This is a genomic window from Filomicrobium sp. (assembly GCF_025698805.1).
Taxonomy (GTDB): Bacteria; Pseudomonadota; Alphaproteobacteria; order Rhizobiales; family Hyphomicrobiaceae; genus Filomicrobium; species Filomicrobium insigne.
The window spans coordinates 227,963-343,305 of the sequence record NZ_JAILWT010000005.1 but is presented as its reverse complement, the minus strand read 5'-3'; the positions used below and the strand labels follow the sequence as shown (position 1 = coordinate 343,305).

Genomic DNA, 115,343 nt, shown 5'->3' with positions numbered 1-115,343 from the left:
TGAGACTGAGAATTGCCTGATGGAACGTGATATTGGCGTCTGAATATTCGCCGAGCCGCATGGCCACTTCGTCTTGTCCGTAGTCATCGACGAGACGATGCAATGCGGCGATGTCGTCGGCGCTGGCCGCCGAGCACGCAAGCCGCGCGGCCATACCCTCCAACGCTGCCCAAACCGTGATCATGTCGAGCACTTCGGCCTTAGTCTTGCGCACGATAAAGATACCGCGCCGCGCGACGACCTTGACGAGGCCTTCTTGATCAAGCTGAGCCAAGGCCTCCCGCAACGGCGTTCGGCTGATGCCGAAGCGCGCGGAAAGATCGCGTTCATCGAGCTTTAGTTGGGCATCAGCATCGTAAATGTTCATATTCGTAATGGCGGATTTCAGCGCCTCATAAGCTCTCGCTTTGAGACTTTGATTCTCGCCGATGAGATCGATTTTGATGGAAGTCACAGCCATAAAATACCTGGGCGCCGTCCGGAAAAGGTTTCAGATGCGGTCATCGATCCTTGCCCTCCGGAAACGGATGTTGTTGCAAAATGACGTAAAACGAACGCCATGACATTCGCCTTCAAGAGCGTGGCTGCACCATCGTTTGGCCGCTCGATGTCGCCTGCGGCGACCATGACCATTGGTAGGTGAACCCAACAAACCTCCGGCATCTGGTATACCAGATACCGAACTATAGTGCTCCCTTCAAGTGATGTCATGGGTTGGTTCTGTCATTGCCCACGTTTCCTGCCGCTTATCCGAAGGTCAGCAAGCCGGCGAGAGCCCGTTGACCCCAAGAATTCTGTGGCGTCTTCTTCTGGGTCCAAATCCGGTGATCGGAGAGGATCCTTGCTTGCGCCGTGCATGGCATACAATATGCCAAATAATCGCGCTACGCAATCGGCATATTGCAGGATAACGCTCGTTTTTTGAGTGTCGCCTATGAGGTCTCCCTCTACGACTCTGCTACATCTCAAAAAGAGACAGCAAGTCGTTCAAACGGGGTAAGCGCCCTGACGCGCGACATGCCCACGGACAACGAGATCAAGAGACTTGGACACCCGCAATGCGCTTGTACGAATTTCAGGCTAAGGAACTTCTCCAGCGCTACGAAATTCCGGTTCCCGCCGGGCGGGTTGTTGACGATGTCGCCGGAGCTGGGCGCGCCGCGGCACGACTGCAATGCGCCCGTTATGCGGTGAAGGCGCAGATTCTATCGGGCAATCGTATAGACGTTGGCGCTATCCGATTTGCAGCTTCGAAGGAGGGCGTGGAGGCGACGGCCGAACAGCTTATTGGCCAGATCTTCACAACAAACCAAACACGTCCCGACGGCGAAAAAGCTCGTTGGCTGCTCGTCGAGGAATCCGTCGCGGCCGTACAGCAAGTTTATGCCGCCGTTGTGCTCGACGGGAGCGCCGGCCGGCTGAAATTGCTGACCAGCCGGGTAGCCGGTACGGGTATCGAGGCGCGCATTGCGGCCGAGCCCGAGTTGATCCGGCAAACGCCTATAGACCTGACAAGCGACGGTCCCTCTGCCGATTTCAAAAGCGCCGCCGAAGCAATTGAACTTAAAGGGGCGGCAGCCGAAGAGGCGGCACGCATCTTTCGCCAAATGGCGCGCCTCGCCGTCGAACTCGACGCCACCCAGGTCGAGATCAACCCTCTGGCAATAACTGCAACCGGTCAGTTCCGGGCCCTCGACGCCAAACTTGAGCTCGATACTCACGCTCTGTTTCGCCACCCTGCCCTTGCGGCATTCCGCCAAGCGCTGGAACTCGAGGATGGTGACCCACACGAACTGGCCGCCGACCGCCACCAGCTCAATTACACCGCTCTAGACGGTGATATCGGGGTCGTCGTCAACGGTGCCGGCCTCGCGCTCGCGACACTCGACATGCTCCGCGAAGCTGGCTGTCGGCCCGCCAACTTCATGGACGTCCGCGCGACAGCATCCAGCCTCGACATCGCCCACGGGATGGGCCTCGTACTCAACAATCCCAGGACGCAGGCCATGCTCGTGAACGTCCACGGCGGCGGCATGCAGCGATGCGATACGATCGCCGAGGGTATCGCCATTGCAATGCGGCAAACCACACGACGCGTTCCTCTCGTCGTCCGTCTCGCGGGCAACAACGCTGATTTCGCGCGCACGCGGCTCGCCGGTTCTGGCATCGAATTTATCGATGCCACCGACATGAAGGATGCGATCCAAAAGCTAACCGCTGCTCTCAAATCGGCAGCCGCCTGACCAATTTTGCGAAAACGACGGGGTCAGGCAGTTTACCGCGTCCTGATGGTCGCACCCAGACCCCCTTGACTTGGTATACCAGATCGGACCAACCCTACGTGGACCAAGATCACGATCGCAAAGCTGCAAAAAAGAGCAGCGCGTGCCCAACACATTCCGGGAGGAATAAATGAAAGTTTGTATCTACGGAGCGGGTGCCATCGGCGCCCATATCGGCGTTCTTTTGAAACTTGCCGGCGTTGATGTTTCGTTGATCGCGCGTGGCGCGCACCTGGAAGCGATCCAAAACAATGGCCTCAAGCTACTTATCAACGGCGAGGAAAAGGTCGCCCGTATGCCGGCGAGCAAGAACCCTGCCGACCTGGGGCCTCAAGACTATGTGATCATCGCGCTCAAGACACACCAAGCGTGGGAAGTCGCCGAACAGATGGCACCTCTCCTAGGACCCGATACAGCGGTCGTCACCGCACAAAATGGCATCCCTTGGTGGTACTTCTATGGCTTCGAAGGCCAGTACGCGAACCTCCAGCTCGAAAGTGTCGACCCCGGCGGACGGCAGTGGAACGCGATCGGGCCCCAACGCGCCATCGGGTGCACGGTTTATCCCGCCGCCGAAATCGTAGAGCCGGGCGTCGTCAAGCACACCTACGGCGATCGCTATGGCCTGGGCGAACCGACACGCAAAGAAACAGACCGCGTCAAAGCTCTGGCCGGCGCCTTTGAAGCCGCGGGTCTGAAGCCGAAGATCTATCCCGAAATCCGGAACGATATCTGGCTTAAGTTGTGGGGCAACCTCTGCTTCAATCCAATCTCGGCCCTGACCCACGCCACGCTCGATATCGTAGCCACAGATCCCGGCACACGCTCCGTCGCACGCCGGATGATGGAAGAAGCTGAAACCATCGCGCGTAGAATTGGTGCGCATTTCCGCGTCGACATCGAGCGCCGCATCAACGGAGCAGCGTCGGTTGGTGCACACCGCACGAGCATGCTGCAGGATCTTGAACGCGGCCGGCCAATCGAGCTCGACGCCTTGCTGACGGTGGTCCAGGAAATGGGTCGCCTGGTCGATGTGAACACACCGACCATCGACACTGTCCTCGCCCTCACGCAACAGATGGGTCGCGTAGCCAACGTCTACCCAGTCTTCCCAGACGCGGCACCGGAAGAGGCCACCAACTCGGTCGACTGATACGACGCGTTGGTCTGGAAGAATTAAACGCACAATGCGGCCGCGCCCAAAGCGCGGCCGTTTCCCTTAGAGCCCCGCCTCCCTTAGAGCCCCGCCGCTGGCCGCGATGACGCCCTGAGTTTCAACTGCGCCTCCCGCCGCGTAACGTAAGCCGAAGCTGCAAAAATGATGAGCCCGCCCACCCACGTTAAAGCGTCAATCGCCTCTCCGAATGCGAGAAACCCGATTGCGACCGCGAACGGCAAACGTACGAACTTGAACGTCATGACCAAAGACGCCTCCGCCACGGCGTAGCCTCGTACGAGCGCCATATGCCCAAGCACCGCGCAAAGCCCCATAGCTGCCAGATACGGCCACAGTTCCAGTGATGGCCACTGCCAAACAAACAACGCCGGCACGAGTGCCAACGGCGTCATAATCGCATTGGTGATGAAAACCACGCGATCAGCATCGTCCTGTTGAGTCAGCTGTTTGACGAGAGGTCCGATGCCACCGACCGCGAGAGCGGATATCAGCGCCGCCCACTGCCCCCAGCCCGGTTCGGAAAGCCCTGGCCGAAGGATAATCATGGCGCCAAGAAACCCAATCCCCAGAGCCGCCCAGCGGCGGAAATGGACGCGTTCGCCGAGAACCATTATTGCGACGGCCGTGCCGAACAGTGGTGACAGAAATCCGATTGCCGTCACCTCCCCGATGGGGATTAAAGCCACGGCCTGGAACATGGCCATCATCGAGATGAAACTCAGCACAACACGCGCGCCGTAGAGTTTCGGTTGCTTGGTCTGGAATAGCGAGGGTCCGCGCCAGGCAAGCAGCGGCAGCATCCATACGACACAGAACGCATTGCGAAAAAAAAGAACCTGCAGCGGATTCATACCCTGCAATGCTAAGTACCGGCCCAACGAGAGAAGGCCCGCCAACAAAGCCATGGCGACAATAACGAAAATCGCCCCGAGGAGAGGATCGTTGGCAGCCCCGGGCCGCCCACTTGCCTTGAGACCGGCACGCCAGCCGCCAGCACCACCGTCGGCCCTGGCTTGCTGCCCTTCATTTAAACCGGTCAAGTTGGACTCCCGATACACCACACACGCAAGCTCACGAGCATCAAGCCTACGTTTCAAGCTCTGTGAAACGCGAGGGAACAACGCTGTAGCCAACGACCGAGTTCACCGCCCTGCAGGGTAATGGCGCAAGCCCATGCAATCTCCGCACGCGCTTACGGCATTAAACGGAGCTGATTTGTTCAGCGGCCACAACACGCACAGCGACGACCGTAGCATTGTCTTGATGCGGATCACGGACAGCCTCAACAGCACGGATAAGCGCGCTCGCCACTGCGTCCGGTCCATCCTCCGCGTAGGCTGCGATAATGCGTTCGACCTCACTCTCTTCAAGAGTCTGCAAACCGTCACTCGCCAGAATAATGTAATCGCCATCTTCCAGCGTCAAAGGTCGTTGAGATTGGTCGACAAGATCAAGTTCATCGCCCGTCACCGCCGAACGCAGCATATGCCTACGCGGATCAGAACGCGCCTCTTCGACGGTCATCCGTCCAATCTCAGCCAACCGGTCCAGCTCCGGGGCTAACGAGTGATCCTCGTTGAGCAGAGCAATTTCGCCCCTGCGGAACAGCCACAAGGGACTGTCTCCGACACTGACCCACTCGACACCGCCCTCGGAGAAGGCCACGCCGATCAGCGTCGAACCCATCCCTGATAGCACCGGATTTGAGATCACCGTTTGCGCTACCGCGCCATTGGCTGCATCCAACGCATCGCGCAACCGGTCCGGCACCGGCCCGTTACGCTTCGTGAAGGCTTCGAGAAATTGCTCGCAGCAAACGCGGCTGGCCAACGCGCCGCCAGTGTGACCACCCATTCCATCGGCCAGCACAGCTACGAGAGGCACACCTCCAGCCGGGCTCGATCCGTTTGCGACGGCAGCGCTGTCTTCTTGATACTCCCTGGCCCCGCGCGTTGTCTGCCAGGCGTGTTCAAAGGCGTTCATTCAATCCTTGTTTTCGGCAAGTTCAGACCAATCGAATTCTGGCCCACAGAAGGGCACGAAGACAAGCTGCGTGCGACCGACCGTAATGACATCCATTGCGGTGAGTTCAACGGCGCCAGTCGGGCGCTTATCGTTCACCGAAACCACATTTGTCTTAGCAAGATTTGGCACGAACAGGAAAGACCGGTCGCTGGAATCGTAGCGAATGTAAGCCTGCTCTTCCGACGAAATCGCATCATCACCGAAGTCGAGCGGAATGCGTTGGTTGGGCGAGCGTCCCAGCGTATTGTTTCCCTCGAACACCGGCCGGTATGAACCGATCCCAGGGCCGCCTACAACGACTAGCCACCCCACCACCGGATCACGCTCAAATTCACCGCGTTTGACCTGCTGGCGACCGCGTACCAGCTGGGTGCGCTCGGAGTTCTCTTCAGCCTTCGGCGCACTCGGCGTCTTCACGACCCGCGTCGTAGGCGGTGCATCGGCTTCCACATGCGCATCAGGAGGCGTTGCATGCTGCGGGCCACGGGTGCGCGCTTCGCGCGCGGCTTCCGCTGCACTCAATCCCGTATTGCCGTCTTTTACACGGGTGGTGACAGGAGGAGGCTCAGCGGCAGGCGCAGGCTCCGAGGGCGCAACAGGCGGTGGCAAAGCTATGGTCGCCGGACTTGCCTCAGGGGCGGCGCTTTCTGCAGGCTTTTGCGGTTTACCGGTTTCGTCTCGGCTCGCCGCCACCAACGCATCTTTCAATGTTCCCAAAAAACCAGATTTCCCACCGGCTACCGGCTTCGATTCGTTGGCCATATCGCGTCGCTCCTCTTCGCCACTTGTCTCCTCCGCGCCAGCATCCGGCGCTGACTATCTATTGCAGTCGAAACGTCAATTTCGCCGTCCCCAGGGTGATGACGTCGCCGTCCTTCAAGCGTTGCCGCCGAATCCTCTCTCCGTTGACGATGACGCCATTACCATCCGAACTGGATAAATCAGAAACGACATAACCAACATCTGCGGACCGACTTATGACCGCATGGTAACGATGCACGGTAGGATCGGTTAGTCGCACGTCGTTATCCTCCTCCCGGCCAATCCGAACCATCAGCGCACCGCTGAATCGGAACTCCGAAACCTCCGCGTCAGACGTCTCCTGAATCTGCACAAACGCATCTCCTGGGACGATCACCCTGTGTGAATAGGGCGGTGGGTTAGTCGTCGGCAGCTTTTGCGCCGCCGGATATCGCACCGTTCGGTCGGGCTCGATGACACTCCCGGACCGCCGCAAAATCAAACCCGCAGCAACGAACAGCGGCACAATGACCACAAGGCTCAATCCCAACAGCAACGCTGGAGCCTGTCCATAGCCCTGACCAAGAAGATCACCAAAGTCGGAAGTCACGCGCTGCCACCAGCTCAGCAAATCACCCTGCCAATCGGCGGCGATATCCCAGATTGGCATTGAAACCTCGTTGGCTAGAGCCGAATCAGCCGCCAGCAATCTAGCGCTCAAAGCGATCACTGAGCACTGCCACGCCGTCTTGTTTATCCACAACAACGATCGTCGGAACCTCAAAAATGTCGGTATAGCCGTCAAACGGCGGCAACGATCCCCTGCCACTGTGGCATTCACTCCGACTTCATACGCAATTCCGCCCCGCACGTCCCCGTCCCCTCTTGGCCTTTCCGCCCAATCGCGTCAGTGTCAAACTTTATCCGTGCTACATGCATGCGCGCACGCGCGAACGCCACAATCGTGCTGCAAAGATGGCATGAGCAAGGTTTTACGCCTCGGAAAACTGGTGAAAGAATCGGCGCGTGTCATGTAAGACGATTATGGCATCGCCAATATCGGTAGACTGGACTTAACGGGGACGATGACCAACCTGATAGCGCTTCCAGATGGCACTGAGCTTGTCGGTGACTACAGGATAGAACGTGTGCTCGGAGCCGGCGGCTTCGGCATCACCTATCTTGCCGACGAGCTTGCGCTTGAGCGTCGCGTAACCATCAAGGAATATTTCCCCTCGGATTTTGCCGCCCGCGCCAATAGCATCAACGCGAGCCCGCGCTCGCAAGATTGCGATGGCGATTACCGTTGGGGGCTGGACCGCTTCATCGAAGAGGCCCAGACGCTCGCAAAATTCAACCACCCGCACATTGTGCGCGTGTACCGTTATTTCCGCGCGAACAACACTGCCTACATGGTTCTCCATTTCGAGGAGGGCCAAAGCCTTAAAAACTGGCTCAAAGGCCTCGGGCGCGCACCTCGCCAGAAAGAGCTGGATCGCATTCTGGAGCCGTTGCTCCAAGCGCTCGAACTCATTCACAAGGCGGATTTTCTCCATCGCGACATCGCGCCGGACAACATTATCATCCGCAAGGATGGCAACCCGGTTCTCATAGACTTTGGCTCAGCGCGCGGCGAAATCGCGAGTCATTCGAAGACGGTCTCCGCTCTCGTGAAGCCGGGCTACAGTCCCTATGAGCAATATGCTGAGACAAGCAGACAGCAGGGCCCTTGGACGGATATCTACGCCCTCGGCGCCACTCTCTACCATGCCGTTACAGGAAAGCGGCCTCCGGACGCGCCTTCGCGCATGGTCAACGACGAGTATATTCCTGCACGTCAGGCCGCACTTAGCTCCTATCGCACACGTTTTCTCCGCGCGATCGATGCCGCAATGGCCCTCAATATCGATGCTCGGCCACGTTCGATCGCAGCTTGGCGCGGCGAACTTCTCGCGCCCGATACCCCTCCTGCTCAGCGGGGTAGCTGGCTCTCGCGGGGTCGCGCCGCACAATCGAAAGAGGAAGCAGCCGAACGGGCCTTTGACGTGGTAACACCCGATCCCGGAATGCCTCCACCTCCGGACGCCCCAGGACCGCATGGTGGTATCCTTGATTTCGTAGACGGCTTGAAGCGCAAGCCGCTAGCTGAGGCGTTGGCGAATGTCGAGGCCGACAACCCTGCTGCCGATGAAGCCGATACCGCTCCAGCCGAAATAAATGCAAACGAAGAAGCGGCTCAATCGCCTCTTGCCAAAACAGTAAAGCTGAACACGGCACCGCCCCCGCTGTTCGCAAAGAAAGCGAAGAAGGCGGCGCCACAAAAAGGCGCAGCAAGCAGTCGGCAGCGCAAGGAGCGCAAAGCCGCCGCACTTCCTGTGCCAGTGGAAACACGCAAACCCGCGCGTCCCCGCGCCAATCGTGCGGGCCGCTCGGGATGGGTCTCGCTCTTCCTCAAGCTCATTTTGGTTGGCGGGCTCGGAACAGGCGTGATTGCGGCACGCGATCAGTTTCCGGAAATCGACGTCGCGGCGTACCTGCCGTCCATGGGCGAACACAGCGCGGCAACAACAAAAAGCAGCACTCTCCCAAAGCCGCGACAACGACCTGAGACGACAGCATCCCTTCAACAGCGCCCTGCCGAAGACGATGGCCCGGCGAACCCGTTGCTCCAACAGCTCGTGGGCCACACCGGCGCTGTCACAGCGTTAGCGTACTCCCCCGGCGGCTACAGCATCGTATCTGCGGGTGCCGACGCGACGGTCCGAATTTGGAATGCCAGCAACGGCAGCCTCTCCCGTATCATTCCGATGGACCATGGAGCCGCCACATCAATTGCGTTACAGGGCGAGTACATCGCGACCGGACACGCGGACGGATACGTTGCGGTCTGGGACAAAACCTCGGGCCACAAGGTTGCTGACTTGCAGCGGAATGAAGCGAGCATTTGGTCGCTCGCGTTTACGAACGTGCCTGGTCGCCTGCTCGCAGCAGCACACGATTGGAAAGTTGCCCTATGGGATCTGCGCGCTCCAAGTAGTCCCGTCCACATCTTCGAAGGACACGAAAACGCGGTGCAGGCCATCGCCTTCGCACCCCAAGGCCCCTTTCTCGCCTCCGGCGGCGCCGACCGAACGGTCAAACTGTGGAACCTCAATACGCTCGATCTCGTACGCACCTACAGGCGGCACCCTGACTTCGTAACGGCCGTCAAGTTCTCTCCCGACGCATCAAGGGTTGCGTCCGCGACGCTCAACGGAGACATACGCCTCTGGTCGACCTCCTCCCAGAGGACCTACCGGCGGCTGCGTGGTCACAAAGATAGCGTCACGGCTTTGGCGTTTAGCGGCTCCGGCGGTCTACTAGCCTCCTCCAGCGCAGATGGAACCGTCCGCCTCTGGGACGTCGAACGCTCAAGAACAGTAAAGACCTTTGCAAGCCACCCCGGCGAAGTGACAGCCGTCGACTTTTCACCCGACGGAAGCCGCCTGATCAGTGCCGGCGACGATGGCAAAATCCGCGTTTGGATGGTCCCCCGCAGAACAGCGCAACGGTAAGCCGCTTTTAGGAGGCCGAATGAATGCAGGCGCCTCGTGTGAATCGGCTTCGAAAACCTGCAGCACAATCGGCAATACGGACCTGCACTTTAGCGGTGCTGGCGTTGTCTTTTCATCTCGCCACCTCCGCAACAGGATCAACGGAGAGCAATACCCCAGGCTACGACATTGATCAGACGGGCTTCTCCCCACCCTGTCGTCTTAAACGCGGTGCGCTCCATACCGTTACCGATGTCGTTGATGCAGAAACCATCCGCCTCGATGATGGCCGTCTCGTCCGACTGATAGGAGCACGAACACCGGCCCCGTCCAGCACCGCCGCCGGATATCGAGAAACACTCCAAGAGCGTGCCGCAAGAGCTCTCACCGAACTCGTACTCGGTCACAGCGTACGTCTTTATTATCCCGCGATTGATCGCGACCGATACGGACTGACCCTGGCCCACGTGGTTCGAGAAGACAGCTCACAGGGACGCACGTGGGTCCAAAGGCATCTCGTCACCAACGGCCACGCGCGCACCTACGTGATACCGGGGAATGCCGAATGTGTTGATGCACTCGCTGAGGCCGAGAACCGGGCACGAAACGCCGGGCTTGGACTTTGGTCTCTCGCAGCCTACCGCCCCATTGCTTCATCGCGCACTGAGCATCTACGACGGCTCAAGGAAACATTCCAACTCGTTGAGGGACGCATAACAGGCGTAGGAAGCTCTCGCGGCAACGTTTATCTCAACTTCGGTCGAAATCGTCGCTTTGCCTTCACGGCATTCATTGCGCGCGCATCACTAACCGGCCAACGCGACTGGGCCAAGGACCTCAAAACTCTAAAGGGTCGCCGCATCCGAGTACGCGGCTGGATCGAGATTCACAACGGCCCGCACATTGAGGTCACGCACCCGAACCAGATCGAACTCCTGAAAAAAGATCAATCGTGACAGATCGGGAGGACAAGGTCTGGCCTCAGCGGTCCCCAAAAAACAAAAGGCGCCGAACGTCTTTCACGTTCGGCGCCTTCTTGAATATCAACGAAGCGACCGCAACCTAACTTAGGCCGCACGAGTTTCCGCATCGGCAGCTTCTTCCTCAGCAGCCGCGCGACGGCTACGTGCGCTCTTGCTTAGCACGTCAGTGATGCGCTGAACTGCGCCGCGCTCATCGAGTTTCTCAACCGCCGCAATTTCGCGTGCCATACGGTCGAGAGCATCTTCATAAAGCTGACGCTCTGAATACGACTGCTCGGGCTGCGCTTCCGACCGATAAAGGTCGCGCACAACCTCAGCGATAGAAACGAGGTCGCCTGAGTTGATCTTGGCGACATACTCCTGAGCACGGCGGCTCCACATCGTACGTTTGACGCGCGCACGGCCCTTCAGGATCTCCATCGCGCGTTTGACGATGCCATCATCCGAAAGCTTACGCATGCCAACAGATTCAAGCTTGCCAGTCGGCACCCGCAACGTCAGCTTCTCCTTCTCGAAGTTGATGACGAAGAGTTCGAGAGCAATGCCGGCAATTTCCTGCTCTTCGATGCCAATGATGCAGCCCACACCATGCGCTGGATAGACGACGTATTCGTTCGTCTTAAAGCCATGGCGCTGGCTCACAGACTTCTTCTGCTGATCACTCACGCGCGCAGCCGTCTGCACAGGCGCCTCTTTCGGAGCCGCCGGCTTCACAGGAGCGCTGATCTTCTTTGCTGCCTTCTCGGCAACCGAGGCGGCCACGCTGCGGGTAACGCTCACAGGGCTCGCTGATGATGCCTTCTTGGTAGAAGCAACAGCGGCCGAAACACGACCCTTGCTCGACGCTGTCGGGCTCACACGAGCCGCAGCAGCCTTATTGGTCGGCGCAACGGTAGCGCGTGGCTTTGCGGCCGTTGCAGACTTGCTCTTTGCAGTAGGCGCGGCAGCCTTAGCTGTCGATTTCTTGGAGGCGGAAGCAGCCGTCGAACCGCGGGTCGACTTTGGGCTCACGGGAGTTGACTTGCTGATCGACTTCGTTGCACTCTTGGCCTTACTTTTTGCGGGTGTCGCCTTGACCTCGACTTTGGTCTTTTTAGCCATTTGCATCGTCTCACTTTTTGCCACACACACGAGCCGTCCAAGAAACCACACGGACGGTATTGGACAGCGCCCTTGATATAAGGCGCCGCAAACAAGCCCCGGCGCTCGATTGTTCAAAATCGAACTCCAGGCAAATCAATAGGGGCCGATACTAGCCACTTGCGGGGCTACTCATCAGCCTGTCGGACACCATGGCCCTGCTGTACGGGGTTGTGTCTCGCAGCGATCGCGTTGTCGATGTTCGCATTTGTCCAGAAAATCGCCTCTTAACGATGCATGGACACTATATGTTCGCTACGGTTCCAGTTTTGTTCAGCTACGCCACTCGATAGATAATGTAACACAATCTTCACGGAAATAGAAGGGCCCGAACATTACTGTTGGTCAACGAAGGCCAAACGATAGTCTTAAGGCCCTGTTTTAACTGAGGAATTATGCTGGAACAATAAGATCCCCGACCTAGCCAGTAAGGCTTTAAGGGCCAGTAGAAGATGGATCTATCAACGGCTCACGCCTCGTCAACGAGCGCGCAAAACACCGACCGAGCACCAAGAACAACCATAAGCGGCATCAATCGCCGTCACCGGGCTCCGAAGAGAAGTACTTCTCGAACTTGCCATCCTCATCCCGATGCTCCTCCGCTTCCGGAAGCGCATCCTTTTTGGAAGTGATGTTCGGCCATTTGTCAGCGTATTCCCGATTGACCTCGAGCCATTTCTCCAAGTTAGGCTCCGTGTCGGGCTTGATCGCGTCGACGGGGCATTCCGGTTCGCACACACCACAATCAATGCACTCGTCAGGGTGAATGACGAGCATATTTTCCCCTTCATAGAAGCAGTCTACCGGGCAAACCTCCACGCAATCCGTGAACTTGCATTTGATGCAGCTCTCATTAACAACGTAAGTCATGCGAGTGATCGTGCTCCGTATGGTCGTTTGTCGTGTTGCGCGCGTCTGAATATCAGAATTCACTTAACCGAATGCTTCGCTGGATCAAATCCGGCACCGCGATGCCCCGCTCTTAACCCACTCGATCCGTATGGACAAGGCGGCGGGTTTCAGAGGATGAATGCTGCTCTGTTAAAAGCGCTCATCCCACCGAGATCAAGATTCTCCACCTTTAAATCTGTCTAGCTGCCGTCGTTCTCTTTTTGTAGGCCGCCCCGCACCGGGCGTCCTCTCAACGGGGCTTGGTTCAAAATCCACCGGACTAGCTCCAGTTTTGCTCTCCGAAGAAATCGCGCTGCCAGACTGCGGCGTCAACTCTTCATAAAGAGTGCGTGCCTCGGTCGCAGGGCCACGCCGCAAACCCGGCTCCAGAACCTTGAGAATACGAACCTTCCGATGCACCGTCGCGGTAATCACATCTCCCACGCGAACCTGGTAGCTAGGCTTATCTGTCTTCGCTCGATTAACTCGGACTTTCCCGCCTTCAATGAGCGTGGCTGCAAGCGTGCGCGACTTTGTAACCCGCGCAAACCACAGCCACTTATCGAGCCTCTGCCCCGGTAAGGCAGCAGCCGAAGGCGTATCGGCTGTGTCCGGCCCGCTCATGTGTTCGGCTCATCTCCTTGCTTCTGCAAAGCCTCCTTAAGCGCGACCAGTGCCGCAAACGGAGAATCCGGATCGACCGAGCCGCCTTTACCTCGTGGGCTCGATGAATGAACTTCTGGCCTGCGGCGATCCTCACGGCCACGTCCACCTTCCCATTTGCCACGCTTGGGCCCGCGCCCGCGCCCGTCTCCGCGTGCCTGCCCCTCACGCCCATGAGACTTTTTACCGTCGCTCGAGCCGCGCCGATCGCCATGTTCGCCACTTTTCGGCTTGTCGGAATTAGCCCCTGCATGCTGCGCCCCCGCACCATTAGCAGCGCCCCCCGTAGAGGAGGTGGCATCATGCGCGCCCTCGCCGCCGGAACGATGCCGCCCGCGGCCACGTCGCCGGTCACGATGGCCACCATCATGGCTCCGATGATGCCGCTTGGGCCGCCAGATCTCGATGAACTCCGGCTCTCCCGAAGCTTCGGAAACCGGCGCCTCTGTGGCGGACTCCGATGGTGTATCCTCCTGGCTCGGTTCAGTTTGCACCGCTTCCGCAGCAACCTCTGCAGCATTCTCCGTCGTAGAGGCGACCAATTCTGCGCTGGTCTCCGCAGAATCCGGCGATGCGTCGATTTCTGAAGCAGGCGTCGCGACCGATTCCAAGGAGGCATCCGCGACATGCGTCGCCTCAGCCTCATCAGCTTCTGGCGACGTCTGCGCCGTCGGTGACGCCGAATCCGATTCAATCTCAGCTGCAACGCTCGCGCGTTTGACTTCCCGCCGTTCGGAACGGAAACCTAGGGCCTTCAGCACATTCCCGAGTTCATCCGGCGAACACCCAAGGATGGACATCATCTCTGGCGTCACCGTGAAACCACCGTCGCCAGTCGCCCCCTTCGGCGGGGTACGATCCGGCACGGCTTCCTCACCTTTGTTACGCCAAGCCAGGAGAGGACGGATCTGATCCGCGAGCCGCTCAAGTATATCAAGCCGCACGGCGCGAGGACCGCACACATGGAAACCATAAGCCCGATAGAAAGGCTCAGGCGTCGCAGCATCGGTCGGAATCGAGGTCAAACCGGCACGTGGCGCTACCGGCAAATTCGAACGGGTGATGCCATGCGCGTCACCGCTTTTCAGAACCCAAAGAGTGGCCGCCAATTCTGCTGCGGCCGGCTTCAAGAGCAGCGGCATATATATGTTGAAGGCACCGAAGCGCACGCCGTGGCGGCGCAATTGTGCGCGAGAGGTCTGATCAAGGGCTTTGACCTCATCAGCCACAAGCTCGCGCTTGAGAATGCCGAAGTTCTCCTTGAGCTGGAACGCGATACCGCGCGCGAGCCCGGTGATATCCTCAGCTTCCGCCATTTCGACGAGGGGCTTCAGCTTCTCGCGTACATGCTCGCTGATCCACGTATCAAGACGCGCCTGGATCTTCTCCTTATCCGGCGCACTCAGATGCTCATCGACCAGCAGATTGACGGTCGGGCGCAACTGATCTTCCGCCGCTTCGATCACCGCGACTTCTTGATCCCGCCACAAGATCCTGCCGTCGGGCGAGAGCGTGAAAGCATCAGGCTTAGCAGCTGCCACACGGCGCGCGCGCATCCCGAGCTCACGGGCCAGAACCTGCGCAGCAGCATGCCGAGTCGCCTTGGCATGGATGCCGTCAACCTGCGTCTCAGGAGAAAAGCGGAAGCCAACGAGGCGTCCGACATAATGATCTTCGACTTTAATAGTGCCGTCTTCAGCAATCTCGGCGTTCAACTCGTCTTTATCCCGCATACCCTTCATCAATGCACTCGTTCGCCGATCGACAAAACGTTGCGTCAGACATTCATGTAGTGCGTCCGACAGCTTGTCCTCGATCTCGCGCGTCCGCCCCTGCCAGTGCGCAGGGTCTTTCAACCAGTCCGAGCGATTGGAAACGAACGTCCAAGTCCGGATATGTGCAATCCGGTTGGCCAACGTGTCGATATCACCGTCTGTGCGATCAGCAAACTGAACTTGCTTGGCAAACCAGTCTTCGGGGATTTTTTCACCCGGCCCCATCAAATGCTTATAGATGACGCCTACCAATTCAGCGTGACTGCTACTGGAGATTTTGCGGTAATCTGGAACTTGGCAAACATCCCAGAGCTTCGCAACGGCAGCCGGCGCCTGAGCGAGCGCCACGACTTCCCGGTCGTTGGCAACTGCCTCAAGAGCTTCGACATCGTCAGCCATACGGGCCCGCGTGAGACGCCGTTCGCCTGGCACCTCTCGTAAGCTATCGCGCAATCGATCAACGCTTCCATAGTCGAGATTGCGCGTCCGCCACTGCAGAACCTTCACGGGATCGAAGGTGTGGGACTCGAGACGCTCAATAACGTCCGCATCGAACGGTTCAACCCCGGCCGTGACGCCAAAAGTACCGTCATTCATATGCCGGCCGGCGCGACCGGCGATCTGAGCCAGCTCCGATGGCGTCAGATTACGGTGGTTTTGACCGTCAAACTTGCGCACGGAGGCAAACGCAACGTGATCGACGTCCAGGTTGAGACCCATACCGATAGCATCGGTCGCCACCAGGAAATCCACATCGCCAGACTGATAGAGTTCCACTTGCGCATTACGCGTACGCGGCGAAAGAGCACCGAGAACGACCGCCGCGCCCCCACGTTGCCGCCGGATCAACTCCGCGATCGAATAAACTTCGCTGGCCGAAAACGCCACCACCGCCGAACGAGTTGGCAAGCGGGTAATTTTCTTTTCACCTGCATAAGTGAGCTTTGACAGGCGTGGCCGGGAGATAAAATTGGCACCGTCGATGAGATCCTGAATGCAGTCACGCATAGTTTGCGCGCCCAATAGCAGCGTCTCTTGGCGGCCCCGCGCATGCAGCAGCCGGTCGGTGAAAACATGCCCACGCTCAGGGTCGGCAGCGAGCTGAATTTCGTCAATCGCCAAAAAATCAACGTCGATATCACGCGGCATGGCTTCCACCGTGGAAACCCAATAGCGCGCGCGTTCGGGCTTGATCTTCTCTTCGCCCGTGATCAACGCGACGTTCTGGAAGCCAATACGATGGCCTATTTTATCGTAGACCTCGCGCGCAAGCAGCCGCAGCGGAAGCCCGATCATGCCACTAGCATGGCCAAGCATCCGTTCAATGGCGAGGTGGGTCTTACCCGTATTGGTCGGTCCCAAAACCGCCGTAACATGGCGGATTCGAGTTTCGAGGTTGCTGCCCATAGCAAGGGCCCTCCTGGATCGAGCCCGAAGAAACAGCGTCGTGAAACGGGCCGGTCCGAGTGGCATTGCATCACGGACGCGTCAAGATCAAGAACTACCTATCATGAGACGGCGCATTCCGCAGTAGGTGTTCCGTCTCTGCCCGTACTGTCTAGTGCGAAGAATTAAGTTACAAACCGCGTCAGCAACATGGCAATGGCAGCCTCCAAGGCTGCCATTCGTTGAGGACAATCACAATGCTGAAGTGATTACGAAGCGTATTTTAGTGCCCCAGCGCGATCCGTTCCCTATCCGAAATCCGGATATCGATCCGGTTGGATGAAAGTGTCACAGAGCCGGCAATCGTAGGAATACGGATCTCATAAGGCACATACAGGTTAGCACTTGGCACCGGGCGCAGGGTGACTTCGATACCCGTATTCTCAGCCATTTGCTCCGCTTCGCTGGGGCTATAGCCCGCGATTGGAACATAGCGGACATTGCACACGATTGCGACGCCGGGCTGCCCCGACCGTCGGTTTTCGCGTATCAGCTCCTGCCGGCGATAGCTAAGTCGCAGATCGAAGCGCTGCTTGCCGTCGAAAACGGGGATCACGCGCTCGCAAGGGCCCTTATCGCCAACCGGACGGGTCAGCGCCATAACTGCGGTCAAGGGATCAAGCGCGCCCTTAAGATGCTTTTTCTCGACCGGAACCGTATCTGCCTGATCAGGAATGGGCGGGACCAACGACACATTGGACACCCGATCCTTATTGAAACCAAGCTTAACCGACCCCGATCGGGAAGAGCTTTTGAATGTGAATGTATAGCCAGCGGGCTGCGGGTTGCGGCTACTAACCTTCCCCGACGCCCGGGTTAAACCACGCCACTTGAAAGCCCCAAGCAACGCGGAAAGCTCAGCGTCTCCGTCGAGCACATAGCCGCGACCACTGATCGCCGACTGAAATTTAAAACTGCCGATATCGAAACCATTGAAGGTGATATTGTAGTCGGCGTTCACCTGGGCGGGCCATTCCCCGCCCGTGGCCTTAGCAGGTTCGGAGGTCACCGATCCCAGCGGCAGAGCATACAGGCCAAAAACGAACCCTGCGGCGATCAAGCCCTTGGTAGCAACCGACAATCGGCCACCATCACGCTTGCTTACAACTCTCAACGCACCACCTGCGGCACGGCACGAAACGCTTTTAAACATGACTCGTTCTTCCCATCGAACGCGGGCCTCACGACCACTAACCATAGGTAGCGAGGGTTTACGGCGACTGTTTGATGCTCGATTTTCGCCCAGACTTATTAAGAAAGCTCTGACGCACGCGTCATTTCGGAGCTAAAACTGCGTGAGGCTAACGCCGTTCCGCGTCACAAGGCGACTTGACGGAATTGCCCCACCTCCGGTATACGAGCCCGTCATGTTCCGCCGGTTCGCCGCGCGGGCCAAAGAATTTCGCCAAATCGCAGCGACGAATAAGACTGCGCGCCCCCAGCACACTAGGGTGGCTGCCGCAGTGAAGGAGCTTTTTAAGATGACCAGGCAATGCGAGCTGACGGGCAAGCTTCCGCTTTCGGGGCAGCTCCGCAGCCACGCCGAAAATAAGACGAAGCGCAAGTTCCGCCCGAACCTGTGCAGGGTCACCCTCATCAGCGACGTTTTGGGCCGCAGCTTCCGCCTTAAGGTCAGCGCACATGCGCTTAAGTCCGTGGAGCACCGTGGTGGCCTGGACGCCTTCCTGATGAAGGCACGTGACGAAGAGCTGTCAGACCGCTGTCTGAAGCTCAAGCGTGAAATCAAAAAGGCAAAGAAAAGCGCCGAAGGCGAAGCCGTCGCTGCTTAAAGCGGGCTGAGCTTTTCTCCTAAGGGGCCAAGCTCCCCCCGAGCTTGGCCTTTCCCTTTTTGGGCCTGCTCTCGGATTTCTTATTGTCAGCGCGCAGTAGATTTCACAGCGGTATCTGGCAGCCGAAACTGTATTAAAACGGTCTTCTGCAAACCGCGATTGAAGTTGTCATCGGAAATAACGGTGATGATCGTGTCGCCTCGCGCGTCCCGATGCACGCCGATTCCCTCCATATTATCGATGACTTGAGCCATGGTCGCCTCAAGGAGAACCTCTCCTTCAATGGCAGCGCCAGGAGTCAGCTCGCCAGACGCGATCCGTCGAATTCTCATTTTGACGCCCTCGGTCCAGCGAAATCGCCGTTCGAGAACCAAAAGATCACCATCCGGCAAACTCACAGCATCGGTTATGTCGAAGCCACCGATATCCGTGAGCGCAAACGCACGCGCCTTGCCCCCCGTCCAAAGCCAGCCCGTATGTCGCCCCTTCTCGTCATGCATACGCTCGCCAATTGCCACGAGCGCCCCTTTGAATTTGCCTGCTCTAAGCACAGCAATGGCCTCAAAGCCCTTCAAAGACGGCATCCGTCCACGGCTCGTATCTGGCCGAATATATGATGTGGGGGCCGACACACCGTTCGGGCCGATCTGAAAGCGGCCGATCCGGTGGTTCTGTTCGAAAGCGATGAGAAGTTGTCCGCGTTTCGCTGTGCCACTGACAAGCGTCACAGCCTCGGCATCGCGGTCTCTGTTGCGACGTAAGTTCGATCCATCAAGCGCCTTGAGCGGACCGACGCGAACGTCCTCCAACCCGTGAGGAACACCTTCGCGGTATCCAATCCGTCCCGTCATCCATGATCCGGAATCGGAAACCGCAACAAACCCATTTCCATCAGCATTCAATGCAATCCCGGACCAGCCCCCGAACAACTTGTCCTCGCTGATCAGGCGCAGCCCGCCAATCCATTCCAGTTTGCCGAACGTCCGCCGGCCTATGTCGATGGCATCAAAGCTTGATATCGGCACGGCGCGCACAGCCATGGGACGCACGCTCAGCTTTAACGTATCGGGCTTGGGAGATGCAGAAACACGCCCGATGCCAGCAAATTGCACACCAGCAGCAAGCATTCCTACGATGATGGCACTCAATAGCAGCCTTGGCCTTACAGGCTTCTTGCCTGCGCATTCAGCGTAGTCAGCCATCAGCTGCCATCACCTCTTCGTCACGCCGTCAAGTCGGGATACGCCCGCGCAATTCTTTAGAAACCGGGCAGCTGCCTCGGACTTTTTCAGGTCCCTGTGCGCTGCCGCGAACCGCGCGAGCCTTGCGAAGGCCTCTCTGCTGTTTCTTCAAAGAGTTCAACCAGCTTGTCCGTCATGGCACCCGCCAACTCACTGGGATCGGTAATCGTCACAGCGCGACGATAATAGCGCGTCACATCATGCCCGATGCCAATAGCGATCAACTGAACCGGACTCTTGGTCTCGATCTCCTCGATCACGCGCCGAAGATGCATCTCCAGATACTGTCCGGCATTCACGGACAACGTAGAGTCATCAACCGGCGCACCGTCAGAGATCATCATCAGAATGCGGCGTTGTTCCGGCCGCGCTAACAGACGTTTATGCGCCCAGGCCAGCGCTTCACCGTCAATGTTTTCCTTGAGAAGTCCTTCACGCATCATCAGCGCGAGCGCTCTCTTTGAGCGCCGCCACGGAGCATCAGCCTTCTTGTAGACGATATGGCGCAAGTCGTTGAGACGTCCGGGGTTGGCCGGTTTGCCATCATTCAACCATTGCTCACGCGACTGACCACCCTTCCAGGCTCGCGTTGTAAAGCCCAGAATTTCGACTTTGACCCCACACCGTTCCAACGTCCGCGCTAGGATGTCGGCACACATCGCCGCAACCATGATCGGCCGGCCACGCATCGACCCGGAATTGTCGAGCAGCAGCGTCACAACCGTGTCGCGGAACTCGGTGTCGCTTTCCTGTTTGAACGAAAGGGGGAACATCGGATCCACGACAACGCGCGTTAGCCGCGCGACATCAAGCACCCCTTCTTCGAGGTCAAAGTTCCAAGCCCGGTTCTGCTGCGCCAGAAGCCGACGTTGCAAACGGTTCGCAAGCCGCGCCACGACGCTCGACAAACTCCGCAGCTCTTTATCGAGAAACCCTCTCAGGCGATCGAGCTCTTCCGGGCTCGACAAGGTATCAGCGGCGACTTCCTCATCGAACTCGCGCGTAAAGACCTTGTAGCCGAACCATTCCGGATCATCGAGAACAGAGACGTTCGGACGCCACGAGTCAGGTGTATCAGCTTCCTCTTCGCTATCGAACTCGCCATCGAATTCTTCAGCAGCCGATTGCTCGCCGCTTTCCTGCATGTCACCGACATCGTTGTCGGAATGCTGCTGCGGTGTCGCTTCGTCCTGGCCGTCGCCTTCTTCCCCAGACTCCTGGTCCTGCTCCTCACCACCCTCGGAATTATCGCGAGCCTCTTCCTGCTCTTCCGTTTCGCTTTGTAATTGCGAAGCGTTGTCCGCGATATCGAGCGCCTCCAGGAGATCGAGCATCACCTGCGCAAAATTCTCCTGATCCTCGACCAGCTCATTCATGCGATCAAGAACGGTCCCAGCGCGTCCTTCAACCCAAGGCCGCCACGCCTCTACGAGACCGCGGGTACTTTCCGGAGGTGCACGACCTGTCAAACGCTCACGTACGATCAGCGCCAACGCTTGATCAAGCGGCCCATCCTCGCGGCTTTGCAGCACCGCAAAACGCCCATGCGAATAAAAGTCTTCAATCTTGGCGGCGAGATTATTGGCCATACCGGGCATGCGGGATGCACCGACAGCCTCGACGCGGGCCTGTTCCACAGCCTCAAAGACGGCCCGTGCATCACCCTGGGTCGGCGCGAGTTTGAGATGCAAACGCTGATCGTGGCACGCTGCTTGGAGCGCTAGCGAGTCCGCCCAACCACGCATAACCGCGATTTCACGCTTGTCGGGCAAACGCGACGGCTCAGGCAGCTTAATCGAGGTTTCCGTGATCTGCGGCCCACCCGGACCAAAATCCACCCCGATATCGCGCTTCCCCGCAACCGCACGCGCGCACGTCGCGACAGCGCGTTTCAGCGGCTCGACAGGGGCCTGCTTTTTGTTCGAGCGGCCTGCCATCTGGCGCCTCAGCCCAAAGCTACGTTGGCGGCGCTTTCCGGCAGGTCTTCACCGAACGAACGCTGATAGAATTCAGCCACCACAGGACGTTCCAACTCGTCGCATTTGTTCAGGAATGAGAGCCGGAACGCAAAGCCGACATCATTGAAGATCTCAGCATTCTCAGCCCACGTGATAACCGTACGCGGACTCATCACCGTCGACAGGTCACCGTTGATGAACGCCTGGCGTGTGAGATCGGCGACGCGCACCATGTTGCTGATCGTCTTACGCGACTCAGCCGACTTGGCCATCGACTTGACCTTCGAAAGGATGATCGCGACCTCATCGTCATGCGGCAGATAGTTCAACGTGACAACGATCGACCAACGGTCCATCTGACCTTGGTTGATCTGCTGCGTACCGTGATAGAGACCCGAGGTGTCACCAAGCCCGATCGTGTTTGTCGTCGAGAACAGTCGGAACGCCGGATGCGGCCGGATCACTTTCGACTGATCTAGGAGCGTCAGCTTGCCGGACACTTCCAAAACACGCTGAATAACGAACATAACATCTGGCCGGCCGGCATCGTATTCATCGAAGACCAAAGCCGTATTCGACTGCAGCGCATACGGCAGGATGCCTTCGCGAAACTCAGTGATTTGTTTGCCGTCCTTAAGGACAATCGCATCCTTACCGACAAGATCGATACGCGAAACATGGCTATCCAGATTCACCCGGATGCAAGGCCAGTTGAGGCGTGCCGCAACCTGCTCGATGTGCGTAGACTTACCCGTACCGTGATAGCCCTGGATCATCACGCGCCGATTGTGTTTGAAGCCTGCCAGAATGGCGAGCGTCACGTCGCGATTGAAGACATAGTCTGCGTCAACGTCAGGAACGTGTTCATTCGACTTCGCGTACGCGGGGACCTCAAGATCGCTATCGATCCCGAAGACCTGACGCGCCGAAACCGTCATATCGGGCAAGAGTGTATCTGCTGAACTCGTATCTAATGATTGCACGGGCATAATTGATTAGCTCGATCCAGTTTGTTTTCCGGGACTGGCAAGGAGAAGTCTTGACAGATTGAGTTTGAAGGCCCTGAGCGTGGGCAGCCATCACGGCGCTCTAAACAAGACCGACCTGTTTCAAGTAGTTATAGGCTTGAATGATCTCACGCAACTTGTCCTCTGAGCGACGGTCTCCGCCATTAGCATCAGGGTGGTGCTCTTTAACCAGGGCCTTGAACTTCGCCTTGATCTCTTCCTTCGTTGCAGATTGCGTCAGGTGCAGAGCATCAAGAGACTTCTTTTCCATCGGCTTCAGCTTACGCCGGCGCTCGGGTGCCTCCTTGCGCGCTTGTTGTGCGCGCCAGGCAAAAAAGCCATGCGGATCACGGGCTCGGCTCTCCGCGCTCTCAGGCGCGTGCTCGGCTTCCCGCTCACCATTCCCTTCAAATGCCGGGTTGTCACCCATCTTCCAGGTCGGGCGATGGCCTGTCATCGCATCCTTCTGGAATTTGGCTACTTCGGTGTCCGACATTCCGTCAAAGTAGTTGTATGATGCGTTGTATTGGCGCACATGATCGACGCAGAAGAGATAGTATTCACCGTCGCGGCCACGCCCCATCGGCGCACGATGGCGGCCGGCCTTGTCGCAGCCCTTCCATTGGCACGTCGGGGCCCCGGCAGTATGCTGCACAGGATCGTTCGCCGACCTGCTACGCTTGGGTGCGACGCGGATTGAATCGAAGTATTTCGAACCGAGCTTCATGGACCGAAGTATGATCTTTCGTTAGGGGGTGCACAAGGTTACAGGGGCGACACCCAGCGACGAAGTAAGTGCCTGAAATGCATTCAGACCGCGTAATTCCTACACAACAACTAAGAGGACAAGAATGAGCATCGAAAGTCAGATGCGTGAGAAGCTGTTGATCGCTTTGGAACCAACGCGATTAGATATCATAAACGAGAGCGAACTGCATGCCGGTCACCGCTCATCACCAGGCACCGGAAACAGCCATTTTCGCCTACTCATTGTCTCCCCCGTCTTCGCTGGTAAAAGCCGCGTTGATCGACATCGTCTAGTAAACACGATTTTAGCCGATGAACTCGCCGGCAGCGTCCACGCCCTCGCTATGAAAACCTATGCGCCGGGCGAACAGCTCACCTGACATTTATGCAAAGCTTTGAGCCGCCTACCGCGCGGCAGGCGGCTCAACCGAAGCTTCAGCTCCACCGACCGCTCCGGCATCCGACTCAAGCGGCTTCACCCTGAGCGCCGCGATCCGGTTGCGATTCTTGCGCAGAATTTCGAAGCGATAACCGTAGAACGTGAAAACTTGTCCCGGCTCCGGAATGGTCTGCGCCTCGTGAATCACAAGTCCAGCAACCGTGGTCGCCTCATCGTCGGGCAGATCCCAGTCCATAAACCGGTTGAGATCGCGGATTGGCACAGAGCCATCGACGTTGACGGTATCATCGGCTTGCGGGCGAATGCCCATCTCCGGCGCGTCGTGTTCATCAACGATCTGTCCGACAATCTCCTCAAGAATATCTTCGAGCGTAATGAGACCTTGAACTTCACCGTACTCATCCACGACCAAAGACATCTGTAACTTTTGTTTCAGGAACTGATTGAGTTGCTCCTTAAGCGTCGTCGTATCGGGAACAAACCAGGGCTGCGAAGCGAAACTCAGAAGATTGAGTTTCGTGACATCCCAGTCGACCTCGCTTAGCGCCGTCAAAAGATCTTTCGTATGCAGAATGCCGACGATATTCTCGGGCTCATCCTTCCATATAGGAACGCGTGAGTACTGCGCCTTCACCACTTCTTCGACGATCTTTTCCGGCGGATCGTCCGCATTTACCATTTCCATCTTTGTCCGATGGATCATGATATCGGCCACTTGCAAGCTGCTGAGATCAAGGATACCGCCAAGCATATGAGCATCGCCCTTGGCGACAGCACCTCCCTTGGTCTGGAGCTGAATCGTGCCTCGGATCTCTTGGTGCGCCGAAAGAATGTTAGCGTCGTCGTCCTCCCGTGTTGGAGTGAGCGAGAGAATAGCGCTGACAACAAGTTCCACCGCCCGTGTAAAAGGCCAGAGAGCCACGATCAAAAATTTCATGATCGGTGCTACAGCCAGCGAGATACGGTCAGCGTAAACGAGCGCGTACGTTTTCGGCAGCACCTCTGAAAAAATGACGACGAGCAACGTGATCGCAAGCGTCGCATAAGCGACGCCTACTTCCCCGAACAGATTAATGAGCAGGCTTGTCGCCAACGCCGAAGCAAGAATGTTGACGAGGTTATTGCTGAGCAACACCGTCCCGATGATGCGTTCCGGTGCAGCCAGCATCTGATTGATCATCTGCGCCCGTACATTACCTTCGCTCTCCAAAGCATGCATGCGCGCGCGCGACGCTGTCGTCAGGGCTGTCTCAGAACCTGAAAAGAAGGCCGAGAGCGCCAACAGAAGAAATATGGCAAGAAGGGTGAGGAGGAGTTCTATGGCCATGTCTCTTTATGGGTTTGCATGATGCGTTTAAAGTCGGCGATAATCGGTATTCGTACGTAGCGGACTGACGTAAGGTCCACGCACGGAACTCGCAAGCTTACGCCCCGGAAAAAGAAGACGTCTGCCCCTTGAGAACCGCAAACATCTCAGAGCCGTTCAAGCCTGTGCCCCGATATTCTCATCCAGGAATGCCGCTACGTCGTCACGTCCGACATCTCGCGTAACGAACGCTTGGCCGATGCCCCGGACAAGTACGAATGTCAAAAGTCCATCTTGTACTTTCTTGTCCTGCTCCATGAGTTGCAGGAGCCGCGCTGGCGTCGGCATCTCCCCACCGGGAATATCGCTTATCCGCGTCGGTAACCCAGCCGCCGCAAGGTGCGCAGTAACACGTGCTGCCGTTCCTGGAGCACAAAGCTTCAGTTTCTCCGACAAACGGAACGCGAGGCACATTCCAATCGAAACGCCTTCGCCATGAAGCAGGCGATCAGAATATCCCGTCCACGCTTCCAAAGCATGTCCGAATGTGTGCCCGAGGTTGAGCAAGGCCCGCTCGCCCGCTTCGCGTTCATCCGCAATAACGATACGCGCCTTCATAGCAACGCTTGTCTCGATCGCATGCAGACGCGCTGGCAAGTCACCGTCGAACAGCTTTGACGCATTCGCTTCAAGCCAGTCGAAGAAGTCCGCGTTGCCCAAGAGACCGTACTTGGCAACTTCGGCATAACCTGCGCGAAGCTCTCGATCCGGCAACGTTTCTAAAACATCGGTGTCAATGATCACGAGGCTGGGTTGATGAAACGTACCGATCAGATTCTTGCCCTGCGGCGTATTGATCCCGGTCTTTCCGCCAACCGATGAATCGACCTGGGCAAGCAGAGAGGTGGGAACCTGCACAAAACGTACGCCGCGCCGCAGGATAGAAGCAGCGAAACCAGCGAGATCGCCGATCACGCCACCGCCCAGCGCAACCACCATATCGCCCCGCTCAAGCTCCATTTCCAGAAGCTGCTCGCACAGCGGAGCCAATTGCGAGAAACTCTTCGACGCCTCACCGGCCGGCAAGACGATCGAGCCCTTCCACCGACCTTCAGCCTTAAGGCTCGCCTCGAGTTCACCCAGATGGTACGCGGCGACATTTGCATCGGTCACGATGCCACAACGCCCCTTACCGAGCCGGCCTGCGATCAGTCGACCACCCTGCCCCAGCTGGCCGGGCCCGAGCAAAATATCATAGGCGCGTCCTGGCAGCGCGACGCTCACCGTCCGTGAAACGTTCTGAGTTGCAGCGAGTGAATTGACGACAGTCGGCATAAAAGTTTCCGAGTTGGCTGGCGACAGAGCGGCACCAGCTTAAGTTAGGGAGATAAGGCAGCTGTTCCTATCAGACACCGGGCTGCGCTGCCAGAATAGGCGATTTCAGCAGTAAATTGATGATCTGGGTCACGATCTGATCATGCGGCTCATCACGACTTTCGGCGACAAGATCCGCCTCGGCATAGATCGGGGACCGCTCCTTAAGCAGCCGCTTCATAACAGCTTCCGGGTTGTCACCACGCAGAAGCGGTCGGCTGTCGCGGCGTCCGACACGGCGCAAAAGCACTGGTAAATCGGCCTTGAGCCAGACCGAAACCCCATTTTCACGGATGGCATCCCGCGTCTGGGCATTCATGAATGCCCCACCACCCGTTGCAAGCACCTGGGGTCCACCACTCAGAAGGCGGGCGATGACCTTACGCTCTCCTTCACGGAAGTGCTCTTCACCGTGATCTTGAAATATCTCCGAGATGCTCTTGCCTGCTGCCTTTTCGATTTCGTCGTCGGCATCAGCAAAAGGCAAACCGAGCCGCTGAGCCAGACGGCGGCCAATTGCCGTCTTGCCGCATCCCATCATGCCAACCATCACGATCGACCGCTCACCGAGCGCCACGCGCAGTTTCTCGATTTGCGCCGCATCCATTCGCTTCGCCCGTCGCTGCAGACCGATTCGGATCATCGAATCCTGGCCCCTTGCACGGATGCTAAGCTGCCCTGTTTGCGAGAATCGAACCGACAATACATAATTGCTATCCTAACTGTTGCTGATCGGCTCTTCATCGCCACCAGCCGAAGATGGTAACCCACCATCGCGACGGCGCGCCATACTGCAGCCAATATAAACCGACAAGAAATTGATCGGGAGCAGACTAATCCAATGCCCACTCTTTTTCGATTTTTGTTCGTCACGGGAACGCTCGTCGCCGCCGTGTTTGCCGGGCTTTATATTCTGGCGACCCGCTTCGAGCCCGAACCACGCCATACGGTCTACCGTCTCCAGGACGTCAAGACGAACGGGCCCATGCCGACGCGGGAGTCGCCGTCTGCGGACAATACCGGAGCGGCAAACCAGAACGAGGGTGCAAAGGATGCCGGAACTCCCCCCCCTGCGCAAACGGAGTAGCACCACCGTGCATTCGTCACTGGCCGGCCCCAAAAACCTTTCTGTTCTTACTCTTATAGCTCTTTCCGCATTTGTGCTGCCGGCCCAGGCTCAAGAAGGCTGGCCATGGCAGAACGAGCCGCGATATGACCGTCAACGCGCGCCTGCGGAACGTCCAACAGTTCCCGATTACGACACTCCGTATATGAAGCCGACGGGGACAGAACCGCCCAACAGCGGCTGGCAGGCACCTGCCGAAACACAACGTGGGCCCTCACAGCGCCCGCCGGCGAGTTATCAAGAAGGTCCGGCATTCCGCCCCCCTGTCACAGTCGAAAGTTCCGATCTGGCACCGGTAATGGCGGGCGATGGTTCGGGCTTACCTTATGAACTTTGGAACAAACTCGATTCAGCAACCTTCGAAAAGCTGCTCGCAGACATAGAGATCCCCCCCCGGTCAAACGCACTCCACGGCCTCTGGCGCCGGTTGATGACAGCGGAAATTCGCGCCACCGGAGCAGGCGAAAGAGAGAGATTTGAAGCCATACGTTTGGAAGCGCTCTATCGCTCGGGCCTGACCGCAGACATGCAGCGCCTCATGCAATCATCCGCAACAAGCACACCAAGCCCGGCTATCTCCGTGCTCTTGGCCCGCGCCGCCATCGCTGACGGCAATGATGACGAAGCCTGCAGCCAGACGCAGGGCTTTTTGCGCGACCTGGGACGCATGCCGCGGATGCTTGCCGGCGAAGCGGTGATGATCTCAGGCTATTGTGTGACCCGCTCAGGCAATTCCAGCGCGGCTGGCGTAGCCGCAGGTTTTGCCCGCGAACAAGGCGTTGAGGAAGGAGCGGGACTGGCCGCCCTCGACGCGATCGCCCACGGCGGCAAGCCAAAGCTGAAATCTGGTCACCCTGTTTCGCTGATTGATTACAAGCTGCTTGCGAAAGCCGGTTACACTGACATCTCCGGTCTATTGCCAGGCGCTTCCCCGGCCCTGCTCGTCGCCCTCACGCGCGATCCGCAAGCCTCTTCAGACGTGCATCTGTCAGCCGGCGAGGCTGCGGCCCGGCTCAACGCAATAACGGCTGAAGAGCTCAGCGCGATTTACCGCAGAGCCGCGATGTCGGCGGCAACAACGGCCCAGGCCACTCCGCAAGCCGCAGGTGGAGGGTTCGGCTCTCAAAACCCTCATGTTGCGGCCGGAACGCCAGTTTATCGCGCCATACTCTTCCTTCAGGCGGAAACAGAGCAGACGCCATTCCGCAAGGTGCGCGCGATCCGCACGTACCTGGACGAAGCCCGCCGCGCCAATCTTTATATCCCGGCTCTCCAAACGATGGGGCCGGCCGTCCAATCGATGCGGCCCGTGCCGGAAATCAGCTGGTTCTCTGAAACCGCCATTGAAGTTCTATTGGCGAGCAATGAACCTCAAGTCGCCCGATCATGGCTGAACTTGAGCGATCCGGCGGACCCACGCGCGGCAGGCCAGCTCAATCATTGGCGCGCCTTGATCGATATTTCAGACGTGAATGGCGCCCGCCACGGCCAAAGCTTGGCAGCACTTGAGCATCTCGCTTTACGCGGCGTTTTTGTTCCCGATCAGTTGCATCGTATTGCCACAGTCCTCGACGCCCTGGACTACCAGATCCCCATTCCACTCTGGGAAGCGGCGAGCCGCACACCTCAGCCGTCAACAGGCCATCTACCCGAAACCGGCGTACTTTCCAGGCTCCAGAACGCCGCGAAAGCTAAGGAATTCGGCCGGACCGTACTCCTAACTATGAACGCCCTCGGCCCCAAGGGAGCCGAAGGAGCACATATGATCGCGCTTGGTGATGCCATCCGTGCCCTCAAAAGTGCGGGCTTGGAGGCTGAAGCCCGCCGTCTCGGCTTTGAAGCGCTGTTTCCGGCTTGGCCACGCCAGGTCAGCGGCTAGGCTGCGGAGAAGCGCTCAATGACTGCGCCCATATCCGCTGAAGACCGCGGCCAGATCGATGAATTTTTGCAAATGCTGTCAGCCGAACGTGGGGCTGCAGCAAACACCCTGGCCGCCTACCAGCGCGACTTGCATGATGCCTGCCACTTTTTCGCAGCCAACAACTGCAGGCTCGTCTCAGTCTCACCAGACAACATCCGCGCCTACCTGACGTCCCTTTCAGCTGCAGGGCTATCGCCAGCCTCCAGAGCGCGGCGACTGTCGTCGTTGCGCCAGTTGTTTCGCTTCCTGACGGCGGAAGGCAGGGTCCCGGAAGACCCAAGTCACGGCGTTGCCGCCCCCAAATCGGGCCGCCGCCTTCCCAAAACGCTCACCGTCGAAGAAGTCGATGGCCTGATCGACGCAGCGCGCCGTCGAACGGAAGGCACATCCGGCATCGAACGCATGCGCGCTCTGCGGTTACACTGTCTGATCGAACTGCTGTACGCCACTGGACTTCGCGTTAGCGAGCTTGTCTCACTTCCGCGTACAGTTTTGCGCGGCGATGATCGGATGCTGACGATCAAGGGCAAAGGCGGCCGTGAACGTCTCGTGCCTTTGAATTCCGGGGCTCGCACCGCGCTTCAACGCTATTTGTCCATCGGCGAGGAGGAGCACGCGGCTCTCTCAGCGACGGTCGCAACGCGCTGGCTGTTTCCATCAAAAAGCGACACGGGCCATTTGACGCGCCAACGGTTCGCTCAAGATTTGAAAGAGCTGGCAGTGGCGGCCGGATTGGCGCCCGAGAGCGTCAGCCCCCATGTTCTACGCCACGCCTTCGCCAGCCATCTCCTGGATCGCGGGGCCGATCTGCGCGCCGTTCAGCAACTTCTTGGACACGCAGACATTTCAACAACCGAGATCTACACCCACGTTCTCGAAGAACGTTTGAAGAAACTGGTCAAGGAACACCATCCGTTGGCCCGCCGCGAACCCTGACGGTCAGTCGATTTACCATGGTCGAAATCACCGCCTCAGAAAGCTGATGCTGCGCCGCACGAATGCTATCATGTCAATGGTTGCGGCACTCACGGGGTCTCGGTCTTGACACCAACCCCGGACAAAAGTGTATCTGCCCGCACACAAGTACGATGAGCGAGCCTGAACTGAGGCTCCGCGACGTCATTGAAAGGTCCGTTCCGTTGGAAAACAGCTCGCCTGTCCGCACGTATCTCGACTTCGAAAAGCCGATCGCAGAACTCGATAAAAAGATCCACGAACTCAAGACGTTGATCGGGGATGATACGAACGAGTCTATGCGCGGAGAAATCGAGAAACTGGAGGAAAAAGCGCGCACGGCCCTCGCTGAAACTTACGCCAAACTTACGCCTTGGCAGAAGACTCTCGTGGCCCGCTACACCGAGCGGCCACACTGCCTCGACTATATCAACGGCCTTATCGAAGATTTCACGCCGCTAGCAGGCGATCGATACTTCGCGGAAGACGAAGCAATCGTTGGTGGCGTAGGCACCTTCCGCGGCCGTTCCGTCATGGTCATGGGCCACGAAAAGGGCTCGGATACAGAAAGCCGGATCAAACACAATTTCGGCATGGCCATGCCGGAAGGCTACCGCAAAGCCGTCCGCTTAATGGAAATGGCTGACCAGTTCTCGCTTCCCATCATCACGCTCGTGGACACAGCCGGTGCCTATCCCGGCATCGGGGCGGAAGAGCGCGGTCAGGCCGAAGCCATTGCCCGGTCCACCGATTGTTGCCTGAAACTCGGCGTTCCGATTGTCAGCGTCGTTATCGGCGAAGGCGGATCCGGCGGTGCTGTGGCGATCGCGACGGCCAACACCATACTTATGCTCGAACACGCCATTTACTCGGTGATTTCACCAGAGGGTGCCGCTTCAATCATTTGGCGAGACGCCGAAAAGAAGGAAGAAGCCGCCACTGCAATGAAAATCACAGCTCAGGACCTTGAGGAACTCGGCGTGATCGACGGTATCATTGCCGAACCCGTAGGCGGCGCGCATCGCGACCCCAAAGGGGTCATCGACGCAACAGGAACGGCAATTGCGCTGGCCCTGGCGGGCTTTGAAACCATGACGCCCGACCAGATCCGTCGGCACCGTCGCGACCGCTTCTTGCAAATGGGCCGCAACCTGTAGTCCGCACAATACCCTTACCTGAGGCGAAACAGCTGCAGCAACGCGCCTCCAGAGGTAGCTTATTCTCATAAGTTACAAAGCGTTACGTGATGGGTTGACCCCAATTCCGCCTACAGACCGCCGCATTCCTAAGCTCATTTCTGAGCAGGGAACGAATCATTGCGCATCCGCCCAATCATCGCTAATCTCATGCGCGTTAACATTTTGTTAACCGTTACGAATCGAAGGTGATCGGCGTGCGCCAGGGGCACTGCGTCATGAGTCTGATCATCACTGATATGTTGAAAATGTTGCGCGCTATCACGCTCGTTGCAGCATGCGGCTTATTATTGGCTGCGTGCGCAAATGCACCTCAAATCCCACCCGCCGAACAGCCATTGTCACGTCCCGCCATGATGTTGATGGGACACAAGGGCATGGAAGTGGGCTCACCGATCTTTATTCGGATCTTTAAGCAGGAATCCGAACTTGAGGTCTGGAAGGCCCGCGATGACGGCCGGTTCTACCATTACAAAACTTACCCAATATGTAATTGGTCCGGCGAACTGGGGCCGAAGGTGAAGCAGGGCGACAAACAAGCGCCGGAGGGCTTCTACACCGTAGCCAGCGGCCAGATGAACCCGAACTCGAGCTTCCACATCGCGTTCAATCTAGGTTACCCCAACGCCTACGACCGCGCTCACAACCGGACCGGAGACTTCCTCATGGTCCACGGCAAGTGCCGTTCAGCAGGCTGTTACGCCATGACAGACGCGCTGATTGAGGAAATCTACGCCCTGGCCCGCGAAGCATTCCGCGGAGGTCAGGAGAGGATTGAGGTTCACGCGTTTCCATTCCGCATGACCGACGCCAACATGGAACTTCACCGCGATAACAAGTGGTACAAGTTCTGGAGGACGCTGAAGGAAGGATACGACCACTTCGAAGTGCATCGCATCCCGCCGACGGTCGCCGTTTGTAATCGCAACTATATCGTCAATGTTCACCTGCCCCAAAACAGCAGGATTGATCCCATCGGTCACTGCCCACGCTTCATGCGGCCGCAGATTGAGCCGTTTGTCCCGAGAAGCTCCACGGAACAGCAAATCGCGCTGGAACGGTACACTGCACCCGGCCAGCGCATGCGCACCGCAGCTTCGGAAACGCAATCGCCAATTGCAACGGGAGCCATCGGCACAGGCCCAAAATTTGGCCTTGGCATCGCATCCAGTGGCTATACGCAATCACCGCCCTCCGCGGCGCTAGGCTTCAACCAGTAAGCCGCTCGCAACGCAATCCCACCCAGGGTCATTTGACCTACCCTGGGTGGGATGTTTCTTTTGCGGACGAGTATTCCCGCGAGGTTTCCTCGAGAGATGACCCGCAAGTCCGAAAATCGAGAACCACGGCGCCGTCGCCGCCCCGGAGCGGCACTGTTCGTCCTTGGTACCATCCTTATATTGCTAGGTGCCGTTTTCGTGCGCCAGCATTGGACCACGCTCTCCGCTTATCACGACGACGTTGTTCTTCAAGGAGAACGCCTCTGGCGCAAAGCGTTTGCCCGCTTCGGGCTACCGCTCCCGAGAACCCCGGACCTGAATTCGCTCGAGGCCCGCCTTCAAGATGCCGGATTAAAACTCGGCGATCCAATTTTTATGCGGATCTTCAAGCGTGAGTTTCTGCTCGAAATCTGGATGCAGCGAGACGGCAAGTTTCAGCGCTTCGCCACATATCCCATCTGCCGATACTCCGGACAGCTCGGACCAAAACTGAAGCAAGGCGACCACCAGTCACCCGAAGGCATCTATACGGTTTCCTTGGGTCAGCTTAATCCGGCGAGCCGTTGGCATCGCTCCTTCAACCTCGGCTTTCCCAATGCGTTCGATCGCAGTCACGACCGCACAGGCACCTTTCTGATGGTCCACGGCGGATGTTCTTCGATCGGATGCTACGCAATGACCAACGATGTGATTGATGAGATCTGGGAGATCGTCACCTCGGCGCTGAAAAGCGGTCAACCGCGCTTCCAGGTGCAGATTTTTCCTTTCCGCATGACTTCAGAAGCAATCGAAGCACGCGCCGATCACAAATGGGCACCGTTCTGGCGTGATTTGAAACACGCCCACGACCTCTTCGAGAAGACGCAAATCCCGCCACGCGTGGCCATCTGCCGTAAACGCTACGTCGCCACACCCGGCGTCGAGCGCTCCGATGGATCAGCCACGATCGGCGAATCCTGCGCAACGCAGAACGCGGTCGTTACCAATTGAACGCCATGCCCGCTGCATCTTGTGTGGAAGCCCGCATAGATTGAACCGGCGGCTTCGTTAAGCATTGTTCAATGAAATCGTCACAATGCTTCAGCATTTGGTGTGCACTTGGCAGTACCCTTGATAGCGCCGGACGCCGCCTTACGCGCAGACCGGCATGAGAAGGAACAGGCAGTGTCTAGATCCACATGGTCCTGCTTCGCTTATGCGCGTTCAGTCAAACCTCTGGCTGTCGGCTTGGTCGGCTTGTCTGTCGCCATCCTGATCCTCTTAGGCGCAATACCGCGCGCTTACGCAATTTCAATCGAGCTCAAAGGTGCAGCGCCTGACCGCATCGAGCGGCAACGCCAAGCTGCCAACGGCGACCTCCCCCTCCCGTCGACGCCTAATGTAGGGAAGCTAGACGAACGACTCGCGAACAAGCAATTGACACGCGGAAACCCCGTCCTCTTGCGTATCTTCAAGGACGAGTCCGAATTCGAAATCTGGATGAAGAAGGACAATCGCTACGTCCACTTCGCAACGTATCCCATTTGCCATTGGTCCGGTGACCTCGGGCCGAAACTTGTGGAAGGCGACAAGCAAAGTCCTGAAGGTTTTTACACCATAACCCGCAAGCGCCTCCACCGCAGCGGACGCTGGCCGCGGTCTTTCAATCTGGGCTTTCCCAACGTTTTAGACCGTTCGCTGCTGCGGACGGGGTCTTACTTGCTCATTCACGGAGGCTGTTCCTCTGTTGGCTGCTACGCCATGACCGACGCGGTCATGACCGAAATCTTCGGTCTTGTCTACGACGCCATAAAGGCGGGACAGGACTACGTGCCGGTTCATGTCTTTCCCTTCCGCATGACCAACGAGAATCTCGCAAGTCACGTTGAGAGTGAGTGGCGTGACTTTTGGATCAACTTGAAGGAAGGCTACGATTCCTTTGAGCGCACGCGGCTCCCCCCACGGATCAGCGTGTGCAATGGTCGCTACAGCATTCTCGATGCCGCCCCCGGGGAGGGGGGCGCTCACCCCCCTTTAGCCGTGTGCGGCGAGACAGCCGCAGTTCTTCAGGCAGAGGAGACATTACAAAATATTGTCCACCAGCCCTTCCGTTGGAAAACGTTGTCCGTGGAGGAACAGAAGCTGGTCGCACTGCTGCCGTTACCGATCGAGACGATAGCCGCCCAGCACTTAGCCGCTAAATCTACCAATACGAAATCGCGTCCTCCGCGTGCGGTGGCCGCCGCCCCCCCCCTTCCCCGTCTTCAGTGCAATCTGGGCTTGGCGAGCTGTCGCCGTTTCCTGGCTTTGCAGCAACGAAGCTACCAAGTGCGCACCACCAAGGGCAAAACAGGTGTCGCAACGGCGCGTTCAAATCGCAACTAGGACGAGCCGGTAGAAACCGAAAATATGGCGCATCAATATTCAGTGAAAAGCAATTGTGTTCCTTAGGAAACTGAACCAACCGGCGCACGTGACCTTATATCTGAATATCAGACACAAGGTTTCGCTCCCGAAGAGGAACAGGTAATGCAAATTTGGAAATCCACACTCGTACTGGCATGCGCGGCAACGCTGCCGATCTTTGCAGCGGCGACACCTGCTACCGCAAAGATCCGATGTGACGGCGCGTATCAGATTGTCAACGGGTCCCTGATCGCAACACCCTACTGCGGCGATAATTATCTCGCGTCGGTCGCCCAGAGTTACGGTAGCCGCGTCTCAGCCCGCGCAATCCGTAACAACCCGAGTAAGAAGGAAGAAGTCTGCAGACTAGTCGGACATGACACGCGCGTTCAGGATATCTGCGCACCCTACACCAACTTTGGCGATCACGGCCGGCGCAGATAATCAGCGCCCGCTAGGAAAGCGAAGCTGCTTCAGCGGCTCTTTTTACTTTCCGCTCCGACAGGGAGAGGTCGCGCGTGATGACAGGTCAGACGCCATCCGCCGGCCTCCTTCACGAAGACGTTGCTCGCCGTCATCCGTGCCCCGCCGACTTCCTCGACGCAGAGTACGAACGCCATCCGCTCCGTACGGATGACGGTTACCTCCTTCGGAAAGATCTCCGGCGGCTCTGCTAAAACCAGAACGTCGTGCCAGGAGGCCATCACCTCTTCGCGTCCTGTGATACCCGGCCAATTGGGATGGTACACGGAAACAACATCGCGAGCCGACCACAGAGCATCCATTGTGGCGAAATCACCTGAGCGGATCGCGGCGTAGAAGCGATCGTTGGCGGCGATGACTTCAGTCTGCTCCATGTCCTGATCCATGACGTTCCTCCATCTCCCTGGAACCGGTCTTCACGCAAGCGCATGTCACGGAGGTGACGCACTTCCCGCCTTCCAGTTCCCTAGAGACGGAAGACGACCGCGCCACCTGTCAGACCAGCGCCTGCTGCCGAGAATAGCACGACTTGCGAGGAACGATAGTCGCGAGCTTCCGCACCTTTCGATAGCGTGAACGGAATCGAGGCGGCGGAGCTATTCGCGTAGTCTGGCACTGTCGAAATAACTTGGTCGGCTGAACACCCCAAACGCCCGCGAACGGCCTCAATAATGCGGGCATTTGCCTGGTGTGGAATCCAATGGTCGATGTCCGAAATACTCAGTCCTGCCTGCGTCAAAGCTGCACGACTTGTATCTGTCATCATGGCCACCGCCTTCTGAAACACGGCCCGTCCGTCAGACAACGACATCAGCGTTTCAATTGGATCCAGCCCCATGCGGAATGGCTGCCGGCTTCCTCCTGACGGGATTTTGATGAGATCGTATCCATCACCCTCACTCGCCAGTTCGCAACCGATAACGCCTGCATTTTCTCTGGAACTCGGAGCCAGCAAAACGGCGCCTGCAGCATCGGCAAAAAGGATCGCGCTCGCACGCTCTTCCGGATTTATGCGCCGCGACAGAATATTGCCAGCGATGACAAGAACTGGAACGCGCCTTGTTCTCACGAAGGAATCCGCCAAGCTCAAAGCATAAACGAAACCGGCGCAGGCGCCTGCCATGTCAATGCCCCCGGCCCGGCTCAACCCCAGGCGATGCGCCACGAGCGGAGCCGACGGCGGCAACAAATGATCCGGTGTAGACGTCGCGAGCAACAAAAGCCCGACGTCCTTGCGTGCGAGTCCCGCCCGCTCTAGCGCCCGCTCCCCTGCAGCAATTGCGATGTCCGAAAGTGCCTGATCATCATGCGCCCATCGGCGGGACCGGATTCCCGTCCGCCGCTCGATCCACCCAGCTTCGAGCCCAAGCTGCTGCTCGATTTCGGCATTGGTAACGATCCGCTCCGGCGCATAATGCCCAAGCCCAGCGATCTCTACACCAATGCTATTCCTACTGCCCGCGACACTCATGCGGCATTAACCAACTCGGCGGCATCAGAAATCGCATCATAAATTTTGTCGAGATCCTGCGCCGTCACACAGTACGGCGGAAGCACATAGATCGTGGAGCCCAACGGTCGCAACAGAACGTCCCTTTCGAGGAAGAAGTCATAAAGGCGAGGCCCTACCCCGGCGAGATAGCCAGGATCCCCGCAAGCCAGATCCATAGCTGCAATCGTCCCGCACTGACGCAGGGATGAAAAACGCTGGTCACCGGAAAACCGGTTGAGCCGTTCGGACTGTAGCGTGCTCAAGGTCGAGATACGTTGGCCCACCGGCTCGCTTTGCCAGATTCCGACGTTGGCCAACGCAGCGGCGCAGGCGATCGGGTTCGCCGTATACGAACTCGAATGATAAAAGGTCCGCGTGCGATCTTGAGAATAGTGCGCTTCAAATATCGGCGCCGTCGCCAGCGTCGCCGCTAGCGGCATGCTTCCCCCCGTGATCCCCTTTGCCAGACACAGAATATCAGGCGTGATGCCTGCCTGTTCACACGCAAACAACGTGCCCGTCCGCCCCCACCCTGTCATGACCTCGTCGGCAATCAACAGCACATCAAACCGTTCACAGATGCGCTTCATCTCTGCGAGCGTCTCCGCCGGCCAGGTCAGCATACCTCCGGCCCCAAGGATCAATGGTTCCACGATGAGCGCAGCCACCGCCTGATCACGGCATGCTGCTTCAAGCGCATCGAGCGTGCCCTGCTCGCTCCCCAGCTCAGGAAACGGCAACCGCTCGACGTCGAACAACAAAGGCGCATAGGCCTCATTGAAAACGCCCCGCGCACCTGCCGACATCGTTCCGACAGTGTCGCCATGATAGGCGTGCTCCAGCGCAAGGATGCGTGAACGCGGTTCCCCTCTGTTGTGCCAATACCCGAGCGCCATCTTCAGCCCGACCTCAACGGCGGTCGATCCGGAATCGGAATAAAACACATGCGACAAGCCTGCGGGAGCAAGACGGATGAGTTCCTGCGCCAGCCGCTCCGCAGGCTCATGCGTAAAGCCAGCGAAGATGACATGATCCAGCACATCGCACTGACGCTTTATCGCGTCCATGATGTGCGGATGCCGATGACCGTGGGTAACAACCCACCACGACGAAATGGCATCGAGGATCTTCCGGCCTGAAGCCGTTTGCAGGATCGCACCCTTAGCACGCGCAATTTCCGGAAACTCTGCCTGCAGCGCATGTTGCGTGAAAGGATGCCAAACGGGCGATTCTGATTGCACGCTCATTGGAAAACCTCACGACGAAAGTGCGCGTCGAATGCCGCATGCAGAGTTACCGCATCGAGGGACGCCAACAAGGGCAAACGCCCCAGACGCCGTGTCATCGCGAAATCGCATATCGTGCGTTCCGTATCGATGTTCTCCTCACCAATGAAAGTGATCCCGTGAATGTTGAGACCTCGCGTCTTCAACACGTCGATCGAGAGCAAAGTATGGTTGATCGTACCCAGCGACGTCCGCGCGCAGAGAATAATCGGAAGCGCCCAATCCGCCATGACATCGATCTGGAGCAGGTCGCGTGTGAGCGGCACCAGCAGCCCCCCGGCAAGCTCGACAACGACGGGGCGCGCCGTCTCAGGCAGACCTAACTGCGACCGCTCGATTTGAACCTTGTCAATCTCCGCCGCGAGATGAGGTGAGCAGGGCGTGCGCAAACTGTGTCGCGGCTCAAGGAAGTGATCCGCAGGCAAACCTGAAAGCCGCTGCACGACCTGCGTATCGGTCTCCTCCTGCGTCCCCGCTTGAACGGGCTTCCAGTAGTTGAAGCCGAGCGCACGTGTGAGCGCTGCACAAAAGACGGTTTTTCCGATCCCCGTGTCGGTTCCGGCAACAATGAAACCCGATGTCATGATGCAAGCCGTTGCGCTTGTTCTTCCGCGAGGTCATCAACCATGGCCAACGCCTCGTCCTCGCTCACATTGAGATTAAGCGACAGCCTCAGCCGCGCGGTTCCTTCCGGCACCGTAGGTGGGCGGATCGCACGGATATCATACCCGCGCGTTTGCATTGCCGCCGCAAGTCGCACGGCCTCAGCATCACTTCCGACAATCACCGGCTGGATCTGTGTGCCCGTGGGCTGGATACCACATTTCTCTTCAAGTGCCCGCCCGACACGCTGAACAAGGTGGTTCAACTGCGCCCGGCGCTCGTCGCCCCGCGCGATGAGCCGAAGACTTGCCCGCACCACCGCCGCAAGCAGAGGCGAGGGAGCCGTCGCATAAATAAACGGACGCCCCCGATTGACGATGAAATCACACAAGACCTTGGGCGCCGTAATAATCCCGCCCATAACGCCCAGCGCTTTGCCACAGGTATGAAGCGCGATGAAATTCTCGGTCGCCTCGAACCTCGCCGAGAGCCCCCGGCCTTGAGGACCAAAGACGCCCGTCGCATGGGCCTCATCGGCAACCAGTATCGCATCATGCCAGCGCGCGACGCTCATCAGGTCTTCCAGCGGCGCGATGTCCCCATCCATGCTGTAGAGACTTTCCACCGCAATCCAGGCTCGTCCCGTATGCCCCTGAGACCGCCACTTCGCGATGGCATCCCCGAACGCCTGCACGTCGTTATGCGGAACGGCAACATGCGGAGCGCGCGAAGCCTTCATACCATCGTGCACGCTGGCGTGGATCAGTTCATCATGGATGATAAGGTCTTCGCGCTGCGGCAGCGTAGAAAACAGTGCGTAGTTCGCAACAAATCCGCCGCCGAAGAAGAGCGCAGCCTCAGCTCCGAAGAACGTGGCCGCTTCCGCCTCAAGCGCCTCGTGTTCAGCATCGTTCCCTCGTAGGAGACGCGATCCTCCAGAGCCGATACTTGCCCCCTGCTCCAAAGCAACCATCGCCGCTTCCCGCAACTCAGGAGCCGAAGCCAAGCCGAGATAATCGTTTGAGGCAAAGTCGAGCCCTGCGCGCGGTGAAAGCTGCCGCAACCGATTGCGACGGGCCAGCGCTTCAAGACCGCGCGCCTGAGCTGCGTGCCTGCTTTTCGCCCGCGCGTCGTTCATGGAGCCTTTCGCCTTTCAGGTCATCCGGCTAACGAACCCCTTCAGGTTCCGGGTGCCATACCTTGAAGACCGAGCTTGTCGAACAGCACATCATCCGCGTCTTCGCCAGGATTGTCCGCCGTGAGCAATGTCTCGCCGACAAAGATCGAGTTCGCTCCGGCAAAGAAGCATAGAGCTTGAAGCTCGTCGCTCATCTCCGTGCGCCCGGCGGACAAGCGAACGACTGACTTCGGCATCATGATGCGCGCAACTGCAATGGTGCGTACGAAGTCGATACCATCGATCCTCTCCGTCGACGCCAACGGCGTCCCCGGAATCGGTATGAGCATGTTGATCGGGACACTTTCCGGATGCTGTTCGAGATTAGCCAGCGTGACCAGCATGTCGACCCGGTCCTGACTATCCTCGCCCATACCGAGAATGCCGCCGCAGCAAACCTTTATGCCCGCTTCGCGCACCCGATTGATCGTGTCGATACGGCTTTCAAAGCTGCGCGTTGTGATGATCTCGGAGTAATAGCGCTCCGATGTATCGATGTTGTGGTTGTAGTAGTCGAGTCCGGCATCCTTGAGCCGGCCGACATCGTCGTCGGTGAGCATGCCCAGCGTCATGCACGTCTCAAGGCCCAATTCTTTCACGCCCTCGACCATGGCCACGATCGTGTCCATGTCACGCGCCTTCGGGCTCCGCCATGCTGCCCCCATGCAGTAGCGAGTAGCGCCCGAAGCCTTGGCCGCACGCGCGCCTTCGAGCACCTCCTGGACCGCCATCAGCTTTGAAGCCTTCAAGCCGGAATCGTATTTCGCGGACTGGCTGCAATATCCGCAATCCTCCGGGCACCCGGCCGTCTTGATCGAAATCAGCTGGCTCTTCTGGACGGCGTTGGCGTCGAAGTAGCGACGATGAAGCGTGTGCGCCTCAAAAAGCAGATCGTTAAACGGGCGCCGATAGAGTTCGAGCGCTTCGACACGTGTCCAATCATGACGCACATCGCTCCGCTTCGCCGTCTCGGCGCGCGCCATTGCAACCGTGTCGGTGAGCATGAATTATCTCTCCTTGCTATCCCGTGGAGGTGTCGGCTCTTTAACTGAACCAGCCGCGGCGAACACTTACCGCCTTGTTTGGCCGCATTTTGTGCACCGCCGAGCCCGCTCCGGCAAGCCCTTGTCAGCGGTTGTACTTTCCACGAGGCCCAAATCACCCTGGTATCCCAGCATTCTGCGGCTATTTGCCTGCAGGTTGCGCCAGAACATGCCATGTTCCGTCTGCGGCGGCGCCACCCGTTTTAAGAGCTTCGCCGAGGCTATCGATGATTTGTCCGGCTATCGGTAACCGATAGTGCAAATTGTCCCAATAATTCTCGTCGCGGATCGTAAGCTGAGAATGGCGCCGAAAATCAATAAGATAGGCGTCGTGCCGACGTGCTAAGCCGGCTATGCGGGACTTACATTCCGTTTCGACGGCGGCAACGTCGCTACCAAGACGCGGCTGGGCAGCAATATGAACCGGCATAAAAACCAGGATCACCCGCTGAGCAGCGAGCGCACCCAAATCGGCGTCCAGCCACTTCAAGGCTGGAAAATCCCATCCCTTCCGCTCTGCATCCGAAGCTACGTAAGGTTTTGAGGCAGCAGTGCGTCGATGCCCGCGATTTCCCCAAATCTTACGTTTGGCCTTTTCAGCGTCATAGCTCGCATCCGGCGGAACAAAGACCTCGAACCCGCGTGAGGATATGCGAGCCTCTGTGAGCCCCAAATGATAAGCAAGCTTCCGGCCGGCGATTTCAACGGCCTTTCCATTCAGCATGAACGGGAAATCGTTCCAGGGATTGACGTCGTACATCCAATCGGGAAAGCCCCGCTTTGTGATACGCCGCTCATCGGCACGCTGATCGCACCACACCACATCAAGGCCGACAATAAGGGTATGGAGTTTTGCCCCTTCAGACTGCACGAGGTGCATGAGTTGGCTCTGCTCCCAGGCCCGCCCATCATTGAGCGCTAGGTTCAGAAATCGGCCGCCAAACTGGGCATCAAGAAGCTCTGGATCCAACAAGCGTGACGTTGACGTTCCGACGACAACCGAATCGTAGTCCTTTTCCCGCACCAGCGCCGGATACTGAAAGCGCTGATTGTCGTCCATGACGACATGAGATCCGGTGAAACTCCACGGCAGATTGCCGTACGGATTCAACGCCGCCACAATAAGAACAAGGGCCACAGCCGAAACGGCGAACGTCAGCAGCAGTATCCGCGCATGGCCCGACCAATTGAAACCTGTCTTCAACTCCCGCGCGCACGAGCGCTCCGGTTCGCGGCCCCGCCCCACTTCCAGCGCTCGTACCTCGTCCGTCATGCGGAGCAGGGTTCCCTCAGCTCTCCACCGGCGCCGTCATCGCCTGCGTCGTTAACGTGAAGGAACGGTCATGCCGCAAAGACGGAACACGCGCACGGACTTGAGCAACTTGCCCCAAATCGATGTCAGCAAAAACGACGCCCGGTTCCGTCCCGCCTTCGGCCAGAACTTCACCCCAAGGCGAAATGATGACGCTATGACCATAGGTTGAACGGCCATGCTCATGCTGACCACCCTGCGCCGCTGCAAGCACGAAACACTGTGCCTCGATCGCCCGCGAACGCAACAAGGTATGCCAGTGCGCCTCACCCGTCGTACGCGTGAACGCCGCAGGCACGGCTAACAACGAAGCCCCGCCATGAGCCAACGCCCGGAAAAGATAGGGAAAACGTAGGTCGTAGCAGATCGTCAAACCGAGGCCGCCCCAAGGTGTGGCCGCGATCACGGCTTCTTCTCCGGCCTTATAGTTCTCGCTTTCGCGGTAACTCTCACCATTGGCAAGCTCGACGTCGAACATATGGATCTTGTCATAGCGCGCGGCGATCTCGCCAGCGGGTGAAATCAGGAAAGACCTGTTCGCCAGCTTGTCCGGCGTTACCCGCACGGGGATCGATCCGATGTGCAGCCAAATCCCAAGCGCGTGCGCAACCGACTGAAACGCCGCTAACGCCTCATTTCCTTGCTCCGGCTGACAAGCGGCAAACAAACGTTCGCGATCGAGCTCCATCAGCGTCGTGACTTCGGGCGTCTGAACATACTGCGCGCCCCCCGATGCCGCCTCACGGATCAACGCAACCGCTGCCGTCACATTGGCGTCGACCGTACGGCCCGAGCACATTTGTACGAGGCCCGCCCGAATTTTTGCACCTGCAATAGTGTTATTAGTCATGTGCCGCCCGTTGTATTCGAATATGCTTCGCTGACCACGCTAACAAAAAGGAATACGCCGCTCGGCTATCGAGAGAAACCCCGAAAACTGCTCAATCACTCCGGGGGGTCAGCTTAGCGTCGAGACGGCCTGTGGTTTCAAGGGCGAACAGATCGTCCCAGCCGCCAACATGCTCATCACCGATAAAGATCTGCGGCACCGTATTGCGACCCGCCGCCTTCGCACGCATGGCCTCCCGCAAATCAGCGCGCGCCGTAACATCAATTTCCTCAAACGGGGCATTCTTTTTGCGGAGCAGGTTTGTGGCCATATGGCAGTATGGACACAACAGTGTTGTGTAGATGGTTATGTGCGCCATTCCCTCGTCTCACACGCTGCCGGATCAACCCGAAAAGCTAGCGATAGCAGGTGTTCCTGGCAAAGCCCTAACCATGCACTTTCAACAACCGCGACGTTACGTCGTCATGCGTTCGGGCTCCGTGACCAACGCCAAGGCCAGAACATCAACTGCCACCGCACCGGCATCCAGCAAGACCTTGGCACAAGCCTCCACCGTGGCGCCGGTCGTAACGACATCGTCAACAAGAAGAACGCGGCGTCCCTGCACAATGGACCGCCCCATAGGTGCGATAACAAACGCCCCCCGCACATTCTGCCTCCGTTGCGCATGGGTCAAACCGACTTGGCTCCGGGTCGCCCGCACGCGGTGCAGGACCATAGGTGAGTGCTTTACCCCCGACCGTCGGCTGAGCTCCCCGCCCAGGATGGCCGCTTGATTGAATCGGCGCTTGAGCAGCCGTAAGCGATTGAGCGGAACGGGGACAATGACATCAGCGGTATCTAGCAATTCGTGCCCCGCCTGCAGCAGCCAACCACCGAATAGCCGCCGAATATCGTGGCGATCGTGATATTTGAAGCGATGGATAAGCTGACGCATAACGCCGTCATAACTCGCGACCGCACGCGCCCGATGATAGAGCGGCACGCGCACCGCGGCCGCCGCCGAAATCATGACCCCACCCGTATCAAACGGCAGAGGCAAACCGAGCCGGTCACACAAAGGCGCACGAATAAAATCTATTTGGCACCAACATTCCGGGCAAAGCGCATGATGTACGGATAAGGGAGCCTGGCACGCGAGACAGACAGGCGGAACAATGGTGTCGGCGAGGCGACCGGCAAGTGCGCGCGCATTGACAAAAAATGCGCTAAAAGCTGAGCGTGTCTGCGGCTCTGCGCCGTTACCTTCGCCCTTGCCTGAAACAACCATAAGCAAATTCCTCCGTACACGAGGATAGCCTGCTCAGCTTGAATCGGCGAGAGCCAGCGCGACCTATGTAGAACGAAGTGCACGCCTCTATTCATATCGCCCAGGCCTGCAAAGCCACGGAATCAGGAATGGCATCCGAGACCTCAAATATCGTTTTTGACCGTGCCCAGCTTCGCCGTCAGCGCAACCGCGCCGCGGGTGGTGCCGCCGATCACGACTTTCTGCTGGCTTATGTGAGTGACGACCTCGTTGACCGCCTATCCATCGTCACGCGATCATTTCCGGCAGCGCTCAATCTTGGAGCCCACCACGGTCTGCTAAGCCGTAGAATTAGAGAACTCGACAACGTCGGCGTGGTGATAGACGCCGACGCATCGCTCAACCTCCTCATGCAATGCACGGGCCCCCGCGTCCTCGCCGATGAAGAGGCCCTCCCGTTTGCTTCCGAAAGCCTTGATCTGGTCGTCTCTGGCTTAGCGTTCCAGTTCGTCAACGATTTGCCCGGCACCCTCATTCAGATCCGCAAGGCTTTGCGGCCTGACGGTCTGCTCCTGGCCACATTGCTAGGCGGCGCCACGTTGAGAGAACTGCGTCATGCTTGGCTGGTTGCTGAGTCCGAAGTTTCCGGTGGCGTCTCGCCGCGCGTGGCACCTTTTGCCGATGTCCGCGAGGTAGGGGCTCTTTTGCAGCGAGCGGGCTTTGCACTTCCCGTCGTCGATTCCGAAACGCTGACAGTGACCTATGATTCCCCCCTCGCACTGATGAGGGAACTCAAGAAAATGGGCGCCGCAAATGCTCTATCAGGGCGGCACAGACACCCCGTCACGCGCCATCTGCTGGCGCGCGCATGCAAGGTTTATATAGACACCTTCGCAACCTCTGACGGAAGGATACCCGCTACCTTTGAATTGATCACGATGACGGCATGGGCACCGCACGAAAGTCAGCAGAAGCCCTTGCGTCCAGGCTCCGCACAACATCGTCTGGCAGACGCCCTAGGCACGACGGAACGTTCCACCGGAGAAAAACCGGACCAAGTCGGCAATTCAAAACGTCGAGACTAGTCGAACCACTTGATCAGCCGAGCAGGTCCCTCAGCATGGGGACAAGCGGAATGTCTGCTGGCGGCATCGGATACTTGCCGAGTCGACTGGCACGCACCCAAGCCAACTCCTGGCCTTCCCGCGCGACGATGTCCCCATCCCACTTCCGACAGAGGTAAAGGGGCATCAGCAAATGAAACTGCTCGTAAGTGTGGCTGGCGAAGGTGAACGGTGCGAGGCAGCTTTCACAGACCTCGATGTCCAGTTCCTCACGCAATTCGCGCACGAGAGCCGCCTCGGGCGTTTCCCCGACGTCCACCTTGCCGCCGGGAAACTCCCACAGACCAGCGAGATTTTTGCCTGCAGGACGTCGCGCGATAAGCACATGGTTGTTCGGATCGACAAGCGCAGCGGCCACAACAAGCAGCATTTTGGACTGCGGTGCCGCATCTCCCTCGGATGAAGGACGTAAAGTAGTAAGAGCCATCAGCGCAGCCTGTAACAAGTTTCAACGAGACCCGTCAGGCCACGTTTTATGAGATTGGCATTTCCTGCAAGAGCATCACGCTCAGATAGTAGATCTATCGCGAAACGGTCGCCAAACAGCTTTTCCACTTCGACCTTCGACACCGAAAAAGGCGGGCCAGACATTTCGGCAGGATTATAGGAAAGCGAAACGAGCAACCCACTGACCTCAGGCTTCAACACCTCCCCCAGCCTCCGCGCATACTTGGCCCGCATGTCGGGAGGGAGTGCCACAAGGCTCGCCCGGTCATAAAAATAAGAGACATTTTCAAGGACGCCTTCGGGCAATTGAAACAGATCGCCGCACCAGATCTCAAATGGCCCCGCAGAATAAACCGAGAAACTTTCTTCCCGGCGCACCTCAGGCTCAAGCCGCTCATTCTCAAAGAAGGCTTCAACCGCCTGTGCACTGAGTTCCACGCCGAGCACGGAATGCCCGCGCGCCGCAAGCCAACGCATATCGAGACTTTTACCGCACAGAGGCACAAAAACACGGGTTTCAGTGTTCTGGGCGATCTGCGGCCAGAATTCGGATAGCCCCGCCTGCACCTCGTCACGATGAAAGCCGATGTCACCCGTTTCCCAGCGCTTGATCCAGAATTCTGGTTCCATCGCTCTCACCTCATCGCGGAGATGCGTGCAGCATCCCTCTCGTTTGTTTCTAGCTGCGATAATCCGCATTGATAGAAATGTACGCGTGCGTCAAATCGCAAGTCCACACACGTGCGTGACCGCCGCCGATACCAACGTCGACGCAGATCTTAATCTCAGCGTTCTTCATATATTGAGCCACGGTCTGTTCGACATACTCCGGCGCGCGCTCCCCCTCTTTCGCGACGAGATGCGGCCCGAACCAGATCGAAAGCCGGTCGCGGTCAGCAGCCTCTCCGGATTTGCCCACCGCCATGACGACGCGTCCCCAGTTCGGATCTTCACCGGCGATCGCGGCCTTCATGATTGGTGAATTGGCAATAGAAAAAGCGATTGTTCGGGCTGCCTTGTCACTCTCAGCACCCGTCACCTCGATTTCCACGAACTTGCTCAATCCCTCGCCGTCTTTAACGATCGCCATCGCGAGGTCATGCATCACGCCCTTGAGCGCAGCAGAAAACGCCGGAACGCGAGGATCCATTGCGTCCGCAATCTCCGCCGCACCGCGCTCCGCAGCTTTACCCGTTGCGAACACAAGAACGGTATCGCTGGTCGAGGTATCACCATCCACAGTGATGCAGTTGAAGGTTTGATCGGCGAGATCTGAAACGAGAGCTTGCAGAACCGGTTGTGCGATCGGAGCATCGGTAAAAATAAAGCTCAGCATCGTCGCCATGTCGGGCGCGATCATGCCTGCGCCCTTGGCGAAACCGGCAATGCGCACCGGCACCCCATCCAAATCAAGGCTCACAGACACGAGCTTGGGATAGGTGTCCGTCGTCATGATAGCCTGCGCCGCAGGCAACAGCGCATCAGGTGCCGCGTCAGCGACAAGCCCTTTCAGCAGATGTGAAAACGCACCGGCGTCCATCGGCTCTCCGATGACACCCGTCGAAGCCAGCATCACCTCTTCTGGAGCACACCCAACCGCCTCCGCCGCTGCGGCTGCCGTGATCTCGACAGCTTCCTGCCCGCGCTTACCCGTAAAAGCATTCGCATTACCGGAATTGACCACCAATGCCCGCGCGCATCCGTGACGCAATTGAGCCGCGCACCAATCGACAGGCGCAGATCTTGTTTTGGACTGCGTGAGGACGCCGGCTACCACCGTGCCAGGGTCCAGTACTGCCACCATCAAATCCTTTCGGCCCTTATAGCGAATACCCGCTTCAGCGACCGCCAAACGCACGCCTTCCACCGGAGCAGCCTGCGGCAATGATTTGGGGGCGAACGGCGAAAGCGGTGGTGGTGAACCCATCTCGGATCTCCGAATGAGAAGGTGGCGTGCATCCGGAAAAGTGGAAACCGGCTTTCCGATAAGAAGCACAACCAAACAAAGAGCTAAGGGGGGCTCCGCGATTCAACAAAAGGTGAAAGGACTGAAACCCCGGCACAGAAAACAGTTCGGGCCGCAAAAAAACAAGCGGCCCGAGACATCAGCAAAGATTAGAGCGAGCGCCGGCTTATTCGGCTTTCTTGCCCTCAGCCGGTTCGGCATCTTTCTTGTCCGCCTCGACTGCCTTTTCTTTCGCCTCAAGCTGCTTGATTTGCTGCTCGATCATTTGGCGCTGCTGCTCGGCTTGAGCCTCTTGCGCCGCCACTTCCTTTTTGATCTCCGGATCGACGTATTCAATCTTCGCGTTTTTACGGAGATCCTCCGCGACGGACTGAGCCTTGCGATGGATCATTGAGTTAAGAATGCGGTCCTTGACCTCGTCGAATGTCGGCAGCGGCTTCTTGCGGCGCTCCTCGACCTTGATCAGGTGCCAGCCGAACCGGCTCTCGACCGGATCGGAAATATCGCCCGGCTCTAGCATGAACGCAGGCTCCTCGAACTGTGGAACCATCTGACCGCGCGAGAAGAAGCCAAGAAGCCCACCGTTGTCCTTCGTCCCAGGGTCCTGAGAGAATTCCTTAGCCATCTCCGCAAAGTCGGCTCCGCGAGCGATCTTTTCCTTGATATCACGCGCCTCTTCTTCTGTTTTCACCAGAATGTGACGCGCTTTGACCTCTTCCTCCGGCTTCATGCCTTTGATCTGGTCGTCGTAAAATGCCTTAGCGGCCGCTTCACCCACAGAGTCCTTGATTTTGCTATCGAAGTAGGCTTCGCGTAGCGCTTTGCGCTTGTAGTAGGCCATCCGCTCATCGAAGCCCGGCGCCTGATCCATCTTTTCGCCAAGCGCGGCATCCGCCATAAGTTGCGTTTCGATAATGTATTCAACTAAAACGCGACGTCGCGTGGACTCCGGCAGATTGCCGAGGTCGGAGCCGATTTCAGATTCTGCTAGTTGCAGATCCCGATCCGTAACGGGCTTGCCATTGACGGTTGCCAGCGGTGCATCTTCGGCGGCGATTGGCCCAGCAGGCAGCCAGACGAGGGCGCCAAGCATGGCCGCCGCGAGTAAATTCATTGTGGACTTGGATGTCATGGAAACTTTCACGCGTTGTTCCTTTCCCGGTCGATTGGCTTCTACCGCCACGGCTCTTAGTTGTGACTTTTGAACCGGCCCGGCCATCGTAGGAGTGTTAAAACTCAATGTGTTGCCGGCATCGATAGACCAGCCCATGCGACGCTGCCAAGTGAAGATTTCGATAGATTGGTCAACCGCTGATCGCGTTTCGACCCGTCTCAGCCACGGCGATCCGTTGACATTTACGCTTGCCGGTCCTTATTTCTGCCTCTAACGGCATGGACCGGTTCGTCTGGCCGCACTTTGTCGTGTCGGCTTCGCACTCTCGGCCGTTCTTCCACCCAAGGTTGAAGATCGCGCCCAACCACCGGTGTGAGCATCGCGTGAACGGGCTTGCGATGCGTATGACGGCAGCGGGGCTGAGAATTTTTGGGATGTCCGGAGGGGCTCCCGTTTGAAAAACGTTTGAGGACCGAATGCTCCCAATCGCCACGCTGGCAACCAAGATTTTCGGCTCGTCCAATGCGAGGCGCGTAAAGAGCTACCGCCCCCGCGTTCAGGCAATAAACGCTCTGGAACCGGAAATCGAGGCCCTATCGGATGACGCCCTGCGAGCCCGGACCGAAGAGTTCCGCCGCCAGATCAAAGAAGGGGCCAAACTCGACGACCTTTTGGTTCCTGCTTTCGCAACCGTGCGCGAGGCCGCAAAGCGAACGCTAGGCCAGCGTCACTTCGACGTCCAGTTGATCGGCGGCATGGTCCTGCACGGTGGCAATATCGCCGAAATGAAGACCGGTGAAGGTAAGACGCTTGTGGCGACACTACCCGTCTACCTCAACGCATTGGCTGGCAAAGGCGTCCACGTCGTTACGGTCAACGACTATCTCGCCCAACGCGACGCCGACTGGATGGGCCAGATCTATCGTTTCCTAGGCCTAACTGTCGGTTGCATCGTCCATGAACTCGATGATGATGCACGCAAAGACGCTTACAATTGTGATGTAACGTACGCCACCAATAACGAGCTGGGCTTCGATTATCTACGCGACAACATGAAGATGAGCCGCGATGAAATGGTCCAACGCGATCATTTCTTTGCGATCGTCGACGAGGTCGACTCAATCCTGGTCGACGAAGCCCGCACGCCACTCATTATCTCTGGTCCGCTTGACGACCGCGCCGAACTTTATAACGCCATCGACAGCTTCATGCCGCAATTGAACGCGGAAGATTATGAACTCGATGAAAAGCAACGACAGGTCTCGCTGACCGATGTCGGCAACGAGCACATCGAGCAGCTGCTCGAAGCCGCTGGAATGCTTAAGGGCAGCTCGCTTTATGACATCGATAACGTCACCGTAGTCCACCACGTCAATCAGGCGCTAAAAGCTCACAAGCTGTTCCAGCGCGACCGGGACTACATTGTTAAAGGTGGCCAGGTCGTCATTATCGACGAGTTCACCGGCCGTATGATGGCTGGACGTCGCTACTCGGAAGGCCTGCATCAGGCGCTCGAAGCCAAAGAACACGTCGAGATCCAGCCTGAAAACCAGACGCTGGCCTCGATCACCTTCCAGAATTACTTCCGGCTCTACAAAAAGTTGGCCGGCATGACCGGTACGGCGCTTACTGAAGCCTCGGAATTCATGGACATTTACGGGCTCGATGTCATCGAGATCCCGACCAACAAAACCATCGCGCGCATTGACGAAGATGATGAGGTTTATCGTACGCAGCGAGAAAAACTCTCTGCCATCGTAACAACCATTGCCGACAGCGTACGACGCGGACAGCCGACACTTGTCGGTACGGTATCCATTGAGAAATCCGAACAGCTCTCGGAGTTGCTCAAAGACAAGAAGTTGATCTCCGAACTCGGCCATAAACTCATTGAGCAGGCAAAGCCCCTCAAGGAGAAGGAGAGCGAACTCAAAAACTACCTGACAGATATTGGAAACTTCCTCATCGACCGCGCCCGCAACGCAAAGGGCTCCGAGGCTGTCATTCCGCACAATGTCTTGAATGCCCGCTATCACGAGCAGGAAGCGAGCATCATCGCCCAAGCGGGTATTCCCGGCGCGATCACCATCGCGACCAACATGGCAGGCCGCGGTACCGATATTCAGTTGGGCGGCAACGCCGAGTATCAACTCAAGGACTGGCTGGCAGAAGAAGCCAAAGCTGGTCGCGAGCCGACAGAGACCGAAAAGAAGAAGAAATTCGAGGAAATCGAAGCGCGGGTCGCCAAAGACAAGCAACGTGCGCTCGATGCCGGTGGCCTTTTCGTTATCGCAACCGAACGCCACGAAAGCCGTCGTATCGATAACCAGCTGCGTGGCCGCTCCGGCCGCCAGGGTGACCCCGGACGCTCAAAGTTTTACCTCGCTCTTGACGATGACCTCATGCGGATCTTTGGGTCCGATCGCATGGAGAGCGTGTTGAAGTCTCTCGGCCTTCAAGAAGGCGAGGCGATCACCCATCGCTGGATGAACAAATCACTCGAAATGGCGCAGCGCAAAGTTGAAGCGCGCAACTTCGATGCCCGTAAGCACGTTCTCAAATACGACGACGTGATGAACGACCAGCGTAAGGTCATCTTCGAGCAACGCCTTGAAATCATGGGCGAAGACGACGTCTCTGAAATCATCCAGGAGATGCGCAACCAGGTCATCGACGAGCTGATTACGAAACATATTCCTGAAAACGCTTATGCGGAACAATGGGACGTTGCCGGCCTGACCGAAGCGGTTTCCAACACCTTCGGCCTCGATTTGCCGATTGCCGACTGGGCCAACGAAGAAGGCATCGCCGACGAAGAAATTCGCGAGCGCCTTTCGAAGGCCGTCGAAGAAAAGGCCGCCTACAAAGCCGCCGACATCGGAAGCGACCTGTTCCGTCAGATCGAAAAGATGGTGCTCCTTCAGACGCTGGATCATCTCTGGCGTGAACACCTTGTGACGCTTGAGCATCTGCGTCAGGTCATCGGCTTCCGAGCTTACGGGCAACGCGACCCACTGAATGAATACAAGTCCGAAGCCTTTGTTCTATTCGAAGCCCTGTTGTCGAGATTGCGTGAAGCCGTAACCGGTCAGCTCATGCACATCGAGCTCGCTCAGGAAGCTGAGGACGAGTACCTGCAGCCAACAGAACTACCACCCATGCACGCTCATCATATCGATGCAACGACTGGCCTGGACGAGTTCGCAATGGCCGATGCCGCGATCGAAGCTGGTGGCCGGGATGGATACGGCGAAGAAGAACGTCGCGCGCCCTTACAAACACGCCGAGGCTCGCGCGATATTGATCCGTCCGATCCTGCAACGTGGGGACGCGTCGCAAGAAACGCACCGTGCCCATGCGGTTCGGGCAAAAAGTACAAGCACTGCCACGGTAAGCACGATTGAGAAGCTCGTTTCGCCGGCAGCCGGACGCGAGCATAGTGAAACGCTCCAACATCCGGCACCGGGAAACCATGTGAACGACGGTGTGACAGCGGCTTGCGAATCCTGGGGCTAGTTGCAGCAACTCACGACACCGGCCTCGCCCTGATCGAGGATGGCAAGCCATTGCTTGTCGTCGAGGAAGAACGATTCAACCGCGAAAAGCACACGAAAGCTTTTCCACGGCACGCTCTTGTTGAAGCTCTTGGCGATGATATCGCCGATCTCCGCAGCATCGACGTCATCACAACGCCCTGGGATGAACAGCGCCTGCGCAGAACATTTGCACGCGCCATCACCAGCCATCTTCCTATGAGCCTAGCACTGTTGCTAGAGCGTTCTCATACGCCCCAGCGTAATGAAATCGTGCGCGTCTCTGCCGTTCTCCGTCGCAAGCTCAAACGGCTCACACAAGACCGCATTCCCTTGCCGCCCATTATCGGCGTTGGCCACCATGAGTCGCACGCGGCGACCTTTTTCGTTTCACCGTTCGAAGAGGCGAGCATCCTCGTTATGGATGGCTTCGGCGATGACGCTGCCACGACGATATTCACTGGACGGAACAATAACATTGAGCGTCATTGGCATGAGCCGATGGCCAATTCGCTGGGCCTCGTCTACACGTTTCTGACCCAATACCTGGGCTTCGGTGGCTTTTCCGACGAAGGCAAGGTAATGGCGCTCGCAGCCTGCGGCGACGACAGCTACGTGGAGCGTTTTCGCGACGTCATCCACCTGAAACCGGACGGACGTTATAGCGTCAACTTCGACTATTTCAGCTATAGAACGTTTGGCGAGCTGAAACCATTCAAGCAGCGCTTCTTTGATGTCTTCGGCCCACCGCGCAAAACCGGCGAACTCCTGGAAGACCGCCACCTGGCGATTGCCCATGCGCTACAAACTGTAACTGAAGAAGCGATCATCCATGTCGTGCGCGAGATGGAAAAGCGCTTCCCTTCCCGCAACCTGGTTTTTACAGGCGGCCTTGCGCTCAACTGTGTCGCCAACGCCCGCATCCTCGAACATACGGAAATGAAGCGCGTTTGGGTCCCACCCTGCGCGTCGGATACCGGCGCTCCCCTCGGCAGCGCTCTGTGGCACTACCACCAAACACTTGGAAAACCGCGTTCTTACGAATTACGCCACGCATCACTCGGTATGGAATATGCCGACGCCGATATCGCCCACGAACTCGAAGAGGCGGGCGTGCCCTCCGAGATCATGGAAGAAACCGAGCTTTACGAACGCCTCGCCCGCGATCTCGCCGACGGTAAAATCATCGGCTTCTTTCAAGGACGCTTCGAACTCGGCCCCCGCGCCCTCGGCAATCGTTCAATCCTGGCCGATCCTCGGCGTGCAGAGATAAAGGCTGTCATCAACGGGAAAATAAAACACCGCGAACCTTTCCGTCCATTCGCACCCGCAGTTTTGGAAGAGCACGCATCAGAGTACTTCCACATCGATCAACCCGACCCCTTCATGACGATGGCGCCATGGGTCCGCGAAGAAAAGCTCGACATCATCCCCGCTGCCGTTCACGTTGACGGCACAGCGCGTATCCAGACCGTCTCCGCCACGAACAACCCCCATTTTTATCGCGTGATCGATGCCTTCAAACGGATCACAGGCGTACCCGTTCTGCTCAACACCAGCTTCAACCGGCACGAGCCCATTGTTGCACGGCCTGAACATGCCATCTCTTGCTTCCTACGCACCGGGATGGATGTTCTCGCAATAGGCAAACACTATGTGAATGAGCGTCCCAAGGCGGCGGTTTCGCGCGCCAAGTCGCTATTCCGACCAGGACCAATTTGACGAATGACACGTCTTTCCAAACCCCTCAGCGAAATCAAACCCTGCTACGATGTCATCATCGTCGGCTCCGGGTACGGGGGTGGCGTCTCGGCCTCCCGTTTAGCCCGTGCAGGAAAGCGCGTCGCCGTTCTGGAACGCGGACGCGAAGTGCTGACGGGGGAATTTCCCAACCGATTTCCCGACCTAAAAAACGAACTCCAAGTCACCGGTAAAAGTGTGCGCACGGGCTCGCCGACGGGCCTCTATGACGTGCGCCTCGGCGAGCACATGCACATTCTTGTGGGATGCGGCCTCGGCGGCGGTTCCCTTGTCAACGCGGGCGTCGCCCTGCGCCCAACCGCGCGTGTCTTCGAAGATCACGCATGGCCCGAAGAGCTTCGGCAGGACGGCTGGCTGCAGGAGGGCTATGTCCGCGCACAAAACTGGCTGCGCCCAGCCAAAGATCCTCGCGCCGCAAGCATGACCAAATTCAACGCACTCAAAACCGCCGCAGACCGCCTCGGGCACGCGATGGTGGAGACACCGGTCGCTGTGAGTTTCTCAGAAACCATCAACGCTGCGGGACGAACGCAAGCCGCCTGCACGTCATGCGGCGACTGCTGCGCGGGCTGCAATGTTGGCGCCAAAACGACTGTGGCCGTCACATATCTACCAGACGCCGTCGCGCATGGCGCCGAACTCTTTACGCACGCCAAGGTTAGTAGCCTGGAAAAGCAGTCAGACGGCACTTGGCAACTGCATGTCGAAGACCTTCGCAAGGACGGACAGAAGGAAGGCTTCAAACTTTCAGCCCCGGTCATCATCCTTGCAGCCGGCACTCTAGGCTCTACAGAAATTCTACTCCGTGCAGCAGCCAAAGGCCTCGCCGTGTCAGACCGCCTGGGTCACCGCTTCTCGGCGAATGGCGACATCATCGCCTTTGGCTATGGGCTGAAGGCGAAAGTAAATGCCGTGGGGATTGGCCATCCCCCCAAGCTTGAGGACTTTGCCGTCGGACCATCCGTAACCGGGCAGCTTGAAGTCCGCGACGCTGAAACCCTCGAAAACGAACTCACAGTTCAGGACGGAGCCCTGCCATCAGCGCTAGCTCCAATCCTACCCGTGATGTTCGTTCCGAATGGCCGCATCCTCGGCGCGTTGAAAAGCTTGGTCAGCGGAGTATATCGAGGTCCCTTCGCGCACCTACAGACAATATTCGCCGTATCGCATGACAGCGCTTCCGGCCGCTTTATCCTGGACTCTGATCGCCTGAGCCTCTCGTGGCCTGGCGCAAAGGATGAACCCGTCTACACCCGCATCGATGCCGCGCTCGCGCAAATCGTGGGCGACGCCGGGGGATCATACGTAAAGAATCCTTTGGCAGGCACAGTCATGGGCCACCAGCCGGCGACGGCACATCCCCTTGGGGGATGCTCAATGGCGGAGGATTGCACCACAGGCGTCGTAAATCACAAGGGGCAAGTCTTCGACGCAGGAGCAAGTGGCTCAACCGACGTCCATCGGGGGCTCTACGTCATCGATGGATCAATTATTCCCCGCTCGTTAGGCGTCAACCCGCTCCTGACCATTACAGCGCTGGCCGAACGGGCGATGGCTCATTTCGCCACCGACCACGACCTGTCCTTCAGCGCGGAACCAGCCAAAGCTTCATAAGTAATTTAGGATGATGCCCGGTACGAAGCGCACCAGGCATCAATCCGCACTCATTGTGCCTTCGCTTCGGGGTGATCAAGATACCGAACGTCCCTGGGCGAATAGGGAAGCGGATTGATGTAGCGGTAGCCTTCTGATTGCAGCAAAGCGATTTCAGGAAAACCGGCCGGAACAACGGTCACAAACCCATGGAAATCTTCTGGCTTGTAGCCTGCTGCCTTTAGTGCGTTGCTGCACATACGGAACTCGACACCCGCGTCGGCGAGCTCCTTCATCTTATCCATAAGGCCCTGATACTTGATGTAGTTCTCTTTAGCGAACGCCCGGAGTTCGGGACCGTGAGTCACGACGACCATCTTGCCCTTGAGCGGCTTCATCGTGTTCTTCACGAAGGCATAGAGCATGTTGAGATTGTTGGGATCGGTGTAGTTGGCATCAAACACCGCATTGATCATAGGATACTCATGCATATCACTCTTCGAACTTCCGTACGGAGAAAGCTCATCGTCAGCAGCGAATACATTTTGCGTCACACCCAGAACCAATGACAGCGCGACGGCGGCAGCGAACACAAGTCTCATAGAAAAGCTCCACGTTAAGAGAGAGGGCAACAGGTTTCCCCGTATGTCGCCCATCTCAACGCAAGAAACACGTGTCTGTCTATAGCCTTAGCGGTACGAACTTCGTTGTACCGTCTACCGTGTGGGATCAGGCTCTGCATAAGATTGACCGATAGGCTGCGCTTTTGGCAAAGCAGTGGTCTCAGCTTTCCTTTTTCGCATCTGCCCCATCATGAGGACAGCAAAAATTAACAAGCCAATCCCAAGCACTGGATACTCGAACGGCAAACCGCTGTCGTGGCGAAGAACCAGGAATGCTACGATCAGGGCCGTTGAGACGATGGCCAACACGCGCTCGTACAAACTGAACATCGTAAGCGCACAATTAAAGATGGCCATGGCCAATGTCGACATACCAATCGGCACAGCGATCAGGGCAAATACACCGTGCGCCCAATCATCCGGCTCAAGAACGAGCACGGGATTATAGACCACCAGAAACGGAATGATGAATCCCGCCAGGGCAATCATAAACGCGTAGAGCGACGTCTTCACATAGTCGGCCCCCGCTATGCCCGCACCAGCCAACGATGCCAGCGCAACAGGTGGCGTAATGGCAGATACGACCGCGAAGTAGAACGCAAAGAAGTGCGCACTGATGGGGGTTACTCCCATCTCGATCAGCACGGGCACAACCACAATCGCAACAAGCGCGTAAGCTGCGCTGGTTGGAATACCGAGTCCGAGAATAATAGACACGATCATCGTGATGACCAGGGCGAGCGCGAGGCTCCCGCCACTCAACATTTCGACCACACTCGCAACTTTGGTGCCCATGCCGGTCGTGATAAGCGCTTGCGCCATCATGCCGACGCCCGCTAGCGCAATACCAATTTGCGCGCCGATTACAGCACCTCGCGACAGACACTCCGCTAGCTCCTTGAAGGTCGGACGCGTGTCGCTCGAGATATAGCTCAACACAACGGCAACGATGATGGCCCAAAACGCGGCGAGGTTTGCCGAGTACTGCATAAGCAGCATAACGACAAGAACGCCGAGAGGGATTAAGAATAGCGGTAACCGTCGAAAGATGAGCCGCACGTCGATCGGTGCGCGCGGAGCACGGATATTTTCGCGGACAGCAATGAGCTGCACACTCAGCATACAACCCCAGAAATAGAGCAACGCTGGAATAAGCGAGGCTGCCATCACGCTTGCGTAGGACACGCCGATAAACGAGGCCATCAGAAACGCCGCAGCGCCCATCACGGGAGGCATGAGCTGGCCGCCGGTTGACGCCGTGGCCTCAATCGCTGCCGCAATGTGGGGCTTATAGCCCGTCTGTTTCATATAAGGGATCGTGAAGGCGCCCGTGATCGCGACGTTCGCCACGGCCGCGCCGGTGACCGTGCCAACCATGGCACTCGATATCACCGCGGTCTGGCCAGGCCCGCCCCGGAATACGCGTCCGGCGGCCTGCCCCAGTTCGCGAAACAGGCCATGAACTCGGAGAATCTCCAGCAGCGCTCCGAAAATAACAAAAAGAAAAACATAGTTTGCGGAAATAGATAAAAAATTCCCGTAGATACCAGAAAGACCAACACTCAAATAAGAGACGACATAGCTGAAATTAAACGGACGATGATAAAACGGCTCGGGCAAATACTGACCGAGGAAGAAATAGGCAACAAAGAAAACAATCACGCAGGGCATAATGTTTCCCCACGCTTGACGCGTCCCTTCCAAAACCACCAACATCAATATGACGCCGACGATCACGTCTATTGTTTCTGGAAATCCGATCACCATTTCCAGGTGAGACAAATTCAAATAGATGTAGGCCGTCGCAAACAACCCCAATCCGAGCATGCTCAAATACCAGAGCCGCGCCGATACTGATGTCGACAATCGCACGGCACCGAGAAAAATAAGCGTCACCACAAACATCAGATGGATTGTCTGATGCTCATAGGAGCCAACCATCAGCACCTGCGTCGTCAGCATGTGATAGCCGAACGCGGCAATCCCTACGGCGACGATGATGTAGTCGAGTATTTTTGACATGCTCATCAGCTTGCCCTTTCGGCGAAGGTGAGCGGAATGGGCGAAGGCTAATCAACTGGACCCGGCGGGGCTTATTGCCGGGTCCAACCCATCAGAAGCGCTTCAGTCGATCAGTCCGGCTTCTTTGTAAGCCCGCAGCGCACCAGGATGCAGTTCGCTCGGCTCCCAGCCATACATGAGAGCCTTTGGCGACATCAGCTTGCCGAGTGCGTGGTAGTTCTTGAACTCCCCGACATGATTGATGATCAGCTTCGTAATCTGGTAAATCGCTTCCTCAGGAAACTCTTCCGAAGCTGTCCAGGAAATCGTGTCAGCAAAACCGTCAAGCGGCTCATCGCGACCAGGCAGAGCTTCCGCTGGGATAGTCACAGCCACCATGGGCATCCCGGAATCCTGTGCCTTCTTCACAGCATCCCCACCCCACGGAAGGAAATAGACCTTGCGTCCTGAAGCGAGGAACTCGGTCGTTTGCGGAGAAAGAACCATAGTATTCGTGAGCGGATCGAAATAGCCACCAACGATAGCCGCTTCCACCTGTCCATCGAGCAGCGCGGCGGCGGCTTCCTGCACACCTAGATACTCAATCTGAACGTCCTTACCCAAACCCCAACCGACGCGCATCAACCGCTCAGGCTGAATGGTCCAGTTGATCTGCGGTTTGCGGCCCAGAGCGACCCGCTTTCCCTTCAGGTCGGCCACCGACTTGATATCGGGATTGAGAGTGGCGAGGAAATAGCTGCCCAGATTGTAGTTCGCGATAGCTTTGACGGGCGGAAGCGTTTCTTTAAACGGCTCTTCACCACGCACAGCCAGTGTACTGACGCCACGTCCTGATCCAATGATCATGGTTTTACGGAGATCAGGCTCTTTCTGCAGCTTCACGTGATTAAACGCAAAGCCTGGGCTCTCGCTGTGACTAATGCGAATTGTTGGATGGTTTTTACTGACAATCTGCTCGAGAGCGGAGCCTAGGATATAAGAGCCACTGCCAAATGGCGCGGAGATCAGACTGTAATTCTCTGCTTGGACTGCATTTGCGCCCAATAAAAGAGCACCAGCCGCAATCATTGTCTTAATTGCATTCGTCATTTGGGTTTCCTCCGTGGAGATTTTGGCTTCTTCGTCCAATCTCCTATTGTGTGAAAGATTTCAGCGCGTCCGTGTAAAAACCTCCAATTCTATAAGATTACATCCAACCATAAAATTGGTCACATCATTGGTCTAATCGATAATCGATATCTGCCTCATGCAATTGATGAATAGTGCAGCCACATAAAGTGGGCCCTAAGCATCCTCGACCTCATTGGCCAAGCAGCTTGCGTCATTTCTCCATCAAAGCGGCGGCGGAAAGCCCAGACGATGCTTTGCTATCCGACACTGAAGTCACTTGGCGAGGATGGCGCACCATCACGACATCCACGGCGGCAGCAGCCTCGCCTGTCAGCATCACCGGATTAAGGTCTAACTCCCGCAGAACGCCTTCCGTCGCCGCACCCAGCTCGGAAACGCGGCAGAGCATCGCGACGAGCGCATCCCGGTCGATCCCCTGGCGTCCACGAAACGCGCCGAACATCGCCGCGCCCATCAGGCTATCGATCATGTTGGAAGCATCGCGAGGCGTGAGCGGACACTTGCGGAACGCCACATCCTTGAGCACCTCAACGAGCACGCCACCAAGACCAACCATGATGACGTTTCCAAAGACGGGATCATCTTGCAGACCGATAACGACCTCGACGTCGCCCTTGAACATCGGCTGCACGACCACGCCATCGATACTTGCATCGGGGCGCTTCTGTGCAACCGACGAAACCAGATCCGCAAAGCAGCTACGCACATCCTCCGCCATCTTGAGCCCCAGACGAATGCCATCGACTTCCGTTTTGTGCAGGATGTCTGCAGACTCGATTTTCATAACGACCGGAAAGCCGACACTTTCCGCTGCATGCACCGCCTCTTCCGCACTCGCTGCGAACTCGGTGGGAACAATCGAAACACCGGCAGATTTCAGAACGCGAACGGCATCGACGGTCGACAAAGGACCATCCCCCGAGGGAATAACCACCTGCGCAAGCTGCTGCTTCGCCCGCACCTCACGATCCGCAGACCACTGACGTCGCGCTTCAGCAAAACGGATCAAACCGACAACGGCATCAACAGCCGGCTCCGCACCACGCAGCACGGCGATCCCGCGTTTGCGTAAAGCCTTCACAGCCTCATCCGGTGCCGCAACCCACGCCACAATGAAGGGCTTGGTCGCACGCGCTTTGATGTCTTCGAACAGCGAGACCAACGTATCGGCAAACCCTTCCATAAGCTGGAGCCACACGATACCGACATCAACGTCCGGATCGTCCAGCATATGCAGGACGCTTTCACTCAGGATCTTGGGATCGGCAACAAACTGCCCAGTCACATCGACTGGGTTGGCTGTCGCACCAAAGCCAGGAATGCATTCTTGTATCTTCGCCTGGGTCGCATCGCTGAGGCGCGGAACGGAAAGCCCCAACTCCTCGATACGATCAGCCATTAGCACGCCGGCACCACCGGACTGGGTAGCAATACCGATACCCGCCCCTTCGGGCAGGTCGCAGCAAGAGAGCACCTCGACAAGATCGAGCATATGCTCTTCGTTGCGCGCACGGATTATTCCCTTCTGGCGAACAACACCATCGAAAACGATGTCTTCGCCCGCAAGAGATCCCGTATGTGAGGCCGCCGCTCGCGCGCCAGCTCCCGTGCGGCCCACTTTCGTCAGCACGAGCGGCTTACCGAGCTCCATCGCGCGATCGGCAAGATCACATAGCCCGGGACCATCTTTCAGTCCCTCGATATATCCCGCACCGACGCGAATACGTTCATCTTCGATCACCTCGCGCATTGCATCGACAAAGGTCACATCGACTTCATTGCCCGTGTTGACAAAATACCCAAGCCCCAAACCGCGCGAGCGTGCCAATGCGGAAATCGCCGTACCAAACGCACCCGACTGCGAAACGAACGCGATCGGACCAGCCGGAACTTCGCCATTCACGTACTGGCTGAAGGATGCAATCACGCGCTCGAAAGCATTGAAGAGACCAAGGCAGTTGGGACCACAGATCCTGACGCCGGAGGCCCGCGCCGCTTCACGTAGCTCGGCCTCAAGCTTGCAGCCCTCTTCCCCAATCTCGGAAAACCCCGAGGCGAAGACGACCGCAGCAGGAACGCCCTTTCGTCCGAGATCGCGGATCGCTTGCACGACACCGCTAGCCGGCAACACAACGACAGCAAGGTCAACACCATCCGGCAAGTCATCGATCGACGCGATCGCCGGAAGCCCGCCGATCTCCTGCGCCTTCGGATTAACCGGATAAATCTTCCCCTTGTAGCCCTTCTCGATCAGCCATTTGACGGGCCGGCCGCTCACCTTGCGAAAATCCGAGGAAGCGCCGACCACGGCAATCGCGTTTGGCTTCACCAACGGCTTCAATGACGTCTTCATGTTTCCCCTGCCGGTTGTGGACCAACGGTCAGTATTGCTGTTTCTCTTCAGCGAAAGGCTTGAATGCCGGTTTGCGCCCGACCCAGCACCAAGGCATGGATATCGTGCGTGCCCTCGAGCGTGTTGACAGTCTCCATATTCATGACGTGCCGGATGACGTGGTATTCGTCCGAAATGCCGTTTCCGCCGTGCATGTCACGCGCCACCCGCGCGATTTCCAGGGCCTTCCCGGCGCAATTGCGCTTGAGCAGCGAAAGCATTTCGGGTGATGCCAGCTTACGGTCGCGCAACCGGCTCAAATGAAGGCACGCCAAGAGACCGAGCGTGATCTCCGTCTGCATGTCGGCGAGCTTTTTCTGTACGAGTTGATTGGCCGCCAGCGGACGCCCGAACTGCTTGCGGTCCAGCACGTAGCTGCGGGCAGCATGCCAGCAAAACTCGGCAGCCCCCATCGAGCCCCAGCAGATTCCGAATCTTGCATTGTTGAGACAGCCGAACGGCGCATTGAGCCCCTTGGCGTAGGGCAAGCGGTTTTCATCCGGAACGAAAACATCGTCCATCGCGATCTCGCCTGTCGGCGATGCGCGAACCGAGAATTTGCCTTCAATCTTCGGCGTCGTGAGCCCGGTCATGCCGCGTTCGAGAATAAAGCCGCCAATCTCGCCGTCATCGTCCTTAGCCCACACCACCATCAAATCCGCAATCGGAGAGTGTGTGATCCAGATCTTGCTGCCGCTGAGCCTATATCCGCCGGCGACCTTTTTCGCCCTGCTCTTCATGCTGCCCGGATCCGAGCCGTGATCGGGCTCCGTCAATCCAAAACAGCCGAGCAATTCGCCAGTCGCCATCTTCGGCAGATACTTCCGCCGCTGCGCTTCACTGCCATAGGCGTAAATCGGCGTCATAGAGAGCGTGGTCTGCACCCCGCACGCGGAGCGAAAAGCAGTGTCCACACGCTCCAGTTCTCGCATGATCAAGCCATACGTGACGTAGCTCACACCCGCACATCCGTAGCCGTCGATAGGCGCGCCGAGAAATCCGAGTTCGCCCATCTCCCGCATGACGGAAACATCAAAGGTCTCAGTCCTGTTGGCTTCCAGAATGCGCGGCATCAGCGACTTCTGCGCGTATTGCCGAGCACTGCCGCGAGCTAAGCGTTCTTCGTCATTAAGCTCTTCGTCTAGTCGGAAGGGGTCTTCCCACTGAAATGCTGCCCCAAGATTGGTGAACTCGGAGAAATTCTCTGAGGCTTCGGGCTTTACGGCGTCCGTCACTGTCATGGTCGATCCTCCCGGTATCGGCGTCAGGTGCGCTCAATAACGACGGCAATGCCCTGACCGACGCCGATGCACATGGAGATGAGGCCGTACCGGCCACCGGTACGTTCAAGCTGACGTGCCGCAGTCAGAAGAATGCGCGGTCCCGATGCACCGAGCGGATGTCCCAGCGCAATCGCGCCACCGTTCGGATTGACACGCTTGTCTTCAAAGTCCACGCTGAGGCCGGCGAGACATGCCAGCACCTGAGCGGAAAACGCCTCGTTGACTTCAATGACATCCATATCGTTGATGGTGAGACCCGCGCGCTCGAGCGCCTTCTTTGACGCTGGCACGGGACCATACCCCATAATCCGTGGAGCGACGCCGGCAACAGCTGACGAGAGAATGCGCGCTTTCGGCGTAAGCCCCAGCTTCTCGCCCGCGTCCCGGCTCCCCAACAACAAGGCCACCGCGCCATCGTTGATGCCCGACGCATTGCCGGCAGTCGTAACGCCTCCAGCATGTATCGCATTGAGCTTTTGCAGCCCTTCCATCGTCGTCTCACGCGGATGTTCATCCTTGGCGACAATCTTGGGATCTCCGCGCCTTTGTGGAATCTTTACGGGCGCGATTTCGCCCTCGAAGTATCCCTCAGCCTCTGCGCGCGCATAGTTCTGTTGCGATTGAAGCGCGAAGCGATCGCATTGCTCGCGCGAGATCTGGTGCTCTTCCGCGAGATTATCCGCCGTCTGCGGCATGCTATCCGCGCCGAAGGTCTTTTCGATCACTTTGTTCGGAAACCGCGCACCGACGCCTGAATCAAAGATTTGAATGTTCCGGCTGTAAGCAGAATCGGCCTTGCTCATGACAAATGCAGCACGGCTCATGCTCTCAACGCCACCGCTCAACAAAAGGTCACCCTCTCCAGCAGTGATCGCATGAGCGGCACTTGCAATAGCACCAAGCCCGCTCCCGCAATTGCGCTGTAAAACAGTACCACCCACTTCGATCGGCAATCCAGCAAGCAACAACGCATGGCGCGCAACGCACCGGCTGTCTTCGCCCGCCTGATTAGCGCACCCGACGACAACGTCTTCCACTTTGGAGACAGCACCGTTATTGCGCTCAGCAAGATCGCGGATCACGCCCGCTAGAAGATCATCAGGTCGGACAGGAGCAAGACCTCCACCATGGCGTCCAAAAGGGGTCCGCAATCCGTCGTATAAATAGGCATCCAGCATAGTCGTTTCCTGGGTCGTTCCCTGTTTCAATCAGTCAGCTATTCTCGCCGTCGTTTAGACGGGCATCCGTTCCGGTGCTTTCAATGAGAGGCCGAGCCGCGCCCTGCGTGTCAGCCAAGGGCTCGGGCGATAACGCGGATCGCCATAGGTCGCGAACAACGCACTCAGAATCTGATGGACCTTCTGAGGCCCGATCCGGTCACCAAGACTGAGCGGACCAGCCGGATAGTTGAGCGCAAGGGTCGGCGCCTTATCGACATCCTCAGGAGAAGCGCCGCCTGATTGCGCAATCGCACAGCAGATGTTGATGATCATCGCCACGATGCGCTGTGCGACAAAACCCGGACTATCACGAAGAACGGTCACTGGTATCCTGCCGGCTGCAAGCACGGCATGAGCTGCCTCCAGCATCTCTGCCGTCGTTGCGGGCGTTGGCATGATGACGCGCCGGCGATCCATCGCAAACAGCGTTTCGACCGCAACGGTCCGGGCCGGATCGAGGTTTTCTTTAAGAGCGGTTGTCGTGGCATCATCGCCAAGTGGCGCAACCAGACACAGCGCGCTGTCGCTGGGACGCTCTCCAGCTTCAACCTTAACGCCACTTGCTTCGAGTGCGCTCAAAATCGCACGCGCACCATCCGGGTTGGCTTGACTGACCCAGACGCTGGAAGGGAGCGTCGATGGCGCGGCCGGCTCGTCCTGTCCAATGGGCTGGCCATCTTTGTAGAGATAGAAGCCACCATTCGATTTACGTCCGAGAATGCCGGCCGCCGTGCGCTGCGCCATCAATAGCGAAGGACGGTACCGCGGTTCGAAGAAGAACTGCTGGTGGATCATCTCGGTCGCCGGATGCGTTACATCCAGCCCGGTCAGATCCATCAACTCAAACGGGCCCATCCTGAAGCCGACGAGATCGCGCATGACCCGATCAACATCTTCGGTCGTCGCGATGCTCTCATCAACCACATGCGCTGCCTCAATGGTGTATCCACGCCCAATCTGGTTGACGAGAAAGCCCGGCGCATCTTTCACCCGTACCGGCTCACGTCCCATCCGCCGGCCGACTTCCATCAGCGCTTCGCAAACCCATGGCGCGGTGCGAATGCCGTCAATGACCTCCACAAGGCGCATGAGCGGAACCGGATTGAAGAAGTGGAAGCCCGCAATTCTCTCAGGCGCCTTGGCCTTAGCGGCAATCGCTGCGATAGATAGAGACGAAGTGTTGCTCGCGAGAATGCAGTCACTGCGAACGATCCCCTCCAATTCAGCCAACAGCGCCTGCTTCACATCCAGGTCTTCGATCACCGCCTCAACGACGAGATCGCAGCCGTTCAATTGGGAAAGGCTCTCCGCGGTCGTGATCCGTCCAACCACGATCTCGGCATCTTTCTGCTCCATCCGGCCCTTCTCGACGCTCCGCGCGAGAAGCTTCGCAATGAAACCTTTGGCGTCTTCCACAACGCCCGGCTTGGAGTCAATCAGGATAACTTCGTAGCCGCCGACTGCAGCGACCTGCGCGATGCCCCGGCCCATGGCCCCCGCACCAACGACACCTACAGCCGAAATCGCTTCCGCCACGACAACCCTCCCTTCATCCCTTTGCGTCGCCCGCGTTTTCTTTTGGCTGGGACGACATATTTTTGTCGGTTGAAAAGGAGCGTAGGAGCGGCCATGCTATAAATCTAATTGAACTCCATAATCACCATTATTCAGCACATGAATTTAAGAGCGATCGACCTGAACCTTCTGCTCGTCTTCGAGGTCATCTACAGCGAAGGAAATCTGACGCGCGCTGCAGATAAGCTGGCGATGAGTCAACCTGCCGTAAGCAACGCATTGGCCCGGCTGCGCGCCACTCTTGATGATCAACTCTTCCTCCGGACCCCGCGAGGGATGACCCCAACGCTACGTGCCCGGCAGATGATCCAGGAGGTGCGCCAAGCCCTCGACCTCATCACAAGCGCACTACGCGACCGCCCTGAGCAATTCGACTACGCCCAATCAGACCGCGTCTTCACAATCGCTGCTGAGGACTATGGGGAAGCCGTCATCACCCCGCGCTTCATGGACTGGCTGACTGGCGTCGCACCAAATACCAAGGCGCATGTGCGGCTCAAACAGAGCCTGGCCCTGCAGGACGAACTGCGCGATGGACGGATCGACCTCGTGATCGACTACTTCCGGATCAGGGACAATAGTTTTACAAATCAGCATCTTATGACGGACGAACTGGTGTCCATGGTCCGGGTCGATCACCCAACCATTCGTGACACACTATCCTTGGAACAGTACATCTCGCTGCCCCACGTGGTCCTTGAACAGAAATCCCCGATGGTGGACCGGGAGCTTGCCGTGCGCGGCCTGACCCGCAATCGCGCCTTGCACGTCCCACACTTCATCTCGATGCCGCTGATCGTGAAAAGCACGGACTTCATCTGCACCCTGCCGCGCCGGATGGCCATGCTCTACATGGAGCACTTCCGGGTCAAAGTTCTCAAATCGCCAATAGACTTCCCCAAGATCCCGATCTTCCTGATCTGGAGCAAAAATATGGAGAAGGACCCCGGCCACCAATGGCTGCGGCAGTCCCTGCTCGATCTCTGCCAGAGGCTTTAATTTCCCGCATCATCACCAAATCGAATGGACAATATTCGGCAAATCCACTGGCTGAATAAAAATTGGACCGATAGCCTCGCCCGAAAGCGATATCATCACGATAAATCATAAGCTGGGAGGCAATAAACTATGGCGCTCGTGCTACGCGAAGAACCATCCGAAGGTGTGAAGCTGCTGCGGCTGAACCGCCCGGATGCACGAAACGCGCTCAACACTGCGCTGAGAAAAGAACTCGCCAGCCATTTCCAGGAACTCAGCTCCGACGAGACCGCGCGTTGCATCGTTATCACCGGAGATGACAAAGCCTTCGCGGCGGGTGCCGACCTCAAGGAGATCGTCGACGACACGCCGGTAGAAATTATGAACCGGAATGTGAGACGCTTCTGGAACGTCATCTCATCATGCCCGGTACCGGTCATCGCTGCAGTCCGCGGCGTTGCACTCGGCGGAGGCTGCGAGCTTGCATTGCACGCAGATATCATCGTAGCCGGCGAGAACGCGCGGTTCGCCCAGCCGGAAGTCTGTGTCGGCGTCATGCCGGGCGGCGGCGGCACGCAGCGTCTAGTCCGCGCTATCGGCAAATACCAAACGATGAAACTCGTTCTGACTGGAGAACCGATTTCAGGGCGGGACGCCTTCACCATGGGACTAGCTAGCGAAGTCGTGCCCGATGATGCGGTCTTGGATCGCGCGTTAGAGATGGCTCGCAAGATCGCGAGCTTACCACCGATTTCCATACGCCTGACGAAGGAAGTCACGTTGGCAGGGGCCGACGCAGCACTGGACACGGGCCTCCTGATGGAACGGCGCCTGTTCGAAATGATGTTCGCCACGGCCGACCAGAAGGAAGGCATGAATGCCTTCATTGAAAAGCGTAAACCAGATTTCGCGGGCCGCTAGAAGACGTTCTGCACCTCAATGAAAGTCCCGCGAATTAGGAATGATGCGGACTGTCCGGGGATGACGGCGAGGTGAGCGTTCATAATTTGGATGCATCACCTCGTCCGCCGAACTAAGCGGTAATTTGACATCGGAATCGGAGAGGAGACCCAGCTTGGCCGAATGATCCTCAAGCCGTTGCGCAACCAGGTGAACAACGCCATCGTGCGACTGGATGCGCCCACGTATTACAACGAGCCGGCTCCCCATTGCGACCTTGCGATAAGCTTCAAACGTCTTCGGCCAGACGACCGCGTTCGCGATGCCCGTCTCGTCTTCAAGCGTCATAAACATCACGCCCTTAGCCGTTCCAGGACGTTGCCGGACAAGCACAACACCAGCCACCGAAACACGCGTTCCATCCTTTAAGTCCCGATATCGTTCCGTCGTCACGCATCGAGCTTCCGTGAAGTGCGCACGCAAAAGAGCCATCGGATGCGCTTTGAGCGAAAGACGGAGCGTTTGATAGTCGGCGATAACATGCTCCGATAGCGGCATCTCCGGCAGTCTGATCTCGGGATCTGGACCAGCGGCGCTGGTGTGAGCATGGGCAAACAACGGCAACGGCTTTGCCTGAGCGAGTCCCCGCACGTTCCACAACGCCGCCCTGCGATCGAGTCCGAGAGATCGGAATGCATCCGCTTCCGCTAGTTTCTGAAGGCCACCCACAGGAACGCCGGATAGCAATCTAATTTGTTCCATGTCTTCATAAGGAAGCTCGCGGGCTTCAACGATCTTATTTGCATGCTCCTCGCGCAGGCCGTCCACTTGACGCATTCCGAGCCGCAAAGCGCATCGATCTTCCTCGGCAGGCTCAAGCGTATTGTCCCACTCGCTCATGTTGACATCGACCGGGCGCACCTCGACACCGTGGTCACGCGCATCGCGCACGATTTGCGCCGGGGCATAAAATCCCATCGGTTGCGAGTTGAGCAGCCCGCAGGCAAACACCTCAGGACGATGACATTTCAGCCAAGACGATACATAAGCCAGAAGCGCGAAACTCGCCGAATGACTTTCGGGAAAACCGTATTCAGCAAACCCTTTGATCTGACTGAAGCACTGGCGCGCGAACGTCTCGTCATACCCCCGCGCCACCATGCGCGACACCATCTTGTCTTCGAAAACATGGATGGTGCCGGAACGCCGAAACGTTGCCATCGCTCGACGCAATCCATTGAGTTCCGAAGACGTGAACTGCGCCGCCTTCATCGCAAGGCTCATGGCCTGCTCCTGAAACAGAGGCACGCCAAGCGTTTTACCGAGAATGTCCTTAAGCTCGTCGCGATCCCCATATTTCGGATCAGGTGACGGAATCTGAACCTTATCCAGCCCCTTCCGGCGGCGCAGATAGGGATGCACCATTCCACCTTGGATTGGGCCGGGCCGTACGATTGCGATCTCGATAACAAGATCATAAAAGTTTGCCGGCTTGAGACGCGGTAGCATGCTCATTTGCGCCCGGCTCTCGATCTGAAAAACACCGAGCGTGTCGGCTTCCTGGATCATCTCAAAGGTGGGAATGTCATCAGCTGGAAAAAAGCTCGCGAGATCCCGCTCTTCACCGTAGTGACGTTTCAAAAGGTCGAGACATTTGCGAATGCAGGTCAGCATGCCAAGCGCAAGCACATCGACCTTGAGTATCCCGAGCGCATCGAGATCGTCTTTGTCCCACTCAACGAAGGTGCGATCCTCCATGGCAGCATTCCCGATGGGAACAACCTCGCAAAGCGGGTCTTCAGTCAGCACGAACCCGCCCACATGCTGAGACAGATGCCGCGGAAAGCCAATCAATTCCGTGGCAAGCTCCAGTGTTCGATAAAGCTGCGGATCGGTCGGATCTAGCCCTGCTTCGCGCACCCGCTTTTCAGCAATTCCTTTATTGGAAGTCCCCCACACCGTACCGGAGAGCGCAGACGTCACATCCTCGGAAAGCCCCATCACCTTTCCAACCTCGCGGATAGCGCTCCTGGAACGGTAGCTGATAACCGTTGCAGCGATGCCGGCATGCTCGCGCCCATAGCGGGCATAGATGTACTGCATCACCTCTTCCCGCCTCTCGTGCTCGAAATCCACGTCGATATCCGGCGGCTCCTTACGCTCCCGCGAAATAAAGCGCTCAAATAGCAGATTGATCTCAGTGGGATTTACGGAGGTGATGTGGAGGCAATAACAAACAGCCGAGTTAGCTGCAGAGCCTCGCCCCTGACACAGGATATCCTGACTGCGTGCCCAGCGAACGATATCGTGCACCGTGAGAAAATAGAGCGGAAAGTTCAACTCGGCGATAAGCACGAGTTCTTTTCGCAACGCCTCTCGCACCTTATCCGGAATGCCCTCCGGATACCGCTGATGCGCTCCCTCCCAAGTCAAATCCTCGAGATACTGCTGAGGCGTCTTTCCGAGGGGCACCGGCTCACGAGGATAGTTGTAGCGCAGATCATCAAGAGAGAAACGGCAACTCTGAGCAATCTCCTGGCTGCGCGCAATCGCGGCCTCATACCCATTAAAAAGCCGGACCATTTCTGCGGGGGATTTAAGATGCCGCTCGGCATTCGCCGCCAGGCGAAATCCAGCCTCCTGAATGGTGCAATGCTCCCGGATGCAAGCGACGACATCCTGAAGCGGGCGGCGTTCCGGACGGTGATAGAGCACATCCCCCGTCGCCACGAGCGGCGCCCCAGTCTTCTCAGCAATCGCATTCAGTTCCGCAATGCGACGCCGATCATCACCGCGATACGTGTAATGCGCGGCTAAAAAACATGGAGCTCCGAGCCGGTCTGAAATCGTCACCACGTCTCGGACGAGCACATCGTGCTCCCAACGCTCCGGTGGCAGGAAAACAAAAATCTGCCCTTTGGCATGGACGTAAACATCTTCAAGAGTGAGGTGGCAGTCACCCTTGTCGGCGAAACGCTTGCCGCGCGTTAAAAGCCGCGACAGACGGCCATAAGCAGCACGATCCATCGGATAGCAAAGAAGGCTTACACCATCGACGAGATCGAGCCGGCACCCCACGATAAAAGGAATGTCAGCGTCCTTAGCCGCAGTATGCGCGCGCACCACTCCGGCAAGAGTATTACGGTCAGTCAACGCAACAGCCGAAAGTCCCAGCTCTCGCGCCGTTGCCACCAACTCTTGCGGATGCGACGCTCCGCGCAGAAACGAGAAATTGCTCGACACCTGCAGCTCAGCATAACGCGGAGAGAAGGATAGTACGCCACTCATGCGAATAGCCCATGCATATGCCAGGTCGGCAGAGGCTCTTCCTTTGAACTTCCCTGATCGCGATAAAGCCCCTCGCGGAACAACCAGAACCGCCGTCCCCTATCGTCCTCGACACGGTAGTAGTCACGTGTGCGATGAACTGGCCCGAATGATTGATCCCACCATTCCGGGCCAATCCGCTCCGGTCCTTCGGCGCGAACGACGCGGTGTGCAACACGCCGCCACGTAAACCGCAGAGGCGGCCCCTCTGGAACTTCCGCAAGGACCTGAACCACCTCAGGCCGCGCCAGAAGACGGAAGGGCCGAGGCGGTTTTGAGGGGCACCGCGTCACCGCAGAAGCCCCCCCGCGGAGAGCCGGCACGCGTATCTCCGCCCGCTCCGGAATATGACTCTCGTGAAGGAGTATCCGCTGCACGCTTCCAGCTCCCAAACGGTTCGACAGGCGGTCGACCAATGACGACACATCCACCCGTGCGCGCTCCATGGCTGCACCGCGCGAAAGCGACAACTGGTCTGTGCCAAGCCGAGCGACGGCATCTGCCGATAAAATGAGAACATCGACTCCGAAACCGGGATTAAGCGTCTCGATCCGGTCTCGGAAAAGAAGCTCCAAATGTTTGGCATCTCGCGAAGGCCGTGCCGTCGCAATGCTCACTTGCGAAACGCCGCCATCCGCATGGTAGGCGGCAAACGTCAGACGCGTTGCCCCCTTGTGATCCATTTCCATACGGCGGCACAGCCGGCACAGAAGTTCGTGGAGGCCACGATAAAAACTCTCTGTTGCGAGGATCGGATCTGGAAAGGAAATACGCTCGAAATAATCCGGCGCGGCTTGAAGAGGGACGATAGGTTCCGAAGCCAGCCCAAGAACCTGATCGAGGCGATGTAAAACCGCTTCTCCAGCCTCACCCGCTGGAAACCGGCGATAGAGACTGGCACGTGGAATTTCACACAGGGCGCCAATCGTTTTGAAGCCAAATCGCCTGAGGAGAAGCAGGACATCCGGATCGAGACGGAGCGCCGCCAAAGGCAACAGAGAAAGGGCTGTCTTCACATCCCCCGACGGCACGCTCTGAGCCTCGCGAACCCCGTGAAATCTGGCAATCGCCCACGCCGCTCCTGGAGTATCAGCCAACCCGAGCCTGCTCGCAAAACCAATGGTGCGCAGTCTCTTGCCAAGATCGGAGAGCAAGGCATCCTCACCACCGCAAAGATGCGCCGCACCCGTGATATCGATCCAAAGGCCATCAACGCCATCAACACTGACAACCGGCGCATAACGTCGGCACCAGTTAGCCAAACCCTGCAAGGCGCGCGCCTCAGCTTCAAAATCTCTGATTTCTGTTACGAGTGTAGGCAGGAGCGCGCGCGCATCCGTAAGGCGCATGCCTTCTGACACACCGCCCTTACGGGCAATCGCATTCGGCGCGCTGATCCGGACACCACTTGCGTCCTTGCAGACAAGCGCAAAAGGATCGGCCTCAACCGGATGCAAGTCGCATGCAGGGCCTCGGGAACTGCGCCTCTGCCATTTCAGATGATCGAGCGCAAAGGTCTTCAACCAAACGGAAACAATGCGCTTCATTCTCCCACTCCACAGTCCAATTGCCCGGCCGTCCTCCGTGACAACGGTTGAGGGCGATCTGCCAGCGTGCATGCCCCGGAACCGTCGACACAAGACGGTCACTGACACCCGAAGCCGCCTGCACACGCCAACGAGTCTCAGCCGCGCTAGCTGCGCGATCCTGATCGGATCTGAGCAAGAGGACCGGCGTGCCAGCCGCCGCTGCTGCTAGCGACAGGCGACGAGTTTGTGTGAACGAAATCGTGTCGACTTCGCCAACAACAGCGAGAAGACTGCCAGCACGCGCACCTTCTTCAAGCGCCCAAAGCACATCGTTATTTTTAGCCGAACTGACGAAGAGGAAACGCTGCGGATCAAACCCAAATTCCCTCAATCCTGCTCCGTAAGGCGCACCGAATTCACGCTCAGTCCTCACAGTCTGACACCAGAGGACATATCGAGATGGAGACGCCGGCTCTAAATCCGCAAACCGCCTGAGAACCGCAAGAAGATAGGCTGATGCCACAGGCATGTCGGCATACTGCTCACCCGAAAATTCATGCAAGCCCTCCCGGCTTAAACCACCTTCCGGCAAAGCTCCGTCGATATCCCGCACCCCGGTACACCAGATTGATGAAGGAAGGCGGGCCTCCCTTTCAGGGTGAACGTATTTTCGGGTCGCGTGCCGCTCGGTAGCCGCGATCAAACCGCGCAAAGCCGTGATCTTCGAAGACGTCTCTGCGGCGTGCTGAAACCTGTCACGCAGAAGAACGTCTTTGGGTGAAAGCTCAGAACCCATCGCACCGCCTCCTGCCAAAAAGGCAAAGATCTTTTAGGACGCAGACGCGGCAGTTCGGAGAATGATGGCAGACCGTCTGCCCATGTCGCTTCACAAGAAAATAGTTCTGTTGCAGATCGTCCGTTGTCATCCAACCCGGAACCAGACGAGCGAGCGACCTGTCTACCGCCCTGTCGCTAGCTTTTGACGCCACAACCCCAAGACGTTTAGCAATGCGCTGATAGTGACTATCAACGACCAGAGCCGGCATCCCTAGCGTGCTGAAGTTGACGACTGCTGCGCTCACCTTAGGGCCAACACCAGGCAAAGCTTCAAGCCACGCACGCGCCGCTTCCACGGAATAGCCGGCGAGAAAGTCGAGGCTCAAGGCCCCACGAAGATAATGAATTCTATGAAGTGCTGCGGAGATCTGCGCAGCCTTGTTGTCCGCAAAGGTGACAGGCTGAATAAGATACGCAATCGCGTCAGGTGAGACGTGACGCAGGTCGTCCCAACTGGTGAAACGCCCACAAAGTTTGCGGAAGGCCCGCTTGGAGATGTCCTCACGCGTTCGCCCATCGAGAACCGCATGAACCATCTGCGTTATGGGATCGAAGGTGATCCATCGACCCAGCGGACCATGCGTTCTCACATGCGCTTTCAGCAGGCGGAAATGGACTTCCACCAAGGGATTTGGCTCCATAAATGCGAGGTCAAACTGCATTTTGGAATGCTAGAACAAAAAGTGAACATACGCAAGAGGTACGAGGCGGAGAGCATAACCACCCGTCAATTCTCCGACCGCAATAGAAAAAGCTGTATTCTTGCTGGACCGGTCTCCGTTAATACATACCACTGGCCGAAACCTGATTAAAAAAAAAAGAAATAAAAGCAATTCAATCAATGACGTATTGAATAATTTTAAGGTTGTGATTGAGATGAGAAGCCAATAGCATCGTTTTGTCACGACGGGTGGCTGAGGGACTTCTCTGAAGGAGCAAGTCCACGATGGCCGGGGTGGTTTATTTCCCGAGGGCAACATGTTGCCTTCGCTTCGTCTTTCAGACGGCATAGCCCGCATTCTGAAAATCGCGAAGTTTCAGACATTTCTCTATCGATGCCCTTGGGTATCAACGCTTGCGGCTGCACCACCGAGCCGAAGTTGGCTCCCAATTCGGAGCCCACCCTTCAAAGTCAATCTGCGCAAAAATCTACGAAACGTGTCCGACAACGTTCGGCTTTTGCTGTGGGCATGAGCCCGGGGCAACGCGAGGTAACGAGACATTCCCCCCGACAAATTTCATCATGGAGTAGCGAGCATGACTTTGCGCCTCAGCAAACCAAAGCACTCACTGAAATTGAGAAGGAAAAGCCGGTTCTCAACGCCCTCACTAATACTTCTATCTAGTCTCGCATTTTACCCCGTGTCATCGCCTGCCCTTGCGCAAGAGACCATCAACACCCGCATTGGCAAGCTCACGTTCGAAAGCGGCTATCCGTCAAAAGAAACGGTGAAGAAGCTCTATGACGAAATGGACTTCCAGCGCGCAGCTCAGGCGTACATCTGGGGCATCCCCGCGGTCGGGCTCAACGAGTGGCGCCGGGCTCATTACAACGTCTTCGGTGGAAAAAGCGGCGAGATGCTGAACTATTTCGACTTCACCGAAAAGCTGGGCATTTTGACTCCAAACTACACAACACCCTACATCGCGACGTTCATCGATTTGAAGGAAACTGGCCCCTTTGTCGTCGAAGTCCCCGCGGGACTGATCGCAGGCATGATCCTCGACAACTGGCAACGCGTTCTAGCTGATTTAGGTGTTGTCGGACCTGACAAGGGGCAAGGCGGAAAATACCTGATCATGCCGCCGGGATACGGGCCCGTAGAAGCCGAAGGCTATTACGTTGTGGAAGCGACGAGTCGTGATGTCCTGGCCGGGTTCAGACTGCTGGGCGCCGACAAGGAAAAGGCGATTGCGGAGCTGGTTCCGCAAATCAAGACATATCGATGGACGGTTGCAGGCACCGGAGAGGCGATGCCCGCGCGTGACGCAGGCGACAAGAAGTGGAGCCAGATGCCGCCACGTGGCATGGCTTATTGGGACAGTCTCAACGAGGTCATCCAGCGTAACCCCGTCGACGAGCGCGACCGGTTCATCCTGGCGCAGCTAAAATTCCTCGGCATTGAGAGAGGAAAACCTTACAAGCCCGACGAACGGCAGACGAAGCTGCTTGAGGACGGCGTTGTCGTGGGCGAGGCGATGGCGAAGGCTAACACGACCGACAAACGGGTAGAGCCGCCGTTCTGGGAGGGTACTCACTGGAAGCACGCGTTGGTCGTTTCCACCGACCAGAGAGCCCTGACTTACGACCAGCTCGACGAACGCGCCGCATGGTTCTATGAGGCGGTGGTTATCTCCAAAGCCATGCTGACGCAGACCCCTGGTGTTGGGCAAAGGTACATCGCGTCCTACAAAGACTCTGACGGCAATTGGCTCAACGGCAGCAACACCTACAAGCTGCACGTTCCTCCTAATCCTCCGGCCAAGCAATTCTGGTCCGTCACCGCGTACGACGAGAATACGCGACAGATGCCCGTCACCGAGCAAGGGCGCCCTGACATCTCCTCGCGCAAGTCAGACATTGCGAAAAACAGCGATGGCTCTGTGGATGTCTACTTCGGCCCCAGCGCGCCGAAAGGCAAGGAAACGAACTGGGTGCAGACCAATCCGGACAAGGGCTGGTTCGCCTACTTCCGGTTCTATGGTCCAACCGAGCCGTTTTTCGACAAGTCCTGGGGATTGCCTGACTTCCAAAAAATCGAGCTGACACCAAGCATGGCCATCCAATGAAAAAGTACAGCTAAAAGCTGATCGTTTTTTGGGGCACCACAGCATTCTGCAGTGAAAAAAGACGGCGCCTTAACTTTTGCTTGGCGCCGTCTCACTCCGTGCCGACCTTAGGCAGCTAAAAGATCATCGGCTGGACCGAAAAACTCATAGCGAATCCGATCCGGCGAAACGCCAGCGTCTCTGAGCCCAACCGCGATATCCCGTAGAAACGGCTTTGGCCCACAGAGGAAATACGTCGCACGATCGGATGGCGTATTTCGATGCAGCCAATCAGCCGAAATCAACCCCTCCTCGTCACAACCGCCAGCCTCTCCAACAGCGCTCGTGGCGTCCGCATAAAACACCTTCACATCAATGTTGGGTGACCGTTGCGCAAGGCCCCGCACGTGGCTCCCCATCGCATGAACAGCCCCATTCAATGCGCCATGCACGTACCAGGTCGGGAGATCCGGCCGCTTTTCAGCAACAGTCTCAAGCATGCTGACCATAGGCGTCAGTCCAACCCCGCCGCTAACCAGCACGATGGGCTCACTTTGACCAACATCGAGATGGAAATCGCCCGCAGGAGGTGAAACCTCCAACACCGTACCAGCCGCCGCATGTTCATGAAGCCAAGTGGAAGCCCGCCCCTCTCGCTTTACGGTGATGCGGTAATAACTGCCATTAGGCGCACAGGAGATCGTGTAGTTACGCTTCAGAGGTGGCAACCCATCCCCCTGTAACAGCACTGTCAGATATTGACCGGGCTTATGGGAGATAACTGCTCCCCCATCCTGCGGTCGCAAATAGAAGGAGCAGATGACGGAGCTTTCGGGCTCAACCTTTTCGATCACAAACGGCCGCCATCCGGCCCAACCACCTGGCACCGTGGCCGTTTCCCGATAAATCTCCGCCTCACGGCCAATCAGAATATTTGCCAGAAACCAGTAAGCTTCTCCCCAAGCTTTCAAGATATCGTCCGATGCCGCATCGCCCAAAATATCGCTGATCGCTTGGAGCAAAGCATTTGCGACAAACGGGTAGTGTTCCGGAAGAATGTTGAGCCCTGCATGCTTTTGAGCAATCCGCTCCACTGCAAGCGCTAGTGCGCCCAAATTTTCAATGTTCTCCGCGTACGCAAGGATCGCCTGCGCGAGAGCCTTGGGTTGGGAACCGTTTGCACCCTGATGAGACTGATTGAAGAGATCCCGGATCTCTTCATTCTTGAAGAGATGTTCGTACATCTTCTGCGTGATTGCCAACCCATGCTGACGTAAGGCCGGGACGGTGGCTTTGACCAATTGAATAGTCTCAGGTGCGAGCTGAGCAGACATTTTCTTATGTTCTCCATTGAGCTTAGGGCGACCTGCCAGCAAAAGATGTACAAGATATGCATCTTAAAAGACAAAGCGGCGCGCTGCCGCATCCCCCACGCTTCGGACGTAAAGCTCTGTTGCTTGTGATGAAGAGCACGGCCTCTGCGAAGCAGGAGCCGCATGCCGAATGGGCTAGGATAGGTATAAGGAGGCGACGACCTCGAGCATGTTCAGTTGGAACGCTGGGCCGGATACCGCAGTTACAAATCTTTGGACCCGAAATGCGGACCGCACATTCGAATAGACGTCGGCAAGGTAACCGGTCACACGACAGATTGACGGCACCACATCGCGATGATGCGATTGGTGTCCGGCCAGGTGGCAAACCGAACTCTTAGGGAGCAAAGCCTGTTAGGCAATCCCATCTCGGAATTGCGCTAGTGCTGGTGATGTTTCCCCCGAGATCTGAACCGATACGCCTTCCCGCTGTAATTTCGCGGGAAGCTGTTCCCACACACCAAAACCTCGAACGATCCGCTTAATTTTTTGAGCAGCATCATGAAGACGTCGCTCATGTCCTCTAAGGATCTGTCCGATTTAATTTCCCGGATTTACGATTGCACGCTCGATCCCGGGTTATGGGACGGGACGCTCGACGAGTGTATAAAATTTCTCGGCTGTCCGATTGTCCAACTCGCCTTAAGCGATGTTGCAAACAAACGCATGCTTATGTCCAAAGAGCGCGGAATAGCAACCCGGTGGGGTGAGGCAAAAAATCCGTACATTTCTTACGCAGAAAACATCGTTGGTCGGGAAATTTTGATCGATGAGCCGGTAATTGCATCTCGCGAACGACCAATCTCCAAGATTGAATCATCGCCGTTATTCAGAGAATGGGCACACTCTCATGGCATTTGCGATATAGCACAAATTAACATTTTTCGATCCCCGACACGTTTTGCATTGCTAAGTTTTGGAAGACATGAAACCGCAGGTTATTTTGATGACGTCGCCATCGATTTAATTCGCGTTCTCATTCCGCATGTCCGTCGCGCCGTGACAATCAGCAACATACTCTACGCGAAGACAGTTAGCGAAACACACCTCCATGGAACGCTCGACGCTCTCAAACTCGGAATAGTACTCACAAATAAAAACGCTGAGATCGTGTATGCCAATCGAACGGCCAGCACCATGATGGGCAACGAGACGAGCCCCTTGCACCAAATACAGGGACACCTTGAAGCCGAACGGCGCCCAGTATCATCAAAACTCAAAGAAGCCATTTCAATTGCCGCTCGCAACGAAGGCGGCTTAGCCGGGACCAGTCTTGCCGTTCGGTTGAGCAACGACGACGAAAAGCCAGTTATCGCCCGCGTCCTCCCCCTCCCCCAAGGAAGCACGCGCAAACCCTTCGCGTCAGAAGTGGTTGCAGCGGTTTTCGTAAGCACTCCAATGGAAGAGTCGACCTGTGCCCGAGCCGTTGCGCAGGCATTCAGACTCACGCCCGCCGAAGTTCGCGTGCTCGGCCCTATCCTTTCCAGCAAAACCGTACCCGAGGTCGCTGCAGAACTGGGCATCGCGACAAGCACTGCGCGAACGCACCTCAACAATATTTTCACCAGAACCGGGACATCCCGGCAATCTGAACTCATGAAACTCGCAGCTCAGATTGCCCTGGCACAATAGATTTGGCGCACACGATCAGCACGCAGATCAACTCTTGAACTGCCAAGTAGTGTTGTGTGGGATATCGATCGCAAACGCCCCTTCGGGAGAACCGGCAGGAACGTCCTTATTGATGCAGGCAAACGGCTCCTTCCCTGTGATACCGCGATATTTTCCTGTGCCGCCGGTGATGATATGCGTGCCGCAATCCATCTTCGGCTGTGTTTTGTCGAGATCACGGGTGTCAAAGGTCGAGAACACCACGTCGCCGTCTACATCCGTCAAAGCGCAAGCGCCGTCGATCCACTTCTTGCCAGCCGTTTCTATACTGACCGCTTCGCATTTGGCCTTCATGTCGTTGAGGAAAGAATCACCCTTAGTGTTTTCTGTCGGTCCGGTCGCTTCCAGCGCAACGGCTTTGCCGACTCCTGGAATATCCACCGTCGACTTGGGCACGAAAACAAAGTGTGTCGTATAGGACGTGGTGCCGCTATTTGGAGGCGTTTCTACGGCTTGCACGGGAACGGAACTCAAAGCGCCAACCGCTGCCGACGCCATAATCAAAATAAGAGATTTGTTCACCATCGACGTAACTCCCAAAATTTCAATGGAAGCAGGCTTAGAGTGCTGCTTCAGAATCTGAACGGGAGGAAGAAGTGCCGCGGGGGGTTCGAAAGCGTTTGAAATCCGCTCGCGGTTCACATCAATGCCGTGACTGTGCTTGGAAATAGGCCATTCGTCCTCCTCCGATCGGAGGAGGAACACGCGAAGTTGATGGGTGAGACTGTTGATCGACGGACACGTTCCCCAATTGGAGAGGAAAGCCGTCAAGGTTTCCGACCCCAGACCTGTGCGACCGTATACATAGTGAAAACCGTTTCGGAGCGCGCGAGATGAGCTCGGCACGCAGAGAGCATTGTCGTAAATTCGTTCTCCTCAAGCAGGCCGAGTTGGAGAACCGTCGAGCGCAATGATTCTACTGTCGACGGCAAGTAGTCGACCATCGAATCCACCGACCGCACGCCGATAATGAAGGGGCGATATTGCACATCGGTGAGTCCCGATTGAATTATCACATAGTAAAGACGGCGAGCGAGTTCCAAATCGGCACCCACGCCTCTGAAAGCTCCGAGCAAAGCATCCTTCAACTTGTCCCAACTAGGATGAGGAGGATAGCAGTTCAAAGTCGAACCATCGGGCTCCTGCAAGGCAATTGTCCCTCGCGACTTTGCTAGACGCGTCGCCTCACGCAACAACCTCTCCGGCGCACCTGCCGTACTGGCAACGAAGCGCATGTGCACAAGATCAAATGTTTCCGCCGTCAGCGCCGAGTCATAAGCATCACCCAACAAGAACTCTGTATTCGCTGGGGCGGTAGCTCGGGCGTATTCAAGGAAGTCCGCGTTCATGTCCAAACCGACAACGTGGCCCTTAGAGCCAACACGCTCGCTCAAAAGGCCCGTAATCCCGCCTGGCCCGCAACCGATATCGAGACACTTCCAGCCTTCGCCGACACCTATAAGGTCGAGCATGCGCGAGGTTTCTGGCGCCATGGCCAGAGCCTGGACGTTGAGACGGTCAATCTCTCCCTTGCGCGGTTCAAGTGGGTAACTTCCAGAGAATTCGTTGCTCACTGAATCCTCCATCGGCAGCAATCACGCACCCAATGCATTATATTGCAATAACCCGTCGGTGACTACGGAGTCCTCGGACAGCGTTTTGTTATCCGTCAGGCACAACAGCGAAAGTGTACGGATCTAAATGCCGCTGATATTCAGTAACCAGCAGATCTGCTGAGGGCAGCGTCACTTTGCGACCCATCCCGGACCGCCGAGTGACCGAACCCTTCCATTCGGAAAGTGCGATTTCTAAAATCCAGGCAGATCGGCCAGTTGGGACGGCATGGGCGCCGGTGACTATAACGGCTACACCCTTCAGGGCACTGTCAATATCCCGCTGAACTGAGACCGGGGTACAATGGCGTCGTGGTGAGATGCTGGTGGAGCCGAGGGGAATCGAACCCCTGACCTCCTGGGTGCGATCCAGGCGCTCTCCCATCTGAGCTACGGCCCCTGAAAATTAGGTGCGGGCGATTTACTGCCCGCACTCCGAGCATGTCAAGCAGCTGTAAGGTGATCCGCGTCCTTCCGCTGGCATAAACACGGGATTCATTAGACTTTCATCATCATATACATACCCAGAGCGACTTGCCCGCAGCGCACGGCAACGCTACACGTCAGCGAACCGCAAGCAAATGGATCCGCACGAATGCTCGAGCTCTTGAACTTCATCAGCTATGTCATCACGCTGTATACCTACGTTATCCTCGCCAGCGTGATCATGAGTTGGCTCGTCGGCTTCGGCGTGATCAACGGCTATAATCCCACCGTCCAGGCCATTTATCGTGCTCTAAACGCGCTGACCGAGCCTCTGTTGCGCCCCATCCGTGCAATTTTACCGGATCTCGGAGCCATCGATATTTCGCCCATTGTTCTGCTCTTGGCGTGTTTCTTCATCCAGAGCGTCGTACTGCCCAACATTGCAAAAATGGTATTGTGACGGACAAATCCCTGCCATGGCGCCAAATCGCCGAAGGCGTCGAGTTGCGTATCCGCCTAACGCCGAAAGCTGCGCGCGACGAAATCCTCGGCCTGGAACAAACCGCCGATGGCCCAGCCATCAAAGCCCGAGTGCGCGCGCTACCGGCTGACGGCGCAGCCAACGCAGCCATCGAGAAGCTCGTAGCCAAATGGATCGGCGTTCCCAAAACGTCCGTTGCGGTGAGCCAAGGCCAGAAATCTCGCGTCAAGGGCTTGACCATCCATGGCGAACCGAAAGGACTTGCAACGCGCCTCGAAAGCCTGTGGCAAGACCTCGCAGCGCAATAGGCGCCAGATACGCGCTATCCAGTCAGCCTTGATTTTTTAAATACCTGAAGGGAAGGAAACAGAAGAAATGACAGGTCCACGCATTATCGACGGCAAAGCGGTTGCCGCAGAAGTCCGCGCCGAGATGGCAAAGAAGGTGGCTGCGATCAAGTCAAAGCATGGTCAGGTACCCGGACTTGCTGTCGTACTCGTCGGCGAGGACCCGGCCAGCAAGGTTTATGTCCGCAACAAAGGCGCTCAGACCGTCGAAGTGGGTATGAATTCTATCGAGCACAAACTTTCTGCCGAAACCTCTCAGGACGAACTGCTCGCACTTGTCGACACTCTCAACAAAGATCCGCAGGTGAACGGCATCCTGGTTCAGCTTCCGCTTCCGAAACACATCGATGCCGAACTCGTTCTCAACACTATCGATCCGATCAAAGACGTTGATGGCTTCCACCCCGTGAACGTCGGCCGCCTTTGGATTGGCGAACGCGCACTGGTGCCTTGCACGCCAACCGGCTCGGTGATCCTTGCAAAATCCGTCGCCCCGAACCTGTCAGGCATGGACGCCGTCGTTGTCGGCCGCTCCAACATCGTCGGCAAACCGATGGCCGCCCTCCTGCTTCGCGAAAACTGCACGGTGACGATCGCGCACTCGCGCACGCGCGACATTGAAAACGTGGTCAAGAAAGCGGATCTCGTCGTAGCTGCCGTCGGTATCCCCGAGTTCGTTCGCGGCGACTGGATCAAGCCGGGTGCGATCGTCATTGACGTCGGCATCAACCGTATCGAAGGGCCGGACGGCAAGGGTCGTCTCGTCGGCGACGTCAACTTCGCCGAAGCCTCAAAGGTCGCAGGCGCCATCACGCCGGTTCCCGGCGGCGTCGGCCCGATGACCATCGCCTGCCTCCTCAAGAACACGGTCGAAGCATTCGAAATGCAGACCGGCTTGAGCGCAGACGCATAACGTTTGCCGAAACGGCACCGCATCTCAGAACATCAAATTGCCGGGGCGCTTAATCGTAAGCGTCCCGGCGTTTTTTGATCGCCCTCGGCAACCTAAGGAATATTTTGGCGATATTGACTCGGTGAGACACCGGTCCATCGTCGGAACGCCCGCGTAAAGTGCGCAGCGTCGCCATAACCGAGCATAAACGCAACGTCCGTCACCGGCGCTTCGCTCTCACGAAGAAGTTGCTCGGCCCGCCGTAGCAAGATCGCCTCGGCGACGCGATTGAACGTCGTCCCCTCTTCTTTCAGCCGCCTCTGAAGCGAACGCCGGGTTGTCCCGAGCTTTGACGCCACCCAATCCACACGCGGATAGCCGTCATGAAGAGCCAGCTCGACGACGCTGGCAGTCGCCGCCGCCACATCCGTTGGACGCGGCACGGACGGCTCTGGAACCGGAGCCCCAAGCTGCCGATTGAAACGATGGGCAAACGAAGCGTTCTCAAGTAACGGCGCACAAAACTCTATCGCCGGCACCGCATGCCCGTGAGAGATGTTCGCGCCAAAGATCTCCTCGAGCTCACGCGTAGGTGTCCCGCGGGGAAGCGCGCTCATCACGACATTGGGGTGCCATGTCGGTCCCGCGTAAACGCGCACGACATCTATCATGTACCCGAGTGCGAGAAACTCGTTGTGATGCCGTCCCTCACTTTCAGGCTCGAGAAATTCAATCGACCAGCGCGCAATCGGCCCGCACACTGAAAGTGTCAGCGGGGTAGACGTTTGCAGCAGGGTGTCCATGCCAACTTGCGCACGCCATGTGGCTTGCTGCAATGTCCCAGCCGCGCAGACCCAGGCCCCGAATGCACTCAATTCCGTGCTTTTGACCACCTGTCCAAGCCGGGCGCCGAAATGAGGATCTCCGGTTTCCCGCGCGGCTCTGTCCAGGAGTCGAAACTGCTCCCGTAACGGCACGAGAATGTCCCGCTGCTCAAGGATCGCGAACGGCAGATCAACGGCGCTAAGAACGCGCGCAATGGAGCCGCCCCCTTCGCCCATGAATGTGCGAATAGGCCCGAGTGAGCTTGCACGTGTAAATCCTGGCAAACGAAGCGCCATCGTTCCAGCAACGTTCAAAATCGAATGGAGCTTGGCGCAAAATGGCAAGCGGGCCTGCGCTGCCTGAGGCAGGTTTCCAGCACTTCAACGCAGAGCATTTTAGTGAAAGGAACCACGGTGACGACCCTTCCTTTTGATACTCAGAACATCCATTGGAATACGCTCGAAGGTTTGGCTCACGTCGCCTACCATATTTGCGCCGTCGATGAAGAAAAACGCATTGTCGATATTCTGTTCAAGTTCGACGCCAATTCGCAAATCGCATTGCATCGCCATGGCGCCGCTTACATCACGTTGGTGCTCCAGGGCGAACTTCGCATCTATCGCGCCAATGGAGAGCTGAAAGAAGTCAGGCCTGTCGGAAGTTATGTGTCGACGCTAGCCGGAGGCGAGCCTCATCGCGAGGGTGGAGGCGATCAGGACGTGATCGCGTTCTTCAGCAATCGCAACGTCGACGGACCGATCTATGAAATCCTCGACGACGACCTGAACATCATCGCGGTTTTCGGTATTCCCGAGTTCAAGGCCCTGTGGGAGGCTCAGCCGACCACCACCATCAAAGCCGCCGAATAAGAATTTCCCGAATATAATTGCAGAGCACACACGATGTGACCGACAGCGAACACGCGTGTGCTCCGCACAATTTCGCAATCAGCGTTTGAGCCCGCGAACCATATAGCGCGCATCGTCCCCATAGCTGGCAAGCTTCGTGCTCATGCTTGGGATCGCGAGAACTTCAAAGCCGTTCCGCTCCCAGAACGGAACGGATTGATTGACGGCGACGAGTGCCACAGCTTGCCATCCAGCCAACGGTACCGCTTCCACCAGATGATCGAGAATCGCCCGCGTATAGCCTTTGCCTCGGGCGACGGGAAGAAGAGCGAGATCGTGGATGTAGAGCACATCTGCGTTCTCTGGGATTGCGCCAATCGGGCCGTTGAGTGGTGGCGCGCTACCATACGTCCAAGGATAGGCTATCAAGTAACCTTCGATGTCGCCGTGCGGGGCAATGAGCGTAAAGCAGGTTGTAGAACTAAGCCGCAACCGCTCTTCAAAACGTGCCGGTTCTTCGAAATGATCAGGGAAGGCGACGTCCGCCAAAGTCAGGACACCCTCAAGGTCCCCCAATGTCATGGGGCGCCACGTAGAAACGTCCATCACGTCCACTTTCCTCCAAACGAGCGGTTGCTGGTCAGGTGCGAGGCCCTTGCTTCAGTCGGAGACATCCAAAGCGCCCATGTCGAAGCCGACAACACCCAGAACAAACCTTAGCCGTTTGCGGCACGAACGCGTCCTAGGCAACCTGTCGCTGTCGCAAGCTTTCACCACGGTACGACAGAGCTTCGGCTATATGAATCTGCCCGACCTCCTCCACGCCGTCGAGATCCGCCAGCGTTCGCGCAACCTTCAACGTTCGATGAAAACCACGTGCGGAAAGGCCCAAGGTATCTGCGGCTTGTCGCAGAAGCGCCCGGCCCTCTCCGTCAGGCATAGCGGTCTTCTCCAGCAATTCTCCCGAACACTCGGCATTCGTTCGAATACGCGCGGCACCGTGAGCCCGAAAACGTTCGCGTTGGCGCTGACGGGCCGCATCCACACGAATCCGGACATCCGCACTGCCTTCCACAGGCCGCGGCAGGACGAGATCCGCCGCTGACACCGCAGGTACCTCGATCTGAAGGTCGATGCGATCCATCAACGGCCCGGATACGCGCGCCTGATAGTCACTCGCGCAACGCGGCCCTCGCTTGCACGACTGGCCGGGAGACCCGCCACCACAGCGGCAAGGATTCATCGCAGCAACAAGTTGAAAGCGCGAGGGGTAAACGACGCGATGATTGGCCCGTGCGATGACGGTTTCACCCGTCTCGATTGGCTGCCGCAGACTGTCCAGAACCTGAGGTGTAAATTCCGGCAGTTCATCCAGGAAGAGGACGCCGAGATGCGCCAGAGAAACCTCGCCCGGCTTCGGCCGCGATCCGCCACCGACCAACGCCGCCATGCTCGCGGAATGATGCGGCGCGCGAAACGGCCTCCGGCTCGCCAGCTTCCCGCCCATCAATTCTCCGGCAAGGGAATGCACCATCGAGACTTCTAGCATCTCTTCCACTTCGAGCGGCGGCAGAATGGACGGCAAGCGCGCAGCCAGCATCGACTTGCCGGAGCCCGGTGGCCCTACCATTAGGAGATTATGCCCGCCGGCCGCGGCGATTTCCAACGCACGCTTGGCGCTCTCCTGCCCTTTGATATCGCGCAGATCAGGCAACAACTCGTTGTTCGCCTCGACATTAGGCTTTGGCCGCGACAGGGTCTGAAGGCCTTTGAAGTGATTGACCAGTGAAAGCAGATGCGGTGGCGCCAGCAGCGTAAAATCCTCGCCTGCCCAGGCTGCCTCCGCCCCGCATCCCGCTGGACAGATCAACCCCTTACCCAGCGCATTCGCACCGATCGCAGCGGGCAGGCCGCCCGGCACATCACGGATAGATCCATCAAGCGCAAGCTCTCCGATTGCAGCAAAATCCGCTATCGCATCCGGCGCTATCGCGCCCATGGCCGCCATCAGTGCTAGGGCAATGGGCAAATCGAAGTGGCTGCCTTCCTTGGGCAGATCGGCGGGAGCCAGATTGATTGTGAGATGCTTGTAAGGAAGCCCCAACCCCACGGCATGCAAGGCATTGCGGACCCGCTCACGGCTTTCCGCAACCGCCTTGTCCGGCAATCCAACGATGGCAAATGCGGGGGCTCCGGGCGTGATCCGAACCTGCACCTCAACGGCACGCGCCTCGATCCCCACGAACGCCAACGTCGAAATCTGCGCGTACATCTGAGCCCCCGATCCGTGCACTCACGATCAAAGGAGCCTAACGCACCGCATACGCCATTTCAAGAACATAAGAGGAACAAAAAGTGGGTTTTCACTGCCCGATATTCACCCGCGCCTCGATCGCGTCCCAAATCTTCGCCGAGATGTCTGGGCCGCCCAACGCCTGAATGTGCCGGATACCCGTTGGCGACGTGACATTGATCTCAGTGAGATAAGGCCCGATCACATCGATGCCGGTGAACAACAACCCGCGCCGCTTCAGCTCCGGCCCGAGCCGCGCGCAGATCTCAAGGTCACGCTCTGTAAGGTCCACCGCCGCGGGCTTGCCGCCAACATGCAGGTTCGAGCGTGTCTCACCTTCCGCAGGAATACGGTTGACGACACCCGCCGGCTCACCATCCACCAAGATGATCCGTTTATCGCCGCCACTAACCTCCGGCCGGAACTCTTGCACCATGAAGGGCTCGCGAAAAACCGTCTGAAAGAGTTCAACGAGAGAACCGATGTTGGAGTCGTCCGGCTTCAACCGGAAAACAGAAGCCCCGCCGTTGCCGTACAGCGGCTTGACGATGATGTCCTTATACTGACGCCGAAACGCGAGAACATCGTCGAGCTGCCGCGTAATCATCGTCGGCGGCATGAGATCAAGGAAATCGAGAACGAAAATCTTCTCCGGTGCATTGCGTACATGCGCAGGATCGTTGACCACCAACGTCTGCGGATGGATACGCTCCAACAGATGCGTCGTCGTGATGTAGGCCATGTCGAATGGCGGATCCTGGCGCAACAGCACCACGTCTTGCCCGCGCAGATCCTCGGTGCGCGGATCTTCCAGGTGATAGTGCGCACCTGCCTTGTCTTGAACTTTGAGACTCGCACCGCGCGCTATGAGCTTATCGCCGTGCAGCGACAGGCTCTGTGGCGTATAATAAAAAAGTTCGTACCCGCGCCGTTGCGCCTCGATCAGGATCGCGAAAGTGGAATCGCCGGCAATATCGATCCGCTCAATCGGATCCATCTGGCAAGCAATTTTCAAGGACATCGGCGGCTTCCTCATTGAAGCAGGGAGGGAACGGGAAAATTCCCGGGGTATTTGCGCGCCACAAGAAGGGCACCAGCCACGGGCTTGTCAATCATCAGTATTTTCGTACTGACAGTTCACCGAAGCTCATGATCCGATAAACCATTCTGAATATGCAGCGGCCATCGCCACGGCACGAGAAACACCACGTCAAAACCTACATCGTGATTCTCAAACGATCGCCGTTTGCTGAGCCAGAGTTCTGCGGCTCGTCGCACCCGCTGTCGCTGCCGCAGCTGAATAGACGCTTGCGCAGCGCCCACGTTCCGCCGCTGTTTCACTTCAACGAATGCAAGACGACGTCCACGAACCGCGATGAGATCAATCTCCCCACCCGCTGTTCGCACACGGCGGCCCAGCACTCTGTATCCCTTGAACATCAGCCAAGTTGCGGCCACGCGCTCCGCCATCAAACCACTGAAATACCGACGTCGCCTTTGACGTTTCCAGCGCCTAGCCTCCGCGTCATCCGCCATCTTGCACTCGCTTCATAGCCAGTCCGAGATCATAGACGCGCGCCTTCGCCACCTTCAACTCACTGGCGATCAAACGCGCGGCATCACGCAAGCTAAGGTCTGCGAGAGCCGCCTTCAGCCGTTCCTCGATATCGGTATCCGCAATCTCTTCGGTAACCGGCGGCCCGACAAGAATGACGATTTCCCCTTTGACCGTCTCACCATCGTAAGCAACGGCAAGTTCGGACAGAGGCCCGCGCACGAAATCCTCATTGAGCTTGGTCAACTCCCGCGCGACGACTCCGGCACGTGGCCCGAGACAGGCACTGAGATCGGCAAGGCTTTCCGCAAGTCGCGTTGGCGCTTCAAAAAAGATCAATGTCGCCGGGACCTGCGCCAGGGCCTCAATCCGCCCCCGCCGCGCATCCTTCCGTGTCGGCAAAAACCCCGCAAACAAGAATGTATCCGTGGGGAGACCCGCTGCCGTTAAAGCCGTGAGCGGCGCAGACGCGCCCGGAATACTAATGACCGCATGCCCCTCGGCAATGACGTCACGCACGAGCTTGTAACCCGGATCTGAGATCAACGGCGTTCCCGCGTCGCTGATCAGCGCAACCCGGTCCCCGTGTGCGAGTGCCGCGAGAATATGCGGACGCTCTTTCTCGGCGTTGTGCTCATGATAGGACCGCAACGGCGCCTTGATCGCGAAGTGGCTAAGCAACGTACCACTGTGGCGCTTGTCCTCGGCATAAATGACATCGGCCTTCGCCAGTACGGCGAGCGCCCGCAAACTGATATCGGAAAGATTGCCGATCGGCGTCGCCACGAGGTAGAGCCCTGCCTCTGTAACCTTGGAGAAGGCCCGCTCCAGCTCAGTCACGACACGCGGCGCGACAAGGTCCAAACCGCCGTCGTGGCGAGTCGACTCACGGCCGGAAGTGCCTCTTTCGGGATTAACCTTCAAGCGCGTCACGTTGGAAAAACCTTCCTATGCTCAAGCGTACGGCTGTTTCCCAAGAGCATCATGTTCACCAAGTATTGGTTTCAACAGCGAATTGGGCAACGTGTAGCCAAATTTGCTGCATAGTGACAGGAAAGGACTTCCGACGCGTGCTATCACCGTCTATCCAGGGTTGCATTGGCGGCTGCGAGCGATTCGGGGCGCCAAACTGGGGCGCCCTTGGCCAATCCGGATTGCCGCGGTCCTTGGCCAAGCCTGCTACTCGCGGAGATCGAATACAATATGATGAAGGCCGTCGCAGCGAGCTTCATACAAAAAATCGGAGCACTATGGCTCCGAATCCGGCCCGCCGGCATACTATCAATTCTCGGTCTGAGCGCGCTCTCGCTGGGGCTAGCCGCGTGCGCGACGAATTTGGGCGGCCCCGGACTGACCACGCCCAATCAAGCGACCGAAGCCGCCGCGCTAGGCCCTTCCGGCAAAAGCCACCGTCCCGTTAAAATCGCCATGTTGCTCCCACTCGGCGGCTTCAGCCAATCCGCCGCCGTCGCCAAGAGCATGAAACAAGCAGGCGAAATGGCCCTGTTCGAGTTGGATAACCCAGCCATCCAGCTGATTGCAAAGGATGACAAAGGCACGCCCGAAGGTGCGCGCGCCGCAGCACAGCAAGCCATCGATGAAGGCGCCGAAATCATCCTCGGCCCATTATTCTCGAGCGCCGTAACCGGCGCTGCGTCGGTGGCACGCACAGCCAACGTGCCAATCATCGCATTCTCGAACGATCGCAAGGTCGCTGGAAACGGCGTCTACCTTCTGAGCTACCTTCCCGAGTCTGAAGTCGAGCGCATAGTTACCTACACAATCTCAAAGGGTAAGCGCCGTTTCGCCGCTCTCATCCCCAACGGAACCTATGGCGCAGCGATAGAAAATGCGTTTCGTAATACTGTGACGCGTTCGGGCGGAACCATCGTCGCACTGGAGCGCTACGAACCCGGCGCAAATCAGATGCTCGAACCCGCACGACGCGTATTCGATATCATCAAGCAGGCTGGGCAAATGGGCTCACCTGTCGAAGCGTTGTTCCTCCCCGGAGGGCAAGAAACCCTTCCGAGCCTAGGCCCGCAGATCGCCTATGCTGGCCTCGATACATCTCAGATCAAGATCATTGGAACAGGCGCGTGGGAGTTCCCCAACATCGGGCGAGATCAAGCGTTTGTTGGCGGATGGTACCCGAACCCCGACCCGCGCGGCTGGCGGGAGTTCTCAGAACGCTTTGCACGCAACTTTGGACAGGCGCCGCCACGGCTGGCGAGCCTCGCCTATGACGCGATGAGCTTGGCGATTACGCTATCGTCCAATCCGTCCGCCAACCGCTATTCTCCAGCTGCCATAACGCGGGCCTCTGGTTTCAACGGCGTCGACGGCATCGTCCGCTTTACGCCAGACGGATTGTCCTCGCGCGGGCTCGCAGTCCTCGAAGTTCAAAAGTTCGGCTCCTCCGTGGTCGATCCCGCGCCCGGCGGTCCCACAACACCGCTTACGACCGGAGGCCTTTCCCCTCAGCAGCAGAAAGAGTCGCCTTGGGCAATCCCAGGGACCGGCGCTTACTGACCATCCGACACCTAGTCTAGTTGCCTAACCCTCCGAGCTTAGCTAGGAAACAACAAAGCCGTATGCGTTCACCGCCACCGGATCAAACCTCCGGATCGAAGACCAACATCAACGGCTAAAACAAGGCGCGGTGCGCATGCTCGCAGTATTGGCCATCGTAGCCCCCGTGTTTGGGCTCATCATCCTAGGCTACCTCTCTGGCCGTTTGGCTTGGCTTTCCCCGGCGGCTGAAAAGGGGGTCGCCGAGTTTGCCTTTTCCTTGGCGATTCCCGCCCTCCTATTCAAAACCGTAGCGACAGCCGAGTTCGCCGATCTGTCCGTTGTCGGTGTGTGGGGAAGCTACTTTGGCACGGTAGGCATCATTTGGCTCCTCGCCGCTCTCACCACAACGCGCATCCTGCATCGCCCGGCGCAGGACGGCCCATCGATTGCCATATCATCAGCCTTCGGCAATCTGCTCATGCTCGGCCTGCCGCTTACGATGGCCACGTACGGGAATGCCGCGACCGCCACCATCGCCCTGATTTTATCCATCCACGCGCCAACACTCTGGCTGACGGCAACGCTTCACGCTGGACTGGTGGACCGCGAAGCGAACCAATCAGCCCGCGATCTCATTTCGAACCTCGTGAGGGATCTCAGCCGCAACCCCATTATCATAGCCATTGCTCTCGGCGCGTTGTGGCGCGTAACCACCCTCACACTGCCTGCGCCTATTCTCACGATGTTGACCTTGCTTGCGCAATCAGGCGTCGCCGCAGCACTGATCGCACTCGGCCTGTCTCTCGTGAAAGCCGAAATCAAAGGCCAAGCGCCGACCCTGTCATCGATTGTGCTGCTGAAGCTGATCGCCATGCCGACGATCGCTTACCTGCTGGCGTCTCAGGTATTCCAGTTGAGCCCCGTTTCGCAGGGTGTCATCACGATCTTTGCGTCCGTACCGACGGGCGCCAACGCGTTTCTGTTCGCCTCCAAAAGCGGCCGGGCCATCAACTCAGCCTCGGGCGCAATCGCATTGGGCACAGTCCTGTCGGCCGTAACGATCTCGATCTTGCTGGCTATAATTCAGCACTAACGCGGGAACACACCCGCCGCATCCAAGACGGATGCCGTGTGTGCAAGTTTGCGGATGGCCGTCCTCAGACGTTCCTGCGCGTCTGTATCGTTCAGACTGCCGTCTTCCGCGAAAGCGGTATTTGCGCGCGGCAACATGAACTGATCCGGCAGCACAAGAGCGCCAAGCCCCAACTCTAGCACCGGGCGCACGCTATGAAGGCCACGTAGTCCACCCGTACCGCCCGATGATGCGGACACCAGTAGAAACACGCGTGTCTTAAAGACCTTCGCCGTCCCATCATTCTCTCGGATGCGGCTCACCCAATCCAAGGTGTTCTTCAACAGCGGCGTGATGGAGGAATTATACTCGGGGCACGCGATCATAATTCCGTTGTGCTGCTCAAACAGCTTCTTAAGCCGCTTGGCATTTTCCGGTTGCCCGGAGTCCAGTTCGAGATCACCGTTGTAGAGTGGCATATCGTAGTCGGCGAGATCGACGAACGTTGCGTCGATGCCATCCGACGAAGCGATCGTCGCGCCGAGACGAGCGAGCTTCTTGTTGAACGAAGCACTCCGTGTTGAGCCGGCGAAAAAAAGCAATTTCGCCTGATTGCCCATCAGCCCGCCTTACCGTCGAAGAACTCTTTCACGCGCGCAAAAAAGCCGTGGCTCTCTGGGCTCGTCTCATCGCCGCTTTGCGCTCTGAACTCTTCAAGCAGCTCACGCTGCCGGCGGGTCAAATTCTTTGGCGTTTCGACCTCAACCTGAATGTACATGTCGCCCATCACCTTGGAACGTAGGACGGACATCCCTTCTCCCTTAAGCCGGAACTGCTTACCGCTTTCCGTTCCTTCGGGGATTTTGACCCGCTTCTTGCTGCCAGCAACTGTTGGAACTTCGATTTGACCGCCAAGAGCCGCAGTCGTCATAGAGATGGGAACGCGACAGAAGATGTCCGCGCCGTCGCGCTGGAAAAAAGCATGCGGAGTGATGGAAAGGAAAATGTAGAGATCACCCGAAGGCCCGCCGCGCAATCCAGCTTCACCTTCTCCGGCTAGACGAATGCGCGTACCATCTTCAACGCCGGCTGGAATATTGACCGACAGCGTACGCTCCTTCGTGGTGCGTCCTGAGCCGCCGCAGCTCGTACACGGATCCTGAATAATCTCGCCACGTCCGTGGCACGACGGGCACGTCCGCTCAATCGTGAAAAAGCCTTGGCTGGCGCGCACTTTGCCGAGCCCTGCGCAGGTCGGGCACGCCACGGGTTTCGTATTCGGCTTGGCTCCTGTGCCGGAGCATGTTTCGCAAGCCACGCTCGTCGGCACGCGGATCTCAGCCGTCTTGCCCGTATAGGCTTCGCTAAGGCTAATCTCCATGTTGTAGCGAAGATCGGCACCGCGCTCACGGCCCGTACGGCTGCGAGGACCACCACCGCCCCGACGCCCTCCCATGAACTCTCCGAACAAATCGTCGAAGATGTCCGACATGGACGAAGCAAAATCCGGCCCAAAGCCACCGCCCGGACCACCCCGGCCACCCATGCTGCCATCGAAGGCTGCGTGTCCGAACTGATCGTAAGCAGCCCGTTTCTGTGGATCCTTCAGAACCTCATAGGCGGTGTTGATTTCCTTGAAACGAAGCTCGGCGTCTTCATCTGCGTTGGCATCAGGGTGATATTTCTTCGCCAGCTTGCGAAAAGCCGACTTGATTTCCTGATCCTGTGCTCCGCGCTGCACGCCCAAGATGTCGTAAAAGTCGCGCTTGCTCATTTCAGCGCGCGTCCTTCTTCGCTGCGAGCCAGACAATCATAGAAGATCTCCCATCCCACACGGTACGCGTCTCCGCGCATTGCACACCCCGCATGAACCTACGCCTATGACCGCAAGTGCTCCATGAAAATATCCTCACTGGCATAGCGGACCGGACCAATGCGGCTCATCCTCTACCACCAGTTCGCCCTGTGTGGCGAAAACCCCTTCCGGCAACTCGGATCCGGATAACGCGATCAATGTCCCCGTGCATAACCAACGGACACTGTCACTGATTCGCGGACCTAGCGCGCCGCCCCGTGACGTACTGGTGCGCGAAAGAGACTTTCGCGCACCAGTGGACTTGAGATTAAGCCGACTTCTTGTCGTCGTTGATCTCTTCGAAATCAGCATCAACGACGTCGTCGCGGCCTTCCGAGGAAGCCTGGGCACCTCCCTCAGCCCCATCACCGGCAGCAGGTCCGCCAGCCGCCGTATCACCGCCTTGGCCGGCGTAAACGGCTTCACCGATCTTCATCGACGCCTGCGTGAGAGCTGCCACAGCGGTAGTGATCGCTTCCACGTCGTCCTTACCCATCGCTTCCTTAGCGGACGCAATAGCAGCCTCGACCTCGCCCTTGACGGCATCGACCTTCGGATTGTCCTTGTTATCCTCCAGTGACTTCTCGACCTGGTGAATCAAGGCTTCAGCTTGGTTGCGGGTCTCAACAAGCTCGCGCCGCTTCTTGTCTTCAGCAGCGTGCGCCTCTGCGTCCTTCACCATCTGATCAATCTCGGTGTCGGACAGACCGCCAGACGCCTGGATGCGGATCGATTGCTCTTTGCTTGTCGCCTTATCCTTGGCGGACACGTGCACAATACCGTTCGCATCGATATCGAAGGTCACCTCGACCTGCGGCACACCACGAGGTGCGGGAGGAATACCGACGAGATCGAACTGACCGAGCAGCTTGTTGTCGGCGGCCATTTCGCGCTCGCCCTGAGATACGCGGATGGTAACCGCGCTCTGACCATCCTCTGCTGTCGAAAAGACCTGGCTCTTCTTCGTCGGAATGGTCGTATTGCGGTCGATGAGGCGCGTAAACACACCACCCAAGGTCTCGATACCGAGCGACAATGGCGTAACGTCAAGCAACAGGACGTCCTTGACGTCGCCCTTGAGAACACCGGCCTGAATAGCGGCACCGACAGCCACAACCTCGTCTGGGTTGACACCCTTGTGCGGCTCTTTGCCGAACAGCTCTTTAACGACCTGCTGCACGCGCGGCATACGGGTCATACCGCCAACGAGAACCACCTCATTGATGTCAGCCGCTTTGAGCCCTGCGTCCTTCAAAGCCGCTTCGCACGGCCCCTTGGTACGCGAAATCAGATCGTCGACGAGGCTTTCGAGCTTGGCGCGCGTCAGCTTCATCGTCAGGTGCTTCGGTCCGGACTGGTCGGCCGTGATGAACGGCAAGTTGACCTCGGTCTGGGACGAGGACGACAGCTCGATCTTTGCCTTTTCCGCAGCTTCCTTCAAACGCTGCAGAGCCAGCTTGTCACCACGAAGATCGATGCCGCTCTCTTTCTTGAACTCATCGGCGAAATAGCTAACGAGCTTCATGTCGAAGTCTTCACCACCGAGGAAGGTGTCGCCGTTGGTGGACTTGACCTCGAAAACACCGTCACCGATTTCCAGGATCGAAATATCGAACGTACCACCGCCGAGGTCGTAGACCGCGATCGTGCTGGAATCGTTTGTCTTCTCAAGACCATAAGCGAGCGCTGCCGCCGTCGGTTCGTTGATGATGCGCAGAACTTCAAGGCCTGCGATCTTACCCGCATCCTTGGTTGCCTGACGTTGCGCATCGTTGAAGTAAGCCGGAACGGTAATAACCGCCTGCTCCACCTTCTCGCCAAGCTTCGCTTCGGCGGTCTCCTTCATTTTCTGAAGGATGAATGCGGAAACCTGTTGCGGGGAATATTTCTGACCGTTGGCCTCAACCCAGGCATCGCCATTTGGGCCTTCAACGATCTTGTAGGGAACAAGCTTCTTGTCCTTCTCGACAAGCGGATCATCGTAACGACGACCTACAAGGCGCTTGATCGCAAAGAACGTATTCAGTGGATTCGTTACGGCTTGGCGCTTGGCTGGCAGACCCACGAGCTTTTCACCATCGTCAGTAAACGCGACGATGGACGGCGTCGTGTTGGCGCCTTCCGCATTATCCAAAACTCTCGGCTTTCCGCCTTCCATGACGGCGACGCACGAGTTGGTCGTACCGAGATCAATGCCGATGACTTTAGCCATAGTCTAATTTCCTTCTTAATTCGGCAGACCGTTAAGGCCCAGAGACTGGCGCCTTTGCTGTCCAGCACTGGGGCTTGGGTGCTGATTGCCCAAACCACCGTGCGGTCGGACACGGTCCCCTGGAGTTCACGGATCAGCTTGGCGTTATATAAGCAGGGCTTTTCCGGGTGCAACTGTGCGCGCTAACGCGAACGTGATCCGGAAGTGAAATATTTCCCCTCCCAAGCCTCAACTTGGCGGGGTCGTGTCGCAGGTAGGTCCCATGCTCAGAGGTTTCCGTCATATTCGCGGCTATTTCAAGGACCCTCAGCAACTCGAACTTCTCGAGGAAATCCGCCGAATCATCGCCCAGGCCCCGCTTTTCAGCCCCGCTATGCCGAGAACCGGCAAACCATTTTCCGTACAAATGACCAACGCAGGCGCCTTGGGCTGGGTCTCTGACATTTCAGGCTACCGGTATCAGGACCGACATCCCGAGACGGCCGAGCCATGGCCGCCCTTACCCGCGACACTGCGCGCGTTATGGCGAGACGTGGCCGATTGGCCAGGTGATCCTGAAGCTTGTCTGATTAACTACTACGGTCAGGGAACCCGTATGGGCAGTCATGTCGATCGTGATGAGAGCGATTTTTCTGCCCCCGTCGTATCCGTCTCCCTCGGTGATGACGCAATTTTCCACGTCGGAGGACTTCGTAGGTCGGATCCCAAAACGCGCATTGTCTTAAGTTCCGGAGACGTGGCGGTCCTCGGTGGTTCGGCCCGCAAGGCTTACCACGGGATCGACAGGATCATCCCGGGATCGTCCGATCTGCTGACGGAGGGCGGCCGCTTCAATCTGACCCTGCGCCGCGTCACCACATATCAAAATCCCGTGCCCGATCTTGACCGAACCCGCGGGACTTAAGAAAAACTATCTGTCGTCCCACTACGTAATGATGCCGCCTTTAGTTGTATGGTAGGTGGTAGTTCCGACCGTCAGGCGGGCTCTACCCGGAGACAATATGCTGCGCCAAATCCGTGATTTCCTGGGCATCATCGGCCTAGCAATCGGCTTTGCTTTCCTCTTTCAGGCGACCGCTTTCGCAACATACTTCATTCCGTCTGAAAGCATGCTGCCGACGTTGCAGGTCGGCGATCGGCTGACCGTCTCCAAATACGCATACGGTTGGAGCAGATACTCGCTGCCCTATGACTTGAAGCTTCCCGTAAGCCTCACCGGCCGGATCTTTGGCCACCAGCCCAAGCATGGTGACATCGTCGTATTTATGCACCCGACGTCAGGTGAACGCATGATTAAGCGTCTTGTGGGATTACCCGGCGACCGCATCGCGATGGTGAATGGCGAACTGGTGCTGAATGGCCAGCCCGTGCCGCGCCGCCACCTGAGGACCTACCGTTATCGCGAATACGAAGGGCGCATCGTTGAGGTCGATGAGTTCGAGGAAACCCTCATTCCTGGAGATAGCCACAAGGTTCTACAGCGGACCCGTTATATGCCCGGCCGAAATATGGCTGAGGTCACCGTACCGCCGGACCACTATTTTATGCTGGGTGACAACCGCGACAACTCTTCGGACAGCCGATTCCCGCAGATGGGTATGGTGCCAGCTGAAAATCTCATCGGTCGAGCAGAAGTTATCCTCTACAGCTTCTATTCGTGCACTGAGGAAAGCGGAGTCACATGCGCCGATCGCCGTTTTGTCACCCTGCTCGAATAGGGGGCGGGCTCGAAGCCAAAAAAGAGCGCTGACGCAACTACGCCAGCGCTCCTGAATTATAGCCCAACTCAAGTTTAGTGATCAGCGATCCGGCTCATCCTCATCCGATGGGCTTGCCTCATTCGCAGGCCCTTCCGGCTGATCGGACGTCCCGGATCTCTGCGTCGCCTCGACCGATGCGGGCGCAGCTTTGGGACCACCTTTCGCAACCACAACCATGGCCGGACGCAAAACGCGGTCACCAATCATGTAGCCCTGCTGGAAAACCTGCAGAACCGTACCAGCAGGCACAGAAGTATCCTCCTGCTCCATCATCGCCTGGTGCTTGTGAGGATCAAACGGCTCGCCCTTCGGGTCGACTCGGACCACACCATGTTTTTCCAGAACATTCAGGAACTCGCGCTCCGTCATGGTTACGCCATCGAGCAAGCTTTTCAGCACCGGATTGTCCGACAGCGCCTCCTCAGGAACAGACAAAATGGCCCGCTCGAAGTTATCCGCGACCGCTACAGTGTCGCGCGCAAACTTTGCGATGGCGTATTTCGACGTCTCCTCGCGCTCACGCTCCAGACGCTTGTGTAGGTTCTGAATTTCGGCATGCGCACGAACCAGCCGGTCCGTGAGATCCGCCTTCTGCGCGTTTAGTTCATCGAGTTTCGTAGCGAGAGCACTAACGTCTTCCAGCGGTGCGCCTTCTTTTCCTGGAGCAGACTGCGCACCCTCTGCCATCTCCTCCGCAGCCGTTGATACGTCCGGCGACCTGCCGTTAGTCGCGCCGTTATCGGTTTGACTAGGCTTTTTCGTTTCTTCGGCCATCTTCTCTCCACTTAGCAAGTGCCGCAATCAGCGGTCCGCGCCGCAAGACTCTGCGTCGCGCTACCACTGTGCGTTTCCAACGCTTTCGATATCAGGGCGTTCGCCGCCAGATCAAGTGAGCAAGCGGCTAACCAGCTTTGCCGTGTAGTCCACCATAGGAATGATACGGGCATAGTTAAGCCGGGTGGGGCCAATTATCCCAATAACACCGACAATTCTGCGCTGTTCATCGTGAAATGGCGCCACCACCAGCGACGAACCGGACAAGGAGAACAGCTTATTCTCCGAGCCTATGAAAATCTTCACCCCTTCCGCCGTCTCTGCGAGCCCAAGGAGTTGCAGCAGCTCACGTTTCGCCTCCAAGTCATCGAACAACTGACGGATACGCTCAAGGTCCTCCTCCGCAGAAACATCTTTCAAAAGGTTGGACTGGCCGCGCACAATAAGGCTCTGGCGGTCGTCATGGGCTCCAGACCACTCCGCAAGCCCCGCCTTGATGACCCGTTGCGTCAGTTTGTCCAACTGCGCGCGCGCCGTCGTTAACTCGTGCTCGATCAGCAATTGCGCCTCCGAAATGGTCTTTCCCATGACGTGCGCATTCAAATAGTTCGCTGCTTCGCTAAGAGCCGAGGAAGGCAAGCCCGGCGGCAGTTCGATAATCCGATTTTCGACGCGGCCGCCCTCATCCACAAGGATGACAAGCGCTTTGCGCGGATCCAACGGAACAAACTCGATGTGCTTAAGCCGGATCGTCTGCTTGTCGGCAAGAACAACGCCAGCGCAATGCGACAAGCCCGAAATCATCTCGCTGGCTTCGTGCAGCACCTGATCGAAGTTGCCTTGGTGGCGAATGCTGAGCTGACCTTCAATGGCACGCCGCTCCTCGGCATTGAGGTCCCCAACCTCCAGCAAACCATCAACGAAAAGCCGCAAACCGGATTGCGTCGGCAGCCGACCTGCCGAAGTGTGCGGCGATACGATGAGGCCTAAATGTTCGAGGTCCGACATGACGTTGCGGATCGATGCCGGCGACAACGTCATCGGAAGCACACGTGACAGGTTGCGCGAGCCTACCGGCTCTCCGGTCGACAAATAAGTTTCAACAATTTGACGAAGGACGGTACGCGATCGTTCATTCAACTCCGCGATTTCAGTAATCCGCTGCATTGCTCGTGCCTGGCTCAAGGGGGCATTGGGGCCAAAAATGTAAGGACTATTCTCGCCCCGCCGGAAAAGTCCGCCCGCCCGATAAGTATTGGTAAACCAACGGCTCTTCGTCAAATGTCCTCGCAAACATCTCAGACGATACCATTTCCGAGCCTATTTCATATTGAACACACCGCGCCCCTCTTCTAGGGTCCGGCGCGGATCGGCCGTTCCAGGAGTGTCCTGGCACGCTCCACCGAAATATCCCGCAGTCCCTAAAACAAACAGGCCGAGCTTCTTCATGCGCCCATCAAAACGCCAGCCCGACGAGCTACGACGCGTCTCCATCGAACGCGCCGTTTCCCTGCATGCCGAAGGCTCCTGCCTGATCAAGTTCGGCAACACCCATGTCCTCTGCACGGCATCTCTGGAGGAACGTGTTCCCCCCTGGCTCAAGGGCCAGCAGCGCGGCTGGATCACCGCCGAATACTCGATGTTGCCTCGTGCCACGCACGAACGCACGCGCCGTGAAGTCACGAAAGGCTATCCATCTGGCCGCACACAGGAAATACAGCGCTTAATCGGTCGCGCCCTGCGCGCTGTCGTCGATCTGCCACGTCTTGGCGAGCGTCAGATTACTGTCGATTGCGACGTTATCCAGGCCGACGGCGGCACCCGCACGGCAGCTATCACCGGCGCATGGGTTGCTCTTTACGAGTGCATCCAGTGGATGAAACTGCGCGACATGGTCAAAGACGATGTTCTGCGCGACCAGGTCGCAGCCGTCTCGTGTGGCATATACGGTACGACACCGGTCCTCGACCTCGATTACGCGGAAGACTCGAATGCGGAGGCCGACGCCAACTTCGTCATGACGGGCGCGGGTGGTATCGTTGAGGTGCAGGGTACCGCCGAAACAGTCCCGTTCAGCCAGGAAAGCTTCGACGAGCTTATGGCTCTTGCCAGAAAGGGCATCGGCGAACTCCTGCAATTGCAAAAGCTCACCGTTAGCTGATGGCTTAAGTGTCCTTGACCGAGCAGAACCAAACACATTCATCTATCGACGGCGTTCTCGAAACCGTTCTTTACGCCGACGACCTCGACCGGGCGGAAGCCTTCTATTCCGGCCTCCTTGGCCTCAAACTTCAAGCCAAGGAGGAAGGGCGTCACTTGTTTTATCGCTGCGGCAACCAGATGCTGTTGGTGTTTAACCCCACTGTAACGGCGAACCCAGCGCCCGACGCCCATATACCGGTTCCACCGCACGGCGCGCATGGTCCCGGTCACATCTGTTTCCCCGCCAGCCGCGACACTCTTATGGCGTGGAAAGAGAAGCTGAAAGCAAACGGCGTAGAGATCGAAACGGAATTCGAATGGCCGCAGGGAGGCCATTCCATCTACTTCCGCGATCCTGCAGGCAACTGTTTGGAATTCGCCGAGCCTAGGATCTGGGGACTGAAATGAACCATAAGCTGGAACCCGGCACCAAGCTCGTTGTGGCCAGTCACAACCCCGGCAAGGTCTGGGAGATCAAACAGTTGATCATTCCTTATGGCCTAGACGCCATATCCGCCGCCGATTTGAACCTGGAAGAGCCAGAAGAAACAGAAACCACCTTCGTTGGGAATGCCGAACTCAAGGCGCGCCATGCCGCGCGCGCCGCCAATCTTCCCGCGCTCGCAGATGACTCCGGCCTCGAAGTTGAAGCCCTCGACGGCGCTCCTGGCATCTATTCGGCCCGCTGGGCAGGCCCATCAAAAGACTTCGGCGCAGCCATGAAGCGGCTTGCCGATGAGATCTCGGCCCGCACGGGATGGAGCTCACCCCCTCGGGCCAACTTTACTTGCGCACTCAGCCTGGTCTGGCCAGACGGCACAGCTCAGAATTTTGAGGGAAAGGTTTTTGGCCACTTGGTCTGGCCCGCTCGCGGCGGAAACGGCTTTGGCTATGATCCAATGTTTGTCGCCGACGGTAAGGAACAGACCTTCGGCGAAATGGAGCCGGCCCAGAAATACGCGATCTCCCATCGCACCCGCGCCTTCTCTCTTTTCAAGGAAGCTTGCCTCGAAGGCATTCCATTAGCGCCGCCATCGAAAGCGACGGGCCGCGATTTGGAAGGCTTTGCAGCCGCAGCCCGCAATCTCTCAACGCGCGACGAACTCGTGACCTTTATTGCCAACCTGCGCAAAGATCACGAAACCCACGGAGCAACCTGGGGCACACACACCCTCACCGAGTTTCTGACGGCACTTGAGAAGAGCGTCAGTGCACTCGATAGCGAGGAGGAGGAACCGCGTTGGCGGTATCTAGCCAAAGCCCTGTTCGCAGCAAGCCGCTGATGCCATCCCCAGCGACCCCCGAAGCTTTGACCGTATCGGACAGCTCGGAGCCCGGCTTTGCCGTATACGTTCATTGGCCGTTTTGCGCTCAGAAGTGCCCTTACTGCGACTTCAACAGCCACGTCCGCTCCGACGGCTGGGACGAAAAGCGCTTTCTCGCAGCGTATCTTCGCGAACTTGATCACACCGCCGCACAAATTGGCTCTCGCAGCGTTGCCAGCGTCTTCTTCGGTGGCGGCACACCATCCTTGATGCAGCCCCAGACACTTGGGGCCATCATCGAACATATCGATCACGTGTGGGGCTTGGCGTCCGGCGCCGAAATCACTCTCGAGGCCAATCCCGGATCGGTAGATGCAGGACGCTTTTCTGGGTACCGCTCTGCAGGCGCCAATCGCGTATCTCTCGGCTTTCAGTCCTTACGTGATCCCGACCTGAAAAGGTTGGGCCGCATCCACACGTCAAGGGAAGCCCTTGCGGCGCTCGACATCGCGCGCGCGAATTTTGAACGCATCTCGTTCGATCTGATTTACGCACGGCCTCAGCAAACCTGCGATGACTGGCGAACCGAACTCAGCGAAGCGTTGGCCCTAGGGCCAACGCACCTGTCGCTCTATCAACTGACCATCGAACCCGGCACCGCTTACGAGAAACTCTATAACGCAGGCAAACTCTCTGTTCCGCCCGCCGAAGCCGCATCCGATCTGTTCGAACTGACCCAGGAATTGACCGAAGCCGCTGGTCTGGCCGCATACGAAACGTCCAACCATGCGAACCCTGGAGAAGAGAGCCGTCACAACCTCGTTTACTGGCGATATGGCGAATATGCCGGCATTGGCCCCGGAGCGCATGGCCGCGTTCTCTCGAACGGCGAGCGATTGGCTACGGCCACGGAACGTCATCCCGAAACCTGGTTGGCTCAGGTCGAAGCCAGCAACCACGGCGTGATCACACAAGAATCAATTAGCGATGCAGAAGCCGCAGACGAAATGCTGATGATGGGATTGCGCCTCACCGAAGGCTTGGATCTCGCGCGGCTTGCGCGCATTTGCGGTGTAAGGCCAAACCCCGAAACGTTACGGCAACTCATTGGGCTCGGAGTGATCGAACGCGACGAAAACGCAGGTCGCGTACGAGCCGTGGGCCGTGGACGCTTTATTCTGAATGAAATAGTTCTACATCTGTCGCGAAGCTTCGTTCCCGTGCGGTTTCCTTGAGAGCCGTCCCACCCTCACAACCGCGTTTGATCTTTCCAGTTTATCCTCAACTCACCGGCATCCATGCTCAAAAGCCTTTACGACTGGACCATGCGGTCCGCCTCGCACAAGCGCGCTCCCGAAGCGTTGTTCGCGGTATCCTTCATCGAAAGCTCGTTCTTTCCCATACCGCCGGATGTCATGCTCATACCGATGGTGTTGGCCGAACGCGCGAAGGCTTGGTGGTTTGCAGCAATCGCAACGATGGGGTCAGTCCTAGGCGGCCTTTTCGGATATCTGATCGGCTACGCGCTATTCGATACAGTCGGCAAACCTCTCCTCGAGTTTTATGGGGCGCTCGACAAATTCGAGACGTTCGCAAGTCAGTACAATGAATACGGCGCGTGGATCGTCTTCGCCTTCGGCGTAACGCCCTTCCCGTACAAGGTAATCACCATCGCCAGCGGCGCCACCGCATTGAATATTGGCGTATTTCTGCTTGCGAGCATTGCCTCCCGCGGATTGCGCTTCTTTGTAGTTGCAGCGCTACTTTATTGGCTGGGGCCAACGGTTCGCGACTTCATCGAAAAGCGACTCGGTCTCGTTTTCACTGTGTTTGTGGTTTGCCTTATCGGTGGCTTCGTAGCGATCCGATATTTGATCTAACGAAAGCGTGCGCGGGAGCAGCATCATGCGTGTCGAACAGCCAAACGTGGTCAAGTCGCCAGCTTACTTCCTCGGTAGCCTCGTGCTGTTCGGCGCCACAGCGATCATCCTCACCGCATTGGCATTTGAGCACATCGGCGGATACGCCCCCTGTCCGCTTTGCCTACAGCAGCGCTACGCTTACTACGCGGGTATTCCGCTGGCATTCTTCGCCTTGGTAGCCATCAGCGCAGACCTGCGCCGACTAGCTGCAATTCTCTTTCTCGTGATCGCTATCGCGTTCCTCATCAACACGGGTCTTGGTGTCTACCAGTCGGGGGCCGAATGGGGGTGGTGGCCCGGCCCCGACAGCTGTTCTGGTGGCTCCGGCGTTGTCACGAACGCAAAGGACTTGCTGTCCAGCCTCGAGACGACCTCAGTCATACGTTGCGACGAAGCTTCTTGGCGTTTTGCCCAGCTTTCGTTCGCCGGATGGAACGCCGTGCTGTCACTGATTCTCTTCACTTTGGCACTTAAAGCAGCCTTCGCCAGCGTTTATAAAAAATAATAATATCATAAACTTAAGTTAGATAAATCCGCAGCCCCCTCGTCTATTGCAACACGTCGCAACGCACGACCGTGGCCCGTTCATCACTTGTCTAGCGAAATAACATCGCTCAGCCAGATTGTGGTCTTTTTGTCGCCGGAATAGCACGATTAATTCTCCCTCATTCGCGGAACACAAAGCGAACTGTTGGTGAGTTTGGAGGCGCGGCGATGTCAGTATTTGTTCCAGCCGCGCAGTCGAAATCGGCCCGACGAATTTGGTCATTAAGTCGCGCGTATCAGCACTTGGCTAACTCGCCGTCCGCGTCCTCACCCAGCTCCGTTCCGCAGCTCAGTGTTCTGCGTAAACCGTCCCCAGTAAGCGTTGCGTATGCGTCGAGTTCTGTTGCGTTGAGTTCGTGTTTGTTGCGTCCCGTTGCGTATGAGTCGAACCACCCTTTGAAGAGCACGTTATCCACCGTGTTCTTGCAATTGAGACGAACTGCTCGGCGAAACAAGTGTTTGCGTAATACCGAGCGGTTCGTCCCCATAAAGAACATTATGAGCCGCAGCTCCGAACTCGACTGACCCTCGCCGGGTTCGGTGACAGTGGCCCACCTTGTAAGCGTTGCGTTTGAGTTGTTGCGTTTTCAGTAACCGGTCGCTGGCCGCGTTTCATAGCCAGCCCCACCCGCGTAGCGTTTAGTCCACATCAGTTCAGCGTGAAGTAGAGGCGTATCGTGACAGAAAACAGTGAGACGTGGCGTCAGATCGGCACTTTGCTGAGTAGCGTAATCGGGGCTCACGTCCCCCCGTCCGATGTCCTGAAGCCAAGGGACCCGCGTACGGACGATGAGTGAAGCGTTGGCGTAACTCGTTCAATGACGGCGCGCATACGGCGCGTCGCTTTGAACACGGCATACGAGGAATTCGAGGTGAGACCGCCCTCTGCAGATCACCTCAATCGGAATGGCAGATACGGCAAATGTCTGAGACTTCATCTCGCAAACGGTATCGCGTTTCAAGGTTCAGCGTAGTGATACTGCTGACACGTGTCGTATCTGCCGACCTCGTTCGTTTCAATTGCACCAGGCTCGCATAAGAGCCAGCAAACGCGTAACCGCTGGAGGCAGCACATGTCCCATGAACACATCAACCCGCTACAGTGGCATCAAGCGATCGGCTATGCCCGGCAATCCTGCGCGCGCATCTTCCGCGATGGCGGAACGCCCGCGGACGCACTCGCAGCTTTCGGGATCACTAAGCCGGCCGGCGAGCAGTTCAGCGATTGGAGTAAAGTCGTTGAGGTGATCGCCGAGGAACTCTGCGCGCATCAGCCCTCCCGACGCGCAGCCTGAGGCCGGATCACCCCCAAACTGTGTCGACGAAAGCGATTAAGGCTCGAGTTCGGAATCCCAATAAAGGTAATCGAGCCAGCTTTCGTGCAGGTAATTGGGCGGAAAACGCCGCCCATTGCGGTGAAGCTCGAAAACCGTCGGCCGATAAGGCTCCTGCATAGGCAGCATGCCTACGTCTTCCGGCAATTCGCTGCCTTTGGCGAGATTGCAAGGAGCACATGCGGTCACGACATTATCCCAGCGCGTGAGACCGCCAAGCGCCCGCGGAATCAGATGGTCGAAGGTCAGATCATCTCGCGCGCCGCAATACTGGCAAGAAAACCGGTCGCGCAGGAAAACGTTAAAACGCGTGAAAGCAGGGTAAAGCGCCGGCTTAACGTACGTCTTCAACGAGACGACGCTCGGCAGCCGCATCTTGAAAGAGGGGCTGGAGACATACCGGTCATATTCTGAGACAATATTGACCCGGTCCAGGAAAACGGCCTTCACGGCCTCCTGCCAACTCCAGAGCGACAAAGGATAGTAGCTCAGGGGCCGGAAGTCGGCATTGAGAACCAGGGCCGGACTGGCGTCCGGTATGCACGCTTCAGCGGTCACGATCCTGTTTCCTGACGGTTACCCGACGAGAATCGGTATCGCACCCCGATCCGGACGAAGGAATACTAAACCTGCATGTCAGCTCTGTGAAGCCGTCACAAACACCCAACCCACCGGCAAATGCCGGCCTCGATGAAACGCTTAGATAGTATTCCGCACAAACTCTTCTATCAGCAGGCGAGCCACTTTAGCGAATCATCCCGGCGTTGCAGATGAAATCTTCTTCATCATTCCGTAGTGTGCCCACAGAAGGCGCGCGGCCACACCGCGCCAGGGGCGCCATCGCTCACTGATGTCCTGAAGTTGAGCCGCGTTAGGACGCGCCTCCAACCCCATCACCAAGCGCACCCCCTCCTGCAGAGCCAGGTCGCCGGCAGCAAACCCATCCCGCCGTCCGAGGCAAAACATGATGTAGATGTCAGCCGACCAGGGACCAAAGCCACGCAGGCCGGTCAGTGCTTTGTGGATATCTTGATCTTGAGCGCCATCAAGCGCAGCCACATCGAACGTCCCATCGAGCACCGCTGTCGCTAACGACCGAATCGTTGCGATTTTCGAACGCGACAGACCAAAGCTGCGCAGTGCGTCGTCATCTAGTCTCATAATCTGCGCAGGATCGAACGGGACAACGCCAGCCTCGACCCGCGACCAGATCGCCGCCGCACTTGAAATAGAGAGCTGCTGGCCGACAACTATACGCACGAGTCCCGTAAAACCGCCGGGGCGACGCCTTAATGGCGGGGTACCAACCACATCATGCACACGCCGCATATGCGGGCACTTACGCCTGAGAGCACGAACGCCTTTGGCAATATCTTCTTCAGTCTCGATGACACCGCGTTCAACTACCTTGCCCAAAACCGCACCTCGACCCGATTCCCAACGCCGCTTAAGTTTCTGTAGTTTGACGCCGACGCATTACATCACAGGCAAATGTCCGAACTTCCCGTTCTCCGCTTCGCCCCCAGCCCAAATGGCTACTTGCATTTAGGTCACGCGCTGTCCGCACGCGTTGGACGCCAGCTAGCGCAAAAGCTTCGCGGAAAGTTCTTAGTTCGTATTGAGGACATCGACCAGGGGCGCACACGCGAAGCTTTCGTGTCGGCGATCTTCGAGGACCTCGAATGGTTGGGTTTAACTTGGGACCCAAGGATACTTCGCCAATCACAGGAAACTCCGATCTACCGGCGCGCAGCCGCACACCTACATAAACTCAACCTTCTCTATCCTTGCTTCGCAACTCGCTCCGAGATCGCGATCACGGCAACCGCCGGAGGGCGCGACCCACAACGCGATCCCGACGGCGCCATCGTTTATCCCGGCCTGCACCGCGGCATGCAACAACAAGAGGTAGAGCGCCGCATTACAGCCGGTGAACAGCCCGCCATGCGCATCCGCATGGATGCCGCCATGGAGCTGGCAACGAAGCGTCTGGGAGGGCGCCCGCTAACCTTCCGAGAACTCCATCCCAACGGTGAAATAGAAACGATTGAAGCCCAGCCGCATCGGTGGGGTGACGCCATCATCCAACGCAAGGATTTTCCAGCCAGCTATCACCTTGCCGTGGTGGTCGATGATGCCAGGCAGGGCATCACACATGTCACGCGCGGTCAGGACCTGTTCGCTGCAACCGACATTCACCGGCTCCTCCAAGTCCTCCTCGATCTCCCTGAACCGATCTATCACCATCATCGCCTCCTCGTGGACGCAAACGGAAATAAACTTTCTAAAAGTTCGGGCGCGCGAAGCTTGCGCGATCTGCGAAACACTGGCTGGACCCCAGCTCAAGTCCTTGAAGCCATCAACGACACTCATCAGAATTCACGCGATTTCCCAGTCAGCAGTCGTTAAATTAACCGTAGTCGCCATATCCAGCTTCAAACAGAACGGCTTGGCGAAGCCGCAAACCGCACCGCTGCCCAAAGGACTAACCCGCTTGAGAACACTCCGACCAACGGCCTCCCCAGCATTCGCGCTGACACTGCTGGCCGCACTAATACTTTCAAGCATCGGTGTGAGAGGTGAAGACGCCCCGCAACCGGACGAAAGCTCGCAAACATTTGCGAGTCGGCTGGTGGACGCCGCGCGTGCACAAATATCGGTGCCCACACTCTACGATCCGACCTACCGAAAAATTCCGTACCCTGCTGGCGATGTCCCCTGGTACATCGGCGTTTGTACCGACGTCATCGTACGCGCCTACCGCGAACTCGGAATCGATCTTCAGGAATTGGTACACACATCCAACGTTGGCTCTGGTGATCGCAACATCGACCACCGTCGTGTCAACGTCTTAGGTAAGTTCTTCGCACGCCGTGGCGTGTCACTCCCTATTACCAAAAACCCAAAAGACTATAGCGCCGGCGATCTCGTCACGTATTACGTGCCTGATGGCACCTTTTCAAAAACGCATATTGCCATAGTCTCAAACCGCGAGAACATAAATGGCGTTCCTCTCGTCATTCACAATCGCGGCTATGGCGTGCAGGAAGAAGACTGGCTTTTCGCGGACAAAATAACTGGACATTACAGGTTCCAAACAGAACCACACATGGAGAAACGAACCGAAGAGCAGTAATCCCAGAATCCAATCCCCCTGCAAAACGGCCTTGATTTCGAAAAATATCGAATTGCGCTTCCTTAAAAGTTGAAATGCGAAAGGCTTAGGCAAGGAATCAGTATAAGTATTTATTAACCAATAAAGCCAATCCTACCAAATCGTTGCGCCGGCATCCTCGTACCGCATTTCCACGCACACACGGAACCTATGCGCCATACATGCATTTTCCAATGCAGGGTTGCATCGGCTCCACCTGGAACTACCGATAGGGAAGTGCAATGGGGAATACATCCTCAAGATCCGTGACCGCGCCAGAGACATACGGCCTATCTGCCCAGATCGCAGAGGCCTTTACCGATGTTTTCGGTCAACTGCGCGCGATCGTCTCTTCCGCCCTCCCAACGCGCGCTAGTCCCTCAGACATTCGCCAACGCGCCCAAAGCCTATTGCAGGCCTGCGGGTGGAAGCGCGCACCTGATACTCCGAGGCTTCAGTTCGACGTTGCAAAGCCCCCCGCCATCGTAATGGACGAGAACGCAGCGACGGAAACCAACCCCTGGGTCGACTTCGATGAAGTCAGCTCAATGGCTACGCAACAGGCCTTGCGGCTTGAGGAGCTCCACACGAGCGCGACCAACTGCCTGGATGCCGCTGACTATGCTCTGCAGCGTCTGAAGCTTGAGCTATCCGCCGTGGCACCCAACCTCGTCGCCGGGCTAGATATGACCCCGCTCCCCTTGAATCGCGCAGCGGTAGCCCTGGCAGCCCCCCCGATACCTCACGGACGAGAACTTGCCACCGGCATCGCCGCCTGATCTGTCGACCACTCGTGAAACAAAAAAGACCCGCCGCGAAAAACGCAGACGGGCCTTTCTTGGAATGACAAGCGAAGCTTGAGTTACTCGGCAGCCGCTTCGCCGCCCTCAGCTGCTGCCTTTGCCGCCTCTTCAGCTTCAAGGCGCGCTTCTTCAGCTGCCTTCAGGCGCTCCTGTGCCTTCTTCTTCGGCTTTGCCTTATCCGGGTTGTTGCGTACGTCACGCTTCAAGAGCGAGGCCGCATCCAAGAAGCGTGCAACGCGATCCGTCGGCTGCGCACCAACGGACAGCCAGTACTTCACGCGATCCTCGTCGATCTTAACGCGCTCAGCCGAATCTTTCGGAAGCATTGGATTATAAGAACCGATCCGCTCAATATAACGGCCATCGCGAGGCGATGTCGTATTTGCGGCAACGATGAAATAATAAGGCCGCTTTTTCGCACCACCGCGGGCCAATCTCAATTTAACTGCCATCTAAGTCTTCCTTGCTTTGTCGTGTTCGTTGGTTTCGTTGATCTAACACCACAAGCACCAATCAGCCTGTGGCGTTACATTTCTCAGTTACTTCTTTCGCTTTTTGGAATTTCCCGAAGCCGCACCGCGGCCAAGTCCCGGGAAACCACCGCCGAGCCCAGGCAGCACTCCGCCCCCCAAACCGGGAAGACGTGGCACGCCTGTGCCCGGAACTCCTGGCAGCCCTCCACCTTTCGGCAGGGACTCCTTTAATTCCGACGGAAGCTGTTCAAGCGCCTTGGGATCGAGACGACCGAGTTCAGCCTGCATTGCCTGCATCTCTGCTTCGCTCGGTGATCCACCGCCACCCATGCCGCCAAGCATACGGCCCATCATGCCCTTCTTACCCATGGCCTTCATCATGTCAGCCATCTGCCGGTGCATCTTGATGAGCCGGTTGACGTCTTCCACCTTGGTGCCGGAACCAGCCGCGATACGCCGCTTGCGCTTACCGTCCAGAATCTTCGGATTGCGCCGTTCCTTAGGCGTCATGGACGTGATGATCGCGTGCTGACGCTTGATGATTTTGTCGTCAATATTTGCATCAGCGAGTTGCGACTTGATCTTGCCCATGCCGGGCAGCATGCCCATCAGGCCGCCCATACCCCCGAGCTTCTGCATCTGCTTGAGCTGGTCCGCGAGGTCTTCTAGGTCGAATGCGCCCTTGCGCATCTTCTGCGCGATCGATTTGGCTTTTTCCGCATCGATCGTCTGCGCCGCCTTTTCGACAAGACTGACGACGTCGCCCATACCCAGAATACGGCCGGCGACCCGCTCTGGATGAAAATCTTCCAGGGCGTCCCACTTTTCACCCACACCGAGCAGCTTGATGGGCTTACCTGTGACCGCGCGCATGGACAGTGCAGCACCGCCGCGGCCATCGCCATCCGCACGCGTAAGAACAATGCCCGAGATGCCGATGCGTCCGTCAAACGCTTTCGCGGTGTTAACAGCATCCTGCCCAGTGAGGCTATCAGCCACCAGCAGCACTTCGTGCGGCTGTGTCACGCTGCGAACCTCAGCGACTTCATCCATCAGCTCTTCGTCGACCGTGACGCGACCAGCCGTATCCAGAAGCACCGCGTCATACCCGCCGAGCCGTGCCGCCTCTAGCGCGCGCTTCGCAATCTGGAGCGGGGTTTGTCCGGCAACGATCGGCAGCGTATCGATCTCAGTCTGCTCGCCAAGAACCCGGAGTTGTTCCTGCGCCGCGGGGCGCCGCGTGTCGAGCGACGCCATCAACGCTTTCTTCTTGAAGCGCGTCTTCAGCCGGTAACCGATTTTAGCGGTGGTCGTCGTCTTACCCGACCCCTGCAGACCCACCATCAAAATAGCAACGGGAGGCGTTGCATTGAGATCGATCGGCTCGGCAGTCGAGCCAAGCATCGCCACGAGTTCGTCATGAACGATCTTGACGACCATCTGCCCCGGCGTCACCGACTTGACGACGTCCTGGCCGATGGCCTTAGCCTTAACCTTCTCCGTGAAGTCCTTGACCACATCAAGCGCAACGTCAGCTTCGAGCAACGCCCGGCGGACTTCACGCATGGCCTCCGAGACGTCGCTGTCGGTAAGAGACCCACGACGGGTCAGCTTATCGAGAACGCCGGATAATCGGTCAGAAAGACTTTGAAACATCAACGACCTGCAATCTCTTTTCGCGTGCTGCCGGCATGAAGCCTCAAGCGCCCGCAATCTTCATTTGCTGCCAATCGCGCATCACATGCTCCCGATAGGCCGAGCGTTCCTGAAGGCGCTGGTACCAAGCCTCCACGTTGGGAGCTTCAACATGCTGGATCGGCATCGTGTAGTAACGGAACATAAGAGCCCCGACGACGATGTCCGCAAAACTCAACGCATCGCCAACGATAAAGCTCCTGCCCTCCAGATGGCGGTCCAGAATCGTGAACTGCTCCACCAGCCGCTCCGACGCCGCCGCGATAAGCGCATGATCGCGATTTTCAGCTGTCACCCTGATGTGCTGGTGAAAGCAATTCGTGATCAGATCGCTGTAAAGCGACGATAGAGACCAATCGCTCCATTGCCCGGCCAACGCACGATCTTCCAACTCGGCAGGCGCCAGAACACCATAGGCTTCCGCAAGATAGCGCACGATGGCATTTGACTCCCAAAGGACGAAATCGCCGTCCTGGATAACGGGAATCTTCTTGTTTGGGTTGAGTGCAAGGTATTCCGGCGTATCGGTTTTGCCGAACTCACCACCAACGTCGACGCGCTCATAGGACAGCCCGATTTCATCGGCTGCCCAAAGCACCTTCTGTACGTTGATGGACGTCACACGTCCCCAAATCCTCAACACCACTTGTGCCTCTCTTGCGTCCTGTCCAAACTATCGATCCACCGACTGGCCAAGCAAAAAAGCACCCGCGGGCGAAACTCGCCGGCGGATGTTGCCTCCTTTGCCTCCTGCGCCGATCAACCTGAAAGGGTAACTGCGCCTCGTGCCGAGGAGTGGCTCGATGTACGGGCCTACGTAGATAAGGCCGCGAACCTGTAGCAAACGACAATATTTGTCAATGGTTGGCAGACCGAACTGCCACCGACACCAAGCATAAACACGTGATTGGCCGATGTACGCCGAGAGGTTTAATCACATCCAATGGCTGAAATGCTTGAGCAAGATGAGTAAGAAGCCCCGTGACAAGCCTCCACCAATCTGCAGAGCACGGCTTCACAGCCGGCGCGGAAACCTATGTTAAAGGTCGGCCGGAATATCCCCGTCAGATAACCGAATGGTTAACAAATACGCTCGCCCTAGACGATGGAAGCCAAGCGGTCGACCTTGGCGCCGGCACGGGTAAATTCACGACCTTCCTGAAAAGAACAGGCGCTGAGGTCACCGCCGTAGAGCCCGTGGCAGCTATGCGTATCCAGTTGGCAATGCACCACCCGGGTATTCGCATCACGCCCGGTTCAGCCATGGCGATCCCATTGCCTGATGCATCGGCGGATGCGGTTGTTTGCGCACAAGCGTTCCATTGGTTCGCGAACGAACAGGCACTTAACGAGATACGGCGCGTACTTAAACCGGGCGGACGCCTGGGGCTGGTTTGGAACATCAGGGATGACAACGTCGCCTGGGTCGTGAACCTCATGCAGATTATCGCGCCTTACCAGGGGGCCACGCCGCAGTATGCAACGGGCCACTGGCGAAAATTGTTTCCGGCTAAAGGTTTCGGCCCATTGCAGGAAAAGCAGTTCCCACACAGCCACGCAGGCGCCCCTGACGATGTCATCGTTGCGCGAACACTATCGACAAGCTTCGTTGCCGCACTCCCGGCCTTCGAACGGAAAAAAATCGAAACGCGGGTTCGCGAGCTGATCGCCACAACGCCCGAACTTGCAAACTCAGAAACGGTAACCTTCCCCTATAAGACGTTCGCTTATTACTGCCTAAAAGACTTGCAGTGACAATTTCAGCAGCATCGCCATCTTTCCCGTGCACTTAAAGCCTAGCGTGAAGCCTCATAGTGGACATGGCTATATTTCAAGGTTATCCCGCTCAGGCCGGGGGGCAACAAAAACACGGGGGGCAATCGCCATAATGAGCCGAAATGCGCTCGCCATATCCGCAGCTCTGGCCGCATCCGTCGCTGCCGCGGCCTGCGGCGGCGCCACGTCACCCTTTTCAAAAGCCCCGTCCACCGATCTGGTATTCGTCAGTGCGGCTCAAACGTGGGATCTCAATAAGGACAATTCCGTCACATGTGACGAGTGGGTCCAATACACGACTGAGCTATTCCAGGCTGCAGACCAGGATGGCGACGGGATCGTGACAGCGGAAGAATATAAAAAGATCGTGTCGCAGGATCGCCTGTTCGATGTCGTCGGCATGCCCCACTTCGATGGCAACGGCGATGGTCGTTTGACGTTGCAGGAGTTCACAGGCGCCCGTAATCCAGCCTTCGAGATGCTCGATCGCGACAAGGACTGCAAGATCGCACCAACCGAAATGGTGCAGACACGGCAGATCCAGCAGATGAAGGACAAGGGCAGCGGCCAGCCCAACATGCCCGACGCCGGTCCCGGACGCTACTAAGGCGTCCGGAACGAACCATCGGGCAACCGGCTATTTGCTTTCCGGCGAGAGACGAAGGATCGCCCCGTCGCTCTCGTCAACGAGCAGATAGACCGCGCCGTCCGGCCCCTGTCGCACATCACGGATCCGGAGGCCTTCGTCCTTGAGAAGGATCT

104 protein-coding genes and 1 tRNA gene (2 of these 105 running past the window's edge) are annotated in these 115,343 nt (G+C 57.5%); 42 read left to right on the top strand and 63 right to left on the bottom strand.

Going from position 1 to position 115,343, the window contains the following annotated elements; translation table 11 throughout:
• On the bottom strand, positions 1-460 hold the 5' portion of the coding sequence (locus K5845_RS15120; RefSeq protein ID WP_046476689.1) for a GntR family transcriptional regulator. The gene continues 227 nt to the left of window position 1, outside the view; only the first 460 of its 687 coding nucleotides appear in the window; the start codon lies at positions 458-460; its stop codon lies beyond the left edge, outside the window.
• A gap of 598 nt (positions 461-1,058) precedes the next feature.
• On the opposite strand from K5845_RS15120, the gene K5845_RS15115 reads away from it, so the two are divergent.
• Together K5845_RS15115 and K5845_RS15110 are read left to right on the top strand one after the other, a co-directional pair.
• Entirely contained in the window at positions 1,059-2,243 is a 1,185-nt protein-coding gene (locus K5845_RS15115; protein WP_287959376.1) for a succinate--CoA ligase subunit beta, read from the top strand.
• Positions 2,244-2,412: 169 nt separating this feature from the next.
• Positions 2,413-3,435, top strand: a complete 1,023-nt coding sequence (locus tag K5845_RS15110) for a 2-dehydropantoate 2-reductase (protein WP_046476696.1) — start codon at positions 2,413-2,415, stop codon at positions 3,433-3,435.
• A gap of 83 nt (positions 3,436-3,518) precedes the next feature.
• On the opposite strand, the gene K5845_RS15105 is transcribed toward K5845_RS15110, so the two are convergent.
• The 4 genes from K5845_RS15105 to K5845_RS15090 form a co-directional block, all read right to left on the bottom strand.
• A complete protein-coding gene (locus tag K5845_RS15105; protein ID WP_287959375.1) occupies positions 3,519-4,499 on the bottom strand; it encodes a DMT family transporter in 981 nt (326 codons plus the stop codon).
• A gap of 160 nt (positions 4,500-4,659) precedes the next feature.
• Positions 4,660-5,442, bottom strand: coding sequence for a PP2C family protein-serine/threonine phosphatase (locus K5845_RS15100; protein ID WP_287959374.1), 783 nt, complete (start codon positions 5,440-5,442; stop codon positions 4,660-4,662).
• Entirely contained in the window at positions 5,443-6,246 is an 804-nt protein-coding gene (locus tag K5845_RS15095) for an FHA domain-containing protein (RefSeq protein ID WP_090230346.1), read from the bottom strand.
• A gap of 58 nt (positions 6,247-6,304) precedes the next feature.
• Complete coding sequence (locus K5845_RS15090; RefSeq protein WP_139165381.1) at positions 6,305-6,895, bottom strand: FHA domain-containing protein; 591 nt, start codon at positions 6,893-6,895, stop codon at positions 6,305-6,307.
• A gap of 415 nt (positions 6,896-7,310) precedes the next feature.
• On the opposite strand from K5845_RS15090, the gene K5845_RS15085 reads away from it, so the two are divergent.
• Positions 7,311-9,779, top strand: coding sequence for a WD40 repeat domain-containing serine/threonine protein kinase (locus K5845_RS15085; RefSeq protein WP_287959373.1), 2,469 nt, complete (start codon positions 7,311-7,313; stop codon positions 9,777-9,779).
• 23 nt (positions 9,780-9,802) lie between these two features.
• On the top strand, positions 9,803-10,714 hold the full coding sequence (locus K5845_RS15080; RefSeq protein WP_287959372.1) for a thermonuclease family protein: 912 nt from the start codon (positions 9,803-9,805) through the stop codon (positions 10,712-10,714).
• 111 nt (positions 10,715-10,825) lie between these two features.
• Here K5845_RS15080 and K5845_RS15075 read toward each other — a convergent pair whose 3' ends face one another.
• From K5845_RS15075 to K5845_RS15055, 5 genes are all read right to left on the bottom strand, one after another.
• Positions 10,826-11,842: a CarD family transcriptional regulator gene (locus tag K5845_RS15075; protein WP_046479901.1), complete on the bottom strand. Its 1,017-nt coding sequence runs from the start codon at positions 11,840-11,842 to the stop codon at positions 10,826-10,828.
• 570 nt (positions 11,843-12,412) lie between these two features.
• Positions 12,413-12,751, bottom strand: coding sequence for a ferredoxin FdxA (gene fdxA, locus K5845_RS15070; protein ID WP_090230351.1), 339 nt, complete (start codon positions 12,749-12,751; stop codon positions 12,413-12,415).
• Between the two features lie 195 nt (positions 12,752-12,946).
• Positions 12,947-13,396: an RNA-binding S4 domain-containing protein gene (locus tag K5845_RS15065; RefSeq protein WP_046476707.1), complete on the bottom strand. Its 450-nt coding sequence runs from the start codon at positions 13,394-13,396 to the stop codon at positions 12,947-12,949.
• Positions 13,393-16,617 carry a helicase-related protein gene (locus K5845_RS15060; RefSeq protein ID WP_046476710.1) on the bottom strand — a complete coding sequence of 1,075 codons (3,225 nt, stop codon included), beginning with the start codon at positions 16,615-16,617 and terminating at the stop codon, positions 13,393-13,395. The genes K5845_RS15065 and K5845_RS15060 overlap by 4 nt, the downstream gene beginning before the upstream one ends.
• Before the next feature lie 262 nt (positions 16,618-16,879).
• Positions 16,880-17,809, bottom strand: coding sequence for a DUF3108 domain-containing protein (locus K5845_RS15055; RefSeq protein WP_052743664.1), 930 nt, complete (start codon positions 17,807-17,809; stop codon positions 16,880-16,882).
• A gap of 328 nt (positions 17,810-18,137) precedes the next feature.
• Between K5845_RS15055 and rpmB the strand changes: the two genes are divergently transcribed.
• Positions 18,138-18,446: a 50S ribosomal protein L28 gene (gene rpmB, locus K5845_RS15050; RefSeq protein WP_046479903.1), complete on the top strand. Its 309-nt coding sequence runs from the start codon at positions 18,138-18,140 to the stop codon at positions 18,444-18,446.
• A gap of 86 nt (positions 18,447-18,532) precedes the next feature.
• Here the strand turns inward: rpmB and K5845_RS15045 are convergent, their stop codons facing one another.
• The 4 genes from K5845_RS15045 to K5845_RS15030 all read right to left on the bottom strand — a co-directional run bounded on the left by K5845_RS15045 (position 18,533) and on the right by K5845_RS15030 (position 23,379).
• Positions 18,533-19,648 (bottom strand): esterase-like activity of phytase family protein, encoded by a 1,116-nt coding sequence (locus tag K5845_RS15045; RefSeq protein WP_287959371.1) that lies wholly within the window; start codon positions 19,646-19,648, stop codon positions 18,533-18,535.
• 86 nt (positions 19,649-19,734) lie between these two features.
• Positions 19,735-21,624 (bottom strand): cobaltochelatase subunit CobT, encoded by a 1,890-nt coding sequence (cobT, locus tag K5845_RS15040; protein ID WP_046476712.1) that lies wholly within the window; start codon positions 21,622-21,624, stop codon positions 19,735-19,737.
• A gap of 8 nt (positions 21,625-21,632) precedes the next feature.
• Complete coding sequence (gene cobS / locus K5845_RS15035; RefSeq protein ID WP_046476714.1) at positions 21,633-22,634, bottom strand: cobaltochelatase subunit CobS; 1,002 nt, start codon at positions 22,632-22,634, stop codon at positions 21,633-21,635.
• A gap of 100 nt (positions 22,635-22,734) precedes the next feature.
• Positions 22,735-23,379, bottom strand: a complete 645-nt coding sequence (locus K5845_RS15030; protein ID WP_046476716.1) for a J domain-containing protein — start codon at positions 23,377-23,379, stop codon at positions 22,735-22,737.
• 124 nt (positions 23,380-23,503) lie between these two features.
• On the opposite strand from K5845_RS15030, the gene K5845_RS15025 reads away from it, so the two are divergent.
• Positions 23,504-23,779 (top strand): BolA family protein, encoded by a 276-nt coding sequence (locus tag K5845_RS15025; RefSeq protein ID WP_046476718.1) that lies wholly within the window; start codon positions 23,504-23,506, stop codon positions 23,777-23,779.
• 24 nt (positions 23,780-23,803) lie between these two features.
• Here K5845_RS15025 and K5845_RS15020 read toward each other — a convergent pair whose 3' ends face one another.
• The 3 genes from K5845_RS15020 to K5845_RS15010 all read right to left on the bottom strand — a co-directional run bounded on the left by K5845_RS15020 (position 23,804) and on the right by K5845_RS15010 (position 27,122).
• On the bottom strand, positions 23,804-25,126 hold the full coding sequence (locus tag K5845_RS15020) for an HlyC/CorC family transporter (protein ID WP_046476721.1): 1,323 nt from the start codon (positions 25,124-25,126) through the stop codon (positions 23,804-23,806).
• A 156-nt stretch (positions 25,127-25,282) separates the two neighbouring features.
• Positions 25,283-26,440, bottom strand: coding sequence for a 3-dehydroquinate synthase (gene aroB / locus K5845_RS15015; RefSeq protein ID WP_046476723.1), 1,158 nt, complete (start codon positions 26,438-26,440; stop codon positions 25,283-25,285).
• A 70-nt stretch (positions 26,441-26,510) separates the two neighbouring features.
• Positions 26,511-27,122: a shikimate kinase gene (locus K5845_RS15010; RefSeq protein WP_244464998.1), complete on the bottom strand. Its 612-nt coding sequence runs from the start codon at positions 27,120-27,122 to the stop codon at positions 26,511-26,513.
• A 198-nt stretch (positions 27,123-27,320) separates the two neighbouring features.
• Between K5845_RS15010 and K5845_RS15005 the strand changes: the two genes are divergently transcribed.
• From K5845_RS15005 to K5845_RS14970, 8 genes are all read left to right on the top strand, one after another.
• The gene (locus K5845_RS15005) at positions 27,321-27,566 is read left to right on the top strand and encodes a hypothetical protein (RefSeq protein WP_046476725.1); all 246 of its coding nucleotides are present in this window, start codon (positions 27,321-27,323) and stop codon (positions 27,564-27,566) included.
• Between the two features lie 7 nt (positions 27,567-27,573).
• Positions 27,574-29,484, top strand: coding sequence for a hypothetical protein (locus K5845_RS15000; RefSeq protein ID WP_090230356.1), 1,911 nt, complete (start codon positions 27,574-27,576; stop codon positions 29,482-29,484).
• Between the two features lie 18 nt (positions 29,485-29,502).
• Positions 29,503-30,462 carry a site-specific tyrosine recombinase XerD gene (gene xerD / locus K5845_RS14995; protein WP_046476727.1) on the top strand — a complete coding sequence of 320 codons (960 nt, stop codon included), beginning with the start codon at positions 29,503-29,505 and terminating at the stop codon, positions 30,460-30,462.
• 152 nt (positions 30,463-30,614) lie between these two features.
• Entirely contained in the window at positions 30,615-31,637 is a 1,023-nt protein-coding gene (locus K5845_RS14990; protein WP_046476729.1) for an acetyl-CoA carboxylase carboxyltransferase subunit alpha, read from the top strand.
• Between the two features lie 257 nt (positions 31,638-31,894).
• Positions 31,895-32,896: a L,D-transpeptidase family protein gene (locus tag K5845_RS14985; RefSeq protein ID WP_052743667.1), complete on the top strand. Its 1,002-nt coding sequence runs from the start codon at positions 31,895-31,897 to the stop codon at positions 32,894-32,896.
• A gap of 96 nt (positions 32,897-32,992) precedes the next feature.
• Positions 32,993-33,886, top strand: a complete 894-nt coding sequence (locus K5845_RS14980) for a L,D-transpeptidase family protein (RefSeq protein ID WP_287959370.1) — start codon at positions 32,993-32,995, stop codon at positions 33,884-33,886.
• A 174-nt stretch (positions 33,887-34,060) separates the two neighbouring features.
• Positions 34,061-35,260, top strand: a complete 1,200-nt coding sequence (locus K5845_RS14975; RefSeq protein ID WP_287959369.1) for a L,D-transpeptidase family protein — start codon at positions 34,061-34,063, stop codon at positions 35,258-35,260.
• 144 nt (positions 35,261-35,404) lie between these two features.
• Entirely contained in the window at positions 35,405-35,725 is a 321-nt protein-coding gene (locus K5845_RS14970; RefSeq protein ID WP_287959368.1) for a hypothetical protein, read from the top strand.
• Between the two features lie 29 nt (positions 35,726-35,754).
• Here the strand turns inward: K5845_RS14970 and K5845_RS14965 are convergent, their stop codons facing one another.
• From K5845_RS14965 to K5845_RS14920, 10 genes are all read right to left on the bottom strand, one after another.
• Positions 35,755-36,150, bottom strand: a complete 396-nt coding sequence (locus K5845_RS14965; RefSeq protein ID WP_052743670.1) for a nuclear transport factor 2 family protein — start codon at positions 36,148-36,150, stop codon at positions 35,755-35,757.
• Between the two features lie 80 nt (positions 36,151-36,230).
• Complete coding sequence (locus tag K5845_RS14960) at positions 36,231-37,235, bottom strand: beta-ketoacyl-ACP synthase III (RefSeq protein ID WP_046476732.1); 1,005 nt, start codon at positions 37,233-37,235, stop codon at positions 36,231-36,233.
• Positions 37,232-38,503 (bottom strand): adenosylmethionine--8-amino-7-oxononanoate transaminase, encoded by a 1,272-nt coding sequence (locus K5845_RS14955; protein ID WP_287959367.1) that lies wholly within the window; start codon positions 38,501-38,503, stop codon positions 37,232-37,234. The genes K5845_RS14960 and K5845_RS14955 overlap by 4 nt, the downstream gene beginning before the upstream one ends.
• On the bottom strand, positions 38,500-39,126 hold the full coding sequence (gene bioD, locus K5845_RS14950; protein ID WP_353736550.1) for a dethiobiotin synthase: 627 nt from the start codon (positions 39,124-39,126) through the stop codon (positions 38,500-38,502). Before bioD ends, K5845_RS14955 begins: the two co-directional genes overlap by 4 nt.
• Positions 39,123-40,283 (bottom strand): 8-amino-7-oxononanoate synthase, encoded by a 1,161-nt coding sequence (locus tag K5845_RS14945; RefSeq protein ID WP_046476737.1) that lies wholly within the window; start codon positions 40,281-40,283, stop codon positions 39,123-39,125. The genes bioD and K5845_RS14945 overlap by 4 nt, the downstream gene beginning before the upstream one ends.
• A gap of 41 nt (positions 40,284-40,324) precedes the next feature.
• A complete protein-coding gene (gene bioB, locus K5845_RS14940; protein WP_502814141.1) occupies positions 40,325-41,326 on the bottom strand; it encodes a biotin synthase BioB in 1,002 nt (333 codons plus the stop codon).
• 181 nt (positions 41,327-41,507) lie between these two features.
• Positions 41,508-42,638, bottom strand: coding sequence for a hypothetical protein (locus K5845_RS14935; protein WP_287959366.1), 1,131 nt, complete (start codon positions 42,636-42,638; stop codon positions 41,508-41,510).
• 16 nt (positions 42,639-42,654) lie between these two features.
• Positions 42,655-43,527, bottom strand: coding sequence for a carbon-nitrogen hydrolase family protein (locus K5845_RS14930; protein WP_287959365.1), 873 nt, complete (start codon positions 43,525-43,527; stop codon positions 42,655-42,657).
• 91 nt (positions 43,528-43,618) lie between these two features.
• Positions 43,619-43,885: a glutaredoxin 3 gene (gene grxC / locus K5845_RS14925; protein ID WP_046476741.1), complete on the bottom strand. Its 267-nt coding sequence runs from the start codon at positions 43,883-43,885 to the stop codon at positions 43,619-43,621.
• Between the two features lie 96 nt (positions 43,886-43,981).
• Entirely contained in the window at positions 43,982-44,797 is an 816-nt protein-coding gene (locus tag K5845_RS14920; RefSeq protein WP_287959364.1) for a ComF family protein, read from the bottom strand.
• 128 nt (positions 44,798-44,925) lie between these two features.
• Here K5845_RS14920 and K5845_RS14915 point away from each other — a divergent pair, with 128 nt between their 5' ends.
• Positions 44,926-45,861: a methyltransferase domain-containing protein gene (locus tag K5845_RS14915; protein WP_287959363.1), complete on the top strand. Its 936-nt coding sequence runs from the start codon at positions 44,926-44,928 to the stop codon at positions 45,859-45,861.
• A 13-nt stretch (positions 45,862-45,874) separates the two neighbouring features.
• On the opposite strand, the gene mutT is transcribed toward K5845_RS14915, so the two are convergent.
• From mutT to K5845_RS14895, 4 genes are all read right to left on the bottom strand, one after another.
• Positions 45,875-46,327 carry an 8-oxo-dGTP diphosphatase MutT gene (mutT, locus tag K5845_RS14910; protein WP_046476745.1) on the bottom strand — a complete coding sequence of 151 codons (453 nt, stop codon included), beginning with the start codon at positions 46,325-46,327 and terminating at the stop codon, positions 45,875-45,877.
• Positions 46,327-46,977, bottom strand: coding sequence for a thiopurine S-methyltransferase (locus K5845_RS14905; RefSeq protein WP_287959362.1), 651 nt, complete (start codon positions 46,975-46,977; stop codon positions 46,327-46,329). Before K5845_RS14905 ends, mutT begins: the two co-directional genes overlap by 1 nt.
• A gap of 49 nt (positions 46,978-47,026) precedes the next feature.
• Positions 47,027-48,274 carry a bifunctional glutamate N-acetyltransferase/amino-acid acetyltransferase ArgJ gene (gene argJ, locus K5845_RS14900; protein ID WP_287959361.1) on the bottom strand — a complete coding sequence of 416 codons (1,248 nt, stop codon included), beginning with the start codon at positions 48,272-48,274 and terminating at the stop codon, positions 47,027-47,029.
• A 205-nt stretch (positions 48,275-48,479) separates the two neighbouring features.
• Positions 48,480-49,445: a peptidylprolyl isomerase gene (locus K5845_RS14895; RefSeq protein WP_287959360.1), complete on the bottom strand. Its 966-nt coding sequence runs from the start codon at positions 49,443-49,445 to the stop codon at positions 48,480-48,482.
• Between the two features lie 458 nt (positions 49,446-49,903).
• Between K5845_RS14895 and secA the strand changes: the two genes are divergently transcribed.
• The 3 genes from secA (at position 49,904) to K5845_RS14880 (ending at position 56,335) form a co-directional block, all read left to right on the top strand.
• On the top strand, positions 49,904-52,831 hold the full coding sequence (gene secA, locus K5845_RS14890; protein WP_046476752.1) for a preprotein translocase subunit SecA: 2,928 nt from the start codon (positions 49,904-49,906) through the stop codon (positions 52,829-52,831).
• Between the two features lie 93 nt (positions 52,832-52,924).
• Positions 52,925-54,682 carry a carbamoyltransferase family protein gene (locus tag K5845_RS14885; RefSeq protein ID WP_287959359.1) on the top strand — a complete coding sequence of 586 codons (1,758 nt, stop codon included), beginning with the start codon at positions 52,925-52,927 and terminating at the stop codon, positions 54,680-54,682.
• A 3-nt stretch (positions 54,683-54,685) separates the two neighbouring features.
• Positions 54,686-56,335 carry a GMC family oxidoreductase N-terminal domain-containing protein gene (locus tag K5845_RS14880; protein ID WP_287959358.1) on the top strand — a complete coding sequence of 550 codons (1,650 nt, stop codon included), beginning with the start codon at positions 54,686-54,688 and terminating at the stop codon, positions 56,333-56,335.
• A gap of 50 nt (positions 56,336-56,385) precedes the next feature.
• On the opposite strand, the gene K5845_RS14875 is transcribed toward K5845_RS14880, so the two are convergent.
• The 7 genes from K5845_RS14875 to K5845_RS14845 all read right to left on the bottom strand — a co-directional run bounded on the left by K5845_RS14875 (position 56,386) and on the right by K5845_RS14845 (position 66,521).
• Positions 56,386-56,916 (bottom strand): DsrE family protein, encoded by a 531-nt coding sequence (locus K5845_RS14875; protein ID WP_046476755.1) that lies wholly within the window; start codon positions 56,914-56,916, stop codon positions 56,386-56,388.
• A gap of 114 nt (positions 56,917-57,030) precedes the next feature.
• Entirely contained in the window at positions 57,031-58,965 is a 1,935-nt protein-coding gene (locus K5845_RS14870; RefSeq protein ID WP_244512494.1) for a TRAP transporter permease, read from the bottom strand.
• A 96-nt stretch (positions 58,966-59,061) separates the two neighbouring features.
• The gene (locus K5845_RS14865; RefSeq protein WP_046479916.1) at positions 59,062-60,048 is read right to left on the bottom strand and encodes a TAXI family TRAP transporter solute-binding subunit; all 987 of its coding nucleotides are present in this window, start codon (positions 60,046-60,048) and stop codon (positions 59,062-59,064) included.
• A gap of 232 nt (positions 60,049-60,280) precedes the next feature.
• Positions 60,281-62,443: an acetate--CoA ligase family protein gene (locus tag K5845_RS14860; protein WP_287959357.1), complete on the bottom strand. Its 2,163-nt coding sequence runs from the start codon at positions 62,441-62,443 to the stop codon at positions 60,281-60,283.
• A 47-nt stretch (positions 62,444-62,490) separates the two neighbouring features.
• Complete coding sequence (locus tag K5845_RS14855) at positions 62,491-63,723, bottom strand: acyl-CoA dehydrogenase (RefSeq protein WP_287959356.1); 1,233 nt, start codon at positions 63,721-63,723, stop codon at positions 62,491-62,493.
• A 23-nt stretch (positions 63,724-63,746) separates the two neighbouring features.
• On the bottom strand, positions 63,747-64,943 hold the full coding sequence (locus tag K5845_RS14850; RefSeq protein ID WP_287959355.1) for an acetyl-CoA C-acyltransferase: 1,197 nt from the start codon (positions 64,941-64,943) through the stop codon (positions 63,747-63,749).
• A gap of 54 nt (positions 64,944-64,997) precedes the next feature.
• Complete coding sequence (locus tag K5845_RS14845; protein WP_287959354.1) at positions 64,998-66,521, bottom strand: 3-hydroxyacyl-CoA dehydrogenase; 1,524 nt, start codon at positions 66,519-66,521, stop codon at positions 64,998-65,000.
• Between the two features lie 138 nt (positions 66,522-66,659).
• Here K5845_RS14845 and K5845_RS14840 point away from each other — a divergent pair, with 138 nt between their 5' ends.
• Positions 66,660-67,559 (top strand): LysR substrate-binding domain-containing protein, encoded by a 900-nt coding sequence (locus tag K5845_RS14840; RefSeq protein WP_046479920.1) that lies wholly within the window; start codon positions 66,660-66,662, stop codon positions 67,557-67,559.
• 129 nt (positions 67,560-67,688) lie between these two features.
• Positions 67,689-68,459: an enoyl-CoA hydratase-related protein gene (locus tag K5845_RS14835; RefSeq protein WP_046476762.1), complete on the top strand. Its 771-nt coding sequence runs from the start codon at positions 67,689-67,691 to the stop codon at positions 68,457-68,459.
• 15 nt (positions 68,460-68,474) lie between these two features.
• Here the strand turns inward: K5845_RS14835 and K5845_RS14830 are convergent, their stop codons facing one another.
• The 4 genes from K5845_RS14830 to K5845_RS14815 are packed head-to-tail and all read right to left on the bottom strand — an operon-like array spanning position 68,475 to position 74,793.
• Positions 68,475-71,726, bottom strand: a complete 3,252-nt coding sequence (locus tag K5845_RS14830; RefSeq protein WP_287959353.1) for an error-prone DNA polymerase — start codon at positions 71,724-71,726, stop codon at positions 68,475-68,477.
• The gene (locus K5845_RS14825) at positions 71,723-73,312 is read right to left on the bottom strand and encodes a Y-family DNA polymerase (RefSeq protein ID WP_170832501.1); all 1,590 of its coding nucleotides are present in this window, start codon (positions 73,310-73,312) and stop codon (positions 71,723-71,725) included. The genes K5845_RS14830 and K5845_RS14825 overlap by 4 nt, the downstream gene beginning before the upstream one ends.
• The gene (locus K5845_RS14820; RefSeq protein WP_287959352.1) at positions 73,209-74,090 is read right to left on the bottom strand and encodes an ImuA family protein; all 882 of its coding nucleotides are present in this window, start codon (positions 74,088-74,090) and stop codon (positions 73,209-73,211) included. Before K5845_RS14820 ends, K5845_RS14825 begins: the two co-directional genes overlap by 104 nt.
• Positions 74,080-74,793: an endonuclease III domain-containing protein gene (locus K5845_RS14815; RefSeq protein ID WP_287959351.1), complete on the bottom strand. Its 714-nt coding sequence runs from the start codon at positions 74,791-74,793 to the stop codon at positions 74,080-74,082. Before K5845_RS14815 ends, K5845_RS14820 begins: the two co-directional genes overlap by 11 nt.
• Positions 74,794-75,427: 634 nt before the next feature.
• Here K5845_RS14815 and K5845_RS14810 point away from each other — a divergent pair.
• Positions 75,428-76,921, top strand: coding sequence for a DUF1254 domain-containing protein (locus K5845_RS14810; RefSeq protein WP_353736553.1), 1,494 nt, complete (start codon positions 75,428-75,430; stop codon positions 76,919-76,921).
• 107 nt (positions 76,922-77,028) lie between these two features.
• Here K5845_RS14810 and hmpA read toward each other — a convergent pair whose 3' ends face one another.
• On the bottom strand, positions 77,029-78,234 hold the full coding sequence (hmpA, locus tag K5845_RS14805; protein WP_287959349.1) for an NO-inducible flavohemoprotein: 1,206 nt from the start codon (positions 78,232-78,234) through the stop codon (positions 77,029-77,031).
• A 945-nt stretch (positions 78,235-79,179) separates the two neighbouring features.
• On the opposite strand from hmpA, the gene K5845_RS14800 reads away from it, so the two are divergent.
• Positions 79,180-79,905 carry a helix-turn-helix transcriptional regulator gene (locus tag K5845_RS14800; protein WP_287959348.1) on the top strand — a complete coding sequence of 242 codons (726 nt, stop codon included), beginning with the start codon at positions 79,180-79,182 and terminating at the stop codon, positions 79,903-79,905.
• 27 nt (positions 79,906-79,932) lie between these two features.
• Here K5845_RS14800 and K5845_RS14795 read toward each other — a convergent pair whose 3' ends face one another.
• From K5845_RS14795 to K5845_RS14785, 3 genes are all read right to left on the bottom strand, one after another.
• Positions 79,933-80,469: a hypothetical protein gene (locus tag K5845_RS14795; RefSeq protein ID WP_287959347.1), complete on the bottom strand. Its 537-nt coding sequence runs from the start codon at positions 80,467-80,469 to the stop codon at positions 79,933-79,935.
• A 242-nt stretch (positions 80,470-80,711) separates the two neighbouring features.
• Positions 80,712-81,518 carry a class I SAM-dependent methyltransferase gene (locus tag K5845_RS14790; RefSeq protein WP_287959346.1) on the bottom strand — a complete coding sequence of 269 codons (807 nt, stop codon included), beginning with the start codon at positions 81,516-81,518 and terminating at the stop codon, positions 80,712-80,714.
• Between the two features lie 363 nt (positions 81,519-81,881).
• A tRNA-Ala gene (locus tag K5845_RS14785) sits at positions 81,882-81,957 on the bottom strand.
• 195 nt (positions 81,958-82,152) lie between these two features.
• Here K5845_RS14785 and K5845_RS14780 point away from each other — a divergent pair.
• The 3 genes from K5845_RS14780 (at position 82,153) to folD (ending at position 83,724) form a co-directional block, all read left to right on the top strand.
• A complete protein-coding gene (locus K5845_RS14780) occupies positions 82,153-82,443 on the top strand; it encodes a YggT family protein (RefSeq protein WP_046476777.1) in 291 nt (96 codons plus the stop codon).
• A complete protein-coding gene (locus K5845_RS14775) occupies positions 82,440-82,772 on the top strand; it encodes a DUF167 family protein (RefSeq protein WP_046476779.1) in 333 nt (110 codons plus the stop codon). The genes K5845_RS14780 and K5845_RS14775 overlap by 4 nt, the downstream gene beginning before the upstream one ends.
• Positions 82,773-82,839: 67 nt before the next feature.
• Positions 82,840-83,724 (top strand): bifunctional methylenetetrahydrofolate dehydrogenase/methenyltetrahydrofolate cyclohydrolase FolD, encoded by an 885-nt coding sequence (gene folD / locus K5845_RS14770; RefSeq protein ID WP_046476781.1) that lies wholly within the window; start codon positions 82,840-82,842, stop codon positions 83,722-83,724.
• A 92-nt stretch (positions 83,725-83,816) separates the two neighbouring features.
• Here the strand turns inward: folD and K5845_RS14765 are convergent, their stop codons facing one another.
• The gene (locus K5845_RS14765; RefSeq protein ID WP_090230445.1) at positions 83,817-84,824 is read right to left on the bottom strand and encodes an AraC family transcriptional regulator; all 1,008 of its coding nucleotides are present in this window, start codon (positions 84,822-84,824) and stop codon (positions 83,817-83,819) included.
• Between the two features lie 117 nt (positions 84,825-84,941).
• On the opposite strand from K5845_RS14765, the gene K5845_RS14760 reads away from it, so the two are divergent.
• A complete protein-coding gene (locus tag K5845_RS14760; RefSeq protein WP_046479923.1) occupies positions 84,942-85,397 on the top strand; it encodes a cupin domain-containing protein in 456 nt (151 codons plus the stop codon).
• 78 nt (positions 85,398-85,475) lie between these two features.
• Here the strand turns inward: K5845_RS14760 and K5845_RS14755 are convergent, their stop codons facing one another.
• The 5 genes from K5845_RS14755 to rsmI all read right to left on the bottom strand — a co-directional run bounded on the left by K5845_RS14755 (position 85,476) and on the right by rsmI (position 90,157).
• A complete protein-coding gene (locus K5845_RS14755; protein WP_197540877.1) occupies positions 85,476-85,982 on the bottom strand; it encodes a GNAT family N-acetyltransferase in 507 nt (168 codons plus the stop codon).
• A 136-nt stretch (positions 85,983-86,118) separates the two neighbouring features.
• Complete coding sequence (locus tag K5845_RS14750; RefSeq protein ID WP_287959345.1) at positions 86,119-87,648, bottom strand: YifB family Mg chelatase-like AAA ATPase; 1,530 nt, start codon at positions 87,646-87,648, stop codon at positions 86,119-86,121.
• A gap of 91 nt (positions 87,649-87,739) precedes the next feature.
• Positions 87,740-88,690, bottom strand: coding sequence for a glutathione synthase (gene gshB / locus K5845_RS14745; protein ID WP_046476808.1), 951 nt, complete (start codon positions 88,688-88,690; stop codon positions 87,740-87,742).
• 116 nt (positions 88,691-88,806) lie between these two features.
• Positions 88,807-89,205, bottom strand: a complete 399-nt coding sequence (locus K5845_RS14740; protein ID WP_046476810.1) for a YraN family protein — start codon at positions 89,203-89,205, stop codon at positions 88,807-88,809.
• Complete coding sequence (gene rsmI, locus K5845_RS14735; protein ID WP_287959344.1) at positions 89,195-90,157, bottom strand: 16S rRNA (cytidine(1402)-2'-O)-methyltransferase; 963 nt, start codon at positions 90,155-90,157, stop codon at positions 89,195-89,197. The genes K5845_RS14740 and rsmI overlap by 11 nt, the downstream gene beginning before the upstream one ends.
• Before the next feature lie 270 nt (positions 90,158-90,427).
• Between rsmI and K5845_RS14730 the strand changes: the two genes are divergently transcribed.
• Both K5845_RS14730 and K5845_RS14725 read left to right on the top strand, forming a co-directional pair.
• Positions 90,428-91,756, top strand: coding sequence for a penicillin-binding protein activator (locus K5845_RS14730; RefSeq protein WP_139165388.1), 1,329 nt, complete (start codon positions 90,428-90,430; stop codon positions 91,754-91,756).
• A 136-nt stretch (positions 91,757-91,892) separates the two neighbouring features.
• Positions 91,893-92,831 (top strand): AEC family transporter, encoded by a 939-nt coding sequence (locus K5845_RS14725; protein WP_046476812.1) that lies wholly within the window; start codon positions 91,893-91,895, stop codon positions 92,829-92,831.
• Here the strand turns inward: K5845_RS14725 and K5845_RS14720 are convergent.
• The 3 genes from K5845_RS14720 to dnaK form a co-directional block, all read right to left on the bottom strand.
• Positions 92,828-93,430, bottom strand: a complete 603-nt coding sequence (locus K5845_RS14720; protein ID WP_046476814.1) for an NADPH-dependent FMN reductase — start codon at positions 93,428-93,430, stop codon at positions 92,828-92,830. The genes K5845_RS14725 and K5845_RS14720 overlap by 4 nt on opposite strands.
• Positions 93,430-94,584: a molecular chaperone DnaJ gene (dnaJ, locus tag K5845_RS14715; RefSeq protein WP_046476816.1), complete on the bottom strand. Its 1,155-nt coding sequence runs from the start codon at positions 94,582-94,584 to the stop codon at positions 93,430-93,432. Before dnaJ ends, K5845_RS14720 begins: the two co-directional genes overlap by 1 nt.
• Positions 94,585-94,933: 349 nt before the next feature.
• Complete coding sequence (gene dnaK / locus K5845_RS14710; RefSeq protein ID WP_090230460.1) at positions 94,934-96,877, bottom strand: molecular chaperone DnaK; 1,944 nt, start codon at positions 96,875-96,877, stop codon at positions 94,934-94,936.
• A 262-nt stretch (positions 96,878-97,139) separates the two neighbouring features.
• Here dnaK and K5845_RS14705 point away from each other — a divergent pair, with 262 nt between their 5' ends.
• Entirely contained in the window at positions 97,140-97,781 is a 642-nt protein-coding gene (locus K5845_RS14705; protein ID WP_046476821.1) for an alpha-ketoglutarate-dependent dioxygenase AlkB family protein, read from the top strand.
• 97 nt (positions 97,782-97,878) lie between these two features.
• Positions 97,879-98,595, top strand: a complete 717-nt coding sequence (lepB, locus tag K5845_RS14700; RefSeq protein WP_046476823.1) for a signal peptidase I — start codon at positions 97,879-97,881, stop codon at positions 98,593-98,595.
• Positions 98,596-98,676: 81 nt separating this feature from the next.
• Here lepB and grpE read toward each other — a convergent pair whose 3' ends face one another.
• Both grpE and hrcA read right to left on the bottom strand, forming a co-directional pair.
• On the bottom strand, positions 98,677-99,411 hold the full coding sequence (gene grpE, locus K5845_RS14695; RefSeq protein WP_052743679.1) for a nucleotide exchange factor GrpE: 735 nt from the start codon (positions 99,409-99,411) through the stop codon (positions 98,677-98,679).
• A gap of 111 nt (positions 99,412-99,522) precedes the next feature.
• Positions 99,523-100,578, bottom strand: a complete 1,056-nt coding sequence (gene hrcA / locus K5845_RS14690) for a heat-inducible transcriptional repressor HrcA (protein WP_046476825.1) — start codon at positions 100,576-100,578, stop codon at positions 99,523-99,525.
• Positions 100,579-100,858: 280 nt separating this feature from the next.
• Here hrcA and rph point away from each other — a divergent pair, with 280 nt between their 5' ends.
• From rph to K5845_RS14655, 7 genes are all read left to right on the top strand, one after another.
• Positions 100,859-101,572 (top strand): ribonuclease PH, encoded by a 714-nt coding sequence (rph, locus tag K5845_RS14685; RefSeq protein WP_046476827.1) that lies wholly within the window; start codon positions 100,859-100,861, stop codon positions 101,570-101,572.
• A gap of 8 nt (positions 101,573-101,580) precedes the next feature.
• Positions 101,581-102,021: a VOC family protein gene (locus K5845_RS14680; protein ID WP_244465002.1), complete on the top strand. Its 441-nt coding sequence runs from the start codon at positions 101,581-101,583 to the stop codon at positions 102,019-102,021.
• Complete coding sequence (rdgB, locus tag K5845_RS14675; protein WP_046476830.1) at positions 102,018-102,896, top strand: RdgB/HAM1 family non-canonical purine NTP pyrophosphatase; 879 nt, start codon at positions 102,018-102,020, stop codon at positions 102,894-102,896. The genes K5845_RS14680 and rdgB overlap by 4 nt, the downstream gene beginning before the upstream one ends.
• Entirely contained in the window at positions 102,896-104,113 is a 1,218-nt protein-coding gene (gene hemW / locus K5845_RS14670; protein ID WP_287959380.1) for a radical SAM family heme chaperone HemW, read from the top strand. The genes rdgB and hemW overlap by 1 nt, the downstream gene beginning before the upstream one ends.
• 63 nt (positions 104,114-104,176) lie before the next feature.
• The gene (locus K5845_RS14665) at positions 104,177-104,758 is read left to right on the top strand and encodes a YqaA family protein (protein ID WP_046476834.1); all 582 of its coding nucleotides are present in this window, start codon (positions 104,177-104,179) and stop codon (positions 104,756-104,758) included.
• 25 nt (positions 104,759-104,783) lie between these two features.
• Positions 104,784-105,305: a disulfide bond formation protein B gene (locus tag K5845_RS14660; RefSeq protein WP_287959343.1), complete on the top strand. Its 522-nt coding sequence runs from the start codon at positions 104,784-104,786 to the stop codon at positions 105,303-105,305.
• A gap of 1,114 nt (positions 105,306-106,419) precedes the next feature.
• The gene (locus K5845_RS14655) at positions 106,420-106,641 is read left to right on the top strand and encodes a hypothetical protein (RefSeq protein WP_046476840.1); all 222 of its coding nucleotides are present in this window, start codon (positions 106,420-106,422) and stop codon (positions 106,639-106,641) included.
• A gap of 36 nt (positions 106,642-106,677) precedes the next feature.
• Here K5845_RS14655 and K5845_RS14650 read toward each other — a convergent pair whose 3' ends face one another.
• Positions 106,678-107,238, bottom strand: coding sequence for an HNH endonuclease (locus K5845_RS14650; protein WP_046476842.1), 561 nt, complete (start codon positions 107,236-107,238; stop codon positions 106,678-106,680).
• A gap of 195 nt (positions 107,239-107,433) precedes the next feature.
• Positions 107,434-108,096: a DNA-3-methyladenine glycosylase family protein gene (locus tag K5845_RS14645; protein WP_046476843.1), complete on the bottom strand. Its 663-nt coding sequence runs from the start codon at positions 108,094-108,096 to the stop codon at positions 107,434-107,436.
• 75 nt (positions 108,097-108,171) lie between these two features.
• Here K5845_RS14645 and gluQRS point away from each other — a divergent pair, with 75 nt between their 5' ends.
• The 3 genes from gluQRS (at position 108,172) to K5845_RS14630 (ending at position 110,613) form a co-directional block, all read left to right on the top strand.
• Entirely contained in the window at positions 108,172-109,089 is a 918-nt protein-coding gene (gene gluQRS, locus K5845_RS14640) for a tRNA glutamyl-Q(34) synthetase GluQRS (RefSeq protein WP_090230479.1), read from the top strand.
• An 85-nt stretch (positions 109,090-109,174) separates the two neighbouring features.
• Positions 109,175-109,816, top strand: coding sequence for a DUF1287 domain-containing protein (locus tag K5845_RS14635; RefSeq protein ID WP_197540878.1), 642 nt, complete (start codon positions 109,175-109,177; stop codon positions 109,814-109,816).
• Between the two features lie 260 nt (positions 109,817-110,076).
• Positions 110,077-110,613: a protein kinase family protein gene (locus K5845_RS14630; RefSeq protein WP_046476848.1), complete on the top strand. Its 537-nt coding sequence runs from the start codon at positions 110,077-110,079 to the stop codon at positions 110,611-110,613.
• Between the two features lie 83 nt (positions 110,614-110,696).
• Here the strand turns inward: K5845_RS14630 and rpsP are convergent, their stop codons facing one another.
• The 3 genes from rpsP to K5845_RS14615 form a co-directional block, all read right to left on the bottom strand.
• Positions 110,697-111,089 (bottom strand): 30S ribosomal protein S16, encoded by a 393-nt coding sequence (rpsP, locus tag K5845_RS14625; protein WP_287959342.1) that lies wholly within the window; start codon positions 111,087-111,089, stop codon positions 110,697-110,699.
• A gap of 87 nt (positions 111,090-111,176) precedes the next feature.
• The gene (gene ffh / locus K5845_RS14620; RefSeq protein ID WP_046476853.1) at positions 111,177-112,766 is read right to left on the bottom strand and encodes a signal recognition particle protein; all 1,590 of its coding nucleotides are present in this window, start codon (positions 112,764-112,766) and stop codon (positions 111,177-111,179) included.
• A 43-nt stretch (positions 112,767-112,809) separates the two neighbouring features.
• Positions 112,810-113,451 carry a glutathione S-transferase family protein gene (locus tag K5845_RS14615; RefSeq protein WP_197540879.1) on the bottom strand — a complete coding sequence of 214 codons (642 nt, stop codon included), beginning with the start codon at positions 113,449-113,451 and terminating at the stop codon, positions 112,810-112,812.
• Positions 113,452-113,786: 335 nt separating this feature from the next.
• Here K5845_RS14615 and K5845_RS14610 point away from each other — a divergent pair, with 335 nt between their 5' ends.
• Positions 113,787-114,560, top strand: a complete 774-nt coding sequence (locus K5845_RS14610) for a class I SAM-dependent methyltransferase (protein WP_287959341.1) — start codon at positions 113,787-113,789, stop codon at positions 114,558-114,560.
• Between the two features lie 133 nt (positions 114,561-114,693).
• The gene (locus tag K5845_RS14605; protein ID WP_046476857.1) at positions 114,694-115,188 is read left to right on the top strand and encodes an EF-hand domain-containing protein; all 495 of its coding nucleotides are present in this window, start codon (positions 114,694-114,696) and stop codon (positions 115,186-115,188) included.
• Positions 115,189-115,218: 30 nt separating this feature from the next.
• Here the strand turns inward: K5845_RS14605 and K5845_RS14600 are convergent, their stop codons facing one another.
• Positions 115,219-115,343, bottom strand: the end of a protein-coding gene (locus K5845_RS14600) for a PQQ-dependent sugar dehydrogenase (RefSeq protein ID WP_287959340.1). The gene runs 1,036 nt beyond the window's last position; 125 of the gene's 1,161 nt are visible here — the last part of the coding sequence; its start codon lies off the right edge, out of view — the gene reads right to left on this strand; the stop codon is at positions 115,219-115,221.

Excerpts from the sequence above, each read along its gene's own strand:
- hemW (WP_287959380.1), top strand. The coding sequence starts at position 102,896 with ATGCCATCCCCAGCGACCCCCGAAGCTTTGACCGTATCGGACAGCTCG.
- K5845_RS14815 (WP_287959351.1), bottom strand. The coding sequence starts at position 74,793 with ATGCAGTTTGACCTCGCATTTATGGAGCCAAATCCCTTGGTGGAAGTC.
- K5845_RS14895 (WP_287959360.1), bottom strand. The coding sequence starts at position 49,445 with ATGACATCCAAGTCCACAATGAATTTACTCGCGGCGGCCATGCTTGGC.
- lepB (WP_046476823.1), top strand. The coding sequence starts at position 97,879 with ATGCTGCGCCAAATCCGTGATTTCCTGGGCATCATCGGCCTAGCAATC.
- K5845_RS15030 (WP_046476716.1), bottom strand. The coding sequence starts at position 23,379 with ATGAAGCTCGGTTCGAAATACTTCGATTCAATCCGCGTCGCACCCAAG.
- K5845_RS14880 (WP_287959358.1), top strand. The coding sequence starts at position 54,686 with ATGACACGTCTTTCCAAACCCCTCAGCGAAATCAAACCCTGCTACGAT.
- rph (WP_046476827.1), top strand. The coding sequence starts at position 100,859 with ATGCGCCCATCAAAACGCCAGCCCGACGAGCTACGACGCGTCTCCATC.
- K5845_RS14930 (WP_287959365.1), bottom strand. The coding sequence starts at position 43,527 with ATGACTAATAACACTATTGCAGGTGCAAAAATTCGGGCGGGCCTCGTA.
- K5845_RS14945 (WP_046476737.1), bottom strand. The coding sequence starts at position 40,283 with ATGAACGACGCGCGGGCGAAAAGCAGGCACGCAGCTCAGGCGCGCGGT.
- K5845_RS14730 (WP_139165388.1), top strand. The coding sequence starts at position 90,428 with ATGATGAAGGCCGTCGCAGCGAGCTTCATACAAAAAATCGGAGCACTA.
- K5845_RS14905 (WP_287959362.1), bottom strand. The coding sequence starts at position 46,977 with ATGGAACCAGAATTCTGGATCAAGCGCTGGGAAACGGGTGACATCGGC.
- K5845_RS14825 (WP_170832501.1), bottom strand. The coding sequence starts at position 73,312 with ATGAAGCGCATTGTTTCCGTTTGGTTGAAGACCTTTGCGCTCGATCAT.
- K5845_RS14665 (WP_046476834.1), top strand. The coding sequence starts at position 104,177 with ATGCTCAAAAGCCTTTACGACTGGACCATGCGGTCCGCCTCGCACAAG.
- K5845_RS15115 (WP_287959376.1), top strand. The coding sequence starts at position 1,059 with ATGCGCTTGTACGAATTTCAGGCTAAGGAACTTCTCCAGCGCTACGAA.
- K5845_RS14605 (WP_046476857.1), top strand. The coding sequence starts at position 114,694 with ATGAGCCGAAATGCGCTCGCCATATCCGCAGCTCTGGCCGCATCCGTC.
- K5845_RS14855 (WP_287959356.1), bottom strand. The coding sequence starts at position 63,723 with ATGACAGTGACGGACGCCGTAAAGCCCGAAGCCTCAGAGAATTTCTCC.
- gluQRS (WP_090230479.1), top strand. The coding sequence starts at position 108,172 with ATGTCCGAACTTCCCGTTCTCCGCTTCGCCCCCAGCCCAAATGGCTAC.
- bioB (WP_502814141.1), bottom strand. The coding sequence starts at position 41,326 with ATGCTCACCGACACGGTTGCAATGGCGCGCGCCGAGACGGCGAAGCGG.
- dnaK (WP_090230460.1), bottom strand. The coding sequence starts at position 96,877 with ATGGCTAAAGTCATCGGCATTGATCTCGGTACGACCAACTCGTGCGTC.
- mutT (WP_046476745.1), bottom strand. The coding sequence starts at position 46,327 with ATGGCTCTTACTACTTTACGTCCTTCATCCGAGGGAGATGCGGCACCG.
- cobS (WP_046476714.1), bottom strand. The coding sequence starts at position 22,634 with ATGCCCGTGCAATCATTAGATACGAGTTCAGCAGATACACTCTTGCCC.
- xerD (WP_046476727.1), top strand. The coding sequence starts at position 29,503 with ATGACTGCGCCCATATCCGCTGAAGACCGCGGCCAGATCGATGAATTT.
- K5845_RS15020 (WP_046476721.1), bottom strand. The coding sequence starts at position 25,126 with ATGGCCATAGAACTCCTCCTCACCCTTCTTGCCATATTTCTTCTGTTG.
- K5845_RS14955 (WP_287959367.1), bottom strand. The coding sequence starts at position 38,503 with ATGAGCGTGCAATCAGAATCGCCCGTTTGGCATCCTTTCACGCAACAT.
- K5845_RS14660 (WP_287959343.1), top strand. The coding sequence starts at position 104,784 with ATGCGTGTCGAACAGCCAAACGTGGTCAAGTCGCCAGCTTACTTCCTC.
- K5845_RS15110 (WP_046476696.1), top strand. The coding sequence starts at position 2,413 with ATGAAAGTTTGTATCTACGGAGCGGGTGCCATCGGCGCCCATATCGGC.
- K5845_RS14935 (WP_287959366.1), bottom strand. The coding sequence starts at position 42,638 with ATGACGGACGAGGTACGAGCGCTGGAAGTGGGGCGGGGCCGCGAACCG.
- fdxA (WP_090230351.1), bottom strand. The coding sequence starts at position 12,751 with ATGACTTACGTTGTTAATGAGAGCTGCATCAAATGCAAGTTCACGGAT.
- K5845_RS14630 (WP_046476848.1), top strand. The coding sequence starts at position 110,077 with ATGGGGAATACATCCTCAAGATCCGTGACCGCGCCAGAGACATACGGC.
- K5845_RS14865 (WP_046479916.1), bottom strand. The coding sequence starts at position 60,048 with ATGACGAATGCAATTAAGACAATGATTGCGGCTGGTGCTCTTTTATTG.
- K5845_RS14820 (WP_287959352.1), bottom strand. The coding sequence starts at position 74,090 with ATGGGTTCTGAGCTTTCACCCAAAGACGTTCTTCTGCGTGACAGGTTT.
- dnaJ (WP_046476816.1), bottom strand. The coding sequence starts at position 94,584 with ATGAGCAAGCGCGACTTTTACGACATCTTGGGCGTGCAGCGCGGAGCA.
- K5845_RS14655 (WP_046476840.1), top strand. The coding sequence starts at position 106,420 with ATGTCCCATGAACACATCAACCCGCTACAGTGGCATCAAGCGATCGGC.
- K5845_RS15025 (WP_046476718.1), top strand. The coding sequence starts at position 23,504 with ATGAGCATCGAAAGTCAGATGCGTGAGAAGCTGTTGATCGCTTTGGAA.
- aroB (WP_046476723.1), bottom strand. The coding sequence starts at position 26,440 with ATGCCGACTGTCGTCAATTCACTCGCTGCAACTCAGAACGTTTCACGG.
- K5845_RS15060 (WP_046476710.1), bottom strand. The coding sequence starts at position 16,617 with ATGGGCAGCAACCTCGAAACTCGAATCCGCCATGTTACGGCGGTTTTG.
- K5845_RS15090 (WP_139165381.1), bottom strand. The coding sequence starts at position 6,895 with ATGCCAATCTGGGATATCGCCGCCGATTGGCAGGGTGATTTGCTGAGC.
- K5845_RS15080 (WP_287959372.1), top strand. The coding sequence starts at position 9,803 with ATGCAGGCGCCTCGTGTGAATCGGCTTCGAAAACCTGCAGCACAATCG.
- rpmB (WP_046479903.1), top strand. The coding sequence starts at position 18,138 with ATGACCAGGCAATGCGAGCTGACGGGCAAGCTTCCGCTTTCGGGGCAG.
- K5845_RS14840 (WP_046479920.1), top strand. The coding sequence starts at position 66,660 with ATGAATTTAAGAGCGATCGACCTGAACCTTCTGCTCGTCTTCGAGGTC.
- rpsP (WP_287959342.1), bottom strand. The coding sequence starts at position 111,089 with ATGGCAGTTAAATTGAGATTGGCCCGCGGTGGTGCGAAAAAGCGGCCT.
- K5845_RS15085 (WP_287959373.1), top strand. The coding sequence starts at position 7,311 with ATGACCAACCTGATAGCGCTTCCAGATGGCACTGAGCTTGTCGGTGAC.
- argJ (WP_287959361.1), bottom strand. The coding sequence starts at position 48,274 with ATGGGTTCACCACCACCGCTTTCGCCGTTCGCCCCCAAATCATTGCCG.
- K5845_RS14860 (WP_287959357.1), bottom strand. The coding sequence starts at position 62,443 with ATGAAGACGTCATTGAAGCCGTTGGTGAAGCCAAACGCGATTGCCGTG.
- K5845_RS14970 (WP_287959368.1), top strand. The coding sequence starts at position 35,405 with ATGCAAATTTGGAAATCCACACTCGTACTGGCATGCGCGGCAACGCTG.
- K5845_RS14705 (WP_046476821.1), top strand. The coding sequence starts at position 97,140 with ATGCTCAGAGGTTTCCGTCATATTCGCGGCTATTTCAAGGACCCTCAG.
- K5845_RS14990 (WP_046476729.1), top strand. The coding sequence starts at position 30,615 with ATGAGCGAGCCTGAACTGAGGCTCCGCGACGTCATTGAAAGGTCCGTT.
- rdgB (WP_046476830.1), top strand. The coding sequence starts at position 102,018 with ATGAACCATAAGCTGGAACCCGGCACCAAGCTCGTTGTGGCCAGTCAC.
- K5845_RS15010 (WP_244464998.1), bottom strand. The coding sequence starts at position 27,122 with ATGATCCGAATCGGTCTGCAGCGACGGGCGAAGCGAATGGATGCGGCG.
- bioD (WP_353736550.1), bottom strand. The coding sequence starts at position 39,126 with ATGACATCGGGTTTCATTGTTGCCGGAACCGACACGGGGATCGGAAAA.
- K5845_RS15075 (WP_046479901.1), bottom strand. The coding sequence starts at position 11,842 with ATGGCTAAAAAGACCAAAGTCGAGGTCAAGGCGACACCCGCAAAAAGT.
- K5845_RS14875 (WP_046476755.1), bottom strand. The coding sequence starts at position 56,916 with ATGAGACTTGTGTTCGCTGCCGCCGTCGCGCTGTCATTGGTTCTGGGT.
- K5845_RS14765 (WP_090230445.1), bottom strand. The coding sequence starts at position 84,824 with ATGGCGCTTCGTTTGCCAGGATTTACACGTGCAAGCTCACTCGGGCCT.
- K5845_RS14850 (WP_287959355.1), bottom strand. The coding sequence starts at position 64,943 with ATGCTGGATGCCTATTTATACGACGGATTGCGGACCCCTTTTGGACGC.
- K5845_RS14920 (WP_287959364.1), bottom strand. The coding sequence starts at position 44,797 with ATGGTTGTTTCAGGCAAGGGCGAAGGTAACGGCGCAGAGCCGCAGACA.
- K5845_RS14750 (WP_287959345.1), bottom strand. The coding sequence starts at position 87,648 with ATGTACGCGCAGATTTCGACGTTGGCGTTCGTGGGGATCGAGGCGCGT.
- K5845_RS14870 (WP_244512494.1), bottom strand. The coding sequence starts at position 58,965 with ATGAGCATGTCAAAAATACTCGACTACATCATCGTCGCCGTAGGGATT.
- K5845_RS14725 (WP_046476812.1), top strand. The coding sequence starts at position 91,893 with ATGCTCGCAGTATTGGCCATCGTAGCCCCCGTGTTTGGGCTCATCATC.
- K5845_RS14830 (WP_287959353.1), bottom strand. The coding sequence starts at position 71,726 with ATGAGTGGCGTACTATCCTTCTCTCCGCGTTATGCTGAGCTGCAGGTG.
- K5845_RS15055 (WP_052743664.1), bottom strand. The coding sequence starts at position 17,809 with ATGTTTAAAAGCGTTTCGTGCCGTGCCGCAGGTGGTGCGTTGAGAGTT.
- K5845_RS14755 (WP_197540877.1), bottom strand. The coding sequence starts at position 85,982 with ATGGACGTTTCTACGTGGCGCCCCATGACATTGGGGGACCTTGAGGGT.
- grpE (WP_052743679.1), bottom strand. The coding sequence starts at position 99,411 with ATGGCCGAAGAAACGAAAAAGCCTAGTCAAACCGATAACGGCGCGACT.
- K5845_RS15045 (WP_287959371.1), bottom strand. The coding sequence starts at position 19,648 with ATGGCTGACTACGCTGAATGCGCAGGCAAGAAGCCTGTAAGGCCAAGG.
- cobT (WP_046476712.1), bottom strand. The coding sequence starts at position 21,624 with ATGGCAGGCCGCTCGAACAAAAAGCAGGCCCCTGTCGAGCCGCTGAAA.
- K5845_RS15100 (WP_287959374.1), bottom strand. The coding sequence starts at position 5,442 with ATGAACGCCTTTGAACACGCCTGGCAGACAACGCGCGGGGCCAGGGAG.
- K5845_RS14740 (WP_046476810.1), bottom strand. The coding sequence starts at position 89,205 with ATGGCGGATGACGCGGAGGCTAGGCGCTGGAAACGTCAAAGGCGACGT.
- hrcA (WP_046476825.1), bottom strand. The coding sequence starts at position 100,578 with ATGCAGCGGATTACTGAAATCGCGGAGTTGAATGAACGATCGCGTACC.
- ffh (WP_046476853.1), bottom strand. The coding sequence starts at position 112,766 with ATGTTTCAAAGTCTTTCTGACCGATTATCCGGCGTTCTCGATAAGCTG.
- gshB (WP_046476808.1), bottom strand. The coding sequence starts at position 88,690 with ATGTCCTTGAAAATTGCTTGCCAGATGGATCCGATTGAGCGGATCGAT.
- K5845_RS14795 (WP_287959347.1), bottom strand. The coding sequence starts at position 80,469 with ATGGTGAACAAATCTCTTATTTTGATTATGGCGTCGGCAGCGGTTGGC.
- folD (WP_046476781.1), top strand. The coding sequence starts at position 82,840 with ATGACAGGTCCACGCATTATCGACGGCAAAGCGGTTGCCGCAGAAGTC.
- K5845_RS14960 (WP_046476732.1), bottom strand. The coding sequence starts at position 37,235 with ATGAGTGTCGCGGGCAGTAGGAATAGCATTGGTGTAGAGATCGCTGGG.
- K5845_RS14980 (WP_287959370.1), top strand. The coding sequence starts at position 32,993 with ATGACCCGCAAGTCCGAAAATCGAGAACCACGGCGCCGTCGCCGCCCC.
- grxC (WP_046476741.1), bottom strand. The coding sequence starts at position 43,885 with ATGGCGCACATAACCATCTACACAACACTGTTGTGTCCATACTGCCAT.
- K5845_RS14720 (WP_046476814.1), bottom strand. The coding sequence starts at position 93,430 with ATGGGCAATCAGGCGAAATTGCTTTTTTTCGCCGGCTCAACACGGAGT.
- K5845_RS14985 (WP_052743667.1), top strand. The coding sequence starts at position 31,895 with ATGAGTCTGATCATCACTGATATGTTGAAAATGTTGCGCGCTATCACG.
- hmpA (WP_287959349.1), bottom strand. The coding sequence starts at position 78,234 with ATGTCTGCTCAGCTCGCACCTGAGACTATTCAATTGGTCAAAGCCACC.
- K5845_RS15005 (WP_046476725.1), top strand. The coding sequence starts at position 27,321 with ATGCCCACTCTTTTTCGATTTTTGTTCGTCACGGGAACGCTCGTCGCC.
- K5845_RS15065 (WP_046476707.1), bottom strand. The coding sequence starts at position 13,396 with ATGAGCGGGCCGGACACAGCCGATACGCCTTCGGCTGCTGCCTTACCG.
- K5845_RS14915 (WP_287959363.1), top strand. The coding sequence starts at position 44,926 with ATGGCATCCGAGACCTCAAATATCGTTTTTGACCGTGCCCAGCTTCGC.
- K5845_RS15095 (WP_090230346.1), bottom strand. The coding sequence starts at position 6,246 with ATGGCCAACGAATCGAAGCCGGTAGCCGGTGGGAAATCTGGTTTTTTG.
- K5845_RS14965 (WP_052743670.1), bottom strand. The coding sequence starts at position 36,150 with ATGGATCAGGACATGGAGCAGACTGAAGTCATCGCCGCCAACGATCGC.
- K5845_RS14780 (WP_046476777.1), top strand. The coding sequence starts at position 82,153 with ATGCTCGAGCTCTTGAACTTCATCAGCTATGTCATCACGCTGTATACC.
- secA (WP_046476752.1), top strand. The coding sequence starts at position 49,904 with ATGCTCCCAATCGCCACGCTGGCAACCAAGATTTTCGGCTCGTCCAAT.
- K5845_RS14835 (WP_046476762.1), top strand. The coding sequence starts at position 67,689 with ATGGCGCTCGTGCTACGCGAAGAACCATCCGAAGGTGTGAAGCTGCTG.